Source organism: Microbulbifer hainanensis, assembly GCF_014904735.1.
GTDB lineage: Bacteria > Pseudomonadota > Gammaproteobacteria > Pseudomonadales > Cellvibrionaceae > Microbulbifer > Microbulbifer hainanensis.
On sequence record NZ_JACZCR010000031.1, the window covers coordinates 115,344 to 230,686 of the forward strand.

A 115,343-nucleotide genomic window follows, 5' to 3' on the forward strand; every position below is an offset into this window, starting at 1 on the left:
TGATAGGGCAATTGCCACCAAGGCGCATTGCTCGGGGTATTAATCGGTGGGGTTGTGGCGCTGGCGATTTACGGTTGCAGTATTTCCAGTGTGCGCGTATCCGCCTGCCCGCGGTAATAGCGCCCGAGAAGCTGCTCGAAAATACAATTTCTCGGCTCTGCAGCCGCAAACAGTGTCAGTGATGAGCGGAGTTTCATGTCGTCGGGGCTGCCGAATATATCGTGCGCGGATCTGCCTTCCAGTTGCATCAATTGCTGGCAGCACTCCTGCAGTCGTTCCCCCAGAACCGGATGTTCCAGATAGGCCTTCGCCTCCTCCAGGCTGTTGATCGCGTAGCGCTGCGCCATGGCACTGTGCCCGAGTCCGGCGATCTGCGGGAAAATGAACCACATCCAGTGAGAACGCTTCTGGCCATCGGTCAGTTCCGCCAGCGCGTCGGCATAGACATCGCGCTGGGCTTTCTCGAATCGCTCCAGGTCGAAAGGGTCATTCATGCGGATTTCCTGAATCTGCTGCTAATAGCGGTGATTAAACCAGAGCGCTCCCGCGGCAGCCAGCGGCTGCCCGCGAGATACTAGAGCCTGGAGGGATGGCTGTCCGGATCCCCCTCGATGTGGGGTTTGTCGCTGTGTGACAGCCCGTGCTCGCCCGTTTCCGGTTGCTCCCAGGTGCCGTCTTCGGTCCAGGGATCCTCTTCGGGAAACTCTTCGATATAGATCTCCTTGTTCTCGTAGTCCGGCTGGTAACGTAGGTCGTAGTGCGCCGCGCGGACGATGGAGACGCAGAGTAAAAACGCCACGAGAATCAGTGGTACGCCGCCAATCACACTGGCGGTCTGCAGGGTTTCCAGGCCGCCCAGGAACATCAACGTAACCGGCATGAAAGAAAGCGCGAAAGCCCAGAACAGCCGGTTCCAGCGCGCCGGTTCCTCGTCCACTTCTTTCTGGACTACCGCCGCCAGAATATAGGAGATGGAATCGAAGGTAGTCGCGGTAAATATGATCGCGAGGACGGTAAACAGCGCAATCACAAACTTGCTCAGGGGCAGGGTGCCGAGGATGGCGAAGATCGCGGTGGTCGCATCCTGATTGTTGAGAATGTCGATCACGTCGAGCTGTTCGGTAAACTGCAGATAAATACCGTAGTTGCCGAGCACCATAAAAAACAGGAAGCAGCCCAGGGTTCCGAAGAAAATCGACCCGGCAACCATGGCGCGGATAGTCCGGCCGCGGGAGATACGGGCAATAAACAGCCCCACGCTAGGCGCAAACACCAGCCACCAGGCCCAATAGAAAATGGTCCAGTCCTGCGGGAAGTGGGTATCCGGGAATTCCTTGAACTGTGAGAAGGGTTCTGTCCACGTGGCCATATGGAAAATATTGTCCAGTACCCTGCCAAATGCATCCAGGCCGGTGTTCAGCATAAACAGCGTGGGGCCGACGAGAAATACGAAAAGCAGCAGGATGGCGGCCAGCCACATATTGATATCGGACAGCAGGCGAATGCCTTTTTTCAGACCGACGTAGGCGCTGTAACCGAAAATCGCGGTGCAGATGAGGAGCACGGTGATGCGGGTGGCGAGGTTGGTCGGCACCCCGAACAGTTCATGGGCGCCCTGGTTGATCAGCGGCGCGGCCAGACCCAGCGTGGTGGCGCCGCCACCGAGCATGCCGAAGATAAAGAACACATCCACCAGCTTGCCGAGGGGGCCGCGGGCACGCTGCTCGCCGAGCACCGGCATCAGCGCCTCACTGATTTTCAGTACGCTGTGGTTGCGGACATAGTAAAAATAGGCGATGGGCAGTGCGGGAATCAGGTAAATAGCCCAGGCCAGCGGTCCCCAGTGAAAAATTCCATAGGCTGCGGCCCAGCGCACCGCATCCGGCGTGCCTCCGGGAATATCGAATGGCGGGGTCTGGTAATAAAATGCCCACTCGATCATCGACCAGTACAGGATCGAGGCACCGATACCAGAGCAGAACAACATGGACGCCCAGGTCATGGTGGAAAATTCCGGATCCTCCTCTGCAGTGCCGAGCTTGATCTGCCCGATATCGCTGAAGACCACGTAAATCATGAAGAGTATCGCACCCAATCCCAGGGTGAGATAGAAAACGCCAAGCTTGTCAGTGACGAACTGCTTGGCGCTCATCACCCAGGCTGCACCGGCTTCCGGAAAGAAGATCAACGGAAGGGTGACTGCCAGTAACAGAAAAAGGGAGCCGAGGAAGGTCGGCTTGTCGATGATTTTGTTCCAGCTGTTCGATGACAAGGGAATCTCCACGAAATCGTCATGTGGATTGGCGGCATCCCTGTCTGGTCAGCTCTGGATTGGCAAGGTGAGCGGACTGAAATCTTGCCACGGTGATGTGACGTATAAAGCCTAGACAATGGCGCGGGAAGGCTCCAGTTCGTTCCAGAATATTCGCAGTGAATCCGCGGTATTCGGTCATGGCGCAGTCTGGCTCCAGGATCCGATGGAGCCATGGCGTGAGCAGATATCCGCCATGGGACTCACCGGTCTAGAAGTGTTGCTCGACGCGGCTTCCAGGGGTGTACCGATGAAGCGTATTAATGAAACCGGTGAGACATCGGCCCTGGTGACCAAAGGCCGTGATCCCTTTTTACCTTGATGAGCCCCTGTCCAGACTTCGCCCGGCAAAAGACCCCGCCAGGCCAGCTATGATAAAGCCACACCGCGCACCGACTGTTCGCCAGCTGCGTACGCACAGATCAAAATTACGTCCAATAATTCATGAACTATGCCGACCTGACAATCCTGGCGCTGTTTGTGTTCGTTTACAGTGCCATCAGCGGCCGCGCCGACCGGACGCCGATTAATGGCGCCCTGGTATACACATTATTTGGTTTACTGTTGGGGGGGCACTGTCTCGGGTTGCTCACGTTGAACGTGGGCTCTGAGGGGTTGCGGTCACTGGCGGAGTTGACCCTGGCACTGGTGCTGTTTACCGATGCGGCCAACGCCGACTTGAGGGTGCTGCGTCAGACGATTGCGGTGCCGCGCCGGTTACTGCTTGTGGGGCTGCCGCTGACCATTGCGCTTGGCATTCTCTTCGGTGTGCTGCTTCTACCGGATCTTGACCTATTCACTGTGGCAGTACTGGCAACCATGTTGGCGCCCACAGATGCGGCGTTGGGGAAGGCCGTAGTGACTAACGAGGACGTGCCGGACTATATCCGCCAGGGCCTCAATGTGGAGAGCGGGCTTAACGACGGTATCTGCGTTCCCATCCTGTTTATTTTTCTTGCGCTGGCCACTGGTGAGGCGACGCGCGAAGCGACTCCCATGTTGGCGGTGACACTGGTACTGGAGGAACTGGGTATCGGCCTGGTGGTGGGTGTTGCGCTGACCTTTCTGATGGCGAAGCTGTTGCGCGGTGCAGTGCGACTCGGCTGGATTGAGGAAACCTGGCGGCAATTGCCGGTGGTGGCGATGGCGCTGGGCTGTTTTGCGATGGCGCAGTGGATCGGCGGCAGCGGTTTTATTGCGGCATTTTCCGGCGGGTTGCTGTTTGGCGCACTGGCGCGAGAGGAAAAGTCCGAGCTCCTGACCGCTGCGGAAGGAATCGGCGATACCCTGGCACTGCTGACCTGGGTAGTGTTCGGTGCCGCTGTCGTGGGTAACTATTTCGGCCAGCTGACCTGGTCAGTATTGCTGTATGCGCTGTTGAGCTTGACTGTCGTGCGGATGCTGCCGGTATATCTGTGTCTTGCCGGCACCGGCCCGAATCGCTTTGAAAAGTGGTTTATGGGTTGGTTTGGCCCGCGCGGACTGGCCAGCATCGTGTTTGGCGTCATCGTGCTGGGCAAACAGTTGCCCGGCAGCGAAACGATTTCCCTGGTGGTGGTTTGTACCGTTCTCCTGAGCGTGATTGCCCACGGTCTCAGCGCCAATCCACTGGTCGCCAGACTGGCTCGCGCGGAAAAGCGCGGAAAGCATTCCCCTGGTCACTGATGCGGCGCCGATGTGAATATCGAGAGCTTCAAGCTGACGCGTACAACGAAGGAAGCCGTGAAAACGGCGACGGCAATGACGCTGACCTATGGCATCGCCCTGGGCGCCGGCTGGAACAAGCCGATGTGGGGAGGGTTCGCAGTCGCCATGGTAAGCCTGTCGACACTGGGACTGTCGCTGAACAAGAGCGCGCTGCGCTTACTCGGTACGCTGGTCGCGGCCGTGGTGGCACTGTGCCTGATTGGCCTGTTCCCGCAGGAGCGCTGGATGTTCATGGTGGGACTTTCACTGTGGGTTGGCGTTTGCGCTTATATGATGCAGGGCTCCAATCGCGCCTACTTCTGGAACGTCTGCGGTTTTGTCAGCGTAATTATCTGCGTCAGTGTCGTGACGACGTCGGCGAGTCCATTCCAGGTCGCTATTTTACGGGCACAGGAAACGGGTCTGGGCATTCTCGTGTACAGCCTGGTCGCGATGCTGATCTGGCCCCGTCACAGCCGCGATCAGTTTCTCGACGCCTTGACTGCCCTGAACACCAGCCAGAGCCAACTCTACGAGCGATGCTGTAGCGCGCTGCGGACTGACCGTCCGCTAGGGCAGAGCGAAGAATTGCGTGCCGATATTATCCGTCTGCAGGCCGGCCTCGACGCGCAGTTGGAGGCGGCGATCGCCGACAGCTATGACATCTGGGAAAGTCGGCGGCAATGGCGCGGGGTTCTGCTGCAGTCCGCGCGAGTATCGTCGGCGCTGGAACAGTTGGCGGAGGGCCTGACTGTGCCGAAAGGTTTTTCTCCGGAAAAACTCTTTCCCAACCTGGAGGTATTTACGCGCGGTGTGGCACAGCAACTGGCCGCAGCGGGGCAACTATTACGTGGAGAGAAGCCGCCGCATTACGGCGCGGAAAGCGCGCTGGAAGCGGACAATTCAGTGCTGCAGACGCAGCCATTGTACGACGTCGGATCGCTGGCGTTGCTGCGTCACCAGCTGGTTGACCTCGGTACACAGGCACATGCGCTGCGCGCGGCGCTGGAGCCCGGCCGACAAAAAAAGTTTCCCGAAGGCAGGCAGCCGGTCTTCACCGGGTTCACGCTGGGCTGGATGCCGGACACTGACCGGGTGGCGACGACCCTGCGGATCATGCTCGCCTTGTGGATGGCTTATCTCGTCTATTTATATGTGGATGGCCTGCCGGGTGGCCCTACCTTTGTAATGCTCACCGGCTCTCTGACGTTGGCCCTGGCCGGCACGCCACAACTGAGACCACTGCGGGTTGTGCTGCCATTTACTGCTGTCAGTGTATTGATGAGCCTGATTTATCTTTTGGTCATGCCCCGACTCACGGGCTTTCACGAGCTCGGCCTGCTGATATTTGCCGTAACCTTCGGCATCTGCCAGAAGTTCGGCAGTCCGGCGAAGCAACCGGTCAAAATGTTTTTATTGGCGCTGTTTGTCAGCTTCGTCGCTATCAACAATTCGCAGAGCTACAGCTTTCTGAGTGTCACGACATTGTGGATGGTTTTTACGCTGGTATTTCTACTGCTTGCCGTCGTCAGCTATTTTCCCTTTTCCCCCCGTCCGGAAAAAGTCTTCCAGCGACAGATGCGCAGTTTCGTCCATAGCTGCGCCACTCTGTTGTCGGACTTGGCGACGTTTGGGCAAGGCGGCGCCCAATCACCCGTGGACCTTTCATTGCGAAGTTGGCGGATCCGCTACCACTGTCATGCGCTGGCTACACTTCCAGCCAGGCTTGCCAATTGGTCGAAGCTGGTTGAGTCGCGCTATCTGCCGGTCGATTCGAGCGGCCAACTGCAGCAACTGGTATCTGCGGCGGACACCCTGGGTTTCCAGATACGAAACCTAGTTGAGGCCAGCCGGCAACGGGGGAATAAAGTACAGGGGGAACACACCACGGTGAGTGACGCCTGGCGAGCATCCGTCAGTGCCGCGTTGGCGGAGTTTGCGGCAGCGCTAAACCGAGTGGAAGTGCATGTCTCCGGCGATACGACGCTGGACGAGAGCCGGCAGGCGCAGCAGCAAACGCTGGCGGCGGCACTGCAGGCGGCTGCCGCGGATTCCGATATGTCGGTTACGCCGGAGACCGAGCACATCCTGCGAATCGTTGGCATAGCGCAGGGAATCAGCCAATCCCTGTTGGCACTGGTCCGCGCGGCCAGGGGGATTGAGTGGCCGCGCTGGAATGAGGAGCGTTTTTATTGAGCCGAGAATTGGGAACAACGTTATGCCAATTCCACAAGAATTCACCATCGGCGGCGTGTATCTGCCGCCGCTGCTGATCGCCGCGCTGCTCGGGCTGGCCGCAACCAGCCTCACGGCCCGGCTTCTGGATCGCTATCATCTGTCGCGATACTTCGCCCATCCGCCGCTGGTTCTGATCAGTCTCTGTGTGCTTTACACGCTGCTGATCGGTACTTTGTTCATCGGGATCTGAAGATTGAATCCGTCGCGAAAATTTCTGTTAACCGGTCTGGTCGTCCTGCTGGCAGTGTTGGCAGTTCTGCTGAAATACTGGGATTTTCTCCGCAATCCCTGGACCAGGGACGGGCAGGTGCGCGCGGCGGTCATTCAGATAACGCCCAATGTATCTGGACAGGTCGTGGAGTTACCGTTACGGGACAACCAGCTTGTTCGCAAGGGGGATCTGTTGTTCCGGGTGGATCCGCGCCCATTCGAGGCCAGCCTGGCCGAGGCCCGCGCGGACTACGACAAGACCGGCGACAGCTATCTGGCGCAGGAGCAGCAGGTGCAGGCGGCGGCCGCCCAGGTGGAAATTTCCCGGGCCGCCGTGAAACAGGCGCAGAGCACCATCAAGGAAGTCGATGCGGTCATCAAGAAAAACCGCGCGGAATTGCAGCGGCAGTTGCAATTGCTTCCGCAGCGGGCGACTTCGCAGAAGTCGGTGGATTTTTACCAGGCGCAGTACGACGTGTCGCTGGAACAGCGCAAGAGCGCCGAAGCGGGCCTGATTCAGGCGCACGCTTCATTGACCGGGGCGGAGGCGGACCTGGAGGAAGCGCGCGCGACGCTCGGCAAGCTCGGCGAAGCCAATCCCAGTATTCGCGCGGCGCGCGCCGCCGTGCACAAAGCGGAGCTGAATGTGGAGTACACCCAGGTCAGGGCGCCCGTCGATGGTTACGTCACCAATCTCAATTTGCGCGCCGGCAGTCACGCGGTGGCCAACCAGCCAGCACTTGCCCTGGTCGATGCCAACAGCTTTTGGATCGATGGTTACTTCAAGGAGACCTCTATTGCCCGCATCGGACGGGGGGATCGCGCCATCGTGACATTGATGGCCTATCCGGATATTCCGCTGGAGGGCACTGTAGACAGCCTCGGTTGGGGGATTGCGCAACAGGACGGCAGCACCGGGAACGATCTGCTGCCCAATGTGAGCGCGACTTTCGAGTGGATTCGACTTGCACAGCGGGTGCCCGTGCGTATTCACCTGAAGGAGTTACCACAGGGGGTCGATTTGCGGGTCGGTATATCCTGCTCGGTAATGGTTAAAAGCGGCACCGCCGCTGAAAAACAAGATGGCCCGGCGCCGGACCGTCAGTAGCGGCCATCGATGCGCCGCCAAGCGTTTGCCCTTAGCTGGCTTTCTGCTGGCGAGCGCCTTGACCGGCTGTATGCTGGGGCCCGATTACCAGCCGCCGCCGGTGCCCGTTGAGGACAACTGGATGTATCGGGGTGATCCGCGCATCAGTAGTGACGAAGCCGTAGATCCGCTGTGGTGGGAGCGTGCATTCGCCGACCCGCTGCTCAATGAACTGGTTGCGGTTGCACTGCAAGAGAATCTCACGCTGCGTTCCGCGGCACTGCGAATGCTGCAGTCACAGCAGCAATTGGCGATAGCGGTCGGCCAGCAGTTCCCCCAGATGCAGCAGCTGACTGGCTCGGCATCGCGGACAAAAGACAGCGGCATAATTTTCGAGGACTACAGGGTCGGCTTCAACCTGAGCTGGGAGCTGGATATGTGGGGACGTTTCCGGCGCCAGGTGGAGTCGGCTTCGGCTGCGCTGGATGCGAGTGTTGCAGGTTACGACGGTGTGATGGTCTCGACCGTGGCCCAGGTCGCGCAGACCTATATCCTGATTCGTACCACCCAGGCCCGGCTGGATGTGGCGCGACATAATATCGCGCTGCAGGAGCAGAGCTACAACATCGCCCGCGCCAAAGTTGAGGCCGGCGAGGTGAGTGAACTGGATGAGGACCAGGCGGAGACATTGCTGTACAACACCAAGGCGACGGTACCGGAACTGGAAGTTACCCTGCAGCAACTGAAAAACGCGCTTGCGCTGCTACTGGGGTTGCCACCGCACAACCTGGACCGGGAGTTGGGCACTTACGGGAAAATTCCCGTGACCCCGGCGACGGTTGCCATCGGTATGCCGCAGGATTTGCTGCGCCAGCGGCCGGACGTGCGTGCGGCGGAGCGGCAGCTCGCCGCCCAAGCTGCGCAGATCGGCGTGGCGCGGTCAGACCTGTATCCGGCCCTTTCCATTGGCGGCGCGATCGGCTCCCACGCGATGAGCGCGGGGGACTTGTTTGAGGGACCGAGCGAGACCTGGAATCTGTTCGGCGCATTCGAGTGGAACCTGTTCAACTACGGCCGGCTGCGCAGTAACGTGCGCTTGCAGGATGCCCGCTTTCAGCAGCTGCTGGAGGACTACCGCCAGACGGTATTGCAGGCCCAGGGCGATGCGGAGAATGCCATTGTCGCCTACCTGAAATCCTACCAGCAGCTGGCGTTGTACCGCAGGGCGGCAGAGGCCTCGTCGCGTTCCGTCGGCATTTCCAACGCCCAGTACACCAACGGCTTGGTCGACTTCAATACGGTGATCAGCACCCTGAATGCAGATGCCCAACAACAGGATCTGCTCACCGCAGCCAGAGGCGCCGTGGCCGTCAACCTGGTCCAGGTTTACCTGGCGCTCGGAGGTGGCTGGCAAATTCGAGAAGGAATGGCGCCGGCGGACCTGCTACCGGAAGGTACCAGGGAGGAAATGCAGGAACGCACCAAGGCGTGGCGGGGACATTTGCAATGATAGGGATTTCAGCGGAGGGAGCATGCTCGTTACATTCATTATTGCATTGCTGATGACCGTACTAACCACCGCCATCCATGCACTCGGCATGATATTGGCGTTACGCTGGGGCCGTCACCTGCAGCAACTGCATCCGGCGCATCCCAAGCTGGTTGTGGCCAAGCCCATGCTTGTATCCGCGGTGGTATTGCTGATGTTTGTCTCTTCAGTTGTGGAAGTGCTGGCCTGGGCGGTGGCCTACTGTGCATTTGGGGCCTTCAATGCGCTGGAACCCGCCATGTATTTCTCAATGGTAACTTTTACGACACTGGGTTACGGCGATATTGTGCTCGGCGAACCATGGCGGTTGCTATCTGCGTTTCAGTCGGCGATCGGTATCATCATGTTTGGCTGGACCACAGCAGTCGTGATCGCGGTGGTACAGCGTGTCTATCAAAAAAACTCAGACTAAGAGCTCTCTGGGAGTGGGCCGGGCGATGGCGATCATCTGGCCGTTCCAATCGGCATGACTCAAATCCATCGGGCACCGGCACGACCTTTCCGGTCATAGCGATTGAATCTAATGTCGCTTCTACGCGGGCAACTGCCAACCGAATGCCTGCATTAAAGACAAAAACTCCCCGCGTGGAGCGGCAACCAGGTTCAGCCGCTCACCGGTAACCGGATGATTGAGCTGTAGCTGCAGGGCATGCAGCAATAAGCGCGAACAGCCGTAGTGTTCGGCGAAAAAGCGGTTGTGTACCGACTTGCCGTATTTGGGGCAGCCGATCAGTGGATGGTGGATATGTTTGAAGTGACGACGGATCTGGTGCCTGCGGCCTGTCTTCAGCTGAATCTCTACCAATGAGTAGCGGCTACTCGGATAGCGGTCGACGGCGTAGGGGATTTCAATAGTATCCAGGCGGTGAAACAGTGTAATGGCCGGCTGGCGGGGCAGGTCGGCCTTGGGGCGTTTGCGCTGGTGTTTGAAGTCGGCGACCGGGGGCAGGGGATAGTCGATGACGCCCTCTTCGGGGCAGTAGCCCCGGCAGACAGCGATATATTTCTTTACCGATGCATCACTCTCCATTTGCGCCTGAACTTGGGCCGCTACTTCACCGCTTTTGCCAAATACGATCACTCCCGAAGTCGGTTTGTCCAGCCGGTGAATCGGATACAGGTGACAACCGACCCGGTCGCGCAGGTACTGCAGTAGGAAGCGCGTTTCGTGGCGGTCGATCGCCGATCGGTGCACCAGCCAGCCCTCAGGCTTATAGGCGGCAACGAGATAGGCATCTTCAAATAGGATTTCCGGGAGATCGGCCATGGTTTCGGTCAGGTTACAGCGATGAATGGACAGGTATTGCGCGCCAGTAGGTGCGCGGAGAGTTTACCAGTGTGGCGCAAAATGTTGTGCAAAATAGTTGCATCTGGAAATCCGGTTACTACCGTGCTGCCGATTAGTTTAGGCGGCAGGCAAACTCCGACAGGTACATTCCTGCCATTCGTAAGATTGTTTAACACAATTCATTGAAAAGTCACCGCCTTGCGGTTGCGCATTCTTGCAACGCCGCTACAATTGCCGGCATTCAATAGGAGATGACCGTGCCCGGTTTAATGAACAACAGACCAGCCAGCGCCAGTACCGCCCCCTTCGGGCAGCGGTGGCTGCTGATATTCAGCGAGGAAAATATTTCCTGATCGGCCTCCTTCAATCCGGGAGGCGGCGAGCCTTTCGGATACGGTAATTAACCCCCGCAGGTTCGCCCCGGGGGTTTTTCGTTTCTGGCAAGGTAGCTCACCGGGCAAGGGCGCCGAACTAATAAGCGGGAGGACACACTTTGGAGTCCTCTTTGGAGAAAGGTATATGAGTGAAATGCGGAAAAAATTACTGAGAACGGGACAGCGCTGAGCCTATGAGGCAAACGTTCCCATCGGCCTCAAAGCCCCATTTTTATGCTGATTTTACGGCAGGCATTCACTCGACTTGTTGATTTGTAAGTCATTGAAAAATATATAAAAAATATAATTATATGGGTTGCAAATCCTCATTTTCGTGATAGCTTTAAAAAGAAGTCGGGGCGAGTTATAGATTGTCATTGAGACTTCTCGCCATTGAATTGAACTTAGTCGTGGCCGGCAGGCCACTTAGGAGCCATGAAATGCATTTGGAATTTATAAAGCGTCGGTCGAACTGACAAATCTTTCATGCGATCGTGCTTGAAAGGTTACACCGCCTTTCAAGCCAGAACTTCCTGAAGCCCTGGCGATCGCCGGGGCTTTTTTTTGGCGAACGGAAAGGCGTATTTAATAAATAGTGGAGAAATCCAGGGAGTTGTCATGCCTGTAAAAATGGTACTGAACAGCAATGCGCCACCGGGAACAGTGCCGGTAAAAATCTATACCGAGCAGGTGGAGCCGGCGGCGCTACAGCAGTTGAAGAATATTGCCCAGCTGCCGATCGTGCACTCGCACGTGGCAGCCATGCCCGATGTGCACCTTGGCAAGGGCGCCACCGTGGGTTCGGTGATCCCCACGGTCAGCGCCATTATCCCGGCTGCCGTCGGCGTCGATATCGGCTGTGGCATGAATGCGGTGCGTACCTCGTTGCACGCACATCAGCTGCCGGACAACCTGAAAGCATTGCGGGATGCCATTGAGGTGAAAGTGCCCGTAGGTTTTGCTCGTCACAAGAGGATCAACGCCAGGGAATCTGCCTGCAAACAACTTGCTCCCGGTGCGGACCGGCTGTTCGAAAAGCACCCTGAGCTGCTGAAAATGATTCGTCAGCCGCAGGAGACCTGGGTCACCCAAGTGGGAACACTGGGAGGCGGCAACCACTTTATCGAGATCTGTCTCGATGAGAACAACGCAGTCTGGGTGATGCTGCATTCCGGCAGTCGCGGGATCGGCAATGCCATTGGCCAGCACTTTATCCGGCTGGCGAAGCGGGATATGGCTGGGCATAGTCAGAACTTGCCGGACCGTGACCTGGCCTACTTCAGCGAGGGCAACAGCCATTTCGATGATTACATCGAGGCGGTCAACTGGGCTCAGGAGTACGCGCGGGTGAATCGCCAGGAAATGATGAAGCTGGTTCTCGGCTGCCTGCGGGCGCAGCTGCCGGAGTTCACGTTGACGTCGGAGGCAATCAACTGTCACCACAACTATGTCGTGCGGGAGCAGCATTTTGGCCGGGAGGTCTTTGTAACGCGCAAGGGGGCCATCAGTGCCCAAAGCGACCAGCTCGGCATTATTCCCGGATCCATGGGAACCCGCTCCTATATCGTGCGGGGCCGTGGCAATGCGGATTCGTTCTGCTCCTGCGCCCACGGCGCGGGGCGGACAATGAGCCGCACCGCTGCCCGCAAGCGCTTTACGCGGCAGGACCTGGAAGAGCAGACCCGCGGTGTGCAGTGCCGGAAGGATGCGGGGGTAATCGATGAGATTCCCGCTGCCTACAAGGACATCGAACGGGTGATGGAGAATCAGAGTGATCTGGTGGATGTGGTCCACACATTGCGACAGGTCATTTGTGTCAAAGGTTAAGGAGGAACCGCGCATGCGCGTGGATTATAGACATGGACGTTCAAGTCGCCGAAGAGATCATCGCCTGCCTGGGGCAGGCACGTACCAAGTACTTTTACTTTAAGGATCGCTATGCGCTGATGTTGCTGGGGCAGTATTGTCGCAACCGAGAGCCTATCAGCGCGGTGCGCCACAGCCGCCTCGGGCGGCTGCTCGGCAAACCCCTGGTCAGGGAGGCGTTGCGGTACTGCGGTGACGGCAGGGTACAGGCGGAAGTGATGCGGAACTTCTGGCCGCAACAGTTTCACTGCTACACCCTGAGCCTCGGGATCTGGGGGAATGAGCGCAAGAGCCGCTGGTACCAGACGTCGCGAGTAGGGCACAACCTGGTGCTGCAGTTGAATTTCTCCAATGTACACGACCGGCACTATCGCCGGCTGAAAATTGACGGAGACTGCCCGGGCTTCGGCTTTAGTTGCCACCCGACCAGCCGGGTGCGAAATACCCTGGCCTGGTCGCGAATCGATCTCGACCTGGCGTCCGACACGGCCCTGATCGAGGAGATCCAGAGCGACTGGCTGCGGGAAGCGCACGGTGTTTGCGAAATGGCAAAACGCTATCTGGCGGCGGTGAAGGCGGGTCGGAAGGGGCCCCGTTGGTATGAATGCTTCCCGCCGGAACTGGCGATCGAATATTTCGAAACCGCGGTCGCGCCGCATATGGCGGTCTGGACGGAAGCCATGCTGGCGGCCACGATTGAGTTCCTGTTGGAGGAGATCGGCGTGCGCAGGATCTATTTCCACAGCTGGGAGACAGGAAAGAAAGTCAAACACTGCAGCCCGCCAAGATCCATCTATACGGCGCTGCCGGAGAAGTTCTGCTTTAGTTGTGTATCCCGGGGTCCGCAGTTTTTATATGACGACAAATCGTCGAGGAGAAAGATGAAAAAGATAGAGAGCCAGCACTGGTATTTATTGGACTTTAACGAGAGGTCATCAACCGATGAAAAAGAACAGGCTGCGCAATTTCGTTGCGCTTAATCCGATATTGCGCAAAGGCGGTGTCCATAAGCGGGCAAAGTCTGGAGAGCGCTTTTCGAACCGACAAAAAATGTTGAAGGCGGCGCGGGAGTGGGGAGGCTCCCGCGATTGCATCGCCCTGTGAATACCAGCACCGAGCTTGTCTTAAGGCCACTCTGACAGTGGTTCCACATAAACCCAGCGTTTCTTGTACAGTTTGAACAGCGATATCTCGTGCAATGCGCGCTCCGTGCCGTCCTCTACAAACCACGCCTTGAATTCCACGATGGATTTTTTCAATCCCGGCTTGCTCCTGATGACCTCGAGACGGGACCACTGTGTATTCAGGTCCTCGGACGTCAGTTCCGGACAGGTGTCCGGGTGCCAGGTCTTGCGCAGATAGGGAAGGTTGCCGGTCACGAAAGCGCTGAAGCGGCTGCGCATCAGGGCTTCCGCCTTGCCGGGATAGGCCTTGCCGGAAAGATATAAGCGGCAGCAGCTATCAAAAGGCTTGCCGGAGCAGCAGGGACAGAGTTGTTCAAGCATGAGGCGTGTGTAGATCGATCGATGGATACCGGGCAGAGGGATAGGTTCTGCATTTTAGCGGTGATACGCGACCATTATACGGGGGTAACGGTCCCCAGATATACCGATTTGGGGCGGGAAATAGTACTTCGCCCGCCGCGGTGATATTAAACCCAAAGCCGGGTGAAGAGCAGCGCTCATAAGCGTTCAAGGTAAATGGTCCCTGAGGACCTGGGGGATTACCACAGCTTTTTCCGGCTGGTAACGGTCAAACAAGTTGATCAAGCGGGCAGCTTCCCTGGAATCTCCTTCGACTTTAATCTTCCCCTTGCTTATCAGGTCTTCGGGTGTCGCCTGGCTGAGGTAGAGTTTGGCCCAGCTCTCTCCGCTCATCGCCAGGGTGATATCCGCTTCGCGCCGGTAGTTGTCCGGTTCTGGTACGAATTCCGCCACGGCGCGCCGAATATGCAGTCCCGCCGCGCTGCCATCGGTAAACTTGAAGCGAATAAACTTGTCGGTATCACCACTTTTTTTCGGATCGATACGCACGCGAAAGTAATCCACATAGAGGCTGGGGGCCGCGACAATGACTTCTTCCGGCGGAGGGACAAGGCGCGCGATGCTGGTTTTGCCCTCCAGTGCCAGCGCCTGCGACATCAGGTGGGCACGGTCGTTGGCACCGGTGGAGACATAGGCCATTTGCCGCAGCGCGTCGGCCTTGAGTTGGCGCGCCTCTTTGTCTTGCGTGTCGAGCAGGTATACCAGGTTGGCCAGCTGCGCCGCCCAGGAATACTCTTTTTTCCCAAGGGCAGCATTCGCGGCTTCGAGCACCTTCTTGCGGCCACCGATCAGTGGTACCAGCCGGCGCGCTTCTTCGATCGGTGCAAGAGGTTTCAGGTCCGCCGCGTCGTTGTCATACCAGCCCACTGCCTTGTAGTAGATTGCTGGTGGGTAGGTGGATATCTCCCCGTAGGACTGCAGATTGGGCGGGGCATTGTAGAGATATGGCGGAAGCTTGACGAAGTGGCGCAGGTCGTCCGGCCCCAGTCCACCGAGAATGCCGCGAAGGGACTGGTCGAGGACGAAGCTGGCTCCGTCCAGGTACTGCTCCAGGGTTTTGCGTATCTTCTCGGCGCCGACTACCGGCCGGGCGGCCGCCGAAACCAGCACTTCAGGATTCAGGTCGCGGGTGAACTTCAGGCCGGCGATCCATTCCCGTGGGTCGCGGAATACATCTCCGCGCAGTGAGTACAGCTGTGGTGGCGCGCTCCACAGGAGTGTCGTAAAGACAATCTTGCGGTCGGGCAGCCACACCGTCGTGTGTACTTTGTCATCGGAGCCATATTTCGTGAAAAACTGCATGTCGACGCCCAAAACATTCATTCTTTGGCCGTCCTGGACGGGTGTGTTCACCGGTAGGAAATCCACATCAACCGCGCCCAGGTTGGTTGGAACTACATAGGCGTCCGGGCCCTTGTCCGGTATGTAGCCGTTGAACTGGATGAGTGCGCGCGCGGTGAGGTAGGGGCCAATTTCCGCGTAGAACGCCGGGGCGCCACCGCCGGCCAGGTTCCGTTTCACCACCTTGTTAAGGTCCGGGTGGCCGATTACCTTGATGTTCTTGTTACCTTCTGCGAGTACGCCGGCGCCGGCAATGGTGTGGGAGTGGCCGTAAATAATCGCTTTAATGGGTTTTTTGCTGACCGTACGGATGGCCTTCAGCATTAGCTCCGCGTCGTGGCGGGTGTCCCCGGTGTCGAAGGCGATCAGGCCGTCATCCGCTTCGATGATGCTCATTGGTGCCAGTCCGTAGCCGCCGAAAACCCAGATTCCTTCCGCGGGATTCTCGATGGTCGGCTCCAACCAGTTAAAGTCGCCGACGCGCTCCAATAGGTCTTTCCGAGTGATTGCGCCATTTGGCGCTTTCACCAACTCCACCGGGCTACCCATGTACGGAGAAGATGGGGCATCATCCGCAGCCTGCACGCTATCCGTTATGCCAACGGCGCAGAGCAATATGATCAGGCGGGTTAGAAAAAGGGAGCGCATGGGGAATAACTCCTAATGTGCCAGATGATGTGCCAGATGTTTCGGATCTCCTTGTGAGAGCCAAATTCACAGTTTCCTGTCGATAGAAATTTTTCCGGGGCGCATTGACGCCGCGGGGACGGTTAGCTGCCACCCGTACCGATATAATCGGCGACGCGGAAGTGTGACTCATTCCGGGGGAGAGGACGCTGGCAAAGGCGACTGGAAGAGGGAGTATACGGCGCCTGCGCGACAGTAGAACGATGGAATGGCTGCGTATTATCCAGTATTGCCCCGTTCAATCCCTTTAGCCATGGCCTACCGTAGGTCTCGGGCTAAAGCTCAATTCGTGAACCCATTGCGTCATCATCGACAGAGATGCCTTATAGAGTAGTCGAGCCCACTCTGTGGTGGGCTCTTGGTAGTTGTTTATCGGCGCAGAAATGACTTAGAAAACGATAGCTGTAGGTGGGCAATTAAGCTTTCTGTATTTCTTGCCCGGGTAGGACGGGAAACAGCTTTGTGTGCGGTGATTTTATTGAGGTTGAAAAAATTTTGAAATAGGCGCTTCGAGTGGATTAATCTACGATTTTCGTAGAGTGTAATTGTGGCTTGAGGTCTAATAGATTTTTAGTTGACAATTCCAATTGTTGCCTATTTTTTATATTTTTGCCGGTATTCGGTCGGCGACAATCCGACCCAGCGTTTAAAGGCAATTGAAAAGTTCTGTGCTTCGCTAAACCCACATCTCTCTGCGATTTGCTGAATCTGTAAATCCGTTTCAAGCAGGTATTGCTGGGCGAGTTCCTGACGCGCCTCATCGAGTAGAGTCTGGAAATTGGTGTTCTTACTTTTTAATTTTCGATGGAGGGTGCGAGAGGAAACATGCATCTGATCGGCGATTGATTCAAGGCTGGGAAAGTATCCTTCGCGCTTGCGCAGATGCTCCTTTACATCGCTGATCACATCATGGTTTTCGTTGATCTTGATCTGCAGGCGCTCGCAGAGCTCCGCCATTGCGCCTTCCACCATCGGGTCGTATGTCGGCAAAGGTTCATCGATCAGTTTCGCGGGATAGTGAATCTCCGCATGGGGTTGGTCAAACGAAATTTCACAGTGAAAAATTCGCCGGTAAATGTCTATGTATTCCGGCTCTGGGAAGTCCAGTAGCAGTTTTAGCGGCTGGGCTTTAACACCAATCAGCGTCTGCATGATCACCTGGTGCGATGCCATGGCCCATTCAATATACAGCCGATGGAGTTTCTCCAGCGGTGTGTCACACATATAGCGCCATGAAATTTCAGACTCAGTGATCTTGCACTGACTATCAACAACTGTAGTGATTAGGCCGCGATATTTGGAATATCTCTCTTCAGCCTCGCGAAGGGTCTTGGAGGTCATAATCAGGTAGCCGGCAGCACCCTGGTCGTTGAGGTCTGTGTTCTCCCCAATCTTAAGGCCAAGCCCCGGTTCGTCGATTTTTTGAATAAGCTCAAAACACAGAGTTGCATACTGTTGTTTGGTTATCAGTTCAAGATTTTTATTGACCCTTTCGTAGACAATACCAGCAGAACGAAAAATAGGTTCGTAGTCCACGCCAAGTTGGCTGAGAGTTTCTACCAACGGGTAGATCAGATAATTGTACTGTTTTGTTTGGTTGCTCATCTGTCGTCTTTACTGCTGTTATCTGGATCCCGGCAAGATCGGCCATTTATTGTCATCGTTGGCTGCGAGAACTCTGGTCAAAAAGAGGTCACCGTTATCGTCAACCTGGCGAAGCAGATCTCAGGTGTCGATCTTCACAGTGACCCCTGACAGGCTGGATCTGGCCCACTGTTCGAATCGACTCACGTCCTTTGCTGTAGACGCGCAATTTAACCACGTTGCCCGCTGATCTCTTGCACTTGTGTTGGCGCCGCATTCTGTCACTGAATTTGAGTGACTTTAAGGCCTGTACTGGTCCGGGTTCCGATATCCGGGAGGCTTTAAGCGGATGGCAGCGCTCCGCTAATTTGTCGGAATACGTTTAGTGGTTGTCCGAATCGCATAGCTTACTCGCTAAATAGCCAATTTATGATGCCTTTATCGAACTAAAGATAATAGCTGAGGAATTGGCATGAGCGTTGCTAGCGATATTGTAATCTGGGGTGCCAGTGGTTATACGGGCAAACTGATCTCCGAATCACTGCACAATCGGGGAATTCCATTTACAGCCGCCGGGCGATCAGAGGAGCGCCTGCGTGACGCTCTGGCGATTGCCGCTGAGCGGGCCGGCGTGAGCGCAATCAACGCAGAGATCGCTGTTGCCCAGCATAACGAAGAATCTCTGTCTGCGCTATTTGCCAATGCAAAGGTGGTTGTGAACGTCACCGGGCCCTTCGCGCACCTGGGCGAAACGGTGGTTCGAGCGGCGCTGGAGGCGGGCTGCCACTATCTCGACACTACCGGCGAGCAGGATTACATGCTCGACATGAAGCGTAAATACAGCGATGCCTTTGCCGACAAGAGGCTGCTGCTATTGCCCGCCCTGGCTTATATGTGGAGTATCGGTAACCTGGCGGCCGAAGTCGCGCTGGAAGATACGACTGTAGACAGTCTCGAGCTCTCGTACTACAGCGCCAAAGGTGCCCCTTCCGTTGCCTCTTCCCAGTCTTTCATGCGTATGCTCTCCGCACCCCATTACTATCTCGATAACAACGAGTTGGTGGAGTGGGAGCTGGGACGCAACTGGGAGGTGACCATTCCGGGGATTTCCGAGCGGCTGTTGGGGTCTTCCTGGGGCGGCTGCGGTGAACCGGTCTGGTATATGGACGATCCGCGGGTACGCAGTTGTCGCGTATTCCAGACCAGTGATCAGCCCGACGCCATTGCCGGTATTCACGCCGGCGTAAAACAGATCCTCGAAGGGACGCAGGGCAATGTCGAGGCGCGCGAGGCGGCTTCAGTCCAGGCCGCAGCCGCTATTGTGCAAAGTGAGCCTGAAAAAGAGAACCCCCTCGACCACCGCGGCGTTGTCAATGTTGAGGCCTGGGGCAATGTGACCCGTCGCCGCGTCCAGCTGCACTTCCATTCCCCTTACGTCATGACCGGCGAGCTGATCGCTGAAGGGTGTCGTCACCTGTTGACCAGCCCGCCGCGATCCGTGGGTTTCCAGTCTGCGGGTAAAGCGTTCGGACATCGCCAGTTACTGGGCAACCTTGCAGACAACGGCTTCCTCGTTGTCCGCGAGGAGGGCTGAGCGTGAAGACTAACGCCTACATCGCCGGTGTGGGGATGACGCCGTTTGGTAACCACATGGGTACGCCTCTGCGTGAACTTGGGGCCAGGGCCATCCGGATGGCCCTGGAAGATGCGGGTATTGAGGGGGCAGACCTTGACGCCGCCTATATGGCAAATGGTGGCGGTGCCCTGATCGTCGGTCAGGGCCTGATTGCCGGCCAGGTGGCGCTTCGGCATGCCGGGATTGGCAAGATTCCGGTGATCAATGTTGAGAACGCCTGCGCATCCTCGTCTACCGCGGCCTACCAGGCCGCGGCAATGATTACCGCAGGCTTACATGATGTCGTGCTGGTATGTGGCTTCGACAAGCTCTATCACGAGGATAAAGCCAGGACCTTCGCCGTGTTCGCTGCAGGCGTAGATGTCGAGCAGGAGGGTGGACTGGAGGCTGAACTGGAGAAAATTGCCGAGCACGAAGGGGTCGCCATAGACGACACCCCTGGTGCCGGTCGCTCGGCCTTTATGGATATCTATGCGCTGAGCGCTCTGGTGCATATGAAGAAATATGGCACTACCCAGCAGCAATTTGCCGCCGTGAGTGCCAAGAATTCCTACCACGGCAGCCTCAACCCCAACGCCCAGTTTCAGCAGGAGTTGAGCGTTGAAGACGTGCTCGCTTCCCGTGAGATTGTCTATCCACTGACATTGCCGATGTGCTCGCCAGTAGGCGATGGCGCAGCGGCATTGGTGCTGGTCAGCGAACGCAAGGCGCGCGAACTCGGGTTGAAGCAGCCTGTGCGAATGGCTTCCTCTGTGCTGGCGTCCGGATGGGATCACGACTCTGACGAACCAACGCTGTTGGAGCACTGCGCGAAAACTGCCTATGCGGAAGCAGGTGTGAGCCCTGGTGATCTCAGTTGTGTGGAGCTGCACGACGCCTCGGCTCCCTCGGAAATCATCGCCTACGAAAAACTCGGTCTCTGCGACGAAGGCAAGGGCGGAGAGCTGGTTGCTTCCGGGGCGACGCGCCTCGGAGGACATATTCCTGTCAATACCTCCGGTGGACTGCTGCGGAAAGGGCACCCCATTGGCGCCACCGGCGCGGCGCAGCTGATCGAGCTGACTCTGCAGCTGCAGGGGCGCGCAGGCAAGCGCCAGGTTCCCGATGCCCGCGTAGGCCTCGCTTATAACGGTGGTGGCAACATCGGTACCGATGCGGCCGCCACAGTAGTCACGATTTTAGAAAAAAAAGATCTTTAAGCATGAGTATGTATGACGACTCGGTTCTAGCTCATCTGGTCGCTAATAGAATTGGCCAGGACACGAAAGCCCCGATTTTAACCTTCGAATATGAAGGCGAAGTCGAAGAGCGCACCTACGCCGAACTGTATGCGAATGCCAACAAGCTGGCGGCATTTTTTATCGATCACGGCATGGAGAAGGGGGACAGGTTCGGAATCCTGTTGCTCAATCATCCCGAAGTGGTGGAGGCTCTGGTGGCGGCTTCGATCAGTGGCTGTGTTGCGGTGCCGATTGATCCGCGCACCAAGGGCGCCAAGCTGGCCTATATGCTCAATGATTCCGGTTGCCGCGGCATTATCTGCGAGGATTATAACCTCGAAGCCGTGCGGCAGGCGGCTCTGGATAGCGTGGACTGGTGCGTACAGGTAGGCGATAACGCATCGGAACCTACAATTGACTACCGAGCCCTGATGCAGGCGGATGTCGAGAATATCGCAGTGCGGACCGAGAGCGGCAACGATCCCCTGCAGATACTCTACACCTCCGGTACAACCGGAGACCCCAAGGGCATTGTCAAGCCCAACGTCAACTATGCGCAGGCACAGATTCTCGGCAGTTCCGTTTTCGGTATTCAGGACTCGGACAAACTGTATACCGGACTGTCGCTTTCCCACGGTAATGCACAGCTGATGACGCTGGCTCCGGCGCTGACGATGGGGGTTCCGGTCGTGTTCAGCCGCAAGTTCACCCGCTCGCGCCTTTGGGATATTACCCGTCAATTCCGCTGCACCATGTTCAATCTGCTGGGCGGTATGACTGCCGCGATTTACAGCCTGCCACCGGCAACAAACGACGGGGATAACCCGATACGCCGGGTGATCAGTGCCGGTATGCCGGCGGCCATCTGGCAAGACTTTGCACAGCGCTTCGATGTCGAGCTTCTGGAAGTCTATGGCTCGGCAGAGGGCGGCCTGTTTTGGAATGCGGGCAATGGACCGGCGGGAAGTTTCGGCAACTTGCGTGAAAACCCGTTGTTTGAAGGGCGAATCGTAGACGAGGCAGATAATGACTGCGGGCCCGGACAAAGTGGTGAATTGATCTGGCGTTTCCGCAGCGGCGAAGCGATTGAAGTCCTTTATCTGAATAATCCCGAGGCTTCCGCCAAAAAGACACGGGATGGCTGGTTCCGTACCGGCGACGTCGTTCATGCCGACGCCAACGGCTGGCTCTTCTTCGATTATCGCAAGGGCGGTGGCATTCGCCACAACGGGGACTTTATCAATCCTGCATTCGTCGAAAAGGTGATCGCAGAGAGCGGACTGGTGGACGATGTATTCGTCTACGGTGTTCCAGCCGCATCGGGTGCGCCCGGCGAAAAGGATGTTGTAGCGGCGGTGGTTCCCCGAGAGGGGTATTCCCTGGATAGCGATGAGCTCTTCAGTGTCTGTCGCGAAGGGCTGGAGTCAAATTTTGTTCCCACATACGTACAGGTAGTGGACGAGATCCCGAAGACTGCGTCGGAAAAGCCGCAGGAAAGATTCCTTATAGAAGCGTTTGAAAAATCTCCACAGCGAGTATTTACCGAAGAACTCAGCAGAGTCTGAAAACGCCATATAGAACAGAGTGAGGAAATAATATGTCCGCAACATTAGAGCTGGCCAACCGCCTGAGCCCCACCGGCCTCGATAGCCAACTGAGTGAAGAAGAACAGGCTGTGCGGGATTCCGCCCATCGATTTGCGCAAGAGGTTCTCAGGCCGATCGGCAGGGAACTGGATCGAATGACTCCCGAACAGGTGATCGCGGCCGAGTCTCCATTGTGGACAGTTTTTCAGCAGGCGGCAAACCTCGGCATGGAGAGCTTAACCGAGCTACCGATGGATCAAGCCCATACGTACATCGCGCTGATGCTTGAAGAGCTTGGTTGGGGAGATGCGGGGCTGGCAGTCAGTCTGGGGGCCGCCCAGACACCACAGCGGCTGGCGTACCACTGCGATAACAAGTTCCTTAAAGAGAATATCCCCGCGGATGCGATCGGTTGTTGGGGTATTACCGAGCCTGATCACGGCAGCGATATGTTTCAGTTTATGAGTTCTGCCTCTGAGCGAGATATCAATCTCGGCCGGCCAAACTGCGTTGCGAAGATTCGCGGTAATGAAGTCGTGATCACCGGGCAGAAGTCAGCCTGGGTTTCCAATGGCACTTTCGCGCAATACTGTGCGCTGTTCTGCGCCTGCGATACCGGCAACGGCCCCACAGAAAGTGTCGCTTTGGTTGTACCTCTGGACGCCAAGGGAGTAAGCAGGGGCAAACCGCTGGACAAGATGGGCCAACGCGCTTTGAACCAGGGCGAGGTCTACTTCGACAATGTGAGCCTGCCCATCGACTGGCTGATCGCGCCCCCCGAGTACTACTCGCAGGTAGCGACCGCTCAGCTGGTGGAAGCAAATAGTGGTATGGGCCTGATGTTTACCGGGCTTGCCCGGGCGGGCTTTGAGCTTGCACTGGACTACGCACACGAGCGTACCCAGGGCGGGCGCTCGATCATCGCGCACCAGAATGTCCGCCAACGCCTGTTCCATATGTTCCGCCAGGTAGAGGCCTCCAGGGCACTGGCCCGTCGTTCAATCGCCTACAGTTCAACCTCTGGCCAGCCGTCCCTGCTCGCCGCCATCTCATCCAAAATCACCGCTACCCAGACGGCACTGGATGTATGTAGCGCCTCCCTGCAAATGCATGGCGGCAATGGATTGACCCGGGAATACGAGACGGAAAAGCTCTTTAGGGACGCCCGCGCATCATTGATCGAAGACGGTTGCAATGAAGTCCTCGCGATCAAAGGGGGCACTCAGCTGATGTCAGAAGAAGCTCTGTCACTGTAGTAAGAATTACAAGGAATCTGTATATGTTTGGGTATTCAGCGCCGTTAAAGGATATGCAATTTGTGTATCGTGAGCTGCTGTTTACCCCGGGTGCAGAAGATGCCCCTGACAAGGCTTCAATCGAGCGCCTGTTAACGGATAGCTCTGCCTGGGCACAGGCAAAAGTTGCCCCTTATAGTGGATCTGCCGATCTGGAAGGGTGCGAACTGACTGAGACTGGCGTCTGTGTGCCGGACTGGTATCGGGAACTCTATCAGGAATATTGCCAACTGGGTGGACTTGCCGCCACTGGAATGAAAGCCTATGGCGGTAGTGAACAGTCAGTAGCGGTTGGATTGATGCTGTCGGAAATAATCGGGGCAGCCGATTGGGCATGGAGTCTCTATACCAGCATGAGCGTCTCCGTCATGCGCGTTATAGAGCAGCTGGCAACTCCGGAACAAAAGGAATTGTGGTTGCCAAGGCTTTATAGCGGAGACTGGACCGCTACAGTCTGTATCAGTGAGGCACAGGGGTATGTGGATCTCAGCATGATTCGCACCAGAGCGATCCCGGATGAACACAGCAACTACCGCGTTTCCGGCAGGAAGGTGCATGTTGCGGGCGGCGATCACGATCTGAGTGACAATATTCTGTATCTGACACTGGCTCGTGACCCCGACGATAGTTGGCCGTCGTTATTTATCATTCCGAAGTACGACATAGAAAACCCTACAGTCAGAAACGCTGTACAATGCGATAAATTAGAGCAAAAGATGGGTGTCCGCGGTAATGCGACTTGCACCATGTCATTTGACCGTTCCGTTGCCTATCGCTTGGGTAGCGCGGCGCAGGGCTTCTTCGGCCTTAACCGCCTTAAATTCGAAAGTCGTCTATTGGCGGGTCTTCAGGGCGTAACGCTTTCCGAGAAAAGCTTTCAGGGCTCCCGTGCCTATGCCATGCAGAGAAGGCTATCTACTTTGTCACAGGTGGCAGCGGATCAAGCTAAGTTATCTGATCCCATTATTCGTCAGCCAGGTATTCAGCACATGCTCTCGCTCCAGCGCGCAATCGCGGAAGCAGGGCGTAGCCTTGTTTATGAGGCAGGAACTATATTGGAAAGCCTGTCGGATGAAGATGACGATAACTATTGCTATTTACAGTGTCTCCTGGATATCGCCAATCATTTTTTGACTGACATTTCCTTCGAATCAGCCAGCCTCGGCATGCAGGTCCTGGGCCCTTACGGCTATCTATCTGAATGGGGTCTGGAGCAAAACCTAAGAGATTGCCGAACGGCACTCACGTTTAATGATGAGGCTCCGGGCCAGATTTTCTCCTTATCGAGCCTGAAGTCATCGAAAGGGATGAACCCTGGGCTCGCAGAATTGATTCGAAGGATAGAGGAATACTGCGAAAAATATGGTGATGACCGAAATCTTAAGTTCTTTACACTAGAGCTGAGTCGGAGGGTGAGTCAGTGGCGGGAGTGCCAGGAGTCTGTTCTAAACTCCACTGAATACTCTAATCAGTTTGGCCATGGAGATCGGGAAGTCACCCATTTTTGGGGCTACTGTGCACTGGCATACTACTGGAGTTTGATGGCGGCTTCTGCATATGAATCGATGGCGGCCGGGAACTGTGACAGCAGAGATTTTTACCGAGAAAAGATTGCCGTTGCCAGATTCTATTTCAATACCATATTCCCAAGAACAGAAGCTCTGATAATCAGTATTCGTGCTATGAATTCGGATTTTGATCTGGGTGCGATTTGTTGATGGTTTATCCACTATTTTTATCGCTCCAAGTCTATTGGGCTTGAACCTAATTTATATTGGTTGATGGTATATCCTTCCAATCATCTCTCGTTGCTGCTGTTTTATGACTGAAACGTAGAAGTCTGATTCTGTCAGTTAATTGGTTACTTATTATATTGGATAAGGTCCGTTGTCGATTGTCTCTTATGATTATTGTGTTCGCTTGAAGATTGTGTCATTCAGTTAGATCAGGCCATATAACTTGCCGGATTTGACGTTCAAGGTTTACGTATTTCTGGTCCTCTTGATTTTCTGCATTGCCGGATAGGCTGGGCAGGAAGGACATTATTTCAGCTAGAAACTGTTTCCGGTCATTCCATAGTTATGACAGCGGACTGGGATGTTTTTAATCGAAATGCTCCCCGTCGATTATGGGTGTATTGGGCGTCATAGAAAGGGCTTCCAACCCTGTCTTAAAGTCATACTCAGATGGCGGTTCTGAATATGCAATGTGCAGACCAACAGGTCGAATATGGTTTCGCAGCATTGGGTTTCGGTACAGATAGGTGATTCTTTTCTGGTTGGCATTACCTGATGAAGGTCAATGGCTGAGACTGTCGCGGGAAAACGCGTCCCCTTCAAATAGATAAATATAAATAAAGCGGCGAGATGACTTTTCGAACAAGGTAGCTCGAACCGCATTACAGATACAGTGGGATAAATAGGCATGATGAATAATAAAAGACCATCGGTAGTGAGTGGTATGAAAACGCTGTCGCTTGCGGTTTCTGCTGCTTCAACCTTTGCTGGTGTCAACGCTGTTGCAATGGAAGCAAACAGCAATTACCTGGAAGAGGTGATTGTTACCGCGCAGAAGCGCGCGGAGTCACTGCAAGATGTCCCCATCAGCGTCAATGCCCTTAGCAATGAATCGCTGAAAAGCGCCGGAATCGACAGCCTGGATGAAGTCAAACAGTTAGTGCCCGCGCTGAATGTTTACAGCGCGTCCTCTCCAGCCATGACATCGGTGGTGATTCGCGGTGCGGGCACCGGTGCTTCCGATCCGACCCTGGAACCCTCTGTCGGTATTTTCGTCGATGGCGTGTTTATGCCGCGCAGCGTCTTTGGCCTGTCGGACCTGGTAGATGTAGAGCGTGTGGAAGTTCTTATGGGGCCGCAGGGGACCCTGTACGGCAAGAACACCAATTCCGGTGTGCTGTCGGTAACCACCAAGGGGGTGCCCACCGACTTTGAGGCCGAGGTGGAGTCAACTCTGGGTGACTACAACCGCAGGGATTTGTCACTGACCATCGGAGATGCGTTGACTGATACCCTCGGCTACCGCGTTGCAATGAATTCCCGCCGTCGCGACGGTCTGGTGGAAGACGAAACCAGCGGCAAGGATATCTCTAAAATTGATCGCCAGAGCTTCCGCGGTCAACTCTTCTGGCAGCCTGATGATAGCCTCGCCGTAAGAGCCATCGGCTACTACAGCGAGTCCAGGGATGCAGTCAGCGAGCCGGAAAGAGCATTTAACGAGAATTCTGCCTTTTACGGCTATGCTTCGGCACTGGCTACTTTCGCCGGTCAGCCGGTTGCGGACCCGCAAGGCGATGATCTGAAAGTTGCTGTGACTCAACCAGGTGGCGGTCGTCTCGAAGTGAAAGGCGCGTCGGTACAGGTGGACTATGACCTGAGCAATGGTGTCAGGCTCAGCTCTATTAGCGGCTACCAGGTCTGGGAGCAAAGTGAGGTCTTTTTTGACAGCGATATGACGGCTCTGGACTTCCTCACTACCAATGACCAGATGGATGAAAGCAGCATCAGCCAGGAGTTTCGGATTACCTCGCCGGGCGGTGAAACTGTCGACTGGGTCGGAGGACTATTCTACTTCGATAGCGATCTGCACCGGGGGTCGCAGGATGAACCCTTTGCAGTTTATGGGGCTGGACTGCCGGCGATACCGGGAGCGACGGCCGCAGATCTCCTCTACGGCCAGTGGCTGCCCTTTGCCGGCACCGGTACTGTGCTTGATGGCCTGCCGATCTCCGTTCCCGGCGATTACGCCCTCTGGGAGAACAACTATACCAGTACTTCCTACGCTGCTTTTGGACAGGTCACCTGGAATATGACTGAGGCGACCAGCCTGACGGCGGGCCTGCGCTATGGGCAGGAAGAAAAAGAATTCAATATGCACGTAAGTGCGTACGATGCAGACGGTACGCTATACAGCATGGCTACGGATCCGCTGTTTGTTCCCTACGGAATCAGTGATGGGAGCTATTCCGGTGGCTATTTTGTTCCACTCACTTCCGGTGCCCTGTTCAATCCGGATGGCGTAGGTCCGGTCAACCGTGTCGGTGACCGTAAGGATTCTGACGTCAGCGGTATGCTGAGCCTGAATCATACAATCGGTGAGCACTTGGTGTACGCGACTGTTTCGACCGGCTCCAAGTCCGGCGGATTCAACGGTTCCTTTGGCTCAGCAACCACCGAAGAGCGGGCGTTCGACCCGGAAGATACCGTCAGCTATGAAGTGGGCGCCAAGCTCGAAGGGCTGCTGGATGGCCGTATGCGCCTTAACATGGCCTACTTCTACACCCAGTACGATGACTTCCAGGCGGCCACCTTCGATCCCGCCACGGTGCAGTTTGTTGTAATGAATGCGGGCAAGCAGGTCACCCAGGGCGTCGATCTGGATCTGACTTATGCCGTCACCGACAACCTGACCCTTACGACCAAGGTTGAGTACCTCGATGCAATTTATGAAGAGTTCGAGGGAGCCAACTGTCACGTATTGGCCGGTGGCGCCGGCTGTGACCTGAGCGGTAAGCGCATGCCATTTGCGCCCAACTGGGCTGGTGCCGTGGCTGCGGATTATGTACGAACGCTGGCCTCGGGTGCGGACGTTTACGCGCACTTGGGTATGTCATTCCGCAGTGACTATATGGCGGACCCGACTTATGCGCCCTATGCGGCCGACGTCAACTATCAAGTATGGGATGGACGTCTCGGTTGGCGTAATGATCGCTGGGACTTCAGCCTTTGGGGTAAAAACCTGACGGATGAAATGTACACCCAGGTTACCAGTAACTCGGTAATCGCCGGCCTCTTTGCGGGCAGTGATGCCGGTGCCTCAAGCCTGAATTACAACCGTTGGTTTAATGAACCGCGCACCTTTGGAATTACCGCCCGCTATACCTTTTAACGGGTTTAGTAGATTCCAGGCCCGCCACCTCCATGGCGGGCTTTTTTATGGACAGAAAAGGACTAAATTCATTAATTAGTTGGGCAGTGATATGAAAAATATAGACGAAGAGCTGAGTATTCTTCGCCAGCAGGACAGCGAATACCTGACCATTCCCCTTCCTGGCGTAGTGGGGATCGAAACGAAAATCCTCAAGGTGGATGCGAGTATAAATCGGGTGGTGGTCATGCAGCGCTTTGCGCCAGGTGGCTATGCACCTCCTCACTACCATCATTGTACTGCGGTGGGTTACACCATCTTCGGCGAGTGGGAATACGATGAGGGGCACTTCGATACGGGCGATGTGGCCTGGGAAAAAGTTGGTAACTTCCATACGCCCAGCAGTCGTACCGGAACAGAAATGATCATCGTACTCGATTCTACCGACGGGCGTATGCTGGATAACTATCTCGATGATGGAACGGTGCTCCGCTTGACTATTGGTGCCTACCAGAACCTGCTCGGGAAAACACAAGCCGAGGTCGATGGTATGTCGCCTGAAGAGTTGATGACTGGAATCATCTTGAACCCAGAAGATGCGCTACCGCCTCATGAACTGTCCGCAGGTGCATAGAGAGTGACGCTATGCGTGTGATATTTGTCGATGTGGGTGTTGTTCTGGTTCTCGGCTATTTCCGGGCGCTGTAATCGATTAGATCTACTGAAGCTTAATGGCAGGACTAAGTTGAAGTCTGGTGATGTCTGAAAAATCCTGTGAGGTATTTTTTGGATAATATAGTTCTGTTTCAGAAATTCCCCGCAAATTTGTCCGTATCGAATAATCATTTCATGACGCTATATCAGTACCCTATGTAACTTGGCATCTGTAATGGCGGGTCTTTATCCGTACTCAGGAATTGAATATGGCTGGCTTAGCCGTGAGCCTGAAATGGTAACTGTCCCGATTGATAGAGAAGGAAAAGGGTCATGAAAGCAATTTTATGCGAAGAATATGGGCCAATTGAAAATCTCCGTTATACCGATTTGGCGGATCCCGAGGCTGGCAGGGGTGAGGTGCGAGTTGCGGTCAAGGCTGTTGGCGTTAACTATCCTGACGCGTTGTTGGTGCAAGGGCTGTATCAGGTGAAACCACAGCTGCCATTTGTTCCCGGCCCGGAATTCTCCGGTGTCGTTGACCAGGTGGGAGAGGGCGGTAGCTGGTTCAACGTCGGTGATCGGGTGCTGGCTTTCAGCCCGGAACTGGGCGGATGCGCAGAAAAGGTAATCGTGAAGCAGAATATGCTGGTGCCTATTCCCTCCCAGATGCCCTATATCGATGCGGCCAACCTGCTCTGCGCACACGGTACCGCGCACCATGCCCTGAAGCAGCGTGCGCAACTGCAGGCCGGCGAGACCCTGGTTGTATTGGGGGCCGCGGGGGGCACTGGTCTGGCCGCAGTACAGATCGGTAAGGCGATGGGAGCGCGGGTTATTGCAGTCTGCTCTTCCGCAAGCAAATTGGCGGTCGCCCGGGAAAATGGCGCCGACGAATTGATTAACTACAGCGAGCAGGACCTTAAGCAGACGATCCACGACTTCACCAGCGGACGGGGAGCCGATGTGGTCTTCGATCCAGTTGGTGGTGATGCCTTTGATTCCTGCACCAGAGTGATGGCTCGAAATGGTCGACTACTGGTGGTGGGTTTCGCCTCCGGCCGGATACCCAAGCTACCCGTTAACCTGGCGCTGGTGAAAGAGTATTCCGTCATGGGTGTTTTCTGGGGCAGCTTCGCCACCCATGAACCGGAGACTTTTGCCGAAAATATGAGGGAAATGATGGGCTGGTACAGCGCCGGCAAGATCCGTGTGGTGACAGAGGAAGTCCTTCCGCTAAAGGATACCGCAGTAGCACTGCAAAGGCTGATGGATCGCAAGGTAACCGGAAAGCTGGCACTGGAAGTCTAGTAGGCCAGTCTCGATCTAGATCTCGATTTATATAAAGAGGAACGATGGTAATGAGTACTCAGCTGTTTGACTTGAGCGGAAGAGTGGCATTGATTAGCGGTGCCAGCCGAGGTATTGGCGAGTCGATCGCCAAATTACTGGCAGAGCAGGGTGCGCGCGTGATTGTCACCAGCCGTAAACTCGAGGGTTGCCTTGGGGTGGCGGAAGCGATCAATGCCGCCGGTGGTGCGGCGGAAGCCCTGGATTGCGATGTCGGCAAACTGGAAGACATTGAGCGTACTGTCGAGCATGTCAAGAACCGCTACGGACGCTTGGATATCCTGATCAACAACGCGGCGGCAAATCCCTACTATGGCTATATGCTGGATATCGATCTGGCGTCTTTTCAGAAGACGGTCGACGTCAATATCCGCGGCTTTTTCTTTATGTCAGTCGCTGCGGCGAAAGTCATGCGGGAGCAGGGCAGTGGCAGTATTGTTAACACGGCTTCGGTGAATGCCATCTCCCCGGCAATCAAGCAGGGGGTCTATTCCATCACCAAGGCGGCGGTGGTCAGTATGACCAAGGCCTTCGCCAAGGAGTGCGGTTCAATAGGGATTCGCGTGAATGCTCTACTGCCAGGCTTTACCAAGACCAAGTTTGCCGGTGCGCTATTTGATGACGACGGCCTGTACAAGTCTATCGTGGGCATGATTCCGATGCGCCGCCACGCAGAGCCTGATGAAATGGCCGGCGCAGTACTCTATCTGGTGTCGGATGCAGCCAGTTATACCACCGGTGAGTGCCTGGTGGTTGACGGTGGCATGACGATTTAATGTGCGGGTGACACCCCGGTTTGGCCCGGTTTTTTAGTCAGTATCCACCCGAGTGAATATCGTATATATCTCGCCTTTCTGTGGGGCAGAAGTGGCCTGTCGCCGGTACGCGGTGACAGGTTTTTTTGTTATCTGTGGGGAATAATCAAGAACCGCGAATACATGACGAAGTGTCGATTTGTAATGGCCACCGTCCTGACTGACTGGGGCCTGGCCAACCGCAGCCTGGCCACAGGAGCATTATGACCAGCTCCTTTTTTTCAGTTTGATCTTCCCGAGGGGTGCCCGCTACAGACAGCGGGCGTCGGCTATTTCCGATGGGTTGGAAGGGTATGGGGCGGGACTCTGTGGCGTGGCAGCCCTATGCTGATTCCCTCTTGCCTGTAGCGAGCAGCTTGGCGGCGATCTTGGACACCCATTGCAGAGGGACCGCGCGGACCAGGCTCATCATCAGTCGTGCCTCAAAAGGAATTATCCAGTAGAGTCGGTCGCTATGGGCGGCTTTCCAGACGGTTTCCGCCACATCTTCTGCATCGAGTAGTTTGTCATTCTCCTTGTCCGCCCAGCTGATGTCCTGGTCTGCAATCAGGGGAGTGCGGACATAGGACGGCATGACAAGCTTTACACCGATGCCGAAGGGCTGCCACTCCACTCGCAATGCTTCACTTAACCCACGGACAAAAAACTTTGTCGATGAGTAAACGGCCTCCATGGGAACGCCGTAAATAGACGAAGCTGACCCCAGGTTGATCATCTGGCTTCCCGATGTCTCCTTGAGCATTGCAAAGGCCTCATGAGCACAGCTGACGACGCCCTTTGCATTGACATCCACCATCTTATCGAGAAATGCGGGGTTGGCCTCGGTAAATGCGCGATCCTCAAAAATGCCAGCATTGTTCAACAGGATGTCCAGGCGACCGTTGGATTGCCTGGCAAAGTGATCAAGTCCAGCCCGGACTGAGTCGCGATCAGTGACATCCATGACGCCGTGGCAGCAGTTACTGCCGAGTTCGCTGGCGATCCTGGCGACTGATTCCGAATTCACATCGTACAAACCTACGAACCATCTGCGCTCCGCAAATAGTTTGGCGACAGCGGCGCCGATCCCTGACCCGGCACCCGTAATTAGTATGGATTTTTGTAACATTGCAGAGCTCCAGTTCTATTTCTTTGCGCAGCTTCAGTGCGGTAACTGACTTGCCGTTAAACGTATCTCGCGTTGACGCAACAGTGCCGGGGGCAGCCCCGGCACCGGATGGCATCCGGAGTTCTCGCGGTTTACACCCGGAACTGGGATTCCGGGAGGGCCATCAGGCTGCTGGCGCCGCTTTTGATCATCGCCGCATGCGCGCGGGTGCGCGGGAGCAGGCGGTCAAAATAGAAACGTGCGGTATGCAGTTTGCCCTGGTAGAAATCGGTTTCGCTGCTGCCTGTCTGGAGCTTCTGCTGCGCAACAGTGGCCATATGTAACCAGTAGGCAGCGCTGACTACATATCCCGAGTACATCAGGTAGTCCGTCGCAGCAGCACCGATCTCTTCGGGATTCTCGGCCGCGAATTTACTGATCGACTGGGTGAGTTCACCCCACTCCTGGAAGTGTTGTTTCAGGGTGTCGGCAAAGCCAGAAAGTTCGGGGTTTCCTTCCAGAGACTGGCACAGTGGCAGCTGGCGGGCGATATAGTCCTGTAACAACTTGCCCTTGCTGCCGAGTACCTTGCGCGCAAGCAGGTCCAGTGCCTGAATACCGGTGGTCCCCTCATACAGGCAGCAGATGCGGGTGTCGCGCACCAGCTGTTCCATGCCCCATTCAGAGATAAAGCCGTGGCCGCCATATACCTGCACGCCGTGGTTGGTGGCCTCATAGCCTGTTTCGGTCAGGAAGGCCTTGCCGATCGGCGTCAGGAAGCTGAGCTGGCACTCCGCATCGGCTTTCTCCTCGTCGGTCGCCCTGGGGCTCTCGACAATATCCACCAGACGTGACATGTCGTAAACCATTGCGCGGCCGGATTCGGCGAAAGCCTTTTGGGTCAGCAGCATGCGCCGCACATCCGGGTGAACGATAATCGGATCAGCCGGCCCGTCTGGGTTCTTTGCACCGCTTAGTGAGCGCATCTGCAAGCGGTCTTTGGCGTAGTTGAGTGCACCTTGGTACGAGGCTTCCGCAGCGCCAACACCTTCCAGTGCCACGCCAACCCGGGCCGCATTCATAAAGGTGAACATGCAGTTGAGGCCACGGTTTTCCGGACCGATCAGATAGCCCTCAGCGTCGTCAAAATTGAGCACGCAGGTGGCGTTGCCCTTGATACCCATCTTGTGTTCGACGGCACCGCAGTTGACACCATTGCGCTCTCCCAGACTGCCATCGGCATTGACTTTGAACTTGGGTACGATAAAGAGCGATATTCCCCTGGTGCCGGCCGGGGCGCCTTCAATTCGGGCAATAACGATATGGACAATATTCTCGGACATATCGTGCTCGCCGGCGGAAATGAAGATCTTGGTGCCCTTCAGTCGATAGGTGCCGTCGCCTGCCGGAACCGCCTTGGTGCGCAGCATGCCGAGGTCGGAACCGCAGTGGGGTTCGGTCAGGCACATGGTGCCTGTCCAGCGGCCCTCTACCAGCTTGTGCATGTAGGTTTGCTGCTGTTCCGCTGTACCGTGCCGGTGCAGCGTGGCCAGGGCCCCGTGGGTTAGTCCGGGATACATGGCGAAGGCATGGTTGGCGGCGACGACCATTTCAGAAGTGGCAATGGCGATGCTGAATGGAAGCCCCTGGCCGCCAAACTCGAGAGGCTGACTCAGTGTCGGCCAGCCGCCCTCAACATATTGTCGATAGGCCTCTTTGAATCCGGTAGGCGTAGTGACCTCTCCGTTATCCCACTTGCAGCCCTCGATATCGCCGACGCGATTGAGGGGCCCGATCACTTCCTCGGTGAGCTTGGCTGCTTCAGAAAGGATGGCATCAGTCATTTCTGCGTTGGCATCGTCGTAACCGAATTTCTCGTAATGGGACTGCGTATTCAGTAGCTCGTGCAATACAAACTGCATGTCCCGGATCGGGGCCTTGTATTCCGGCATTGATAGCTCCTAATTATTGGTATATTGATTACTTCCGCTAACCTTCCTGGGCATTGGAATTTCGACTGAGCCAATTGTCTGGATGGCGAGCGTTGCCAATGACCAGGCTCATGCTGATAGCTAAAGGGCCCTGCGTCCTTCTGTATGGGGCTAAAGGTCAGTAACTGAGAGTAGGGTACTCAGCGGCTATCCTCAGCTCGGGCGCTGTGTTAGCGGGAGCGCTGGTTAATGTGAAGTCACTGCAGACTCGTATAGGGATTTGAGTAGACCGCTTTCACGGCCTCCGCCACCGATCGACCCGCGCACTTCCGGGACAAAAATTCCACTTGAAATCAGTGTAAATAGCTTAAATCGGAGTCTACAGCTGTTTAGTGGTCGATTTGCAATGAATTCGAGCCAGTGAGAGCTGCTTGCGGTAGCGTGACGGAATAATGAAGTTTGTTCATTCGTCACATGCCTCTGCTTGTTATATTGGGCTTCGGACACAAAAGTAGTCACGGTGACCGCTGGGAATGTGCCGAGACTCAAATAAGTAGCATCAAATGCTCGGCAGCGTTGGCCCCCCCCAAGGGGGCCCGCAGCGATTAGGCGACTTCGAACAGTCCGGCCGCGCCCATACCGCCACCGACGCACATGGTGACCACCACGAAACGGGCACCGCGGCGCTTGCCTTCGATCAGTGCGTGACCCACCAGGCGGGCGCCGCTCATGCCGTAGGGGTGGCCGATAGAAATACCGCCACCGTTGACGTTCAGCTTGTCGTCATCGATACCCAGGTGATCGCGGCAATAGATCACCTGGCAGGCAAAGGCTTCGTTGAGTTCCCACAGGCCGATGTCATTGATGGTCAGGCCATGCTGCTTGAGCAGCTTGGGAATCGCGTAAATCGGACCGATACCCATTTCTTCCGGGGCCAGGCCGGCCACCGCCATACCGCGGTAAATGCCGAGCGGCTGCAGGCCGCGCTGTTCAGCCAGTTTGCGTTCCATCAGTACGGATGCAGAGGCGCCGTCGGAGAGTTGGCTGGCGTTGCCGGCGGTGATGCAGCCGCCTTCGATCACCGGGTTCAGTCCCTGCAGGCTTTCCAGGGTGGTCTCCGGGCGGTTGCACTCATCGCGGGTCAGCGTGACTTCCTCGTAGCTTACGTCCTTGGTTTCCTTGTTCACGATCGCCTTGGTAGCCGTGATAGGAATAATTTCATCGTCGAACAGGCCCGCTGCCTGTGCTGCGGCGGTACGCTGTTGTGACTGCAGGGCGTAGAGATCCTGGGCCTCGCGGCTGATGTTATAGGTTTTCGCGACGTGCTCGGCAGTCTGCAACATCGGCATATAGATGGCCGGGGCGGCCTTGATCAGGTTCTTGTCCGCAGTTTGGGAGGCGAACTCGCCGTATGGACCCTGCACGGCGGTGATGTTTTCCTGGCCGCCGCCAATGACGACGTCCATACCGTCTACCATGATCTGCTTGGCGGCCGTGGCGATGGCCATCAGGCCGGAAGAGCACTGGCGGTCCATGGTCTGGCCACTGACACTCAGGGGGAGGCCGGCGGTCAGCGCGGCGCCGCGTGCCAGGTTGAATCCGGCTGTGCCCGCCTGTAATGCAGTGCCGAGTACCACGTCTTCGATTTCGTTGGGGTCGATACCGGCGCGCTCGACGGCAGCGCGAATTACGTGGCCGGTAAGGGTGGGGGATTTGACGTTGTTGAGTCCGCCCCGGTAGGCCTTGCCGATTGGAGTGCGGGCAGTGGAGACGATTACGGCTTCTCTCATGAGGATAATCCTGCTGTATCAGTGATGCCGCGGGGTAATCCACCGCGGCAGTGGGATAAAAGGCTGACCTGCCTGTGGGGGTTAGGTGAGGCCAGCAAAATCGTTGAAGTTCTTGTTGTCGGCGACCAGTTTTTCCAGCAGCGGGGCCGGCTGGAACCAGTGCTTACCGTGTTCGCCGAGACGCTCCCGATAGGACTGAAGCGCAGCGAGGATATAGGCCAGACCGGTTTCATCGGCGTACTGCATGGGGCCGCCGCGCCAGGCCGGGAAGCCGTAGCCGTAGAGATAAACCAGATCGATATCGCTGGAGCGGCTGGCGATCCCTTCCTCCAGGATTCTGGCTCCTTCGTTGATCATCGAGAAGATCATGCGCTCGACGATCTCCTGATCGCTGATCTCGCGTTGTTCCACGCCTAGTTCGGCAGCCAGATCGCTGGCCAGCTGAACGACTTCCGGGTCCTCTTTCTGCTCGCGCCCTTCATAGATGTAAAAGCCGCGGCCGGTTTTCTGGCCATAGCGGCCGAGCTCATAGAGCTTGTCGGCGATGACGGCGTAGGTAGGGTCATGGGCGAGTTCATCGCGGCGGGATTCGCGCACCAGGTAGCCCACGTCGCCGCCGGCCAGGTCCGCCATGGAGCAGAAGCCCATCGCCATGCCGAACTCGGTCAGCGCGCGGTCGATCTGTGCCGGAGAGGCGCCTTCCAGGACCATGCGTGCTCCTTCGCGGCCGTAGCACTCCACCATGCGATTACCGACAAAGCCGAAGCAGACGCCGACCACTACCGGTACTTTGCGAATCGCCTTGGCCATCTGCAGGCTGGTCACTATCACATCGTCGGCGGTCCTGGCGCCGCGCACTATTTCCAGCAACTTCATGACGTTGGCGGGGCTGAAGAAATGCAGACCGATCACGTCCTCGGGACGGGAGGTCGCTGAGGCAATTTCATTCACATCGAGCGTCGACGTGTTGGTGGCAAGAATGGCGCCTGGCTTGCAGACCTTGTCCAGGGTTTCAAACACCTGCTTCTTGATGGCCATGTCCTCGAAGACCGCCTCGATCACCAGGTCGACCTCTTTCAGGTCATCGTAGCTGGTGGTGCCCTTCAGTAGCCCCATACGCTGTTTGATTTGCTCCACAGACAGCTTGCCTTTCTTGGCACTGATTTCGTAGTTGGTGCGAATCACGCCGATACCGCGGTCCAACGCCTCGCCATTGAGATCCAGCAGGGTGGTGGGAATACCTGCATTGATAAAGTTCATGGCGATGCCGCCGCCCATGGTGCCGGAACCGATCACGGCGACGCTGTTGATTGGGCGCGCCGGTGTCTTGGGGTCAACACCCGGCACCTTGGTGTTGGCTCGCTCGGCGAAGAACAGGTGCTGCTGGGCCCTGGCCTGGGGAGTCTGCACGCACTCCAGAAACAGTTCCTGCTCTCGCTTGAGTCCCTCTGCCAGCGGCAGTTCGATGGCAGCCTCGACAGCCTGGATACAGCGCTCGGGGGCGTAGTAACCGCGGGTCTGGCGGGCGATGGAATTGCGGAACTCGGCAAAGAAATTCTCGGGCAGCTTGCTGGTGTCCACCTCCATGTCGGCACAGCTGCGCAGCGGGGCGTCGATTGCCAACAGTTCCTTCACGTATTCGACGGCTTCAGTCAGGAAGTCACCATCGTCGCTTGCGACCTCGTCGACGAATCCCGCTTGCAGCGCCTGTGCCGCGGATACCGGTATGCCGCTGGTGATCATTTTCACCGCCGTTTCGGCGCCCGCCAGACGGGGCAGGCGCTGGGTGCCACCGCCGCCGGGCAGAATACCCAGGTGCACTTCCGGTAGGCCGAGTTTGGCTTTCGGGTGCGCGAAGCGGTAATCACAGGCCAGCGCCAGTTCCAGGCCGCCGCCGAGGGCTGCGCCGTTGATCGCGGCGATGACTGGCTTGGGTGACTTCTCGAGCTGCTCGAGCACCATCGGCAGGTGAGGTTCGGCAATCGCATCCGGGCTGCCGAATTCGCTGATATCGGCACCACCGCAGAACAGCTTGCCGGCTGAAGTGATGATGATGGCCTGTACGCCGTCGTCAGCCAGTGCATTCTCATAGCCGGCCTTGATGGCGCGGCGCAGCGGCAGCCCGAGACCATTTACCGGGGGGCTGTTGAGGGTAAGGATCCCGATTTTTCCGGACTGGCTATAGGTTACAAGTTCACTCATGAACAACGACTCCGTCATTACTGAAAACTCCCATCGCGTAGCTGTGCTAGCAGAAAATAAAAAGAGGGCATTCCGCGGCAACACCCACTTTCAGGGGTAAATTGCGGATTCGTTAACACCATTTTTTCTATTTATTAGCGTATGGAGAAACCGGCATGTGGAGGGATATGAATTCTTGACATTGTCGAATGAATTGCTGGCACCCGGCTATCGGATTGCCAAACGAAAGATTAATCTTTCTGCTCGGTGAACAATAACGTCTGCGAGACAATATCGCTTGCGGTTTTATGGCGGTGCAGTTTTCCCTTTCGCTCAAACAGGTGGTACTGCGGCCAAGAGAGAGCTGAATGAATCTGAATCGATACGACCTGAACCTTTTTGTGGTTTTCGACACCATCTTCCGGGAGCAGAGCTTGACCCGGGCCGGGGAAGCCCTGTCCATTTCCCAGCCATCCGTCAGTAACGCCTTATCGCGCTTGCGGGTGATGTTTGGTGATCAGCTTTTTATCCGCAGTGGTCGAAAAATGCTACCGACACCGGCGGCAAAAAGTATCAGTGCTCAGGTGAAAGAAGCGCTGAAGCTGATGCAGCAAAGTATTGATTCGACTGGATCATTCGACCCCGCCTCGGATCGCCGCAGTTTTTCGGTAAGCATGAACAATATCCTTCAGGGGATATATATGCCGGGAATTTATCGTCAAATCCATGCTCGTGCGCCGCACATGGTTCTGAGAATACTGACCTCACCCCGCGATGAGCTGGTGAGTGAGCTGGCCGCTGGAAAGGTTGATGTCGCCGTCGATGGAGGGTTTCTGGCCGACTCGGATCTCTATTCCAGGCGATTGTTCAGTGACCGCTATGTTTGTGTGGTGCGTCACGACCATCCGCTGGTTTCAGACAGTCTGGACGTGGACCAGTACCTGGCGCTACAGCATGTACATAGCAGCGGTTGGGGTGAGCCTGGGATTGGGTGTGTCGACATTGCTCTCAAAAAAATGGGGCAGGAACGCGGCATCAGCTTGACGATCACAAACCATCAGAGTGTCTTCCCCCTGGTTGCCCAGTCGGATCTGGCCGCAACGGTTCCCCGCTCCCTGGCAAAAAGCTACGACCTCAAAATTCTCGAGCTTCCAGTCAAGGTCGCGAAGGTTGAAACTTTTCTCTACTGGCACGAGAGCGCCGATCAGGATGAGGCCAACCGCTGGGTTCGCGAGCAGATAGTGTCCTACGTGGACAGCGTTGCAGGGGAAGAGCAAGGACTTGGTAAAAAGGACAGGAGTAGTTTGCCAATACGGATCCCTGAGCAGCGACTAGAGCTGCACAGGGTCGCTATTTAAAAATAGATGAGAGTAGGAATATGCTGAACCTGGATAGCCATAAAAAGAAAAGTTACAGATTCGCATCGGTTGCCGCAGTGCTTTTGGGCGGCACCTTGACGTTGAATATGGCACTTGCGGCGGATACTGATTATTCACCCTATGCAGGGCGCGATATACCTGATCAGTTGCTGTGGGGTGATACCCACCTGCACACGGCCTTTTCGACTGATGCCGGCATGATTGGCACTACCCTGGGGCCGAATGACGCTTACCGGTTCGCCAAGGGGGAAGTGGTGACCTCCAGCAGCGGGCAGCGCGTAAAGTTGTTGCACCCGCTGGATTTTCTGGTGGTTGCCGATCATGCAGAAAACCTCGGGTTGCCCGTATTGCTGAAGGAGGGAAACAAGACCCTGCTGAGCACCGAATTCGGCAAGTTGTTGTATGGACTCTCCCTGGAAGGTAAGGGTATTGACGCTTTCAAGGCCTGGGGCGGAGCTCAGGCGAAGGGCAAGGATCCGGTCGGTAACCGGGAGCTGAATGCGATCATGTGGCAGCGCTCTCTGGATATTTCGGCATCCCACAACCAGCCCGGCCGTTTTACCGCACTGCTCGGCTACGAGTGGACCTCTTCCATCGACGCCAACAATCTGCATCGCGTAGTGCTGTTCCGCGATAACGAGGATCGCGTTTCGCAAATTGTGCCTTTCTCCAATTTTGATTCTTCCGATCCGGAAAAGCTATGGCAGTGGATGGCGGCCTATGAGCAGAAAACCGGCGGCGAGATACTGGCGATTCCCCACAACGGCAATCTCAGCAATGGCCTGATGTTTGCGCCCGAGACTTTCGACGGTCGTCCTATTGACCGCTCCTATGCGGAAAAACGGATGCGCTGGGAACCGCTCTACGAGGTGACGCAGATGAAGGGTGATGCCGAGACACATCCCAGTCTGTCGCCGGACGACGAGTTTGCCGATTACGAAACCTGGGATAAGGGCAACTTCGGCATGTATGGCAAAAAGCCCGAGATGTTGCCTCACGAATATGCCCGCTCGGCCCTCAAACTGGGGTTGGAGCAGGAGGCGAAGCTTGGCGTCAACCCGTTCAAATTCGGCATGATCGGCAGCACCGATGCGCACACCGGCCTTCCCACGACGAGGGAGGATAACTTCTTTGGCAAAATCAGCTTGGCGGAACCCGGATTGCCGACACGCATGTCGCTGCCAATTACCGGCATGGTGCCGTCGCAAGATGGTGCCGATGTGGTGATCCGCCACTGGCAGGCGTCCTCATCGGGCCTGGCTGCGGTATGGACGCGGGAAAATACCCGCGAGGCGATTTTCGATGCGCTCAAGCGCAAAGAGGTGTATGCCACTACGGGCACCCGCATCAAGGTGCGCCTGTTTGCCGGCTGGGATTTCCAAAAGAACGATGCCTATGCCAGCGATATCGCGGCACTGGGCTACGAGAAGGGCGTGCCGATGGGCGGTGACCTGAGTGCCGCGCCGGAGGGGGCTGCGCCACAGCTGCTGATCCAGGCTGCCCGCGATCCCGACGGCGCCAACCTCGACCGCTTGCAGGTGGTGAAGGGCTGGCGCGATGTCTCCGGCGAGCTGCACGAGCAGGTCTATAACGTCGCGGTCGATAAGTCCCGCACTATTGATGCTGGCGGGCAGGTAGCACCGGTGGGCAACACGGTCGATCTGGAAACTGCCAGTTACGACAACAGCATCGGTGCCCCGGAGCTAGCCACCGTTTGGCGCGATCCCGATTTTGACCCAGCGGAACGCGCATTCTATTACGTGCGGGTGCTGGAGATTCCGACACCGCGCTGGACCGCCTATGATCGGGTGCGCCTCGGCAGTGAGGTGCCCGCGGAGGATAGCCAGATTACCCAGGAGCGCGCCTATACCTCGCCAGTCTGGTATACCCCTTGAATTGATGGCACCGGAGAGGTAGTTGCATGTCCGTTCTCGCCAAATTTCGCTGTGTGATCCGCGATCCACTGGTGCATTTTCTCCTCGCCGGTGGTGTCGTCTTCGCTCTGCTATCAGCCATGCAGCCGACCGCTGAGCGTCCGCGCCAGATAGTCGTCAACGACGAAACGCTGGTGCTGTTTTTGCAGTACCGCAACAAGTCATTCCAGTCGGACAAGGCGAGAGCCTCTTTGGCGGCGATGAGTGCGGAAGAGCGCCAGACCCTGGCTGATGAATTTGTGCGCGAGGAGGTACTGTTCCGGGAAGCGCAGCGCCTGGGGTTGGCGGAAAGCGACTACATGATCCGTCTGCGGCTGGTGCAGAAGATGGAATTTGCCCTGCAGGATTTTGCCGAGGCGGAAACCGTTATTGACGACGCCGAGCTGCAGAGCTTTTATCTGGCCAATAAGGCGCGCTATGCCGAGCCCGGCCGGCTGACGTTCACCCACGTGTTTATCTCTGCCGAACGCTGGGGGGAGGAAGCGCTGGCGCGGGCCGAGGCGTTGCGCCAGCGGCTGAACGAGCAAGGTGTCACCGCGCGCGAGGCCGGCGGTTTCGGCGACCGTTTCCCCTACCACCGCTATTATGTCGAGCGCAGTGACGACTACCTTGCGGGCCATTTCGGTCGCGCTTTCGTTGAACAGTTGTGGCAGCTGCCAATGACTGAAAAGGAGGGGAGCCACTGGTCGATGCCGCTGCGTTCTGAATTCGGCTACCACCTGGTGCTGTTGTCGAAGCGGGAGATGCCGCGCCAGCCCGGGTTTGCCGAGCTGCGTGAGCGCTTGTTGGCTGATTATCGCAGGCAGCGAGCCAGGGAGAATCAACAGCGCGCAATCTCTTCGCTGATCGACCGCTATCAGCGGATTGAGGGCTGACCGATGAAAGCGCGCCTGCTGACATTGCTTGCTGTTTCCCTCATCTGCGGTGCAGTGTCCGCGCACGAAAACCGCCTGCTGCAGGTGCAAATCGACCAGTTGAACGATCAGCTCTACGGGGTGCGCCTGCAGGTGCCGCCATCGGTGGCGCCGGACAATCAACCGAGCGTGCAGATGCCCGTCGACTGCCGGGCGCGCAGTGAAGCGCTCTACTACTGCGCGCAGCCTCTTCAGGGGCAGACACTGGAGATCCGCTATGCACGCTACAACCCCTCGGTCTCCACGCTGATACAGCTGCATTGGCTTAGTGGTGAAACCCGCTACCAGGTACTGGCGGCCGAAGACGCCCAGTGGACAGTGCCGGCCCCGGAAACTGTGGCCGGGATAGCCAGCGAATATTTTCGCCTGGGTGTGATTCATATTCTCGCCGGTTGGGATCACCTGCTGTTCCTGTTCTGCCTGTTGCTGTTGGCCGCTGAGCCGCGCAGGGTGGTAATGACCCTGAGTGGCTTTACGCTGGCCCACAGCCTGACCATGGTGGCGGCGGCGCTGGAGTGGGTGCAGGTGCCGGTTGCCGCGGTAGAGGCGGTCATTGCCCTGAGCGTGCTGTTTCTCGCGCGGGAATTATTGGGTAATCGCCGTGATAGCTACACGTTTCGCTATCCGGTGCTGGTGTCGGTCAGTTTTGGGCTGATTCACGGCTTCGGTTTTGCGGCGGCGCTCGCCGAGATTGGTTTGCCGCAGACGGCGCTGGTAACCGGCCTGACGCTCTTCAACCTGGGAGTGGAAGCGGGGCAACTGCTGCTGGCGTTGGCCTGGCTGGCAGTGGTGTCGCTGGTCCGGCCCCGGTGGTCGCCGGAGCGATTCCGCCAGCCTGCACTCTACCTGATGGGAATCGTCGCCGGTTACTGGTTTGTCGAGCGCAGCCTGGGGGTGGCATTACTGGGCCTGTCTTGATGGTGAATTTTCGCTGCGGATTTATCCCTGCATCTCAATCAACAGAGCCCGTCAAAATGTCGGTGGGGGATTGTCAAGACTCAAGGCAGCCTGCACTGAAAAAACTCGTTTAGCCGTGGGTGCATGACAAAGTGACTGGTGTAGATTGTTGGCCAGAATATACGGGAGTGAATACTTAAATGTTCAAGATGAATATTGATACCCAGACGGAGGTGAATGCCCCTGCTGGCAAAGTATGGGATTTGCTGGTCAGCTTCAGTGCTTACAATGACTGGAATCCGATGCTAAAGAATGTTCAAGGGGAGTGCAGGGTTGGTGAGCCAATTCGGTTCGAGGTGTCGATTGGCGGGCGTAAACCAATGTTGCTCAAGGCGAGAATTAGTCGCAATGAAGAGGGGCGCATCCTGAGTTGGCGGGGCGGGTCAGCACTGCTGGGCGGAGAGCACTATTTTCGAATTGAGTCGATCGACGACCAGAGGGTTCGCCTCTATCACGGCGAACGTTTTTGGGGCTTGTTGTTACCGATGATGCGGAAAAAGTTGTCAATGGCAAAACCACTTTATAAGGCAGTTAACGATGCTCTGAAGGTGCAACTGGAATCCACTTTCGAGTAATGACGAGCTGGCTGTGTCAGCAGGTGGCGGATCCGAACTGGCTGAATAGAGTAATGGCACCGCTGGATGTTGGAAAAATGCCTTAAAAACGCGGCTATTCGACCGCGCTGAGAAGACTATCTGGATTCAGTTCGTCAATGGCTGTGTCCCGTGCCCTTTGGGTGCGGCCACGCGCAATGTCGGATCACCGTGCGACAGTATTTTATAGGCTGTTTTTGCATACCCCTCTATGCCTCCGCCATCATCGTATTTTTTAGCCTGCGCATGCCGAGGAGCCAGCGATCGTAGTCGGCGGCCTTGTTCTGCATGTATTTCTGAACTTCGCGGTGCGGCAGAATCAGAAAGCTCTCTTGCGCCAGCCCCTGGACGACAAAATCACACAGTTCCTCGGGTTCCATAATGCCGTTTACCCCGGCCACGCCGCCGTCTTTGATGCCCTCGTCCTCGCCGGCGGTGACCATCGGCGTGTTGACCGCCTGCGGACAGAGACACGACACCTTGATCCCCCGGTCGCCGAATTCAATTGCGAGGGATTCGGCAAAGCCCACGGCGGCATGCTTGGTTACGGCATAAGTGGTCGTGCATGGCTGGTTCAGCAGGCCGGCAGCCGACGCGGTATTGAGAAAGTAGCCCTCGCCCCGCTCCAGCATATAGGGCAGGGCGGCGCGGGCGGAATACACATGGCCCATCAGGTTGACGCCCAGGGCCCGCTGCCACTGTTCATCAGTGGCGGTGAGCGGATTGTCTATGGAGATGATACCGGCATTGCAACAGAAGAGATCGACGCGCCCCTGTTCGGTGATGACCCGGGCTACCAGTGCCTGGATCTGTTCCTCGCTGGTAACGTCGCAAACCTGCGTGCTGGCACGGTCGCCGAGGCTCGCCGCCGCCGCGGACAGCTGCTGGTCATTGAGGTCGGCGAGATAGACGCGCGCGGCGCCCTCTTCAATAAAACGCTTGCTCATTGCCAGGCCGATACCGCTGGCGGCCCCGGTAACAATGATCACCTTGTCTCGTAATTGCATGACAGTTTCCTGAGTTTATTTATTGGCTTCACATCGCCAAACAGTGCCGAACTTACCAGTGCACTGGCAATTAGCCCCCACCAATGAAAGGAATCGGCCGGCATCCCCGCCAGCTGATCTTTTCGTGGTGAAAAGTTCTGCTGCGCCGTTACAGGCGTTCTGGCGGCGTTAGAAAGCGGGCGATACTGGCCAGCTTTTGCTGAATCTGCTTGATCTCCATCATTGCAATGCTGCGCTGGTGCACCTGATCGGGGCCGTCAGCAATCTGCAGGATGCGACCGTGGGTATACAGGTCCACCAATGGGGTGTCGGAAGTGAAACCCATGCCGCCGAATATCTGCATAGCGCGGTCGGCGACTTTGGCCAGCATCTCCGGCACCACAGCCTTGATCATCGCGATCTCCTTGGCCGCGACCTTGTTGCCAACCTCGTCCATCATCCAGGCCGCCTTTAGCACCAGCAGGCGAGCCTGATCGATCTCCATGCGGGAGCGGGCGATTGATTCGCGCACTTGGCCGTGTTGATACAGGTACTTGCCAAAAGTTTTGCGCTCCTGGGAACGGGCCACCATCAGGTCCAGAGCCAGTTCCGCCTGGCCGATGGCGCGCATGCAGTGATGGATGCGGCCCGGCCCCAGACGGGCCTGTGCCATAGCAAAGCCTTCGCCCTCGCCGCCGAGAATGTTGGTTACAGGCACTCGGACATCACGGAAGGTGATTTCGCAGTGCCCTTCGGGAGAGAAGTGGTTGAGCACTTTCGGATTACGCACGACGGTCACACCGGGAGCATCCCTGGGTACAAGGATCATACTCTGTTGACGATGGCGCTCGGCTTCGAAGTTGGTTTTGCCCATCAGAATGAAGAGTGTGCAGTTAGGGTGGTCAGCGTTGGTGATAAACCACTTGCGGCCGTTGATGACGTACTCGTCGCCGTCGCGAACAATGCTGGTGGTGATGTTGGTCGCGTCGGAGGAGGCTACATCTGGTTCGGTCATTGCAAACGCTGAGCGAATCTCACCGTTCAGCAGAGGCTTCAACCACCGCTCGCGCTGTTCCGGAGTCGCGAACAAGTGCAACAATTCCATGTTGCCGGTATCCGGGGCGCTGCAATTGAATACCTCGGAAGACCAGAAAACGCGGCCCATGATTTCCGCCAGGGGAGCATATTCCAGATTGGTCAGGGGAGTGCCGGGCTCACCGTCACCCAAGTGCGGCAGAAACAGGTTCCAGAGTCCTTCCTCTTTGGCGAGCGCTTTGAGGTCCTCCATAAAGGATACGGGAAAATTCTTCTGCTCGTAAACTTCTTCATTCCACTGGCGAATGCGAGGGATGATGTGTTCGTCCATAAAGGCATGCAGCTTGCGCTGCATCTCTCTGGTTTTATCACTGTATCCGAAATGCATAATCTTTTCCGAGTTGGTGCCGCGAATAGCAGTGTGAGAATCACTGCTATGCGACTGGTACTTGAGCGATCGTCGGTGCGGAAATTTTCACGGCGTCGACAGCGCTATAGAAAAAACAAGATAGCGAAGCGTAAGGTATCGCTGAAGTTTATTTTCGGAATATCGAAATATAAGTGTTGTTTATAAGGGTTCGGTCTATGAAGGCTAACCGAAAAAATAGCTGGCTTTGCCAATTTTTAGCAGGGTGGCGGGGTGATTTTAAGGAAGAGTTCGCGCCGTGATCATAGCGACCACGGAGCAGGAATTTGATTGCAATAGTACCCTTGTTTCAGGGGCTCAACAGGCGATTCACCAGTGGGCGATATCCGGAGGGCAGAATTCTTTGTATCCAGTCCAGCAGATAGGCGCCCCCGGTAACCCTGATGCGTTTTTTACCGGCGGCGACGCCCTTGAGAATCAGGCGCGCCGCATCGGCGGGCGGCATACCTCTCTTTTCAAATGCTTCGATGGTCTCTCTGGGGCCATCGACTGCCTTGACGATATTGGTGGCGATGACACCCGGGTGCACCGAGCTGACTTTTACACCGCGGGGTGCAAGCTCGGTGATCAGGGATTCGGTATAACCGCGAACGGCAAATTTGGTCGCACAGTAAGGGGCACAGCCAGCGGGGGCGATCAGGCCGAAAATACTCGACAGGTTGACCAGATGGGAACCGGGATTGGCCAGCAGTGCAGGCATGAATTCGTGACTGCCATGAATGACGCCCCAGAGGTTGACGTTGATTACCCGTTCGTACTCGGCGTAATCCAGCTCGTCGCAGCTGACATTGCGGTTGGCCACACCGGCGTTATTGATGACGAGATCAATCTGCGGGAATTCCCCAATGATTTTTTTTGCATATAGGTGAAAGGCCTCGCGATCCCCGACATCGAGTTGCTCGGACAGTAACTGCTGCTGATCCGTGATCGGCAGCATTGCAACGGTTTCTGTCAGGGAAGAGGCATTGATATCGGATATCGCCAGATTGCACCCCTGAGCCGCCAGTTGTATGGCCAGCTCCCGGCCGATTCCACTGCCGGCGCCGGTCAGAACCGCGTATTTATTCGCAAAGTAACTCACGTTCTTTTATTCCTCTCTTAGTACCAGGCTGGACGCATGTCGAAGTTGGTACTGTCCCCGTTGAGCAGTAGTTGTGCCTGATAATCGGTTTGCGGAAGCTCCCAGCGGATGTAGTAACGAGCCGCCTGCAGTTTGCCGGAGTAGAATGCGCGCTCGTCGTCACCTTCGGCGTTCTCCAGCGCAGCGGCGGCAACCACCGCCTGGCGCAGCCATAGCCAGGCAACGACCACCTTACCGAACATATCGAGCAGTAGTGTCGCATTGGCCAGCCCGCGATCGACGTCGAGTTGCAACTGTTTCATCAGCGAATAGACGGTTTCCTGGAAGGTGGCCATGGCGCGGGTCAGCGGTTCGGACAAGTCGGCAATTTCCGCAAACTTGGCCGCCTGGATGGCAGTGGCTTGCATTTGTTGCAGTAAAAGCGGCATAGCGTCTTTGAAATACATGGGCAGCTTGCGCCCAAGCAGGTCGAGTCCCTGGATGCCCTCGGTGCCCTCGTGGATGGGGTTGAGGCGGTTGTCGCGGTAGAGCTGCTCGACCGGATATTCGCGGATATAGCCGGAGCCGCCCAGCACCTGGATAGCCAGATCGTTAGCGGCCACGCCGTAACGGGACGGCCAAGATTTTACGACGGGAGTGAGCAGATCCAGCAACATGCGCGCATGTTCGCGCTCCGACTCCGTAGGCGCTGTGCGCTCATCTTCATATAGATGGCTGGCGTGCAGAATCAGCGCCAGGGCGCCCTCCGCATAAGCCTTCTGCGCCAACAGCATACGCCGCACATCGGCATGCTCGATAATAGGCACCTGCCTGCTCTGCGGAGATTTGTTGGAGGGCAGGCGACCCTGCGGGCGGTCCTTGGCATATTGCAGCGAGGTAGTGAATCCGCGATAGGCCAGTGCGGTAGCGCCGAGGCCGACGCCGATGCGTGCCTCGTTCATCATCTGGAACATGTACTGCAGGCCTTTGTTGGGCTCGCCGAGCAGATAGCCTACGGCGCCTTCCTGTTCACCGAAGGTGAGTACGGTCGACGTCTGTTGGCGCACGCCCATCTTGTGCAGCAGGCCGGCCAGGTGCACGTCGTTGCGCTCACCGACAGAGCCATCGTCATTGACCAGAAACTTGGGCACGATAAACAGTGAAATGCCCTTGGTTCCCGCCGGGGCGCCTTTGATCCGGGCCAGTAGCAAGTGAACGATATTGTCCGTCAGCTCGTGATCCCCGCTGGAGATAAACATTTTCTGACCGAAGATTCGGTAGCTGCCATCTTTGCTCAGTTCTGCGGTGGTCTTGATATCCGCGAGCGCAGAGCCCTGATCCGGCTCGGTGAGTGCCATGGTGCCGGCGAAGCTGCCGTCCTGCATCGGAGGCAGATAGCGGGCCCGCTGTTCGGGGGAGCCAAAGCTGTGAATCAGGTTTGCCGCGCCGATCGTCAGTCCGGAATAGCCGAATACGGAAAAGTTTGCGGCCATCAAATAGGCCGAAATGGCACTGCAAATAGGAAAGGGCAGCTGCATGCCGCCGTCTTCGAAGTCGTAATGCGACGCGAGAAAACCGGCCTCGGCAAATGCATCCCAGGCTTCTTTGGTCTCGGTATTCAGTGTGACGGTTTCGCCGTCGAAGGTGGGTTCGTTTTCGTCCCCTTTGGCGTAGTGCGAAGCGAAATGGCGTTCGGCGACCGTCTTGGCGGTTTCCAGCGTAGCATTGAAGACTTCGAGGTCATGCTCCTGGTAACGGGGGCGCTGTAACAGTGCCGCGGTATCCAGCACTTCATAGAGTTGAAAGGCGATATCGCGGTCGTTTAGGTAATCTGGGCTCATGGTGTTATTAGTGTCCGGTTTACTTCATGATGCGATCAGCTTGCGGTGACGCTGAAATTCGGCGGAAAGCCTGATGGCACTGGTTGGGCACCTTTTCTCATTGCTCCCGCTCATTGAAAGCGGGCGCGGATCGATGCTCAGATGCCGCAGCTAATATCCACGGTTCTGTTTTCTATGATTGTTGATTTGGCAGAAGCCTCGGATAGTGGTTGAAGACAAGTTGTTATTATTTCCCGCCAGCGCGGCAAGGGACGCTGTCAGTCCCCATTTTTCAATCAGCCAATTGCCTGTTCAATTCCGGCACTTGTTCTTGGTGGCTCTGCGGGCGAGCTTCGCCGCTTCATAGCAGGGTTTGACTTGCCAGTCGGTGATCCCAATCGGTGGGCCAGCGCCTGCCCAAATCTTCCTTGACCTTCAAGTCACAGATTTTCCATGTCACTGCAGGCCATTTTCTTGACCCTGGGTCTTACACTGCTACCATACCGACCAGTTGGTTGGTTTTGACCAAAAATGTCTGGGAGGTCACATGTCCAAGGTCGATAAAGAAGCCATTATTCGCGCCGCAGAAGAGGTGGTGCGGGAGAAGGGAGCGCGCAAGCTCACCCTCGACGCAGTGGCCGCGCAGTGCGGCCTTAGCAAGGGCGGGCTTGTACATCACTTTCGCACCAAGCAGGCGCTGCTGCAGGCGATGCTGGAATCGGCAATCGGTTGCGAAACGGAATTGGCGGAGGAGTATGCCGCCGGCGGCGGTGAAACTGGCGGCCCACTGGCATCCCGTATTCACTCCATGTTTGCGTTGATGGAGGACGAGAAGAGCCTGCCGCGCGCTCTGATCGCTGCGGTGGCCGAAGACCCGGCGCTGTTGGAGCCGATCAAGTCCAAAGAGGCCAAGGTCCGCAGCGAGTTATTGACTACCTGTAGCGACCCGGAGATGGCTCTCTTGTTGCTTTCCGCCGCCCGCGGTCTGTTTCTTGGACGCGTGCTCGGCGTTCTGGATTCCGATGATCCCATTTTCGAGCGCCTGCACACACGCCTGCTGAAGCTGGCGGCCGACCTCGACTGATTTTTCTGATTGATCCCTGTAATCCCCAAATCGAGTTTCTGGGTACTGAATATGAAATTGTCCGGTAATGTCCGTTTTCCATTGGTTCTGCTGCTGGCAATTACAGCAGCCCTTGCGGGTTGCTCCGATTCCGGTAGCGGCGAGCAGCAGGTCGAGCGCCAGTGGCCGGTAAAAGTCGCCACCGTTTCCAGCGACGGAGAGATCAGCCAGCGCCAGTTCGCCGGGCGGGTCAAAGCGGTGCAGACCGTAGACCTGTCGTTTCAGGTCGGCGGCAAGTTGGATCAGCTGCATTTCCGTGAGGGTGAGATTATTCCCAAGGGCAAGCCCGTAGCAGCCCTTGATGATCGCGACTTTCGTCGCCGGGTAAAAGAGGCCCGCGTCAACCTCGAGCTGCTGGAGAAAACCCTGGCCCGCCAGCGTTCCCTGGCGGAGCGCAATGTGATTTCTCAGCAGCAGCTGGATGAAACCGAAACCAATTACGATCTGGCGAAGGTGACGCTGGAAAAAGCCGAACAGGACCTGGCATACACGAAGTTGAGCGTGCCTTTTGACGCGCTGGTGACACGCCAGTTGGTAGAGAACTTCACCAACGTGCAGCCGGGACAGGGCATCGTCCGTCTGCAGAATGTTTCGGAAGTGCGGATACAGGTATCGGTACCGGAAAAACTGCTGGCGACGGCAAGCCGGGAGCGGGTGGACTCGATTACCGCGACTTTTGAGTTTCTACCGGGACAGGAATTCCCGCTGGAATATCGCGAACACCAGGCGGAAGCCGACACCGTAACCCAGACCTATATCGTCGAGCTGGGCATGCCGCGGCCGGAGAATGTGCAGATACTGCCGGGTATGACCGCGCGGGTAAACCTGAAGCTCAACCAGGACCGGGGCGACCTGTGGGTACCGCTGTCTGCAGTGCAGAACAGCGCGGACGGATCACCTTTCGTGTGGCAAATCAATGACGATCAGTCTGTATCGAAGACTCAGGTCGAGTTGGGGCGTACCGACGGTGACGTGGTGCAGGTCACCGCGGGCGTGCAGCCGATGATGAAACTGGTCGCAGCCGGTGGGCAACACCTTTATGAAGGGGCAAAAGTGCGCAATTACGCACAGCAGTCCGGCCAGTAAATTGGCCAACCCTGACACAACTGGGGAAGTATCGTGAAGATTTCTGATGTATTTATCGAGCGGCCAGTCTACAGCTGGTTGCTGATGCTGATCTGCCTCGTTGGCGGCCTCTGGGGACTGTCGGATATCGGCCGTCTTGAGGATCCGGCCTTTACCATTAAGGAAGCCCGCGTTTTCACCGCCTACCCGGGCGCCAGTGCACGACAGGTAGAGGAAGAGGTTACCGAGAAGCTCGAGGTTGCCATCCAGCAGATGGGACAGCTCAAGCGCATTTCTTCCACTTCCCGCCCGGGCATGTCGGAAATCCGCGTGCAGATCAAAGATCAATATGCCTCAGAAGAACTGGCACAGGTCTGGGACGAACTGCGCCGCAAGGTCCGCGATGCCCAGGTCCAGCTGCCCCGCGGGGCGAGGGAATCTGTGGTCAACGATGATTTCGGCGAGGTTTTCGGTATCTACTATGCCGTGACCGGCGAGGGTTTTTCCCCGACCGAGATGCGCGAGATCACCAAGGTGATCCGCCGCGAGCTGCTCACCGTGGAGGGTGTTGCCAAGGTTTCGCGTTCCGGTGTTATCGATGAGGCCGCTTATCTCGACATCGATGAATCGCGGCTCGCGCACTTCGGCTTTTCGCTCGATGACCTGGCGCAGGTACTGCAGTCGGAAAGTACTGTTCAGCAGGTTGGACAAATTGAGGGCAGCGATCTGCGCACCCGCATTGTGGTGGACAACCAGGCCAGTGACCTGGAGGCTGTCCGCAATATCCTGGTGGGCGTGCCCGGTTCAACTGCGATGCTGGCGGTGCGGGACATCGCCAATGTCTCACTCGGATACGATGACAACCCGAGTTTTATCGCCCGTTTCAATGGCAAACCCGCCATTCTGATCGGCGTGGCCGGGGCGCAAAACACCAATATCGTGGACGTCGGCAAGTCCGTGGAGGCGAAGCTTGCCGAGCTGGAGCACGGCTTGCCGCTGGGTATCGAGATCCATCCGGTCTACGAGCAGCATCGCGTCGTCGGGGAAAGTGTCGACGGCTTTCTGCTCAACCTGATCTCTTCGGTGGTGATCGTCACCCTGGTGCTGTGTGTGTTTATGGGCTGGCGCTCCGGAGTTGTCGTCGGCACAGTACTTGGGCTGACGGTGCTGGGCACGGTATTGATCATGAATCTGCTCGGTCTCAACCTGCAGCGGATTTCTCTCGGCGCGCTGATTATTGCGATGGGCATGCTGGTGGATAATGCGATCGTGGTTGCCGAGGGCATGCTGATGGGGGTGCAGAACAAAGAGTCACCGCAGAGTGCCGCCGGCCGCGTGGTGCGCCAGACTTTCTGGCCGCTGCTGGGTGCGACCATTATTGGCATCATGGCATTTTCGGGTATCGGCCTGTCCAGCGACGCCACCGGTGAATTCCTGTTTTCGCTGTTCGCGGTGATTGGCATCTCCCTGCTGCTGAGCTGGGTATTGGCGATTACGGTCACGCCGTACCTCGGCAATCACCTGTTCAAACCCGGAAAAGACGCGGACTCCAGTGATCCCTACAGCGGCCGCTTCTACAGCCTGTATGCCGGCGCGCTTTCCGGTGCGCTGAATCGCCGCGGCCGCACCATCGCGCTTTTGCTGGTTGTGACGTTGCTCAGCTATTTCGGCTTTGGATTCGTGAAACAGGGCTTTTTTCCGAACTCCAACGCGCCGCTGTTCTACGTGAACTACTTCCTGCCTCAGGGCAGTGACATCCACCGGACGGAGAGCGCCTTGCAGCAGGCGACGGAATTCATGCAGGCGCAGGACGAGGTGGTCTCGGTGACCTCGGTGGCGGGGCGCGGGGCGGACCGCTTTATGCTGACCTACGCACCGGAGCCGCCAAACCCTTCCTATGGCCAGTTGATTGTACGCACGGAGAATCGCGAACAGATACCGGCGTTGATCGAGCGCGCGAAAGCAGAGTTGCGCAATGCCCATCCGGAAGCACTGATCACGTTCAAGCGGCTGGTGTTCGGCCCCGGTGGCGGGGCGGACGTGGAAGTGCGCATTTCCGGCCCGGATTTCAACACGCTGCGCGCTGCGGCCGGCAATGTGGAGGACCTGTTCCGCAATAAGGGGCTGGAAGATATTCGCCACGACTGGCGCGGACGGGAGCCAACCATCCGCGCGTACCTCGACGACGAGCGGGCACGGGTGGCGGGCGTGACCGGTGCCGACATCAGCCGCACGTTGCAGTTCGCCACCGCCGGTTACCGCGTCGGCGATTTCGAGAGTGGCGATCGAATTATCCCGATTGTCGCGCGCCTGCCGCAGGGCGACCGCAATCAGGTGGGCTCTCTACAGGATCGCCTGGTGTGGAGTCCGAACGAGCGCGGCTATATCCCCGCCGGGCAGTTGGTGGATAAATTCGAGACCACGGCGGAAGAGGGGCTGATCCAGCGCCGCAACCGCGTACCCACCATCACCATTAGCGGTGATGCCCCGGAGGGTGTCACGGCGATGGCGGCCTTCGCGCGCATTCGCGCGGAAGCGGAGCAGCTGTCGCTGCCGCCAGGTTACCGGCTAGAGTTCGGCGGCGAGTACGAGCGCTCCTCCGACGCGCAGAAAGCACTCGGTAAGGGCCTCCCGCTCGGCTTCCTGATGATGATCCTGATTTCGGTGTTGCTGTTTGGCACGGTAAAGGAGCCGGTGATTATCTGGCTGGTGGTGCCCATGTCGCTGGTGGGGGTTGTGGTCGGTTTGCTCGTCTCCGGGCTGCCATTCGGCTTTATGTCGCTGCTGGGGGTGCTCAGTCTGTCGGGCATGCTGATCAAGAATGCGGTGGTGCTGGTGGATGAAATCGAGGTGCAGACCCACGCCGGCCTGCCGCGCCTGACCGCGATCCAGCGGGCCAGTGTCAGCCGCCTGCGCCCGGTATTTCTCGCCGCAGTTACCACCATACTCGGTATGTCGCCGCTGCTGTTCGACGCCTTCTTTGCGGATATGGCGGTGACCATTATGGGTGGTCTCGGTTTCGCGACTGTGCTGACGCTGATCGCAGTACCGGTGCTCTACGCCGTTTTTCACCGGGTGAGGGCGGACGAAGTCGAGGGCCAGAAAGACACTGGGCCAAAAGAACAGGTTCGGCGCCCGTTACCGGAGCCGGCATGATCGGGCTGGCTTCGGGATTCCTATCCGGAAGATAACCTGAGCCGGGAATAGAGCGGGGCGATCGCAGGTAGTAACCTGCGGTTGCCCCGGCGTTAGTGAAGCGCTTCGTTACTTTAAAAGGGTGCTTGCGATGCCGATTGCCGGCAGTGGGATTGCGTCGATCAGTCGTCGTCGCCGTTGTCTTTTAATGTGCGCACACGGCGCAGCAGTAGCGGGCGACCGAAAACCGCGAACAATAGCAGGCCCGCGAGCAGCGCGAGCCCGGTCGGCTTGGTCTGGAAGAGGCGGACGATCAGGGCGATAGCGGCGGCGCTGGCACTAACGGCACCAAATCCGGTAATCAGGCGCAAGCCGGCGCCCTGGTAAAACGCGAGACTGCAGACGACGGTGAAAGTCACCAGGAAGGCAAGACTGGCTTCTTCCACCAGCGCGGTCAGGTCCCCCAATGCCGCAAAGACCGCGGCGGTTAATCCCAAGGCAATTACCGCGCGGTCCGGTACTCCGGCGGTATTCTCGTGATCGAGCGCCGCCGGTAATTGGCCGCCGCGGGTCACACTGCGGGCCAGTCGTGCGGTAGCAAACAGGGTGGCGTTGATGGCGGAGCCGGTGGAAAAGGCGGCGGCAATCGTCACGATAACCAGTCCGGTGACTCCCAGGGCTTTTTCCCCGGCGATCGCCAGTGCAACCTCTTTATGCAGTACCACCTGATCCGCACCGATCAGCATTGCAGTACCGACGGCGACGAGCATATACACGGCGATCACGACGACAATGGCAGAAAGCAGCGAGCGGTGGATGGTTTTGCGCGGGTTGTCGATCACGTCGTAATCGTAGGTGACCAGCTGGAACCCCTCGTAGGCCATGAAGACGGATACTGCGCCGAACAGTGCGGCGGAAACTCCCGCATCGGGTACGCCGCGGGAAAGTAGCGGCGGATTCCACTGTGCGATGCCCCAGCCGGCCAGTCCGACCAGCACAACCAGTTTGAACCAGACCATAAAAATTTCGACTTCTGCAGCTTCGCTGACACCGCGCAGGTTCAGGCCGATAAACAGGCACATGACCGCCAGGGCGGTCACCCGCGGAAACCAGGAACCCAGATCCACCACATGGGCAAGGTATTGGCCGAACGTAAAGGCATAAACCGCGTTGGTGAGGATATAGCCGACGGTGAGTATCCAGGCGAGACTGCCGGCCACGCCGGGGGCGTCAATCTTGCGCAGGTAGGTGAAGGCGCCGCCGCCCTTGGCGTAGTAGTTCGAAAGCTCTGAGTAACTGTAGCCGGCCGCCAGGGCGATCAGTCCGGCCACCAAGAAGCTCAGCCACGCCCAGGGGCCGGCGATGGAAACCACCACGCCCAGCGTGGAAAAAATGCCGCCCCCGATCATGCCGCCGACGGCCATGGACCAGGCGCCATTGAATCCCAGTTTTTCTTCTTTCGAACTCAAGCGGGTGTCGCTCCGTGCCGTAAAGGTTTCCACTGCGGAAATGCAATGATAGTGAACCCGACATGGGCCTGCGGAATCTTTCCGTGCGGACGCGCTCCTTGTATGGTTAGGGCGGCGCGAATTGCCTTTTCTCGATTCGGGCGTGCGCTGCATTTCATTTCTGGATTTTTGATGGGTCGCCACAATGAAAATAATGACACTCCTGATCTCCCTCGCCACGCTTTCCCTGGCACTGCTGGGCGCCGGCGCCCAGGCGCAGATTCCGCCGGAGAGCAGCCAGCTGGTGATTACCGTTACCGATAGCTGGGATGCCGACAGTGGCCACATGTATACGTTTCGCCGGGATCAGGGCCGCTGGAAAGCGGCGAGTATCGCGACGCCGGTCAATGTCGGTCGCAACGGCCTTGCCTGGGGGCTGGGGCTACATCCCGCGCAGTCGGGCAAGCAGAAACGCGAGGGCGATGGCCGAGCACCGGCGGGGATCTTTGCGCTCGATGGCGCTTTTGGTTATCTGCCGTCGGTCAAGACCGGGCTCGACTACCAGCAGATGAATGCCGGCCACTACTGCATCGATGTCACCGGTTCGCCGCTGTACAACCAGACCGTGGACGCCGGCGAAGTGGGGCAGGCGGCGGTGGCCGGATCCAGTGAGGGGATGCGCCGGGATATCCACTACGGTGACCAGTTGTATCGAAAGGGCATCTTTGTCGCCCACAACCCACACAACCGCGACGGTGCTGGCAGCTGCATTTTCATGCACCTGTGGAAGGACGAGGGCGTGCCCACGGCGGGCTGTACGTCAATGGCGGAGCCAGTCATGGATCGCCTGCTCGGCTGGCTTGATGCCGCCGAGCACCCCGTATATGTGGCGCTGCCGCGGGCGGAGTACGAAAGGCTGCGCAAGTCATGGTCCCTGCCCGATATCGAGGGTGAGTGATCGGACTTTACGGTGCAGTAGTGCGATTGGTTGGCAAATTGCTCGAATTGTTGTTGCGGTGAGATTGGCATCTATGGAATATTTTATTCTTCTCTGTCACAAGATTTAGTGTCACAGGATTCCCAGCCATAACAATAATCGGGGTCACCATGAATCGACTTTGCCGACGCCTGGCAATTGCCGCACTGGGTGGGCTGCTATGCAGTGCCGCTGCTATCGCCTCTGAACCGGATTACGCCGCCTACCGTCAGGGCGGTCTCGACCAGCCGGGGATCCGCCAGGCGGATATCCTGCCGCTGATTAAACAGCTGCAATCCTCGTCGTTGCTCGATGTGGCGGAGATTGCCCGCTCCTACGAGGGGCGCCCCATTTACCGGATGCAGATCGGACACGGCGAGATCAAGGTGCTGATGTGGTCGCAGATGCACGGTGATGAGCCGACGGCGACCGCGGCGCTGTTCGACCTGGTGAATTTCATGCTGGCGCCGGAGCAGGCGCAGTGGCGCGCAGGCTGGGAGGACAAGCTCACCCTGGTCATGGTGCCGATGTTGAATCCCGACGGCGCCGAGCGCGGCATCCGCCACAATGCCCAGAGCTTCGACGTCAACCGCGATGCCAAGGCGCTGCAGTCCCCGGAAGGGCGGGCGCTGATGCAGCTGGCGCGCAGTTTGCGGCCGGACTTCGGGTTTAACCTGCACGACCAGAACCGCCACTACGGGGTCGGCGATTCCGGCAAGATGGCGACTATTTCCGTGCTGGCTCCGGCCTTTAACGCCGAGCGGGACATCAATGCGAGCCGCAAGCGCGCCATGCAGCTGATCGGCGCACTGAAGCGCGCGGTGGCGCCCGCTATCGGCGAAAATATCGGCCGCTATAACGATACCTACGCCTGGCGGGCGTTTGGTGACACCTTCTCTGAAATGGACGTCAGCACCGTGCTGATCGAGTCCGGCGCCCATCCGCGCGATCCCAACCGCCAGGTGGCCCGGCATATGAATTTCAATATGCTGATTGCCGCCATCGACAGTATCGCCAGCGGCAGTTACCGCGAGGTGTCGCTGGCGGAGTACCAATCCATTCCATTCAATCGCGACGAGGCGATTGTCGATCTCAAGATACGCAATATCGCCACCGGTGAAGGGGATGCCGCCTACACAACGGATCTGGCGATGAATGCGGGGGATGCGTACATAGAGGTGATTGACGTGGGTGACCTGTCCAACCTCACTGGCGCGCGCGACTTTGACGCCGGCGGCTGGCGCTATCGCGCACCGCGTCCATACCCGCTGAGCGGGGATTCCCCTCTGGTGCTGGACGACGAGAAGTACCGGATGCTGCTGCGCGAGGGCTATGGCTATTTTGTCGGAGATGCAGAGGCGTTGCAGGTCGAGACCGAGTTTCCGGTGGTGCTGAATCCGCGGCGTCCGCAGGGCGACACTCCCTCGCGTCGCCACGACGCCACCTTCCTCTTGGATGATGATCGCGGTGTGCGTGCCGCGGTGCTGAACGGGCAGGTCCTCGACCTGCGGGAAGCTGTCGGGAAAATCGATGTCGCTGCGGAGTGAATGCGCTCTGCGTTCAGTTTCTGCGGGCCACATCGCCCGCAATCTGTGGCGCCTGTCCCGGCTGGACCGGGACATATTTCTCCGCCGGGAAATTCGCGGCTGTGCCGGACCGTGCCACGGAAGAAGCGGCTTGCCAGCGCCACCGCACTGCGTCAGAATAAAATATTCCTAAGTATAAATTTGTAGATAATGGAATATTACCCGTGATGATTCACCGCTTTTTCCGCAAGCGCTGCACCGGCAGCATACCCGCGCTGGCCGCGGCACTACTGGCCCTGGCGGGCTGCTCCGGCTCAGAGGCAAATCCTGCCGACAATCTGTCGCTGCGGGAAAAGATCGCACAGAAACTGATGCTGGACGTGCGCTACTACTGTCCGGAAGGTGCGCCGGCCGGAGTGAACGCGGTAGCGGAAGAATGCCGTACGCCGGTTACGGAATTGCCACCGGCACTGGAGAAGGTCATCGCGCAGAGCGGTATCGGCGGTATTGTCCTGTTTGCCGACAACCTGCAGGACAGCGCACAGATAGTGCGCCTGAACAGTGAGCTGCAGGCTGCCGCCGCACAATCCCGCAGCCGCCTGCCTCTACTGATCGGCGTCGATCAGGAGGGTGGACGGGTCAATCGCCTGCCGCGCGAGGAAGCGGTGGCATTTGCCGGCAATATGGCGATAGGCGCGACCTATCCCCGCCACGGAGACCAGTTTGCTTCGGCGACGGCGGCGGCCATGGCGGAGCAGATGCGCACGCTGGGATTCAACGTGAATTTTGCCCCGACGCTGGACGTTAACAGCAACCCGGAAAACCCGGTGATCAACGTGCGTTCCTATTCGGAAGATCCGCAGGTGGTCGCCGACCTGGGTGCCGCCAGCGTCAAGGCGTTTCAGGCCCAGCAGATTGCCGCGACGATCAAACACTTTCCCGGTCACGGTGATACCGCCGTAGACAGTCACACCGGCCTGCCGCGTGTGGAGCGCTCTGCCGACAGTGCGCGGGCAGTGGACCTGCTGCCGTTTGGCGAGGTCATTCAACAGGCATCCCCCGCGCTGGCGATGACGGCGCACATTCAATACCCGGCACTCGACGACACCGAGCTCACCGCGGAGAACGGTGAAAAAATCCTGGTGCCGGCAACCCTGTCGCGCAAAATCCTTACCGACCTGCTGCGCGGAGAGCTGGGCTTTCGCGGAGTGATCGTCACCGACGCGCTGGATATGGCCGGTATCAGCCATTATTTCTCGATCGAAGATGCCGTGGTGAAGACGTTTGTCGCCGGTGCTGATATCGCGCTGATGCCGGTGAAAATCCGCTATCCGCAGGACCTGCAAAAACTGGATCAGCTTATTGATGCCGTAGCCGCGGCCGTCCAGCGCGGTGAACTTTCCGCCGCCGAAATCGACACTTCGGTGGATCGCGTCCTGGCGTTGAAACAACAGTACGTCGATGCCGAATGGATTGCCGAGGACCTGCAGGATAAACAGGTTGCGGCGCACCGTGTGCTCGCCAGTCGCGAACATCGGGCTTTGGCCCTGCAACTCGCCAACGCCGCGCTGAGCCCCATTTTCCAGCCGCAGCCGGGCACGTTGCCGGTGCTGACGCCAGCGGTGAAAAAGATTCAGGTCGTCGCACCTAGTGTCGCAGTGGGGGAGGCGTTCAGCCTGTCCCTCGGCGATGTTTCCGACGCGCAGATCGAAGTGCTCGATCCCTACACCGCAGTGACGGAGCTGCAGGCATCGCCGGCGGACGTTTTGCTGGTGGCGAGTATTGTCCCCGGTGAGAGCGCCGTCGAACTGGGCGGGATGGACGATCTGGCCCAGTTGCGCCGCGCGCCGATGCGTGTGCCGCAGCTGTACGACGTTTACCGCCACTGCTTGCAGGCGGCTAAATCGCGCGGCCAGAAAACGGTGTTTGTCAGTATGCGTTCGCCCTACGAGGCAGCGCAATTCAGCCATCTGGCAGACCTGTTCCTGGCCAGCTTCGATTACAAGGCTTATATCGGGCGCGACGACAAACTCCACGGACCCATCTACCGTGCGCTGGCAAATGCCCTGCGGCAAAAACAGGTTCCGCCGGGCATCCTGCCGGTTACCGTGCAGCGGGAGCCACTCCGGGCGGTGACGACCGCCGGGCAATGACAGCCGCGACCGGGCAAGCGTGTGGCGGCCGGTCTACCGTTATTGAAGTGCGTCGTGACGCCAGCTTAGCGGCGATGCGGGACTGACACAGACAGAGTTCACAGTATGATCAGACAGTGCTCGCGCGTTATTCGCGAAGAAATTCGCGCGGAGCGCCTCAAGGGCCCGACGTCGGGACTGGCTGCGGGTTTTGTGCAAACCGGCATCGCCGTACTGCCCGCCGAGCACGCGGATCAATTTGCTGATTTCTGCGCAAAAAACCCTCGTGCCTGCACACTGTTACTGCGCTCGAAACCCGGCGTGTTCGCTTTTCCGTCACTGGGTGAGGGAGTGGATGTCCGCTGCGACCTGCCGCGCTACCAGATACATCGCCGCGGCCAGCCGGCGGAGGAAGTGCTGAATGTCCGCGATTACTGGCGCAGTGATCTGGTGACGTTTTTCCTGGGGTGCTCGTTTTCTTTTGAAGAGGCGCTGCTGAGTGCCGGGCACGAAGTGCGCAATATCACCCTCGGGCGCAACGTGCCCATGTATCATACCAATCGACAGGCTACGTCCGTGGGGCCGTTTGCGGCAAACCTGGTTGTGAGCATGCGCCCCTTTGCCGCGGCGCAGCTCGACTCAGTGGAACAGATTTCCGGTCGCTTTCCACTGGTTCACGGCGCGCCGGTATTTAGTGGCGATCCCGCGGAGCTCGGAATTGCCAACCTCGATTCGCCGGATTTTGGCGAACCGGTACCACTGGCAGAAGGGGAGACCCCGGTTTTCTGGGCCAGCGATGTTACCGCATGCGAGGCGCTGCGGAATGCCGAACTGGATTTTTGTATAACCCACTGTCCGGGTCATATGCTTATCTGCGACCGGCAGAGTCGCGAGCTGGAAAATATCACTGACCCAGGGCAACTGAACTGGGACTAGAACGTAAAAGGTAAGAAGTTGCAGATCACCGACGCCGGTGATGAATCGATCACCATCTATCTGGCCGAGACGCCGGGCGAGGAAGCACTCGCGCGGGTGACGCAAATGGCTGCGCTGATCAGGGCGCAAATGGCAGATGTCATTACAGACCTGGTTCCCTCCTACTGCAGTGTCACCGTCTATTACGATCTCCTTCGCTGCGACTACGCAACGGTAAAGGAACGCTTGCAGGCGCTCATGCAGGAATCATCCGACTCTAACGGCGAAAAATCGTCGGCCGAATCCGCAGAGGGTCGGCTGGTAGAGTTGCCGGTGTATTACGGGGCGGAAGTGGCGCCGGATCTGGAGAGAGTAGCCGCCGATGCGGGGCTCGATATCGACGGGGCTATCGCGATGCACAGCGGTGCCGAGTACCGCGTATACGCCCTCGGCTTTCGCCCGGGCTTTGCATTTATGGGCATGACGCCGGAACCGCTGCGCGCGCCGCGGCTGGAAAACCCGCGGCCGCGGGTTGCGGCGGGTTCCGTGGCCATTGCCGGCGCACAGGCAGCGGTCTATCCCGACGCGTGCCCCGGCGGCTGGAATATTCTCGGGCGCTGCCCGGTCAAACTTTTTGATCGCGCCAGCAATCCGCCGCAAGTGCTGCTGCAGGTGGGCGACCGGGTGCGGTTTGCGCCGGTGACGCGGGCGAAGTTTCTCGAGCTCGGCGGGGTACTGGATGACTGAATTTGCCACGGTGGAAAGGGCGGGGCCGCAGACGCTGATCCAGGATCGCGGCCGGCGCGGCCAGCAGCATCTGGGCGTCAGTGTCAGCGGCAGTGCCGACGCGCGCGCCGCGGGCTGGGCCAATTACCTGCTGCAGAACCCGGCGTCGGCGGCGCTGCTGGAAATCTGCCTCGGCCCCTTTGCATTGCGTTTTTCCCGCAGCACGGTTTTTGCCGTTACCGGTGCCGATTGCGGCTGGCAACTGAACGGCCAGCCGCTGGCAAACTGGAGCACGCACACGGCGCCCGAGGGCAGCGTGCTGGAGGGGTCTATTGCCCGCAGTGGCTTGCGCAGTTATCTGGCCTTGGCTGGTGGCATTCTGACACCGCCGGTGTGGGGCAGCCGCGCCACCAGTGTCGGTGAGCGCCTCGGCGGCATCGACGGGCGCCCGCTGGCGGAGGGGGACCGGATTCCCTACGACGCGGTTGCACCGCGCCGATCAACACAGACGCCACCGGATTATGTACGCGAATATCCGCATCAGATCCGCCTGCGGGTGGTGCCGTCAAATCAGTTTACGCAATTTGCCGGGGGCGAGCGCCAGCGTTTTTTCGCCGGTGTTTACAGGGTTTCGCCCCAGTCCGATCGCATGGGGGTGCGGCTGGCCGGTGAGGCCCTGAGAGAGGTCCCCGCCAACCTGGTATCCGAAGCGGTGTCGCCGGGAGTGATCCAGGTGCCCAGCAACGGCCAGCCGATAGTCCTGATGTGCGACTGCCAGACGATCGGCGGCTACCCGAAACTCGGCCACGTTTACCGGGTCGATCTCGACTGGCTGGCCCAGGTCCGCCCCGGAGATCGGGTGCAGTTTGTGCCGGGCAACCTGGCCGAAGCGCAGGCTGAGCTACTGCAGCAAAAGCGATTTTTTGGGGTTGAGTGATGTCGGGTCTTAAGGGTTTGTTAGGGCATTTTATTGTGCGCAGTGGATCGGAGCGTCGGCGCTGCCGGTCAATACGGGCCGCGGAGGTGCGACGATGAGCCGCCCGCTGCAGGCGAGGATCGATCTCTCCGCCATTGCCGAAAATTATCGCTATGCCCAATCCCTCGGCAGCGGCAAAACCGTGGCCGTCATCAAGGCCAATGCGTACGGCCACGGTCTGGTCACTGTCGGCGAAGCACTGGCCGGCGCCGATGCCCTCGCGGTAGCCACCATTGAGGAAGCCCTGGCACTGCGGCGCGCGGGTATTGCGACGCGCCTGCTGGTGCTCGAGGGCGTGTTCGACCCGGCGGCGCAGGCGGAAGCCGCGGCGCAGCAGCTCGATCTGGTCGTACACAGCGACTATCAGCTGGACCTGTTGCGTCAGCTAAGCGGTGTTCACCGCCTCGTCGTCTGGATGAAAATCGACACGGGCATGGGGCGGCTCGGGTTTCGCTGCGAGGAGGCGCGGTGTGTTCGGGATGCATTGCAGAAATTACCCGTGGTGGCGGACGTGATCCTGATGACGCACATGGCCTGCGCCGACGAACCGGAGCACGGACACAATGCCGTGCAGCTGCAGCGCTTTGACAGTGCCGCAGTGGCGTCCGGGATTGGGCAACACAGTATCGCCAATTCCGCCGCCCTGATGGGGCTGCCGCAGGCCCGGCGCGAATGGAATCGTGCGGGCATCATGCTCTACGGCGTCAACCCGCTGCAGGGGGGCGATTACCAGCAACCGCTGTCCTGTACTTTGTCGCTGGAGTCCCGTGTGATCGCTGCACGGGAGGTAGCCGCCGGGGAGTCCATCGGTTACGGTGGCGACTTTATTTATCCGCATTCGGGGCGCTACGGTGTCGTGGCCTGCGGATATGGCGATGGCTACCCGCGCCACGCGCCGTCCGGTACACCGGTGCTGGTCAATGGCCGCCGCACTCGATTGGTGGGGCGGATATCCATGGATATGCTGGCGGTGGATCTCAGCCACCTGCCCGATGCGGATGTGGGTAGCTCAGTAACCCTGTGGGGGGAAGGACTGCCGGTGGGCGAGGTGGCCGAGCACGCCGGTACCATCGCCTACGAACTGTTGACTGGGCTTACCGAGCGGGTGCCGCGGATCTATCGCGACGGTCCCCTCGGTGAAGCTGTCGACGATTGCCTGGGAGCGACGGCCCGATGAAATTGAATTGTGATCTCGGCGAGGGTTTTGGTAACTGGCAGCTGGTCGATGAGCGCACGGTAATGCCACACATCGATATGGCCAATATCGCCTGTGGTTTTCACGCGGGCGACCCCGTTGGAATTCGCCATTCGGTGCGGCTCGCGCGTGAGTGCGGCGTGCAGATCGGTGCGCACCCGGCGTATCCTGACCTGGTCGGGTTTGGCCGGCGCTCCATGGACTGCGCGCCGGAAGAAATTACCGCGATGGTGCTGTACCAGATCGGCGCGTTGCGGGCACTGTGCGCGGCGGAAAACACCCATGTGGAATACGTGAAACCCCACGGTGCGCTCTATAACGACATGATGCGCAACGACGCGGTGCTTCGCGCAATTCTTGAGGCGGTAGCGGGCGCCGGCGGCCAGCTGCCGCTGATGCTGATGGCCACGCCGCGCGACGACGACTACCGCAAACTGGCCGCTGAATATTCCGTCCCCCTGCTGTTCGAAGCTTTTGCAGACAGGCGCTATACGCCGGAAGGGCGGTTGCAGCCGCGCAGTGAAGCCGGTGCGGTGCTGCACGATGCCGGCGAAATTTTGCAGCAGGTGAGGGATCTCCAGCGCGGGCAGGTGACGGCCAGTGATGGCAGTGTGATTGCGCTGGCAGCGGACTCCGTCTGCGTGCATGGCGACAATCCGCAGGGCGTGGCCACCATTGTGGAAATCCGTCGCGCGCTCGGAAAAGACTGAGTGCCGGCGGTGGGCCCGGCTTAGTTGCAGTCGGGCAGGGACGCTGGTGCGGGGCTGGTAAAACGCACCTGATCGCCACAGATGTGGTAACCGTAGGACCTCTGCACATCAGCGCCGCTATCGGTATCTGCGGTATGCAGCAGGCGGTAGGATTTTCCCTCCCGGCGCAACACTCTTACCTGTGTGGCTGGCGAGTAGTCGCCGGAGGCCGCAGTGGACAGTTCCAGTTTCAGGTTTTCGTCCAGGTCGATAAACCGGACTTCCCCCGGGGCCATGTCCACTTCAAAAACCAGCGTATCTCCGCCGTCCACCTGTGCCATTCCGCGGAACGCGTAGTTCGCCGCTGCCGCCTGCAGGGCTGCAGACATCAGCAGTACGCCGAGCGACAGTGTGATCCTGGCAACCATGAGCATCCCCTTTCTATCGATTGATACAACCGCTTGATTGATGCGCATCGCTATACCGCGGCGAATGCGAGTCCATAGTGAGCGTTGCCGCCGATGCCGTCAAACGCCCGTCCCGGCGGCTCTGGACAGAACAGATCCACTGTTACCGCCTCCGTCACTTCACTGCTGCAGCTTGCTGTCCAGCTCGGCCAGCACGCTGGTGTTGATATCGGGATAGCCGCTCAGCTTGCGCGGAAAGTATTTCTCCAGCAGGGCGAGCAAAATCGCCCGGGACTGGTTGTCGACCTCGCCATCCACTTTCCACGGGCGGAAGTGATACTGGAAGGCGCGGATATAGAGGCCCAGTTCCTTGTCGTCGACTGTTTCCGGATCGATGCCGTAACCGTAATCCGACAGCCACTGCGCGAAGCGGTGGCGGACGCTGTCGCGATCGCTGCTGGTATTGCCCTGCAAGTACTCCATATTGCGCTGCACCACCGCGTCGTCATACCAGGCGCCGATGCCGGCGCGGGCGAGCTTTTCCCACGGGAAGCGCGGACCCGGATCGATCTTGCGCTGAGGCACCACATCGCCGTGTCCAATCACGTGGGTGGGAGTGATCTCCGGGTAGCGCGCCAGAATATCCTTCGATAGGGCGATCAGCAGTTCAATCTGCCTGGGGTCGTAGTCCGGGAAAACACAGGTTTCTTCACTGGCCAGTTCCGGTGCCGATTCCACCGGCGGGAAGCAGTGGCTCTTGTTGACGATCTCGATGCCGATCGACTGGTCGTTGATTTCTGTGCGGTGTCCCCAGCGGCTGGGGCCGGCATGCCAGGCGCGGCGGTTTTCATCCACGAGCTGGTAGACGCGCAGGTCGTCGTGGGGATAGCTGGGGTCGTTGCTCTCCGGGACCAGGTAGTGCGCGCTGACCGGTCGCGAGCTCGGCTGGGTCAGTACTTCCAGTGAGGTGGCGAAATCGATGGCGGTAAAGTGCATGACCAGGTAGCGCACGCGCTCGCTGGCGTTTTCCGACTTAACCGTTTCGATCTTGTACTCGTCCGTGGAAAAGTTGTAACCGCTGCTCGCGCATCCGCCGATGGCCAGGGCGCAACCCGCGGTGATCAGTCGTCCGGTCCAGCCGCTTATTATTCTTGAAACAGACACGGTGCCTCCTTATTGGTCTGGCGTTCGCGGACATTCCGCGGGATAAGTTGAATGCGATGGCCGCAATTTGGCGGCATTTGTGAATAGCGGGGCACAGGCCTCGACCGGAATGCCGACCGGTATCTGTGGCTTCGAGCGATCTTCACCGATGACTGCTCTGGCTGGAGAGCCTTTTCAAACTGGCCAATGCCCGTGCACTTTTTGAGCAGCTTCAAGTGTTTTAATCGCAGATTTTCGCGCCAATCGCCGTTCACATTATTCTTAATTGTGTATTTAACATAAATAATTCTTGACCGTCCATCACAAGAGAAATATTTTATTCCGAAAGACAGCGATGTCTTTCTGTTGTGCACATCGAATAACAACACGTGCGAGGGATACGATGATCAAACTCCGTCGGGCCATTCAAACGGCCAACCGTTCAATTATTTATTTGGGGTCTCTGAGCGCGCTGGCGCTCTCTTCCACGGGAGCGCTCGCTCAGGGAGGCAGCGAAAATCTGGAAGAAGTGGTTGTCACCGGTATCCGTGCCAGCCTGGAACAGAATATCGACATGAAGCGCAATGCCGACTCGGTGGTGGACGCCATCACCGCCGAGGATATCGGCAAGTTCCCGGATAAAAACGTAGCCGAAGCGCTGCAGCGGGTACCCGGAGTTTCTATTTCGCGCGATTTCGGCGAGGGGGAGGATGTGTCGATTCGCGGTACCGACTCCTCGCTCAATATGACCCTGCTGAATGGCCAGACGGTGGCCACTTCCCAGTGGAAAGTGCTGAGTGCGCTGTCCCGCGGCTTCAACTACGCCATGTTGCCGTCGGACCTGATTGCCAGCGCCGAGATATACAAGACGCCGGAAGCGGATATCGATGAGGGCTCCGTGGGCGGCACCATTATCCTGCGCACTCGCAAGCCGCTGGATATGGATTCCGGTACCGCTTCGCTCAGCCTGGAAAGCCAGTACAGCGAACTGCCGGAAGAGTGGGATCCATCCGGTTCCGCCATGGCTTCCTGGAAGAACGAGGCCGGCACCTTCGGCGTGCTGGGCGCGGTGGTATTCCAGGACCGCACCGTCGAGCGTCACGGGGCTGAAGTACTAGGCAATTACAGCGTTTACACCACTGCCGACACCGGCGAGCAGGCGTATGTGCCCTGGGGGCTGGGTTCCGCCCTGTTCCAGCAGCAGCGCGAGCGCCGCGGCGTCGACCTGAATATGCAGTACCAGCCGAACGCACAGTTCGATGCAACGCTGCACTACATGGCCTCCGAGCTGGGTGCTTCCAACAGCAACCAGAACTTCCTGCCGCTGCCGGGCAACGGTATTCGCGATGGCGGCCTGAACAGCCAGGTCAACAGTAACGGCACCCTGACCTCCGCGGATATCGACGGTTCCCAGGTTGGTGCGCACGTGGCCTACGACGCGATCTACCGGGATGGCTCCAGTATGGACACCGATGTGCTGGATCTGGAAATGAATTACGACCTGGGCCTGGCCCGTGTGCACACGCAAATCGGTCGCACCACTTCCGAGGGTAATGCCAACGACTGGTTCTACGAGTTTTTCAACCAGCCTAATGACGATCGCGTGAATTGGACCTACACCAACAACGGTGGTCCCGCCGGTAGCTTCGCCGACAGCAGCTGGATTACCAATCCCACCGACGAAATGGTTCTCAACGGCTACTTCGAGTCGCAGATCGATATGACCGACGCCGAGGACTATGCGCAGGTGGACGTCGAGTTCGATGTGGATGCCGGTCCGATCAACCTGATCAAGGTCGGCTATAAGCACCGCGATCGCGACACTGGCCAGGATCGCGTCCGCACCTATGCCTCCAACCTCGGTGCCGACGGCAATCCGGCTTACTTCGGTACCGCTGGTGACTTCTGGAGTGGTGCTGTGGTGAGCGGCCTGCACGGTGAGACCGGCTTTGCGCCGCAGGCCTACTTTGATCCGGATCGCAGTAAGCTGAACAGCTACTTTAATAGCCTGCCCGATTGCGCCGATGGCGTGACCGCCGTGTGTTCAAACCGAAATGTGAAGTGGTATCCGTCCATTTTCGATATCAACGAAAAGGTGGACGCGCTCTATGTGAAGGCCGATTTTGCCGATGAGAATACCGGTATTCGCGGTAATGTCGGGGTGCGCTATGTGACCACTGATACCACCTCCGGTGCCTGGAGCTTCTCCAACGACCAGGGGGATTATGTCTACGATGAAGTGAAGGCGGATTACTCCGATGTACTGCCGAGCCTGAACCTGGCGTGGGATCTCAACGACGAGGTGGTGTTGCGCTTCGCCGCCGCGAAGGTGATTGCCCGCCCGAGCCCGAGCCAGCTGACGTCCTCCGTATCGCTGACGCCTGAGACCAGCTCCGGTTCCGGTGGTAACCCGGATCTGGATCCGTACCGCGCCTCCCAGTTTGACCTGGGTGCCGAGTGGTATTTCGCCGAGGGTGCGATGGCGGCGGCCACGTTGTTCACGAAGCAGATCGACGATTACATTTTCACCGAGATTCGCGCAGAGCAGGTTGTGAGCCCGGACGGCACCATCGAAATTCAGTCGATGTCCCGCCCGCAAAACGGCCCCAGTGTGGACCTGAGCGGTCTGGAAACCCAGTTGCAGTACAGCTTCGCCAACGGCTTCGGCGTGGTGGGTAACTATACCTACACCGATGTCAGCGACGCGAAGACCGCCAGTGGTCCGGTTACATTGCCGGGCAATAGCGAGCACATGGCGAACCTGAGCGGATTCTTCGAGAACGAAATGTTCAGTGCCCGCCTGGCTTACAACTATCGTTCTGAGTTCTTCCGTGCGAAGACGGCCGTAGGGCAGTTGAAAAGGGATGAGCAGGTGTCGCTGGATGCGCAGATCAGCTATTACGTGACCGATCAGCTGACCGTGCGCGCCGAGGCGCTCAACCTGACCAATGAAACGGTCAACGATATTTTTGAGGTGGACAACGGTCCCGTGCTGCAGGCCAGCGAGTGGGAAAACGGTCGCCGATTCTTTGTCGGTGCGAACTACAAGTTCTAGGGTGGTCTCCTTGGTGTAGAAGTATGGGCTGCAATCACCGGCGGCCCGCGGTGAACTCTCTCACTGATGCTTTGGCCGGCACTCCTGTGCCGGCTTTTTTGTGCCTTACGTTTTTATTCCTTGTTGTTTGAGTGCTTGGAATAATGTATTCTCTTTCACAATCCTACCGCACTAGAGTGCGATAATCGCGCAGAACTGGAAGTTGGCCGCGCAGTTGGTGTGCGCGCGGTCGGAGCGAGAGAGATGAGAATAACAACAATCCTGTCCGGCCTTTGCCTGGCGATATCCCTGAGTGCTTTCGGTAGCGAGTTGCCGGCCCCGTCGGCTGCGCCGGTGTTCACGACCGATGTTCCCGGTATCAGTGAAGAGATGCTGTCGGCCGATTTCTGGATCCAGCGTATCGAGCGCGACCAGACCCGCATGTCGCCGGCGGATATAGACCGCTTCAACGCCGCCAGCTTTGCCCGCGGCGAATACCTCAATGATCTCAATCAATACCCGGACCGTATCAGTCGCGCCCGCGTGCTCGAACTGCTGGACGGGACCAGCCGCCTGCCGAATGCCCCGCGTTTTTACGCCGATGGGCGCAAAGTGCCGCAGCAAGATTTTGCCGCACTGCAGGCATCGCTGCAGCGCGATGCCGTGCCCGGAGAAGTGGAGGTGCGCTGGGGATTGGTGGTCAAGCGCGCGAGCATGCGCGGTTTCCCCTCGGATACGCCGATCTACAAGAACCCGCAGGACCTGGATCTGGATCGCCTGCAGGAAACCGGCGTCTTTCCCGGCCAGCAGCTAGCCCTGTTGCACGAGAGTGCGGATGGCAACTGGTGGTTTGCGGTCAATTATCATTACGCGGCCTGGGTGCCCAAGGCTGCCGTGGCGGTCGGTGAGCGCGCTGAGATTGAGAGCTGGCTGCAGCGGGACCGGCGCCTGATGGTGACCGGCGCGCAGGTCGAGACCAATTACAACCCGGAAGATCCGCGCACATCTCGCCAGCTCCTCGATATGGGGGTGTCCCTGCCTCTGCTCAGTGCGCGCGATGTTGGCCATTCTGTGCACGGCCAGAATCCCTACGCGAGTTATATTGTCAGCCTGCCGGTGCGCGGCAAGGGTGGCGGCCTCGAATTCGAGCCGACGCTGATTGCCCGCGGGCGGGACGTGCGGGTAGGGCCCTTACCGTACCGGCCATCGCTGGTCCTGCGCCAGGCGTTCAAGTTTCTCGGCGAGCGCTATGGCTGGGGCCACGATTACAATGCGCGCGACTGCACCGGCTTTGTCGGCGACGTTTACAAAACATTCGGTCTGCTGATGCCACGCAATTCGGGGCAGCAGGGGCAGGGCAAGTTTGCGCCCACCCGTTTTTTCGAAGACGGCGATCGCGAAGCGCGCCTGCAGGCGTTGGAAAAGCTCAAGGTCGGGGATCTGATTTACATACCCGGCCATGTCATGATGTATATCGGCTCGGTGGATGGCGAACCCTACGTGATTCACGATGTCACCGGCCTGAGTTATTTCAAGGGCGATGGAAGCCTTTATCGCGGTACGCTGAACGGCGTTTCGGTAACTCCGCTGAAACCTTTGCGGCTGAGCCGCGAAAAAAGTTTTATTGACGGCATCTACGCCATAAAAACAATCATCTGATCGGTACCGCCATGAAAATTGTTGACGTCAAACTGGGCATGCTGAAAGTGCCGCTGATCACTCCGTTTAAAACTGCTCTGCGCACGGTTGAGTGCGTGGAGGATGTCATTGTGATGCTGGAGACGGACACCGGTCATATCGGTTACGGCAATGCTCCGGCGACGGCGGTGATCACTGGTGATACGCACGGCTCGGTGATCGAGGCGATCCGTACGATTTACACCCCGCTGCTGCTCAACCGCGATGTGGCGGATCTCAATCGCCTGACCCGGGAAATCGGTGCGGCGATGATCAACAACACCAGCGCCAAGGCCGCGGTTGAAATTGCGCTCTACGATCTGTTTGCGCAGAGCTACCAGACACCGCTCTACCGGCTGCTCGGCGGCGGAGAAAGTAGCCTGACCACGGATATCACCATCAGCGTCGACTATATCGACAAGATGGTCGCAGATGCGGAAATGGCGGTCGAGCGCGGTTTTGAAATCCTCAAGCTGAAGGTCGGCAAGGATATCCGCCTGGATATCGAGCGTATCAAGGCGGTGTATTCCGCGGTAAAAGGGCGCGCACTGCTGCGCCTCGATGCCAACCAGGGGTGGAGCCCGAAGCAGGCCGTGATGGCAATCCGCAGCCTGGAAGAGGCCGGTGTATTGCTGGAACTGGTAGAGCAGCCGGTAAAGGCCAGCAACCTCGAGGGAATGCGTTATATTTCCGAGCGGGTAAAAACGCCGATCATGGCGGACGAAAGTATTTTTGGCCCGCTGGAAGTTATGGAAGTGATTCAGCGGCATGCGGCGGAGATCATCAATATCAAACTGATGAAAACCGGCGGTATTTCCAATGCGCTGAAAATTGCCGATCTGGCCGGGCTCTACGATATCGAGTGCATGGTCGGTTGCATGCTGGAGACCAGCATCGGCGTTTCCGCAGCGGCCCATGTTGCCGCGGCCAAATCGCCGGTAGTTTCAAAACTCGACCTGGATGTGCCTTCCCTTTGCCAGTTTGACCCGGTTATCGGTGGCGCAACCTATAAAGATGCGGATATCATTCTTAACGAAACCCCTGGACTGGGCATTGAGAAGATTGAAGGCTTGCAGTTGCTGGCGTAGCCGCCGGTTAATTGCGCCGCGGAGCGACAAGGCATGACCTGTTTACTGAAGATGCGCGCGATGCGCGACCAGATGTCGGTCAACGAACGGAAAATCGCAGATTTTGTTCTGGAGAATACCAAGTTGTTGCGGGATTACTCCTCGCAACAGTTGGCCGATGTGGTCGGGGTCAGCCAGTCGAGTGTGGTGAAGTTTTCCCAGAAACTCGGCTACAAAGGTTACCCGAGCCTGAAGCTCGCGGTTTATGAAACCTATGCCGGTGCCGCCCAGGTGTCGGCCGGTGAAGACGACGCGCGGCCGCGCTTTGGTAAGAGCGATACGCTGCTCAGCCAGCTGGGGCAGAAAAAGCTCGAGGTGCTGGAAAATACCGCCCACATCAATGAAGCCGATCACCTGAGTGCCGCGGTCGCTGCCATCCGCAACGCGCGCTGCATCCAGATTTCCGCCTGTTCTGGTTCCGCCGCGGTCGCACAGTATTTTACCTATCAGTTGCTGGAGCTGGGTTGCTGGGCGGTTTTCGACCAGGGCGGGCGCCTGCAGCAGAGTATGGTCAACTCCCTCAGCGATGAAGATGTGTTGTGCATCATCTGCGACCTGGGCGGGGAAGAGTCTCTGGTGGAGGTGGCCAATAGAGCCCGCGAGCGCGGTGTGAAAGTACTGAGCCTGACCAGATACAACTACAACGCGGCCAGTATCCATTCGGATATCCGCCTCTATGTCGTCCCACCTGAAGAAGATCAGGGGATGCAGCGTCTGCTGTATCGTTCGGCTCAGCTCCACGTTATGGAAACCCTGATCAGCGGCCTGATCTCCAGCGATCAATGACACCGCCGCCGCGCCATCTGGTGATCGTGGGAGGTGGCACGGCCGGCTGGATGGCGGCCTGCACGCTGCAGAAAGCCTGGGGTACGGACTGCAGTATTACCCTGGTTGAGTCTCCGCGGATCCCAACCGTGGGTGTGGGGGAGGGCTCCACACCACTACTGCAGCAGTTCTTTGCCGGCCTCGGTATTGCCGAATCCGAGTGGATGCCCGCCTGCGATGCGACTTACAAGGCCGGTATCCTGTTCGACCGCTGGACCGGCGACGAAAACTTCCGCTCCTATTTCCATCCCTTTTTCTCCGCACTGGATTTGCAGCCCGCCGAGCAGTTTTTTACCAACTGCAACGCGCGCCGTCGCGGCCGGGCCTGTGATACGCAACCCGATCACTATTTCGTATCGGCCAGTGTGACCGCCCAGGGGCGCGCGCCAGTGCCCCGCCAGACGCTGGCGCACCCGGTGGATTACGGCTATCACTTCGATGCGGGCAAGCTGGCGGCGTTCCTGCGCGGTTTTGCCATCGGGCGCGGGCTCGAGCATGTCCTGGATGACGTTATCGGTGTCGAGCAGGGGGAGACGGGCGAGATCGCTGCGCTGCAACTGGCTGAGTGCGGGCGCCTGGCGGCGGACTTTTTTGTCGACTGCACCGGTTTCCAGAGTCTGCTGATGGAAAAGACACTGGGTGTGCCTTTCGTTTCATTCGGTGAAAACCTGTTCAATGACGCTGCTGTCGCCATCGCGACGCCGGTCGATGAAGCGGCGCCGCTGCAACCGCAAACCCGCTCCACCGCATTGAGTAACGGCTGGGCTTGGCAGATTCCGCTGCAGAGCCGCCGCGGCAACGGCTATGTCTATTCTTCCAGCCACATCAGTGCCGAGGAGGCCGAGCGGGAATTGCGCAGGCACTGTGGCGCGGCGGATTCAGTGCCCGCGCGACACCTGAAAATGCGTGTGGGTCGGCTGCAGCATCACTGGCACAGGAACTGCCTGGCGGTGGGTCTGTCGCAGGGCTTTATCGAACCCCTCGAGGCCACGGCGCTGATGCTGGTGCAATTCACCGTGGAGCAATTCGTGCGGGATTTTTCCCGCGGCGCACAGGAATCCTACAATGCCGCGCTGAACAGTATGATCGAGGGCATTCGCGATTACATCGTCGCCCACTACTTGCTCAATACGCGCGGGGACAGTGAGTACTGGCGCGCGTGCCGCGAGGATGCCAGGCCCAGTGAAAACCTGCGCGCGCTGCTTTGCGCGTGGGACGGTACGGGCGATTTCGATGCGGCGCTGCACGCCCAACGCCAGCAGCAGGTTTATCTTCGCCCCAGCTGGTATTGCATACTGGCGGGAATGGGGCGCTTCCCGCAGGCATCCGTTGCGAAGGCGGGCGATCAGTCCCGGCACAGTGCCCTGGATTATTGTCGCCGGGCGGCTACCGAGCTTTTTCTCGATCACCGTGAACAGCTGGCGCGCCTGCCCGGTTGACGCTTCAGCTCTCCTCCAACAGTTTCCAGTCGAGGTGGTAATCCCACTGGTCGAAGTACAGGTTGCCCCCGCGCCACTCCACTTCGCCGCGTTGTGAATCCACGGTTTCCGAGCGGAAATGCTGTTTGGCCGGCTGAAATGGCTGGCTGTAATCCGTGTTGAAAATCAGCCGATAGGCATCGATTCCACCAAGATAAAACCAGCTTGATTTTTCGTCGGCGCTGCCGAGCAGTCCGTGGGTTACGTCCATTGGCAGCCAGCCGTAGGGGGCCAGGTAGAGCTCCCCCCAATCGTGCATCGTATCGAATGCAGCGGGAGAGAATTCCCAGCCGGACTGCCAGCGGGCGGGGATGCCGTTCATGCGCAGTAACGTGATCAGCAGCAGGGTCTGCTGGCCGCAATCCGCGTGTCCGGCTTCCGCGGCATACTGACTGATATCGCGGATGGTGGAATATTCACGCGCGCCGGCCCAGGGAATGCTGTCGACATGGGCAAACAGTTTGCGGGCGATACGGTAGGGGTTCTTTTCGTCGCCGACGATGCGTTCGGACAGAGCGCGCAGTTGCGGGGTAAAGCGGAGATGCGGGGCGCGTTCCTGCAGGAAGGGGGAAACGTCATCCGGTAGTGATGCCTGTGCGGTGCGCTGCGGATCGATAGGGGTGTAGCTGGCAATACTGTCGAAGCGGTAGCTGACCCGGAATTCGGTGGCCTTGCCGGCGCGCGCGGGCTGTTCGAAGTAGATGGTGCGCTGGGCCTGCTGTTCCGGAGCCAGCTGATATTGTTCCGGTGTGGTTTGCAGTAACGTCACCTGTTCCTGGCGCCCCGGAATGGTTTTCGGAAACGGCAGCCATGCGCGGACCGTCTCGCCGGCCGGCACTGCGTCGGGCTCTACTGTCACTGAGTAGTCCACGCGGAAACTGCGCCGCGGCGCAGTGGCAGCCGCCATGATATCCAGGTGGTGCGGGTTCAGGGCGTACAGTGGCGCCTCGTCGGTAAAGCGTGTGTGGTTGGGGTTGCGCGCGGCTGCTTTATCGGAAATCTGCACCAGATTGTAGGCCGCCTTGCGGAAAAAGCGGCGCTCGCCATCGATGACCATGGATTCCAGCAGACCCTCGCGATCCCATTGGCGGATATCGTCTTCGCTTGCGTCCGGAATATAGCGGTGGATCGATGCCAGCAGGTCTTCCCGCTTGATGGTGAACTCCATTTCGATGCGGCGCATGCGTTCCTTTTCAAACAGCAGTTTTGACTGCAGCGGTTGTGCCGGGCTCCGGCTCAATATTTTTTTTATCTGCGCGCGCGCCTGCTGGTAGCTCCCCTGGTCGACGAGGCTCTGTACTTCTGTGAGCGGATTCGCATGGGTGTTGCCGGTGCAGGCAATCGCAAGCAGGGCGGAAAAGATCAGGGACAGCTTGTGGGTGAGGCGGGGGTAGGGCACGGCTGCACTCCGGATTATTTGCTGGGTTGGAATAAATTATATTTACAGTGTAATCCTAGGTTGATAAATTATTCTGTTGTGGTGTCGGCGTCAAGGAATCTCGCGGGCATCGCCGGCAAATCAGGGATGTTTCTCCAATGCGCCGGCCGACTAATCCGCGGAGGCATAAGAATGAAAAAAATCCAGGTTGTTGTCCTTGTCTGTGTCAGCCTGCTGGCGACTGCCTGCTCCAGGCAGCCGGAATCGCGCAGCGAAACCGTGGCCACCATCGAGAAAATCCTGCGAGAAGAGCGGGTGCCCGGTGCGGCAGTGGGGATCTGGCACAAGGGCGAGCCGGTGCTGCTGCGCGGTTTCGGTGTGACCGACGTGGATCACCCGCACCCAGTGGATGCGCAGACGCTGTTTAAGCTTGCATCCACCACCAAGGCGTTTACCACTGCCGGGCTGGCGCTGCTGGTAGAGCAGGGCAAGCTGCAGTGGGACAGCCGGGTTGTGGACTACCTGCCGCAATTCCGCCTCGAAGATCCGTGGATTACCAGAGAATTCCGCGTGGTCGACCTGCTGACACACCGTTCCGGCCTGGGCGCCGGTGCCGGCGACCTGATGCTGTGGCCGCAACCGAATCACTTTACCCGGGCCGACGTTCTGTCCGGGCTCGCCTATCTCCCGATTACCGGCAGTTTCCGCGCCGACTACGCCTACGACAACCTGCTCTATATTGTCGCCGGTGAATTGATCGCGGCGGTTTCCGGTGAGTCCTATGAAGATTTCGTGCAGGACCAACTGCTGGAAAAAATGGATCTGCAACACTGTTTTGCCGGCCCGGTTCCGGAGTCCGCACGGGACAACCTCGCCGATCCCCATCGCCTGGAAAATGGCCAGTTGGTGGTGGATACGGCCAACCTCGCTGGCGACGAGCCCATAGTGCTGGCGGCGGCCGGGGGCATGCACTGTAGCGCCGAAGATATGCTGCGCTGGCTGCGCACCATGCTTGCCGGCGGTGTTACACCGGACGGTACGCGCATCTTCAGCGAGGAGTCTCGCGATCGATTGTGGCAACCGGTCACGCTGATGCCGATGTCACCGGAACGGGCCGAGCGCGACGGCGGCCACTTCTATGCCTACGCGCTGGGCTGGCGCGTGCAGGATATGAACGGCAAGCGCGTGCTCCACCATACCGGTTCGCTGTCGGGTATGTACGCCTGGGTCGCCGTGGTTCCGGAAGAGGATCTGGCCATGGTGGTACTGATGAATCGCAGTGCCGGCGTTGCACGCCAGGCGCTGATCTACAGCTTGCTGCGCCCCTATCTGGGTGATGAACACCGGGACTGGCTAGCCTACTTCCAGGATTTGTACGGCGGCGCCACCCAGCCGGCTGAACCGGAACACTATCCGCCGCCCGAGAGCCTGGCCGAGGTTTCGGACACCCAGTTGTCCGGCAGCTACCGCGACCCCTGGTTTGGCGAAATCCGCATTGCCGGTGACGGCGACACGCTGCGCTGGAGTTCACAGAAGTCCCCGCGCCTCGCCGGGGACCTGAGCCAGGCGGAACCGGGCGTGTGGAGCCTGCGCTGGGACGACCGCAGCCTGGAGGCGGATGCCTGGTTGATCGCGCAGCGCGATGAACAGGGCCGGCTGGTATTGACCATGCAGCCCCAGTCCCGCGGTGTGGATTTCAGTTACGACTTTCCCGACCTGCGTTTCGAACGGGTCGACGGCGGCCAGCAGATGGTCGGCAGTGTACAGGCCGGACAAAGTGTACAGAGCGGACAATAAGGAGCCGAAGATGCAAAGACGCACCCTGATCAAATCCCTGGTGTCCGCGCCGCTGTTGAGCGCGCTGGCTGGATCCGCCGCTGCGGTGCCGGCGACCGGAGAGCTCCTGCGCCCGGCGCGCCTGCGCCGCGGCATGACCGTGGGCCTGGTAACACCGGCGAGCAACGCCTGGGAAGACGAGGATATCCGCTTCGCCATCGACGTGGTGAAATCTCTGGGCTTCAACGTCAAGGAGGCGGAGCACCTCTATCAGCGCACCCAGTACCTGGCGGGGCCGGATGCGGCGCGCGCCCAGGATATCAACGCGATGTTTGCCGATACTTCCGTGGACGCGGTTTTCTGCCTGCGCGGCGGTTACGGCACGCCGCGTATTCTGCCGATGCTGGACTACGACACGATTCGCAGTAATCCCAAAGTGCTGCTGGGCTACAGCGATATTACGGCGCTTTTGAATGCCATATACCAGCGCAGCGGCCTGATCACTTTCCACGGACCGATCGCCGCGCAGAATTTCACCGATTACACGCTGGAAGAATTCAGCAAGGTATTGGTGCGCGGCGAGTCACCGGTGCAGATCGGTGCGGCACCGCCTTTTGAAGCGGGGCCCGGCCGCGCCGAGCACAAAAACCGTCTCACGCTGTTTCGCGGTGGCAAGGCGCGGGGGCGGCTGATTGGTGGCAACCTGTCGCTGATCTGCAGCCTGCTGGGTACCCCGTTTGAGCCGGACTTCCGCAATAAAATTTTGTTTCTTGAGGATGTCGGTGAGGCCCCGTACCGTATCGACCGCATGCTGACCCAGCTTTGGCTGGCGGGCAAGCTGGACCAGGTGGCCGGACTCGCTTTCGGTAAATTCACCGAAACGGATACCGACGGCAATACATTCAGTGTGGAGCATGTGCTGCGCGAGCGCTGTGCCGGACTCGAAGTGCCGGTGGTGCGCGGCCTGATGATCGGTCACGTGAAAGACCAGACCGTCGTGCCGGTGGGGGCCATGGCGGAGCTGGACGGCGATAGCGGCGCACTGCGGATACTCGAATCTGTCGTCAGTTGATGGCAAAAGGGCGCCAGCCGGTTACCATCTGCAACCGGGCCGATCGCTGACTGCGCATTGGCCCGAGTGATCACTGCCAACCCGGTCGCAGCGACGCCCGGTTGGTGTAAACCAATAATAACGATTAGATGCTGTATGACGGAATTAACCTGGATCACCCTGTTGCCGCCCTTCATTGCCATCGGGCTCGCACTTTTTACCCGTCAGGTTTACCTGGCACTCTTTGCTGGCATTTGGCTCGGCTATTATCTGCTCAACCAATCCGGAGTGCTGCCGTCGCTGGCCGAAGCACTGGACGGCGTTCTGGCGGTGCTCGCGAGTCCCGGCGATGCGCGGGTCGTGATGTTCACGCTGGTGATCGGTGCCTTTATTGTCACGCTGGAGCGCTGCGGCGCAGTCAGTGGCTTTGTGCAGTTTCTCGACCGCAGTCGCTGGGTGACCAACGGCAAGCGCGCCCAGTGGATGGCGTGGCTGGTGGGTATCATCATCTTCATTGAGTCCAATATCACCGTGCTGGTCGCCGGTACTGTGTCGCGACCGCTGTTTGACCGATTCAAAGTATCCCGGGAGAAACTGGCGTATATCATCGATTCCACTTCGGCACCGATCTGTATGTTGATTCCGCTGAATGCGTGGGGGGCCTTTAACCTCGGACTGCTGCAGGGGCTGGATGTGACGGATCCGCTGAAGGTATTGCTGGCGAGCATTCCATTGAATATCTACGCCATCACTGCGGTGGCGATGACCGCATTTGCCATTTCGCGCAACTACAATCCCGGACCAATGGCCGCGGCGGAAGCGCGCACGGTGGAAGACGCGAAAGACGGTCTCGATATTCCATCGGCAATCGGTGAGCGCAAGCACGTAAAACCGCGGTTGATGAACATGCTGCTGCCGGTGCTGACCCTGATTCTGGCAATGCCCATCGGCCTGTGGATCACTGGCGACGGTCACATCTTCTCCGGCTCCGGTTCCACCTCGGTGCTGTGGGCATCGCTGGCGGCGTTGACCGTAGTATCGGTGCTGGTAATGATTCAGCGCAGCATGACACTGGATGAACTCAGTCACACCTGGATGGAAGGGGCGGGGCGCATGCTGCCGCTGGCCATCATTCTGGTGCTGGCGCTGGCACTGGGATCCGTTTCCAAAACGCTGGGCACCGGCGACTATGTCGCTGGCATGGTGGGTGATTCCATTCCAGCGGCACTGCTGCCGCTGGCGATCTTCTTAGTCTCCGGTGTCATCGCTTTTTCGGTCGGCTCCAGCTGGGGCACTTTCTCGATCATGTTGCCGATCGCCGTTCCGGTAGCCACGGCGATGAATGTGGATCCGACCCTGTTCGTGGCCGCGGTGTTATCCGGCGGTGTTTTCGGCGATCACGCTTCGCCGATTTCCGATACCACGATTGTTTCGTCCCTCGCCGCAGGAACGGAACATATTGATCACGTGCGGACACAGTTGCCCTACGCACTGCGGGCCGGCGCCATCAGCGCAGTCGGTTTCGTACTGCTGGGATTTTTCCTGCTCTAACTGCGGAATGTCACGATGATGGAATGTTGTATTGTCCTGGTAACCGGTGACCGGCAGTTTGGCCAGCGCTGGGTATCGGAGTTATCGCAGGTGGTGGATAGCGATGCGGCGGCGCCATTGCAGTTGCGGTTCAGCTTTTGCGATCCGCAAGCGCTGGAGGCGCAGCTGTGCCGCGGGGAAACCCAGATTGTGGTACTCGACGACGGGGATCTGGATGCGCAGATGCTTGCGGAATGCCACGAGCAGATTCGCGACCGCCGGGCGGAAATCGACAGCGTCTTGCTGACAGCCGCGCGCGTGCCGGCACAGAACCGCGATTATGAAAGTGTTATCTCCCGCGGCGAGTCCAATTACGGCGTGGTCTACCGCACGCTGCGCCGTATTTTACTCGAGCGCACGGCCACACCATTTGCCGACGCCCTGCGCGAATACGTATACGCCGCGCGCGATTCCTGGCATACGCCGGGGCACTCCAGTGGCGACAGCCTCAGCAGCAGCCCCTGGATTGCCGATTTTTACCGGTTTATGGGCGAGCATATTTTCAATACGGATCTGTCCGTCAGTGTGAAAATGCTCGATTCCCTGATGGACCCGGTCAGTGTCATTCGCCAGTCCCAACAGCTGGCGGCGCGGACCTTTGGCGCCGCCCACACTTATTTCGTCACCAACGGCACCTCAACCTCGAACAAGATCGTGCTGCAGTACCTGCTGCGCAGTGGCGATCGCGCCATCGTGGACCGCAACTGCCACAAGTCCGTGCACCACGCCATGATCATGAGCGGGGCTCTGCCGGTCTACCTGGAATCCGCAGTCAACCAGGATTACGGAGTTTATGGCCCGGTGCCGAAAAGCCGCATCTTTGCCGCCATCGACGCCACGCCCGATGCGCGGCTGCTGGTACTGACTTCCTGTACCTACGATGGCCTGCGTTACGACCTGAAATCCATCATCGACTACGCACATCGGCGCGGGCTGTATGTGCTGATCGACGAAGCCTGGTACGCACACGGCCGCTTCCATCCGGATCTGCGCCCGACGGCGCTGGAGTGCGGGGCGGATTTTGTCACCCAGTCGACCCACAAAATGCTCTCGGCATTTTCCCAGGCGAGCATGATTCACGTGGGGCAGGGCGTGAAAGATTTTGATCCGGCGGGATTCCGCGAGGATATCAATATGCATACGTCGACCAGCCCCCAGTACGGCATGATTGCCAGCCTCGATGTTGCGCGTAAGCAGATGAGTATCGAGGGCTACAGCGTAATGCAGCGCACCCTCGATTTTGCCCGGGATCTGCGCGAGTTCGTGCGCGAGCACACGGCGTTCCGGCCGCTCGACGCCGCTGAACTCTGCGGCCAGGAACTGGCGGACGACGCTATCCTGCTCGACCCCACCAAGGTCACCATTGATGTCGGCTTTGCGGGCCTGTCGGCGCCGGAGGTGCAACTGCAGCTGTTCAGCCAGTTCGGCATCCAGGTGGAAAAAAATACCCACAATACGCTGTCGTTTCTCGTCACCATCGGCACCACGGAGAGCAAGGTCCTGCGTCTCAAGCAGGCACTGCGCACGCTGTCGGAAACGCGCAGTGCGATGCAAAAACCCGCTGCCGGCCAGGCGCTGCCGCCGTTGAGTGAAATCCGGGTCCTGCCACGCACCGCGTATTTCGCCCGCGGCGAGAAACTGGCGCTGGGCGGCGAGGAGGGTAAAGCTCTGGTGGGGCGTATCGCCTGTGATGAAATAGTGCCTTACCCCCCGGGTATTCCACTGCTGGTGCCAGGTCAGCTGGTCACCGAGGAAATTCTCGCGGCGATCAATGCATTTGTACATGAACGTGAAGATCTCGAAATGCACGGCCTGCGCAAGAACGCCGGCCGCCCGGCAATGCGGGTGATGTTGCCGGAAGAGGCGGATAAAGGACTGCAGGAACGGCAGTCGATTGATTGACCCGGTAATCAGATAGATCGGAACCATCAGGTTGATCGCCGGGCTGATAATAACGGGGGCATCATGAAACAGCGCTTTGGGTGGCTGCTGATCGGCTTGGCGGCGACAGCCTGTGCCGGGACTGCCGGGCGAGCAGATCCGGGGCTGGTACCGGTCACCGGGGAACATATCCGGGTGGAATTGCGCTATTTCAGCGGGGAGAACCTAGTGGGCGAGCGATTGGACGGCTATCGCGCGAATCGCTGCCTGCTGGTTCCGGCTGCGCGGGAGGCGCTGCAGAAGGTCGCCGCCGATCTGGCTGCGCGTGGACTCGGCCTGGTGACCTTTGATTGCTATCGCCCGCAGCGCGCGGTGGATCATTTCGTGCGCTGGGCCGGCCAGCCGGAAAACTTCAGTACCAAGGCCGCGTTCTACCCACGGGAGGAAAAAGCCCGGTTGTTCGAGCACGGTTACATCGCCGCCCGTTCCGGGCACAGTCGCGGCGCTACCGTCGATCTCGGCCTCTATCGGCTGAACGATGGTGGGTTGGTCAATATGGGTACGTCCTTCGATTTTATGGATGCGCGCTCGGCCACCGATTTTGCGCTGGCGGATCGCGAGGCGCACGACAACCGCATGCTCCTGCGCGATACCATGACGGCACGTGGTTTTCACAATTATCCGCAGGAGTGGTGGCACTACACCTTCAAGCCCGAGCCCTGGCCGGATCATTATTTTGACGTGCCCGTGCAATAAAAACTGTGAATGCGCTGTGCTACCGCGATGCGATGGCGATGTGATGATGATGGAGAAACCATGCAACTTTCCCGAATTTTCACTCTTGGACTGACTCTCGTACTCGCCATCGCCGGTGCACAGGGCAGGGCGGCGGAAAAGCTCCGCACCGGCGCGGAACAGCCGGAGCGCTACCTGTCTCTGTTGGCAAATAAGCCGGTGGGGCTCGTCGTCAACCAGACTTCGCGGGTCGGGGATGAGCACCTGATCGATTTCCTGCGGAAACGCGGTGTTGATATCACCCGTATTTTTGCCCTGGAGCACGGTGTGCGCGGCAATGTGGAAAATGGTGGTCATGTCGACAGCGGTATCGATGGGCCTTCCGGACTGCCGGTGGTTTCCCTGTACGGTAAACACCGCGCGCCTCAATCGGAGGATCTCAAGGGGCTGGGCTGGATGGTTTTCGATGTCCAGGATGTGGGTGTGCGTTTCTATACCTACATCAGCTCGCTGCACTATTTGATGCAGGCCTGCGCCGACAACGACGTGCCGTTGCTGGTGCTCGACCGCCCGAATCCGAACGGCGATTACATCGACGGGCCGGTATTGCAGCGGGAGTTCCGCAGCTTTGTCGGTGTCGACCCGATTCCGCTGGTGCACGGACTGACGGTGGGTGAACTGGCGCGCATGATCAACGGCGAAGGCTGGCTGGATAACGGCGCCCGCTGCCGGCTCGAGGTGATTCCGGTCGCCGGCTATCGCAAGGCCATGCACTACGCGCTGCCGGTCAAGCCCTCGCCGAACCTGCCCAACGACCTCGCTATCCGGCTGTACCCGTCACTGGCACTATTCGAAGGGACCTCGGTCAGCATCGGCCGTGGCACGGATTTTCCGTTTCAGGTGGTCGGCCATCCCGCGGATCGGCAGGGTAAATTTTCTTTTACGCCGCACCCGGTCGCCGGAGCGAGCGAGAATCCAAAACATAACGGCGAGCGGGTGCGCGGTGATGACCTGCGCGGTGCGCCGGCGGACAGCCGCTTTACCCTGAGTTACCTGATCGACTGGTCCCACCGCACGGGCCAGTCCCGCAACGCCTTTTTTACCCGGCCGGCCTTTTTTGACAAGCTCGCCGGCACTGATCAATTGCGGCGAGCGGTAGAGGCGGGGGCCAGCGAGGAGGAAATCCGCCGCAGCTGGCAGCCGGCACTGGCGCGCTTCCGCCAGCAGCGCCAGCCCTACCTCCTGTATCCGGAGCGCTGAGTGATGATGCCGAACCACATCAGCGAAATACTCGCCAAGTTACCGGAAGGCCGGTTGATGTCGGTGGACCTGTTGCGGGGGCTCGCCATCGCGGCGATGGTCCTGGTCAACAACCCGGGCAGCTGGTCATTCGTCTATGCGCCGCTGGCCCACGCGGAGTGGAACGGCTGGACGCCGACGGATGTGATTTTTCCCCTGTTTCTGTTTGTCGTCGGCCTGTCGATGGTGCTGGCCCGGGGGAAAGCGCAGGCGTTTCCCGCAGTGGGCCGCGCGCAGTGGATACGGGCGCTGAAACTGTTCGGGCTGGGACTTTTCCTGGCGGTGTTTTTCTATAATTTTCGCGTTGCGGATTACTCCTGGCTCGACGATCGCATCACGCATATCCGCTGGCTCGGTGTGTTGCAGCGGATCGCGCTGGTCTACCTGGTCAGCAGCTATCTGTTGTCGTGGTGTTCGCCGCGGGGGCTGGCGCTGGCGGCATCGGTGTGCCTGGTGCTGCCCTGGCTGTTGATGCTGACCGTGCCCTACAGCAGTGACAGTGGCGAGGTGTTCCGCGGACAGTTCCTGTTCGGCAATCACCTCTCCGCCTGGATTGATCAGGCGCTGCTGGGCAGCAAGCATCTCTACTACAGTACTGCCAGACCCTTTGCCTTTGATCCGGAGGGGATTTTGACGACGGTGTCCGCGGTTGCCACCTGTCTGCTGGGCGCGCTGGCCGGGCTCGCCTGGCAGCGCAGTGACGGCAGCCCGCAGGCGAAGCGGCGCGTGGCGCAACACTGGCTGGTGGCGGGGCTGGTATTACTGGGGGTCGGGCAACTGGCCAGTACCTGGGTGCCGGTCAACAAGGCGCTGTGGTCGCCCACTTTCGTTCTGGTGACCGGTGGCGTGTCCCTTATTCTGCTCAGCGGGCTTTTCTATCTGGCGGATATCCGCCAGCATCGCCGGGCGCTGGCACCGCTGCTGGTATTCGGCGTCAACGCCATCGCGCTGTTTATGCTCGCCGGAATTGTCGGCCGCCTGCTGATTATCATTCCGGCGGGAGACCAGACGCTAAAGCACTGGCTGTTTGCCACTGTCTTCCAGCCGCTTTTCGGCAACTACGGCGGTTCACTGGCCTTCGCCCTGAGTTGCCTGGTGGCGTTCTACTGGGTCATGTGGCAGATGTACCGACAGCGTGTAATCTGGAAAGTGTGAATACTGTGCTGCCCGAAGATCTTATTCCGGCCCTGCAGGCCCTGATCCCTGAGGAACGTCTGCTGACGCGCCGCGAGCAGATAGCGCCCTATGAGTGCGATGCGCTGCCGGTCTACTGTGAGCGGCCGCGCGTAGTCGTTCTGGCCGCTTCCGAGGAAGACGTGGTCGCCGTAGCGAAACTCTGCTATCGCCTCAAAATACCGCTAGTATCGCGGGGTGCCGGCACGGGGCTGTCCGCCGGTGCCAAGCCCTATCGCGCCGGGGTTCTGCTGGTGACGGCACCGATGAATCGCATACTGTCACTGGATGCGCCGTCGATGCTTGCCAGGGTGGAGCCGGGTGTCATCAACCAGCAGATTACCGCAGCCGCGGCGGCCCACGGCCTCTATTACGCACCGGACCCCTCGTCGCAGATTGCTTGTTCCATCGGTGGCAACGTTGCGGAAAATGCCGGCGGTGTGCACTGCCTGAAGTACGGTGTCACGGTGCACAATGTTATTGCGCTGCGTCTTGTCACTATCGAGGGCGAGGTGCTGGAAATCGGTGGTGAATGCCTGGCGCAACCGGGTTACGACCTGCTCGCGCTGGTGCACGGCTCCGAAGGGTGCCTGGGCATCGTCACGCAGGTGACAGTCAAGCTCCTGCCGTTACCGGCCCGGACCCGCACCTTGATGGCGGACTTCGGCACAGTGCGCGAGGCGGCGGATGCGGTTTCGGCCATTGTGCGCGCGGGCGTGGTGCCGGCGGCGCTGGAAATGATGGACCAGCTGGCGATCTCGGCGACGGAAGCTTTCTGTCAGGCGGGTTACGCCCTCGATGCGGCGGCCATTTTGCTGATTGATCTCGACGGTGATCCGCGCGAAGTGGATCAGGAGCTGGCGCTGGTCGAGGCCCTGCTCGACCGCTCCGGAGCTTGGCGCACCCAGCGGGCCGGCTGCGAAGACCAGCGCCAGCGCTGGTGGAAGGGGCGCAAAAGCGCATTCCCGGCGATTGGCCGCCTGAGCCCCGATTACTACTGTATCGACGGCACCGTTCCCCGGCGCCGAATCGGCGACGTGCTCGAAGCCATCGAGGGGTTTGCCGAGCAGCACGGCCTGCAGGTGGCCAACGTTTTTCACGCCGGCGACGGCAACCTCCATCCCATCATCATGTTTGACGCCGGCGAAACGGGCGCGCTCGAACGCGTGGAAAAACTCGCCGCCGATATCCTCGAATACTGCATCGAAGTGGGCGGCACCATTACCGGTGAGCACGGCGTCGGTGTCGAGAAAATCAACCAGATGGCCGTGCAGTTCACGGATGAGGAAATCGGGCAGTTCCTGGCGCTGAAGGAAGCCCTGGATCCGCCGTGGCTGCTGAATCGGGGCAAGCTGATTCCTACGCTGGCGCACTGCCGCGAATACCGCGCGCTGAGGCATCGCCATGACTGATCGCGACAGCAGCATGGATCTGCAGGAAAGTGTGCGTGCCGCCCTGGCCGGTTCTGCCGAACCCATCGCCATTGCCGGTAGCGGCAGCCGCAGTGCCTTCGATTTACAGCCCGAAAGTGCGAGTCTGGATCTGCGCGCGCACACCGGGGTCATCGACTACGAACCCGATGAACTGGTGTTGCGGGTGCGCGCCGGCACTCGCCTGGATACGTTGCGCGAATTGCTTGCCGCGGAGGGACAGCAGTTCGCCGCGGATATTCCCGCGCCGGCGACGCACAGCACTATCGGCGGCGCGGTGGCCTGTGGCTGGGACGGACCGGCACGGGCTTTCTCCGTGTCGTTGCGGGATACGGTGCTCGGCTGTCGCATGATCAATGGTCGCGGCCACACGGTAAATTTCGGCGGGCAGGTGATGAAAAATGTCGCCGGTTACGATTGTGCCCGCCTGCAGGTGGGGGCATTCGGCACGCTCGGTGTATTGCTCGATGTGTCGCTGCGGGTGTCGCCACAACCCGAGGTGAGTGTTACCCGCAGTTTTGACGTCGACACCGGTGACCTGTCGCAATGGTGGCAGAGAACACGCGCACTGCGCCCGCTGATCTCGGCGACCTGCCATTGTGATGGCCAACTGCACCTGCGCCTGTCCGGGCGCGCGGTGGCGGTGGAGGACGCTGTGGCGCTGCTCGGCGGCGAGGCGAGCGCGTTCGACTGGGCCGCTTTGCGCGATCTTCGCCAGGATTTTTTCCACGGCGATGCGCTGGCCTGCGTGTACCTGCCGCGGGGCGTGTCCATGCCGGTTGAGCGGGGCACTGCACTGCTGGAGTGGGAGGGGGCGCGCATCTGGGTGCGCGGTGGCGACCACGGGGCGCTGCAACAGGCTGCCGCAGCTTGCGGTGGATTCGTGCAGGTATTGCGCGGGGCACCGCTGCCGCCGCAGAGCGCGGCGGCGGATTGGCATCGGCGCATTAAAGCGGCGTTTGACCCGTCCGGAGTATTCAACCAGCGAATTTTTCATGAGCGCTTTGTCGCGGGAGACCGGGAATCGTGCAGGTAAAGATTGTCGAGAACCTGATCGCAGCCGGCGACGCCGCGCGCGCCGAACGGGTATTGAACGCCTGCGTGCACTGCGGCTTTTGCACCGCCACTTGCCCGACCTACTTACTGGAAGGCAATGAACTGGACAGTCCGCGCGGGCGCATATACCTGATGAAGGAAATGCTGGAGACGGGGTCCGCCAGTGCGGTGACCCGCACCCATCTCGACCGCTGCCTGACCTGCCGGAGTTGCGAGACGACCTGTCCTTCCGGGGTGGAGTACCACAAGTTACTTACAGTGGGTCGCGATACCGTCGAGCGACTGGCACCGCGACCGGGGACGCAGCGGATTGTGCGCAGCGCGCTGAGCAACCTGATGTTGTCACCGCGGCTGCTGGGTTTTCTGTTCGCAGCTGGCCGGCTCGTCGCGCCGCTGCTGCCATCTGCGTTGCGACGCACATATTTTCCACCGCAACGCTCTTCTACTGCAGGCACTTACCGAAAGATTTCCCGCAAGTTCCCCGAGAGCGATGCTACAGGCGGCGCGGTGGTACTGGTGCGCGGCTGCGTGCAACCGATGCTGCGGCCGGATATCGATGGTGCGCTACAGCGAATTCTCGAACACTTCGGGGTGCCGGTGAGCCTGTCCGCGGCTGCGAACTGTTGCGGCGCCGCCAGTTACCACACCAGTGGCGAAGAGCAGGCGCGTGAACTGGCGCGCCGCCAGATCGATTACTGGTGGCAGTTGGCCGAGACCACACCACTGCGCGCGATCGTATCCACGGCATCGGGATGCGGCGTGCACCTGCGCGACTATCCGCTGCTGCTCGCCGATGATCCGGAATACAGGGACAAGGCCGCGGAACTCGCACAGCTGGTGCGGGATCCGGTCGAGTTACTCGATGGATTGCTGGCGCAGCGGCCGCTCGACTTGGCTGCGCCGGACAAAAAAGCCAAGGTGGTATTCCACTGTCCCTGTACGCTGCAGCACGGTCTGGGACTGAGTGGCCGGGTAGAGCAGTTGTTGCACTCGCTGGGCGTTGAAGTGCCGGCAGTGCGGGACAGCCATCTATGCTGCGGCTCCGCCGGTACCTATTCGGTGCTGCAACCTGAGCGCGCCAAATCCCTGCGTGGGAAAAAGCTGCAGTCGCTGCAAGAGTCCAATCCCGACCTGCTGCTCACCGCCAATATCGGTTGCCTGTTGCACCTGCAGGGGGGCACCGAGACCCCGGTGCGTCACTGGCTGGAATACGTTGCCGATTTCCTGCCGCACGCTTCGTAACTGTCGAATACCTCTCGCGGGCGATCCGTGCGCAGCAAATCGCATCGATCGGAACCGGGGCGCGGTTGCATGCGCGACCGGGAATCGCGTGATAGGGGATAGGGAAGGGTGGGTAATAGCCTAGGGCCTGTTCACACTAAATTCGATAGTCGCGTTGCCGCCCCAAAACGGGCCAGGCAAGGCGCGAGGAGCATGGTTTAGCGTGCTAAATGAGCGACGAGCAACGCGGCATGGCCCGTTTTGGGGCGCAACCCGAAGGGACGGGGCCGTTTTTCCGCAATGCTGTGTTGTAGTTCGCTTATGTGGCCGGCCACACGGCGCTCACTACGCCTTGCCTTGCGAAAAATAACGGCCGTCGTCGCGGCCATCGAATTTAGTGTGAGCAGGCCCTGGATTGGGCGAAAGCGAGCCGCGGGAATCAGCGGCTCGTAATTGCGGACGATCAGCCAGCGCGGGAATTGGCCGCTTCGATATTCTGCAGCGCGAGGCGCAGGAAGCCATTGGCCTCCGCGAGCGCGCGCTCGGCGGCGTCGCTGTCCAGGCCGCTGAGAATGACCATGATGGCGAGCTTGGCATTGTGGTCGCACTCGCTGAGCACTCTGTCCGCTTCCTCGAGGGATGCACCGGTCGCTTCCATAACGATACTGCGGGTGCGGCTGATCAGTTTGGCGTTGGTGGCTTTGACATCGACCATCAGGTTATAAAAGACCTTGCCGAGCCGGATCATGCTCGCGGTGGTGAGCATGTTCAGCACCAGCTTCTGCGCGCTGCCCGCTTTCATACGCGTTGAGCCGGTCAGGATTTCCGGGCCGACTTCCGGCAGTATGGCGATATCCGCTTCGTCGGCGATGGCTGCCGCCTTGTTGCAGGACAGGGCCACGGTTTTACAGCCGATTTCCCGTGCGTAGCGCAGCCCGCCGATAACGTAGGGGGTGCGGCCGCTGGCGGCGATACCCACTACCACGTCCTCAGCGGTCAAATTGATCTTTTCCAGATCAGACCTGCCCAGCGCCGGATTGTCTTCGGCGCCTTCCTGGGCGCGATAGACTGCATCTTCGCCACCGGCGATCAGCGCCACCACCATATCCTCGCTCACGCCGTAGGTCGGCGGACATTCCACCGCGTCGAGTATACCCAGGCGGCCGCTGGTGCCGGCACCCATATAGATCAGTCGGCCACCCTGCTTGAAGGCGTCGACGATGACATCCACGGCCGCGGTGATCTGCGGCAACTGCCGGTGTACCGCCAGCGGCACTTCCCGATCTGCCTGATTGATTTTCTGCAAAATTTCTTCGGTCGGTAGCAGATCGATGTCGAGTGTATCCGGGTTGCGCGCTTCACTGGTGAGCGCGCTCAGTTCCTTGATTAGTTCGTCGTTCATTTTCTTCCTTCTCAGCCTCTCTGAACCCTGCTGGGCAAGCTGTTAAATATTGACACTCTTCACTGCGAATACTTTTTCAGCATTTCACTCAGTACGCCGTCGACTCAATAGCGACTGAGTCGCGGGCGAGAATGCAGGCGCCGTCGAGGGAACTGCCCAAAGGCGGTATCAACCGGCTCTGCAGGTCCTCGGCCAAATACGGCACCAATTTATCGGCCAGGCCGCCGAGCAGGGTGATGGGCAAATCGGTATCAGCCCACGCGCTGCGTATCAGTCGCTCCACCTCGGCGACGGTTTTGCCGGCGATGTCCCGCGCCAGTGGGCAGGTACGCTGATGCTCAAACACCATGGGCGCAATTGCCGCATACTCGCGCGAGCCGGCCTGCTGTAGCCAGTGTAGGATCGCCGGGCGGTGATTCCCGACATGATGCATCACCTGCTGGCTCAGGGGTGTCTGCGGCGCACCGTGAATATCCAGTTCCCACAACAGCGCACGCACAGCGCTCTTGCCGATAGCGGCGCCGCTGCCTTCGTCACCCACCGCGAGGCCCCAGCCGCCGAATTGGCGGATTTCACCATTGCGGTCGAGGCGCATGGCCACCGAACCGGTGCCAATGGCAGCCATGACCATCGGCAGGCCGGCGCCGGCGCCGACCAGCGACGTGCGTGCATCCGAAGTCACTGTAACCGCGGCGAATCCCATGGCTTCCAGATGGCCGCACAGGGTCCGGGCTGCAGACTCATTGCCGGCGCCGGCGACACCGCAGGCCAGGGCCACCCGATCGGCGCTGACTCCGGATGCCGCCAGCAGTTGGCTGCAGAGGCTGCCAATATTGGAAATAGCCTGCGGCAGATTCTGCGACAGCGAACTGGGTCCGGCGCGCAATTCGATCGGCGGCCGGTTGTCGTCGACGAGGCGCGCCAGTGTCTTGGTGCCGCCGCCATCGATGCCGATATAGCAGTGGCTCATGCACGGGCCCCGGCGAGCCCGCTGTCTGCGGTTTGCGCCGCCGGTTTACCCAGGCAACAGATGGTCAGTGAGACCAGTGTGCCCAGACACAGCTGCCAGGGAAACGCGACGCTGACCGGGTTCTCTTCGCCGGTGATCAGTCCGATCATCCAGGGTTGCTGTGCCAGGGTGACGAGGAAGCCGGCAATCAGTGCTGCCGTGACACTGGCGCCGTTACCGCGCCCGGTAAAGATGGCCGTGAAGAACACGCCCAACAGCCCGGAGTAGGCAAAGACCATGACGGAGAGCGCGAAGGTCAGCAGCGGCAGGTCACTGATCTGCTGCCAGAAATAACAGAGGATCGCCATGGCACTCAGCACCAGTCCGATCAGAAACATCGCCATGCGCCCTGCGGTGACAAAGTGCGCGGCCGGACGTTTAATGCCGCGGCAATCCAGCCAGGGGCGATAGATATCCTCGGTGAGGACACTCGCCATCGAGTTCAGGCTGGAATTCAGGGTGGACAGCGCCGCGGCAATCACACCGACGGTGACCAGGCCGCGCAGCCCCGCGGGCATTTCGTGCAGCACGTAGTGCATGAAGACGGTAACGTCGCCTCCGGCGGGCTGCTCCATGACAGTGCCACCCATCAATTCCGGGTGCTGGTAAAAGAGGTACAGGAGCAGGCCGATTCCCATAAATACCGCCATGATCGGCGCCACCATCACAATGGACAGTGTCATGGCCCGGGCGCCCTCGCGGGCGTTCCTGCAGGTCAACAGTCGCTGGGTGACATCCTGATCCATCCCGAACGCGGCAATATTTAACAGGACAAAGCCGGTGAAGGTGGCCCAGACAGTAAACGGGTCTCCCCAGGAAAAGCTGAAATCGACGAGTTCTAGCTTTGACGCCTGGTCCGCGCCGGGGCTGTCCAGTGTGGCAAGGATTGTCGGCAGGTCCGCGGGAATCTGCCAGAGCAGTACCGCTACAACCGAGAAGGCCGCCGCGAGATAGACGGCGCACTGCAGCACATCGCTCTGGATGACCGAGCGCACACCGCCAATGAATGTCTGTACCAGGCCCGCTGCTGTCAGCAGGAGGATGGCCAGCACCACATGACCTGCGTCGATATCGTTGAAGATGATCATGGAGACGGCGATCGCCGCCATATAGAGACGGGCACCACTGGCAAAGACGCGGCCGAGCAGGTACATACCGCCGGCCTGGTTCTTGGCGGCACTGCCAAAACGCGACTGCAGCAGTTCGTAAACGGTGGTGACTTCCTGGGCGTAGAAACGTGGAATCAGGAAGCGGGCAACCACACCGGCGGCGATCAGGGCGCCGAGATTGGTAAACAGGTAAGTGAGGTCACCACGGTAGCCGAGATCCGGTCCGCCGAGAAAGGTGGCCGCTGACTGGGTGGTGGCCAGGGTGGAGATGGCCACCATCCACATGGGCATACTGTTTTTGGCGAGAAAGTAATCGCGACTGTTACTGGCGCCCTGGCGGGAGAAAAGCCAGCCGCTGACAGCCAGAACCAGGCCGTAGAGGGCAAAAATGGTCCAGTCGATCGCTGTAAACTGTAACTCCATGGATATCCGTCCGCGTTTGCTTGGTATGATTTATTACGGCTATCGGTACTTAATTATTCCTCAAATTTTGATTGATTGGTATCATTTATTCCTGGGTCGAGCAAAAAGTGCACGATTGGTGCGACAATAAATTGCGTCGGCAGTAGGGAAACAAGTCTGTGAGAGAAGATCACTATGGGATCAATTGCGAAAATCCGCGCCATGCGCGAGTCGATGTCTAACCACGAACAGCGGATCGCGGATTTTTTGCTGGAGAACGTGGAGGCCGTGCGCAAACACTCATCCAAATCGCTTGCAGACAGTATCGGCGTCTCCCAATCCAGTGTGGTGAAGTTCAGCCAAAAACTCGGCTACAAGGGTTATTCGGATTTCAAGCTGTCCCTGACCGAATCCATGGCGCGCACAGCGCACCTGCCCAAGGCCATTCACGGTGATATTTCCGTCGATGACGATATCACCACGGTTGGCCGAAAACTGATCGCCCACAAAGCCGTATCCCTCAATGAAACCCTCGGCGTAAACGGCGAAGCAGAGCTTATCCGTGCCGTTCAACTGCTGGCTGCGGCCGACCGTATCCTGGTGGCGGGCGTGGGGGCTTCTTCGCTGGTTGCGCGCGATTTCGCCTACAAACTGATGAAGCTGGGCAAGGCCGTGCTGGTAGAGAGCGACACGCACGTGCAGGTCGCCAACGCGGCGACTTTGAAGCAGGGCAGTGTGGTGTTGGCCATTTCCGAGTCGGGATTGACCCAGGATGTGATTCGGGTGGCGGAGACCGGGTTGCAGCAGGGGGCCGACGTGATTTCCCTGACGCGTTTTTCGCGCAATCCGCTTATAGAGCTGGCGAGTGTCCGGTTGTTTTGTGTTGCCGACGAGGCTGGCGCCCGCAGTTCTTCCATCTTGGCGCGTACCGCCCAGCTGATGGTTACTGACCTGCTGTTTATCCTTATGTCGCAGCGGGACGACCAGGCGCAGGACCTGTTTGAGCGCAGCCGTAACGCTGTCGAAGTGTTCCGCGGCGGGAGCCGGCGCAAGGGCGCCTGATGCGTCGCCGCGCAAACCGGCCAGCAATCCCCCTCAATTACTAATTGGTACAAAGTTGCAGCTTATCGGGGCTGCAAGTTTTATTCGCCAGTGGCTATTGAATTCGCTCTTTAGGAATAATATATTCGTAAAGCCTCTTCTTTTTGTGATTAATATTTCCTTGGAAATAGATTGCGGCAGGAAGGGCGCAGGCTGGTCGAACGCGACGCTTGTACTGTTGCCTCGATTCCGCCTTTTCACCTTGTAGCTTCCAATTCCGGATTCCCCTTCCGATAGAGAATTGGTTTTGAGGGGGCGTTAGCCCCCTCGATTTTCTATCTTCCCCCAGTCCCACGTTACCGCCCATTACCCGTCCCGGTTGTTCCTCCTGTGGCAACATTCCTTCATGTGATCTCCGTAGCGATTTCCGCAAAAAGAATATTTTTGCGCCAAAAGGTTGTGTACGATCGTGCCATTCAAAAATGGGGGATCACTTGAATGGTTAATAAGAAACTCTCCGGATATTTGCTGCTGCTTTTATTCATTTTCTGTGGCGAGGCCTGGAGCAGCGATTACGATCGATCGGAATGGCTGCCGCGCTGGTCCGATAGTGACGGCAACTGTCGGGACACCCGTCACGAGCTGCTGTTGAGGTATTCCCTGGGACCGGTGACTTTTACCCGCGCCAACCAGTGCAAGGTTGCGACCGGCCTGTGGCTGGATCCCTATACGGGTAATTTTTACTTCAAGGCTTCAGACCTGGATGTGGAGCACATAGTGCCACTGAAATGGGCCTTCGATCACGGCGGTGCCTACTGGCCGCGCGAGCGCAAGCGGCAATTCGCCGAGGACCCCGACAACCTGTGGCTGGTAGACGACGGGCGCAACCAGAGCAAAGGTGACAAGGGCCCCGACCAGTGGATGCCGCCCTATAAACCGGTTGCACGAATTTATGTACAGTGTTTTATGGCGATCGTGGAGAAATATGGCCTGCAGCCGACGCTGGCGGAATCCCAGCGGTTCCAGTCACTGGCGCATGAGACATAGATGCTCGGCTGAAAAACTGCCCGGGCCGATAGGGTGATGGAGGATAAGCGCGCCAGCTGCTGCTACGCTTAATGGGAATCAGTCGATGAATGTGCGGGTGACGTTATGTGGCAGTGGTTGCTGGCCGCAAATTTGCTGATGCCTGTCTCCTATGCCGGCGAGACCATCACCATCGGTCCGCCCCAGGGAGCGGGACCCAGTCCCTCCCTGAGCTTTTGTCAGCAGCGATTCTACGAGGAGGACGATGGTCGCCTGTTGTGCAACTGGGCAGTCAATTTCAACTTTGCCTGTTTCGTATCTTACCCGTCCAACAAGGTGCTTCAGGCCGGTTCCAAGCTCTCGGAGCCGGAAGTGGTCGGTGAGTGCGATAACGGCGAACCGATCATCAAACTGTTGCACTACTGATTTCAGGTGGGCTCAGCGTCCAGATCAGTCTTCAGCGGTATCCGGTGTCCATCGGAAATCAGTGCGGCAATTTTTTCCTGCAGCTGTTCGTAGGTAAAGGGTTTCTGAATGCAGTCGAGAATACCGTCGGCCAGAATTTCCTGGACCTTGATATCTACGCTGTAACCGGTGGAGAGAATAGCCTTGATCTCCGGGTTGATCCGCTTGAGGAAGGCGAACAGTTGCTGGCCGTCCATACGCGGCATGATCATGTCCAGTAGCACCAGGTCCACACTTTCATAATTGTCCCGGTAATAATTGATGGCATCTTCTGCGCCGGCAAATGTCACGACTTCGTGGCCGCGCATTTCAAACAGGGTTTTGGAGTAATTCCGCACCATCGCCTCATCGTCGACGACCATGATGCGCACTTTGTGTTCCTGTGATGCTGGCTTCTGCTGCCGGTGCACTTGCTTGGCTGCGTCGCGGATTATCGGCAGGTAGAGATCAAAACTACTTCCTTCCCCTTCACTGCTCTGGCAGATAATGGCGCCCTTATGCAGATGCATGGTGCCGTAAACCGCTGCGAGCCCGAGCCCCGCGCCGCGCCCGCTTTCCTTGGTAGTGAAAAATGGCTCGAAAATTCTGCGCCGGATTTCTGCTGGCATGCCAGTACCGCTATCGCTGACATTGATCAGCAGGTACTGGCCTGGTCCTATTTCGAAGTCGGCGATAGTGGTGGGGTCGTCCAGTGTGAGATCGTGAGTGACGAAACGCAGTGCGCCGCCGCGGGGCATTGCATCTTTTGCGTTGATACCCAGGTTGAGCAGCGCGCTTTTCAATTGGGCGGAATCGCCGAGGACATGGGGGCGGTTGGCTTGCAGTTTCTGTTCGATATCAATTCGTCGGTCTATAGTGCGCTCGAGCATGGCGCACACGTCGCGAATGATTTCGTGCGTGTTGCATTCTGTGAGCTGGTATTTTCCCTTGCGGGCGAATGTCAGCAATTGTTTGGTTAGTTCGGCCGCATGTTGTGCCGTCGTGAGAATATGGGAGATGTACTCGGCAACTCGCTGATCGCAGGTGATTTGCTGGATGACTTCGGCATACCCGGTAATGCCGTGAATCATATTGTTGAAATCATGGGCGATCCCGCCGGCGAGTTCGCCGATGGCCTGCATTTTTTGTGCTTGCCGGAGCTCTTCTTCGAGCAGTCTCTGCCTGGTGATATCGGTGCCGATGCTGAGTACGCCGACCGGTGCGCCCCGGTCATCGGTTAACAGCTTGTTCGTCCAGGCTATCCAGACACGCTTGCCGTCCTTGGTGATATTTTCATTGATGTTGTAGCGGTGTTCGTCGGGAAAGTTACAGATATCATCCATCAGTGGACGCAGATCCCGGCCGGTGCTTTCGTTGGTAGGAACTATGGTGCCGACTACATGGCGCCCGATAATTTCGGCTTCACTGTAGCCAAAGAAACGCTGCGCGTATTCGTTGAAAAAAGTAATAATCCCGTCGCGGTTCCAGCGCAGGATAATGGAATTGGCGTGTTCCACCAGCTCGCGGTAGCGTTCTTCGCTTTTTTGCAGCGCCTCGTAAATATGGCGGGAGTCTTGTTGAGAGGCAATTGGCTGATTGGAGGGGAGGGAAGGTGCATCCGTGGGGCGGTCGGTATCTTTTGTGCGGTTTGCCATCTATCCATCCTGGACGACCTCTACGCGAAGACCAAAGATTGCACCATGGCGACTGTTAAAAGTCTACCGGCCGAACAGTGCTTTTGCGATCTAGTGCACACTGTGCGCGAAATCCTTATTCGTTATAATTTTATTTTTTTCGGATTCGTACCATGTCTGACAGTGAAACCGAACTGCTCGTCGAGCGTATGCAGAGTCTCGGGGAATCTTTCCGCCGTCTCCGTCTCGCCGAAAACGTCTCGCAGGAAACTCTGGCTGCTAGGGCAGATGTGGGGCTCAGTACCCTGAAAAGGCTGGAGCGTGGAGAGGGCTGTAATCTCTCCGCACTGGTGCAGCTTCTGGAATCGCTGGCATATGCCGATCAGTTCGAGTCATTTTTTGCACAACTTGCCGAGAACGCGAGCAAGCGAGATAGCTCGTTGCCGGAATCACGCCGCCGCGCCTCTTCGCCGAGACCGCGAGAATCCCGCTGAAGGCCAAATTTGTATTTTGGACATGGTCTTCGGTGTGCTTCCTGATAGGATATGCCGACAACCCTAATAACGATGGAATTTTTTATGCTGCTGCATGCTCGCTGTTTCGCGGCTGCCTTCGGCGCCGCAGTCCTATTGGCGGGGTGTGGGGGAGATGACAATGGCGGTAAGGGGAAAACCCCCGATTTCGCCCATCAGGATGCTTTTCCTTCCACGTATACCGTCCCCGAGTCCAAACCGGTACTGATCCGCGGGGCGACGCTCCTTACGGGAACCGGTGAAGAACTGGACAATACAGATCTACTGCTGTCTGACGGCAAAATTAAGCGGATCGGGGAAAACCTCAAAGCCCCTAAAGACGCCGTGGAAGTCGATGGCAAAGGCAAATGGGTAACGCCGGGCATCATCGATGTGCACTCGCACCTCGGCGATTATCCGGCACCGGCCATCGAGTCTTCCCAGGACGGCAACGAAATGACATCGCCGAATACGGCCGAGGTCTGGGCGGAGCATTCCGTATGGACACAGGACCCGCAATTCCCCCTCGCCCTTGCCGGCGGTGTGACCACGATGCAGATACTGCCCGGCTCCGCCAACCTTTTCGGTGGCCGCAGCGTAACCGTGAAAAATGTCCTTGGCCGGCGCGTACAGGATATGAAATTTCCCGGCGCGCCTTACGGTTTGAAGATGGCCTGCGGGGAAAACCCCAAGCGCGTTTACGGTGGCAAGGGTGTAGCCCCCTCGACCCGCATGGGCAATGTGGCCGGTTATCGCGAGGCCTGGATCAAGGCTGCGGAATATAAGAAGAAGTGGGAAGACTACGCGAAGAAGGGCGGTGACAAGCCCGAGCGGGATCTGCAGCTCGAAACGCTCGCCGGTGTGCTCTCCGGCCAGATCCTGGTGCAAAACCACTGTTACCGCGGTGAAGAGATGGCGGTAATGATGGATATAGCCAAGGAGTTCGGCTTTCATATCGCCGCATTCCACCATGCGGTGGAAGCCTACAAAGTGGCGGACTTGCTGGCTGAGAACAATGTCTGTGCGGCCATGTGGGCGGACTGGTGGGGCTTCAAGCATGAAGCCTTTGACATGACTGAAGCCAATATTGCGATTGTGGATCACGCCAAGGCCTGTGCAATGATCCATTCGGATTCGGCTATTGGGATCCAGCATCTCAACCAGGAAGTCGCCAAGGCGATGACTGCCGGGCGGAGGGCTGGCTTCGATATCCAGCCTAAGGATGCGGTCGTGTGGATGACAATGAACCCGGCCAAGGCCCTGGGCATTGCCGAGCAAACCGGCAGCCTGGAAAAGGGAAAAATGGCCGACGTTGTGGTCTGGTCACGCAATCCCTTCAGCGTTTATGCCCACGCAGAGAAGGTCTACATCGATGGTGAATTGATGTACGACCGCAATAACAAGAAGCGCCAGCCACGCAGCGATTTCGAGCTGGGCATTCTGGATCCGGAGGGAGTGCGGCCGTGAACAGTACATTGAATAGAATCGTGTTGAACTGCGCGTTGCTGCTGGGACTGGTGTCTGCGCCGGTGCATGCGGAGACGCTGCTGATCAAAGGTGGCGAGGTCTATACCCTGGCGGATGCCGGTAAATTGGGTCGCGCCGATGTCCTGGTACGCAATGGACGTGTGGAAGCCGTCGGGCCCTCGCTGAGTGTCCAGGCGGATCGGGTGATCGATGCCGTCGGTAAAATCGTCACGCCCGGTGTTATCGCGCCGCTGAGTGAGCTCGGACTGACAGAGATTGGTGCAGCCAGCGCCACCAACGATTACGCGGTCACCGGGGACAGCATCGGCAGCGCCTTTGACCCCCTACCGGCCTACAACCCCAAGTCCACGTTGATTCCCTTTAACCGCGCCGGTGGCGTGACTCGCGCACTGGTATTTCCGGCCATCAGCCTGTGGGGCGACAATGTCGGCACGCCACAGCGGGTATTTGCCGGACGGAGTTTTGCCATTGAACTGAACGGTGACTTCGACAGTGTGGTAGCAACGGATCTCGCGCAGAAAGCCTATTTCGGCGAGGCGGGCGGGCAGCTGGCCGGCGGCAGCCGCGCCAGTGCCTTCGCCAAGGTAAAAAATGCGCTATCCGAGGCGCGGGAATACCGCGACCACCGCGACGCGATTCGTCGTGGCGAGTGGCGGGAACTGAACCACTCCCTGGCGGATCTGGAGGCTCTGCAGCCCCTGATTGAAGGCAAGCGGCCATTGATGCTGACTGCCAACCGCGCCAGTGACATCCTCGAAGCTATCCAGCTTGCGAAGGACTTTAACTTGTCGCTGGTGCTGCAGGGGGGCGCGGAAGGCTGGATGGTAGCGCAACAATTGGCCGACGCCAATGTGCCGGTGATCGTCGACGCACTCAACAACCTGCCCATCGCCTTCGAGAGCCTCGGTGCGCGCCTGGACAATGCGGCGTTGATGACCAAGGCCGGTGTCACCATCGCGATCAGTGGTCCCGACTACGCCTCGACACACAACGTTTATCTGGCGCGCCAGTCGGCGGGAAATGCCGTGGCTAATGGGTTGGATTACGAAGCGGGGCTGAAAGCCATCAGTACCAATGTTGCGAAAATTTTTGGTATTGAGGGCGGGGTGATCGAGCCGGGTGCGGTGGCGGATATCGTCGTGTGGAATGGCGATCCGCTGGAGGTTACCAGTTATCCGGAGCAGGTGCTGATCGCCGGTGAGCCCCAGTCGCTGGTGACGCGCTCGACGCGGCTGCGGGACCGCTATCTGAACCCGCAACCCGGTCACGAAGCGGCCTACAAATACTAATTGATACTGATCGAAACGAATCAATGCGGGGCTGCAGCCCCGCTTTTTTGATGCAGGAGAAAACCGATGGCTCATATCACCGGGCTCTATGCGGGCCTGTGCGCACTGTTGATCATTGCGCTGGCATTCCGGGTTGTGCAGTTCCGCCGTTCGGAAAAGGTCGGACTCGGCAGCGCCGGTAAGCATCACGCAGAAGTTCTGATCCGCAGTCATGCCAATGCCGTCGAATATGTTCCGCTGGCGATGTTGCTGTTGTTGATGGCGGAACTCAATGGCCTCGCTGCGCCGTGGCTGCACTTGTTCGGTGGGGTATTTGTGTTGGCCCGGCTGATACACGCTGTGGGGCTGACTGCGGGCAGGGGCGGCTACCACCCGGGCCGTTTTTTCGGCACCGCCTTGAGCTGGCTGGTGATTGTCGGCCTGGCCGCAATCAATATCGGCATGGCTTTCTGAATCGGGGGCTGTTGTTTGACCAGCGAAGGCCTATTGTTATTCGGCCTTAACAAAAAAGCCCGGCGCAAAGCCGGGCGGGTGTCCGCCAATCGGGGCGGTAGAGCAGATGCAGCAGGGCGGGGCACCGTGAGCCCGGAAAGCCGTTGCGTGCATCTGCCAGGGATGGAACTGTCTACGGTTACTGATTGGCAACCAGCGGGGTAACCCGATCGTCATCTGCGGTGCTGTCTTCTTCCTGCGCTGCCGGTGCTTCTTCCTGAAGCAGAACTTCCGGCTTGCCTTTACAGGCCTTGGCCAGGTCGTCGCGGCGCTTGGCCAGTAACAGGCCAATTTCCTCGCCAGCTTCCTCGGAAATACCGTTGATATTACGCTCGATCAGCGAGGTAATATTGGCGGCAAGTTCCAGCATTTTGTCGTGTTCTTCTGCGTCTTTCTTGTTGTCGAACATTGCTCCGTCTCTATCGCATTTCCATACAGCAACAACGGCCATTGTGCGCCTCCGGTTATTTTGTGATTTTCAGTGATTTGCGTGTATGAATGCACAGTAACTGTATAAATGTTCAGTGTCAAACAAAAGTGGCGTGCGGGGATGGGGGCGGGGATATTGGGGCAAGCTGCGACAAGCGGAGCCCGCGCTGCGTTGGCTGGTCCGCAGGCGGAGGGCAACTACTGCGATAATGGCGTGGAGGTTAACTGTCTTCCTCCCCCCCAGGGGCAGTTAGCTCCAACCCCGCAGTATGACATTAAGGCCCGCATTGCGGGCCTTTTTTTATGGGGCGGACGCGAAATGTGGAGGAAACTACAGCGCCAGCAACAGGCGAGCAGCAAGTCCGAGTAACAGCACCCCGAATACCTGCTGCAGGCGGTGACCGGCCACCGGGCTAATGACACGGCGATTGCGCCCCGCATAGACTGCCAGCGTGACCACGCAATACCAGAACGCATCGACGCCCGCGGCCAGAGCGGCCATACCCAGTTTGGTGGAGAGGACCTGTTGCTCGGCAACAAACTGGCTGAACAGCGCGGTAAAGAAGATCGCGACCTTGGGGTTGAAAAAGGCGATACCAAAACCCTGCAGTGCGGCGCGGCCAACGGTCTGCTGCGGAGCCTCAACGCGGCTCGCCTGGGGATCAGGCGCCGGAGCCCGCAGCGCTTTCCACCCTAAATAGATCAGCATGGCGGCACCGGCCCACTGCAGGATGGCAAAGAGCGTGGGCGAGTGAGTGATCAGGATCGCCAGGCCGAATGCGGTCAGGCCCGCGTAGACGGCGATCGCAGCACCGTGGGCGAGGGCACAGGCAATGCCCTGACGCGGGCCGGCAGAGGCGCTGCGCAATACGATCAGCAGGCTGGGGCCCGGTGACATTGCCCCCAGTGCGCAAATTCCGGCCAGTGAAAACCAGGCGAGCAAATCCATTAGAAACCACCTCCCTGATCCAGCCAGTGCTGCTCGGCTGGCGTCGACTCCCGGCCCAGCGCCGCATTGCGGTGCGGGTAGCGGCCAAACGCTTCAATGACCTTCTGGTGCGCTACGGCGTACTTGTAGAAGTTCTCTGCCTCGGCAGCGCCCTCGGCGCCATCGAGATGGCTGCGGCGCAGCCGGTCGAAGTAATCCAGTGAGCGAGCCTGCATTTCGGCGCTTTCTCCGTGTTCCAGGGGCATGCCCAGAAAGGCGCGCTGGTGGAGGCCGAGGCGGGTGTCGTCGCCGCGCTCGACAACGGCCAGGGCAACTTCTGCAGCCAGCGGGTCGCCGGCGAAGGCCCGCCGGGTTCCGCGGTAGATATTGCGGGTGAACTGATCGCAGACCAGCACCAACGCCAGCTCACCGGCCAGAGTCTGGCGCCATTCCTGCAGCGCCCCGGCGAGGGCCGATTCCACCAGCGGGCCAAAGGCCTCCTCTATCTGCCGGTCAAACATTTCGTCGCCGCCAAACCAACGCTGGCGGTAGGCGGGGTCGACCGGCGCGTTGAGTGCATCGGTGCCAAACCAGAATTTGAGGACTTCGGCGGGCTTTGTCATGGGATATCCAATAAATTTCTACTTCTGGTGCATCCAGACTCCGTGCTGGCGCCGTCATAAGAGCGAACACGGAAAAATTGCCTGGAGGCGATCATGTTAACCCCTAATACAGGAAGTGTGAAAAAGGTACAATTTTACGCCGTACTGGCTCTGGCGCTCTGCAGCATGAGTGCGGGCGCGGCGGAACTGGCGATCCCCATGGACAAGGTCCAGCAGCAGCTGGCGGAAAAGGCCGAGCAGTCCTTTTCCCGCAAGCTCGAGGAATGTCGTGAGAAGGAGCGGAAAGAGGGGCACAATGCACCCCGATATCCGGTGCGGATCGCCGAGCAGGAGTCGCCTGTAAAGGGCGTTCCGGGTGTCTTTGCCGGCGCGCAGTGGACTGCGCCCTGAGACATCCGGAAACAGACAATACTGAGTAGAGAGCAACACTATGAGAGCGAGAAATAATAATCATTCAGCCCTGCGGACCGGCGCCCGCTGGTTGCTGGCCCTGGTGGCGGTCCTGACCGTCGCCAGTGGCTGGGCCCAGGATAACGCCGCCGAAGAGGGTGCGGTTGATCGGCCCGCGACGGTACCGGTGCCCCCCGAACCGCCCAAGCCGCCGGAGCCGCCCGAGGTCTCCAAACAGGTGCGCATTACGCGCGGCGAGGACGGCACCCTGAGAATCCGTACCAGCGATGAGCACGGCAAGCGCACTGATGTCCAGGTGGATCTGGGCGAGAAATTTGGTGGCGCGCTGACCCGGCGCATCTACTCTGAGCTGGAGAGCAAGGGCATTCTCGACGAGAGGGGCCTGGTGGTAGAGCGCGCCGTTGATGACGCCCTTGAAGACGTACCGCGCAATATCGATATCGGTATCAAGGGAGATCTGGACTTCGACCATCCCCATGGTCAGAGCTTCCACATGGGAGGTGACAGCGTGGATTTCAGCTGGATCGTGCCGGTGATCGCCATCCTGGCAGTGTTCGGCACCCCGATCCTGATCGTCTGGCTGGTAACCCGCAGCAGTTACCGCAAGAAGCAGTTGATGATGGATAACATCAATCGCATGGTGGCCGAGGGTCGCGACATCCCGCCGGAGCTGCTGGATGCGATGGAGGGAGCGTCTCCCAGCAATATGCGCGATCGTGGCTTTACCCTGATTGCGGTCGGTCTGGCGCTGTTTATCTGGCTGAGCCTGTCCTCCGGAGTGGAAGTGGGTAGCCTGGGCCTGATACCGCTGTTTATCGGTGTCGCCCGCTTCATTAACTGGAAGCTGGATCACCAGCAGGGCATTCAGGCGGGTTAAGGACAGCGGTTTATGGACCTCAATGACGAGGAATTAATCCGGCGCATCGTCAAAGACGGGGACCAGCGGGCTTACGGCCAGCTGGTTCGGCGCTATCAGTCACAGCTGCGATTCTCGCTCCGTCAGCTGTGCGATGGCGACCAGGCCCTGGCTGACGACATGGCCCAGGAGGCTTTTATCAAAGCCTACAAGGCACTGCCGGCATTTCGGGGCGATGCGCGTTTCAGCACCTGGTTGTACCGCATCGCCTACAATCTCGTCATGAGCCACAAGCGCAAGAATACCCCTGAGGTCAATCAGGAAGCGGTCGACCGGGCGCAGGCAGAGGAAAGTGTCGAAGAGGCCCAGCAACTCGGTATGGCGCGGGACCTGAATTCGGCGATGGGAGAACTCAGTGATGCACAGCGCCAGGCGGTACACCTGTGCATGCAGCGCGGCTTCTCCCACGAAGAGGCGGCCAGTATTATGAAGCTGCCACTGGGTACGGTAAAATCCCACGTTAACCGCGCGCGGGCCAAGTTACAGACGCTGTTGCAGGCATGGCGCGAGGAGGTAGTGAGTGGATAGATTGAATCAACAGAACAGCAGGTTCGAACCCTTGAGTGATTCCGCATTGCGGGCAAAAGATCCCGATTTCGATGCCTGGCTCAGCCAGCAGCTGCAGTTCGATGAGCCCTATCTGGACGATGGCGGCTTTTGCGAGCGGGTTATGGCACAGCTCCCGCCGCCGTCGAGGCGCTCCGAGCGCCGCGCCACCCGCGCCCAGTACGGGGCGGTGGTTGCGGCCTCCGCAATCGTGGCCTGGCAGTTCCCGTTCGACCAGGTGCTGACCGAAGCAGTACAGCAGACGATCAGCCTGTATAGCCTGGTCGGGCTGGGTGTCCTCGCGTCACTGGTTGCGATGACCGGCGGTATTGTTGCCGCGCGACGCGGCTGATCCGCCCGTTGGGCAGTATCGAATATCGTCTGAATCACCCCGTCACGGCGCAGCAGTTCATCGAGCTGCTGCGCCACTCCACACTGGCCGAGCGCCGTCCTGTCGACGACCTGGATTGCATGCAGGGTATGCTCGACAACGCCGATCTGACTGTCACCGCATGGCGCGGTGACGAACTGGTGGGCATCGCCCGCGCCGTCACCGATTTCCATTACTGCTGTTATCTTTCTGACCTGGCGGTGCACCGGGATCTGCAGCGCGCCGGAATCGGCCGCAAACTGCAGGCCATGACCCGGGCGCAGCTGGGTCCAAGGTGCAAGCTCATCCTGCTGGCGGCACCCGCGGCCAACGATTACTACCCACAAATCGGCTACAGCCACAACCCGCGTTGCTGGGTGCTGGAGCCGGATCATTCCATTGACTGAGGCGTGTTACTGCGCCCGTGCCGTGCGCGTTTAGCGGCGCTGGCTCAGGTCGATTTCCCCACGCTTGCGCACTGTTATCGACGGCAGTATTGACTTGCGCAGCCCCAGTTTTGCTTCCAGCTCATAGGGCACCGTTTCACTCTGGCTGCGGATCAGGTCCATGGCCGCGAAGATCGAACCCACCACACTCGCGGTGGCATCCACGACGATGTTGTCCTGGCTGTAAGGGGCAATAGGGGGCAGGTTACTCGAAGTTCCCGTGATGACCTTGTGGCCGGCGAGGCTCAGGGTGTAGTAGAGGCCGGATAGCGCCAGCTCGGAATTGTTGGGATTGAAGACCCTCAAATGGATGCGGAAACGCAGGTCGTTACCCGGACCCGCGGGCAGGGGTTCCAGCGCGGTGACCTCGACCTCGGGCTTCTGGAAATTCGGTGACAGAGCGGCGCAGCCGCCCATAAGCAGTGTCAGCAGCAGTGGTAACAGGAGGCGGAAAGATTTTGTCACAAATGATCCTTGGCGGTTTCCCAATTGGTTATTGTCGTTAATCATACCGTCGGGATAATGGCGCTTCTAATAAGAAACGGCCGTACCCCATGAAAAAACTCCTCGTAGTTCTGACCCCGCTTGTCCTGATTTTGTTCGCCGGCTGGAAATGGCTGCTGGTGCCCGGCATTGAAAAGGGGCAGAACCAGCGTATTGGCCCTGCCGAATATCCTCCGGTCTCCGCGCAGACTGCGGCGCTGCACCGGAAACTGCTGATCGGTGACCTGCACGCGGATAGCTTCCTGTGGGGCCGGGATCTGGGTGAAGAAAAAGACTACGGCCACGTTGATCTGCCGCGCGCGCGGCGCGGCAACCTCGGCATGCAGGTGTTCACTGCCGTGACGAAATCGCCGCGCGGACAGAATTACAACAGGAATTCCAGCGAGGCGGACGACAACATCACGCTACTCGCCGTTGCCGAGGGTTGGCCGCCGCGCACCTGGGACAGCCTGCTACAGCGCGCCCTGTATCACGCCGAGCGCGTTACCCGGCTGGCAACGCGGGTGCCGGAGCAGCTGGCGCTGGTGCGCAGTGCCGCTGACTTGCGCGGGGTATTGGGCAAGCGGGCCCACGGCAGCGAGCAGATTGCCGCAATTCTCGGCATAGAGGGCTCGCACCCGCTAGAGGGCAGAGTGGAAAACATCGGCGTGCTCTACGACGCGGGATTCCGGGTGATGGGGCTGCAGCATTTCTTCGACAATGCCCTGGGCGGCTCGCTGCACGGCGAGAGCGGGGCGGGCCTCACCGACTTTGGCCGCGCCGCGGTGCAGGAAATGGACCGGCGCGGCATCGTGATCGATGTGGCGCATTCCTCCGAGCAGGTGGTGCGCGATGTGCTGGCAACAGCAGAGCGGCCTGTAATCCTTTCCCACACCGGCCTCAAGGGGATGTGCGATTCCCCGCGCAATATCAGCGATGCACTGATGCAACAGATTGCCGCCCGCGGCGGCCTGGTCGGCGTGGGTTACTGGAAAGGCGCTGTCTGTGACGACAGCCCGGCACATATTGTCAAGACCATTCGCTACGCCATCGATCTGCTGGGGGTGGACCACGTGGCGCTGGGATCCGATTACGACGGCAGTGTGGCAACCGCGTTTGATGTCAGTGAGCTCGACCTGCTGACCGGCGAGATGTTGAAGCAGGGCTTTACCAAAGAGGAAATCCGTCGCGTGATGGGGCAAAACATGCGCGACTTCTTCCTCGCCCAGTTGCCCGCATCCTGAGTGCCTGGTGTGGCGCCGTGCTTCTGAATTAACTGTCGCCTGCCGCGCCACATGGGGCGGCAGCATCGGCAGCCGCCACGCCGCGGGAAATCATCAGCTATAAACAGGGTTGGTTCCAGCTACCGGAATGCCTTCAGCCCCGTGATCGCCGATTGTCTAGCCGCCATTTCTACAGTGTTTCCCCGCATTTACCCGTTGGTGCAAAAAGAGGGGGAAGATAAAAACGCCCTGCAGGAAATCGCCCCGGAAACGGTTTCCAAGGCGGCGGATACCGTGTTGGGTTCGCTGGACAATATCTGGGAAAATTTCCTCGCCCACACGCCCTATATGATCGCCGGTCTGATGGTGCTGCTGTTCACCGGCGTTGTTGTGTTCGTGATGCGCCGTTTCGGCCGCCACTTCTTCCGCCGCACCACCTCGCGCAAATCCCTGCAGGATCTGCTGGTACGTCTGCTGACTATCGCCACCTGGATACTGGGGTTGCTGTTCGCTGCCATGGTGCTGATCCCCGGCCTGACGCCGGCCAAGATGCTGGGCGCCGTGGGGCTCTTCTCGGTGGCGGTGGGGTTCGCGTTCAAGGATATCTTCGAGAACTTTTTCGCCGGCATCCTGATCCTGTGGCACTTTCCGTTTGAAGAGGGCGATGTGATTGAATGCGAGGATATTGTGGGGCGGGTGGAGTCGGTCGAGGTGCGCAATACGACTATTCGCCGCGTCACCGGGGAACTCGTAATAGTGCCCAATTTGTTCCTGTTCAAAAATCCCTGCCACATACTGACCAACCGGAGAAAGAGGCGGACGTCGGTCGTCGCGGGAATCGCCTACAGTGAAGACGTCAACACTGCCGTGAAAGTCATAAAAGAGGCTGTGTCAGTCTGTAAGACCGTGCGCGACGATGAGCCATTGCAGGTTTTCCCGGCGGGATTCGGCGAAAGCAGTATCAATATCGAAGTTACCTGGTGGACGGGTTCCACACCCTTCGCCATGCGCGAGTCTCACGGTGAAGTGGTAGCGGCCATCAAGTACGCGCTGGACGAAGCGGGTATAGAAATTCCGTTCCCGTACCGGACGCTGACTTTCAAGGAGCCCCTGCGGGTGAAGGGGGAGGGACCCTGAGGTACCGTTTATGCACGGCTGTCCCGGCACCTGGCGCAGATTTCAATATCATGGTCTAGGCTGACAGGAGTACCCACAGGACTGAGCTTGACTACCTAGCCGAGACAACTATGAAGCCTCTCTCGTATGTTGCTTGTACGCTGTTACTTGCGGTTGCCGCCTTCAGCTCCTTCCCCTCCGTCGCTGTCAATTCAGCAAGCTCAACGAAGCTGTCACTACCAGACTCAAATGCGACTCCACACCCGGAATATGTCAAAGCGCTCGCAAGAGCCGCCTACATCTGGGGCTGGCCCATGGTCAATATGATCAATCGTCGCAGCAAGATTACACAGGCGCCGGAACCCGGCCTGTTGGATGGTGTGCTGCCGGTCGCGCCGCGGGGACAAATTGGCATGCTGCACGATTACATCACCCCCGGTGAGCGGTTTGTGGTGTGTCCCAACCAGGATGTCGTTTATGGACTCGGTTTCTTCGACCTGGATAAAGAGCCGGTGGTTATCCAGGTGCCGGACTTTGGCGATCGTTTCTGGGTCTATGCGCTGTATGACGCCCGTACTGACCAATTTGGTGAACTCGGAAAGCCTTACGATACCAAGCCGGGCTTCTATCTCCTCGCAGGGCCCGGCTGGAAGGGTAAAGTGCCTGACGGGATCACCGGCGTCGTGCGATCTTCCACCTCACTGGCGAACGCGATTCCCAGGGTCTTTATGAACGATACCGACAAAGATCGTGAGGCCATCCAATCTGTAATCGACCAGGTTGTCGTTTACCCGCTGACAGAGTTCGACGGGAAGATGAAATCAATTGACTACAGCGAAGCACCTGACATCCCTAACCCGGAAAAGTCTGGATCGACAGAAACCAAGTGGGTCGTGCCGGAGAAGTTCTTTGATCAGCTCCCGGAAGTATTGAGAATCGTGCCACCGCTGCCTGGCGAAGAGGCACTTTACGCGCAGTTCCGCTGGTTGGTGGGAATACTCGAGAAGGATCCAGAGCTTAAAAAGGCCGCGATCCAGGAGGCGATAGCGACGGAGAAAGAGGTCATCGCGCCATTTTTCCACTGGAAACACAACGGTAAGCCTGCCGGTAACAACTGGAATCGCTCGGTCAACAATGCCCAGTGGGGGCTCGACTATTACGACCGCACCGGCACGGCGAAGTCGAATATGTTCGACAACCGACCCAATGAAACGCAGTACTTTTATACCGACTTTGACACCTCAGGCCAGAAGCTTGACGGGTCAAAGACTTATGCCATCACTTTCGCAAAGGGGCAGGAACCTCCGGTCAATGGGTTCTGGTCTTTGACGCTTTACAACAAAAATCACTTCTTCAGTGACAACCCACTGAAACGCTATTCACTGGGCACGAAAAATAGTGACCTGAAGCGCAACAAAGATGGCTCCCTTACGATATACGCCGGTGCTACCTCCCCGGGCAAGGACAAGGAAAGTAATTGGCTGCCGGCGCCTAAGGAGCCGTTCTCCCTGTACATTCGCGCATACTGGGGCAGGACACCAATTCTCGACGGCTCATGGGGGCCTCCTAAGGTCGAAGTCGTCAAGTAACGTATTGGCGTTAGTTGTGGCTGGGGTCGCAATGGGGGCAGTCCCGGGCCGCTGCCCGCGACCTCCATTTTCCTCTGGGCTGCTCCATAGGCGGTCGATCAATGGTTTGCAAAGATCGATTAATTGCGCGCTCACCTTAGAGGAACCACTAGAGTTGCAGGATAAGCGCGGCTGGGGCAATTCCCCTACTGAACCGCACGTCAGCTTGAGGTGGTGACTGCGCCCGCCGTTTCGGCAGGCGCAGCAAGGGGGTGTGCTAGTTAAAGTGTGCTGTCCGGCTGGTTCTCCGGGCGGGCATCAACAAATGCGGGAATTTCCGCGCACGCCAACATGATCCGGTGAATGGCCGGGTACTCGGCGATATCCATACCGAAACGCTCGGCGCTGTAAATTTGCGGAATCAGGCAGCACTCGAACAGGCCCGGTGCATCGCCGGCGGCGAAGGGCTGTGGATCCAGCTGTTGCTCCAGCGCGCAGAAGCCCTCGTGAATCCAGTGGCGGATCCAGCCGGTTTTCTCTTCGTCGCTGATGCCCAGTTCGGATTGCAGGTAGCGCAGCACGCGCAGGTTCTGGATTGGCTGTATGTCGATGGCCGCGTTGTAGGCGAGGGCGCGGACACGCGCGCGCGCCAGAGGGTCGGCCGGCAGCAGGGCGGGTTGCGGGTGTGTCTCATCGAGCCATTCCAGAATCGCCAGCGACTGGGTCAACACCTTGTCGCCATCGACGAGGGCGGGCACCAGCCCCTGGGGGTTCAATGCGCGGTAGGCTTCCTCGCGCTGTTCGTTTTTCAGCAGGTTAACCGGAAGGTAGTCGTAATCCAGGCCTTTCAGGTTCAGGCCGATGCGTACGCGGTAGCTGGCGGAGGAGCGAAAGTAGCCGTGTAATTCCATGTGCTATTCCTTGGTCTCTTATTCTGTTGCGGGAGTGAGTTTTATTGGGGGTTGATGTATTGCACCACCTGCTGGTCGATGCTGCCGAAAATACTCTCGTTATTCTCGTTGTACATACTGATCTGGATCCGGTCGCCGAACCGCATGAACGGCGTGACCGGTTTGCCGTCGGCAATAATTTCCAACATGCGCACTTCCGCCAGGCAGCAGGAGCCGGAGGAGCGATCGACATTGGAGACTGTGCCGGAGCCGATGATGGTGCCGGCGCCCAGAGGCCGGGATTTTGTCGCGTGAGCGATCAGCTGCGGAAAATTGAATGTCATGTCCACGCCGGCATTGGGGGAACCGACTTTCTCGCCATTCAGTACGGCGTGCAAGTCCAGGTGCACCTTACCGTCGCGCCAGTGGTGGCCGAGCTCGTCAGGGGTCACCGCGACGGGGGAAAAGGCGCTGGAGGGCTTCGACTGGTAGAAACCGAATCCCTTGGCCAGTTCGCCGGGAATCAGGTTGCGCAGCGACACATCGTTGACGAGCATCACCAGGCGGATATGGTCCTCGGCGCTGCCGGCATCGATCCCCATGGGCACGTCGCCGGTAATCACCGCCACCTCGGCCTCAAAATCGATGCCCCAGTCCACGCTCGCCATGGCGATATCCCCGGTGGGCGCGAGGAATGTGTCCGAGCCGCCCTGGTACATCAGCGGATCAGTCCAGAAGGATTCCGGCATCTCAGTGCCGCGGGCGCGCCGTACCAGTTCCACATGATTGACGTAGGCACTGCCGTCGGCCCAGTGGAAAGCGCGGGGCAGGGGACTGTGGCAGTCGCCGGTATCAAACGGAAAACTGGTGACCTCACCGTTTTGCAGGGCGTCGAAGCGGGCCTGCAGTTTGGGCGCGGTGGTTTCCCAGTGGTCCAGGGCCGCCTGCAAGGTCGGGGCGATATCGGCGGCTCCGCAGTAGCGGGTCAGGTCCCGGGAGACCACGATCAGTTCACCGTCGCGGCCCTTGTTCAGTGAGGCTAGCTTCATCGTTGTTCCTTTCCTTGTGGTGCTGGTATCAGGCTGTCCCGCGACAGGGGCAGGCATTGCCGTTGCGAATTCGAATAGGGTTCGGGCGGAGAGTGCCGTTTATTTGTTCGGCTGCGCCCAGCTGTTCACGTACTCCGGTACTTCCACCGCGTGGGCGTCGGGCAATATGTCCCAGGGCGTACGGCTGTCGAGCATCACTGCCACTTCGTCGGTTTCCTTCTTCGCGTGGGCGGCGCCGGCGGCAAATGCCTTGGGGTGTGGACCGTGGGTAAAGCCCATCGGGTGCAGGGTCAACATGCCGGGATGAATATTGTCGCGGCTGAAGAATTCGCCGCGATGGTAAAAGATGAGTTCATCGAAGTCGTCGTTATTGTGGAAGAAGGGCACCTTGAGCGCGCCGGGATCGCTTTCGATCGGGCGGGGGACAAAAGTGCAGACCACAAATCTGCGCGCCACAAAGGTGGTGTGGGCAGAGGGTGGCAGGTGGTAGCGATGGCTCATCAGCGGGCGGATGTCGCGCCAGTTGATGCGCACGGCGAGGTTGTCACCCTTCCAGCCGATGGCGTCGAGCGGATTGAACGGATAGCTGATGGTGGAAATCTGCTGGCGCGCTTTCACCTGTACCTGCCAGGGATCCTCGGTTTGCTGGGCGTGGAAGAGCTCGTCCATGGCCGGCACGTCCAGCATGGCTGGATCGAAAATCGCGTGGGGGCCGGCGAGCCCCTTATCCGGCAGCTGAAAATGGCCTCCGGTGGCTTCCACCATCAGCAGCTCCAGTGGTTCTTCCGGTTCCAGTCGCCACAGGGTGCCGCGGGGCAACACGATATAGTCGCCATCGCGGATCTCCAGGTGACCGAAGTCGCAGAACAGATGGCCCCGGCCCTTGTGCACGAACAGCAACTGGTCGCCATCGGCGTTGCGTACCAGGTGATCCATGGCCTCGGAACAGGTCCACAGAGCGACCAGGCTGTCGCTGTTCTGCAATATGGGTTTGTGGTTCCACGGACTGTTACCGCTGTGGGTCATCTGCGTGCTATCGAACGCGTGGGGGCGCAGCGGGCCCTGGAATTCACTCCAGCCGGTGGGCGGGTGGCGGTGATAGAAGTGGGTGGCCGGGCCGAAAAAGCCCTCCTTGCCCATCTCCCGTTCGTAAGTGCCGTCGGGAAAGTCCGCGTGGGCCTGGCGACTGGTGTCACCTTCCATGCGCGGAAAGTTGATCCAGTTTTTCATGGGCTTAACTCACTCTGGTTCTGCGCGGACGATGCCGCCGGATAGCAGCGCAAATAATTTGCGTCATATCGGCTTTTCGATACCAAAAATGGCGCGCAAAGCCGTATAATGCGCGACCGATTTTGTCTGATGACCTGCGCCATGCCGGGGAATCGCCGCGGAATGCCGGCATTCCGGAAAAATTCCGGGGAAAGTGGTTACAATTGAAACCAATGTTAGTTACCTTTGTAACCTGATTCAACCCGTGCAACAGCGAGTGCGTGAACCGCCATGACAACTGATAACACCACCGCCACCGCGGCTCTGGCGCCAGACGATCTGCGCCTGGAAAAGTTTTTGCCATACCGCCTGTCGGTGCTCTCGAACCGGGTAAGTAACGCGATTGCCGATGCCTACGGGACGCGTTTTCACCTAACGATTCCCGCGTGGCGGGTGATGGCCATCCTGGGGCGTTTCCCGGATATGTCTGCCGCCGACCTGGTGGAGCAGACGGCGATGGACAAGGTGGCCATCAGCCGCGCCGTGTCGTCACTGTTGAAGAACGATTACATCACCCGCAGTGAGGATCCGGCCGATCGCCGTCGCCAGGTCCTGAACCTGTCGGAGCTGGGGCGGGACGTCTATGCGCGTATCGTGCCCCTGGCGCAGCAATACGAGGCCGACCTCATGTCCTCGCTCAGCATCGAAGAGCGCGGGCAACTGGACAGCATTATAGAAAAGCTGATGGACCGCGCTCAGGCTTGGGCCGAACGCGGTCTGATCGATTGACGGACGAACAGGAGTATCCGCATGTTTGAACATTTGAGCAGTCTTCCGCCGGATCCGATTCTGGGCCTGCTGGCCAGTTATCGCGCCGACGAAAATCCCAACAAAATCGATCTGGGGGTGGGCGTCTATAAAGACGAGTCCGGACACACCGCCGTACTGCAGGCGGTAAAAGAAGCCGAGACGCGCCTGCTGCAGGGCGAGGAAACCAAGGCCTATATCGGTCCTGCCGGTACGCCGGGATTCAATACCGCCATGCAGGAGCTGATCCTGGGCGCGGACCATCCCGCGCTGCTGGCCAATCGCGTGCGCTCCGCACAGACACCGGGCGGCTGTGGTGCACTTCGCGTACTGGCAGAATTTACCAATCGCGCCAAGCCGGGCGCCACCATCTGGGTCAGCGACCCGACCTGGGCCAACCACGTGCCGCTGCTCGGTAACGCCGGTCTGCAGATCAAGAGCTATCCCTACTACGACCGCGCCACCAGCAGCCTGAAGTTCGATCAAATGGTCGACACGCTGAAGGATGTGGGCGAGGGCGACCTGGTATTGCTGCACGCATGCTGTCACAACCCTTGTGGCGCGGACCTGACCCGCGAGCAGTGGAAAGTGCTGGTGGAAATGGCGCAGAAGCAGGGTTTCACCCCTTACATCGATATGGCCTACCAGGGCTTTGGCGACAGCCTCGATGACGACGCCTGGGGCCTTCGCCTGATGGCGGCGTCAGTGCCAGAAATGCTGGTGGCGGCCTCCTGCTCCAAGAACTTTGGTCTCTATCGCGAACGCGTCGGCCTGGCGATGGCGATCTACAACGATGCAGCGGCGGCAGACAAGGGGCAGAGCCAGTTACTGAACGTCGTTCGCGGCAATTACTCCATGCCGCCGAACCACGGCGCAGCGGTTGTCGAGTCCATCCTGACCGATGCCAGCCTGCGTGCGAACTGGGAAGCGGAACTGACCGAGATGCGCGAGCGCATCAACGGCCTGCGCGCCGGTGTAGTGGAAAACCTCGCCGC

General features: G+C 58.7%; 94 protein-coding genes (1 of these 94 only partly in view). 65 read left to right on the plus strand and 29 right to left on the minus strand.

Going from position 1 to position 115,343, the window contains the following annotated elements; genetic code table 11:
* Positions 1 to 68 precede the first annotated feature (68 nt).
* Together IG168_RS12595 and IG168_RS12600 are read right to left on the minus strand one after the other, a co-directional pair.
* A complete protein-coding gene (locus IG168_RS12595; RefSeq protein ID WP_193164754.1) occupies positions 69 to 494 on the minus strand; it encodes a DUF1810 domain-containing protein in 426 nt (141 codons plus the stop codon).
* An 80-nt stretch (positions 495 to 574) separates the two neighbouring features.
* Positions 575 to 2,272, minus strand: a complete 1,698-nt coding sequence (locus tag IG168_RS12600) for a BCCT family transporter (protein ID WP_226876935.1) — start codon at positions 2,270 to 2,272, stop codon at positions 575 to 577.
* A 483-nt stretch (positions 2,273 to 2,755) separates the two neighbouring features.
* On the opposite strand from IG168_RS12600, the gene IG168_RS12605 reads away from it, so the two are divergent.
* The 6 genes from IG168_RS12605 to IG168_RS12630 are packed head-to-tail and all read left to right on the plus strand — an operon-like array spanning position 2,756 to position 9,493.
* The gene (locus tag IG168_RS12605; protein WP_193164756.1) at positions 2,756 to 3,976 is read left to right on the plus strand and encodes a cation:proton antiporter; all 1,221 of its coding nucleotides are present in this window, start codon (positions 2,756 to 2,758) and stop codon (positions 3,974 to 3,976) included.
* 12 nt (positions 3,977 to 3,988) lie between these two features.
* The gene (locus tag IG168_RS12610; protein WP_193164757.1) at positions 3,989 to 6,193 is read left to right on the plus strand and encodes an FUSC family protein; all 2,205 of its coding nucleotides are present in this window, start codon (positions 3,989 to 3,991) and stop codon (positions 6,191 to 6,193) included.
* A gap of 22 nt (positions 6,194 to 6,215) precedes the next feature.
* Entirely contained in the window at positions 6,216 to 6,425 is a 210-nt protein-coding gene (locus tag IG168_RS12615) for a DUF1656 domain-containing protein (RefSeq protein WP_193164758.1), read from the plus strand.
* A gap of 3 nt (positions 6,426 to 6,428) precedes the next feature.
* A complete protein-coding gene (locus IG168_RS12620) occupies positions 6,429 to 7,553 on the plus strand; it encodes an HlyD family secretion protein (protein ID WP_193164759.1) in 1,125 nt (374 codons plus the stop codon).
* Positions 7,528 to 9,042, plus strand: a complete 1,515-nt coding sequence (locus tag IG168_RS12625) for an efflux transporter outer membrane subunit (RefSeq protein ID WP_226876937.1) — start codon at positions 7,528 to 7,530, stop codon at positions 9,040 to 9,042. The genes IG168_RS12620 and IG168_RS12625 overlap by 26 nt, the downstream gene beginning before the upstream one ends.
* 22 nt (positions 9,043 to 9,064) lie before the next feature.
* A complete protein-coding gene (locus IG168_RS12630) occupies positions 9,065 to 9,493 on the plus strand; it encodes a potassium channel family protein (protein ID WP_193164761.1) in 429 nt (142 codons plus the stop codon).
* A 120-nt stretch (positions 9,494 to 9,613) separates the two neighbouring features.
* Here IG168_RS12630 and IG168_RS12635 read toward each other — a convergent pair whose 3' ends face one another.
* Positions 9,614 to 10,348 carry a pseudouridine synthase gene (locus tag IG168_RS12635; RefSeq protein WP_193164762.1) on the minus strand — a complete coding sequence of 245 codons (735 nt, stop codon included), beginning with the start codon at positions 10,346 to 10,348 and terminating at the stop codon, positions 9,614 to 9,616.
* Between the two features lie 1,013 nt (positions 10,349 to 11,361).
* On the opposite strand from IG168_RS12635, the gene IG168_RS12640 reads away from it, so the two are divergent.
* Together IG168_RS12640 and IG168_RS12645 are read left to right on the plus strand one after the other, a co-directional pair.
* Entirely contained in the window at positions 11,362 to 12,570 is a 1,209-nt protein-coding gene (locus IG168_RS12640) for an RtcB family protein (protein ID WP_193164763.1), read from the plus strand.
* A gap of 32 nt (positions 12,571 to 12,602) precedes the next feature.
* Positions 12,603 to 13,589, plus strand: a complete 987-nt coding sequence (locus IG168_RS12645; RefSeq protein ID WP_193164764.1) for a hypothetical protein — start codon at positions 12,603 to 12,605, stop codon at positions 13,587 to 13,589.
* Positions 13,590 to 13,733: 144 nt separating this feature from the next.
* Here IG168_RS12645 and IG168_RS12650 read toward each other — a convergent pair whose 3' ends face one another.
* The 3 genes from IG168_RS12650 to IG168_RS12660 form a co-directional block, all read right to left on the minus strand.
* Positions 13,734 to 14,114, minus strand: coding sequence for a YchJ family protein (locus IG168_RS12650; RefSeq protein WP_193164765.1), 381 nt, complete (start codon positions 14,112 to 14,114; stop codon positions 13,734 to 13,736).
* A 186-nt stretch (positions 14,115 to 14,300) separates the two neighbouring features.
* Positions 14,301 to 16,142, minus strand: coding sequence for an alkyl sulfatase dimerization domain-containing protein (locus tag IG168_RS12655; protein ID WP_226876939.1), 1,842 nt, complete (start codon positions 16,140 to 16,142; stop codon positions 14,301 to 14,303).
* A 633-nt stretch (positions 16,143 to 16,775) separates the two neighbouring features.
* Positions 16,776 to 17,786, minus strand: a complete 1,011-nt coding sequence (locus IG168_RS12660) for an AraC family transcriptional regulator (protein WP_193164766.1) — start codon at positions 17,784 to 17,786, stop codon at positions 16,776 to 16,778.
* Between the two features lie 451 nt (positions 17,787 to 18,237).
* Between IG168_RS12660 and IG168_RS12665 the strand changes: the two genes are divergently transcribed.
* From IG168_RS12665 to IG168_RS12705, 9 genes are all read left to right on the plus strand, one after another.
* The gene (locus IG168_RS12665) at positions 18,238 to 19,359 is read left to right on the plus strand and encodes a saccharopine dehydrogenase family protein (RefSeq protein WP_193164767.1); all 1,122 of its coding nucleotides are present in this window, start codon (positions 18,238 to 18,240) and stop codon (positions 19,357 to 19,359) included.
* Positions 19,360 to 19,361: 2 nt separating this feature from the next.
* Entirely contained in the window at positions 19,362 to 20,600 is a 1,239-nt protein-coding gene (locus IG168_RS12670) for a thiolase family protein (protein WP_193164768.1), read from the plus strand.
* A gap of 2 nt (positions 20,601 to 20,602) precedes the next feature.
* The gene (locus IG168_RS12675; protein ID WP_193164769.1) at positions 20,603 to 22,186 is read left to right on the plus strand and encodes an AMP-binding protein; all 1,584 of its coding nucleotides are present in this window, start codon (positions 20,603 to 20,605) and stop codon (positions 22,184 to 22,186) included.
* Between the two features lie 32 nt (positions 22,187 to 22,218).
* Positions 22,219 to 23,463, plus strand: a complete 1,245-nt coding sequence (locus tag IG168_RS12680) for an acyl-CoA dehydrogenase family protein (protein ID WP_193164770.1) — start codon at positions 22,219 to 22,221, stop codon at positions 23,461 to 23,463.
* A 23-nt stretch (positions 23,464 to 23,486) separates the two neighbouring features.
* The gene (locus IG168_RS12685; RefSeq protein ID WP_193164771.1) at positions 23,487 to 25,220 is read left to right on the plus strand and encodes an acyl-CoA dehydrogenase C-terminal domain-containing protein; all 1,734 of its coding nucleotides are present in this window, start codon (positions 23,487 to 23,489) and stop codon (positions 25,218 to 25,220) included.
* 805 nt (positions 25,221 to 26,025) lie between these two features.
* Positions 26,026 to 28,407 carry a TonB-dependent receptor gene (locus tag IG168_RS12690; protein WP_193164772.1) on the plus strand — a complete coding sequence of 794 codons (2,382 nt, stop codon included), beginning with the start codon at positions 26,026 to 26,028 and terminating at the stop codon, positions 28,405 to 28,407.
* Between the two features lie 91 nt (positions 28,408 to 28,498).
* Positions 28,499 to 29,020, plus strand: coding sequence for a cupin domain-containing protein (locus IG168_RS12695; protein WP_193164773.1), 522 nt, complete (start codon positions 28,499 to 28,501; stop codon positions 29,018 to 29,020).
* Positions 29,021 to 29,373: 353 nt separating this feature from the next.
* Entirely contained in the window at positions 29,374 to 30,351 is a 978-nt protein-coding gene (locus tag IG168_RS12700) for an NADPH:quinone oxidoreductase family protein (RefSeq protein ID WP_193164774.1), read from the plus strand.
* A 50-nt stretch (positions 30,352 to 30,401) separates the two neighbouring features.
* On the plus strand, positions 30,402 to 31,166 hold the full coding sequence (locus IG168_RS12705) for an SDR family oxidoreductase (protein ID WP_193164775.1): 765 nt from the start codon (positions 30,402 to 30,404) through the stop codon (positions 31,164 to 31,166).
* Between the two features lie 361 nt (positions 31,167 to 31,527).
* Here the strand turns inward: IG168_RS12705 and IG168_RS12710 are convergent, their stop codons facing one another.
* From IG168_RS12710 to IG168_RS12725, 4 genes are all read right to left on the minus strand, one after another.
* The gene (locus tag IG168_RS12710) at positions 31,528 to 32,313 is read right to left on the minus strand and encodes an SDR family oxidoreductase (RefSeq protein ID WP_193164776.1); all 786 of its coding nucleotides are present in this window, start codon (positions 32,311 to 32,313) and stop codon (positions 31,528 to 31,530) included.
* Positions 32,314 to 32,444: 131 nt separating this feature from the next.
* Positions 32,445 to 34,244 carry an acyl-CoA dehydrogenase C-terminal domain-containing protein gene (locus IG168_RS12715; RefSeq protein ID WP_193164777.1) on the minus strand — a complete coding sequence of 600 codons (1,800 nt, stop codon included), beginning with the start codon at positions 34,242 to 34,244 and terminating at the stop codon, positions 32,445 to 32,447.
* Positions 34,245 to 34,828: 584 nt separating this feature from the next.
* Positions 34,829 to 36,013, minus strand: a complete 1,185-nt coding sequence (locus IG168_RS12720; protein ID WP_193164778.1) for an acetyl-CoA C-acyltransferase — start codon at positions 36,011 to 36,013, stop codon at positions 34,829 to 34,831.
* A gap of 81 nt (positions 36,014 to 36,094) precedes the next feature.
* Positions 36,095 to 38,215, minus strand: a complete 2,121-nt coding sequence (locus IG168_RS12725; protein ID WP_193164779.1) for a 3-hydroxyacyl-CoA dehydrogenase NAD-binding domain-containing protein — start codon at positions 38,213 to 38,215, stop codon at positions 36,095 to 36,097.
* A 347-nt stretch (positions 38,216 to 38,562) separates the two neighbouring features.
* On the opposite strand from IG168_RS12725, the gene IG168_RS12730 reads away from it, so the two are divergent.
* From IG168_RS12730 to IG168_RS12750, 5 genes are all read left to right on the plus strand, one after another.
* Positions 38,563 to 39,552 (plus strand): LysR family transcriptional regulator, encoded by a 990-nt coding sequence (locus tag IG168_RS12730; RefSeq protein ID WP_193164780.1) that lies wholly within the window; start codon positions 38,563 to 38,565, stop codon positions 39,550 to 39,552.
* A gap of 20 nt (positions 39,553 to 39,572) precedes the next feature.
* Positions 39,573 to 41,468 (plus strand): DUF3604 domain-containing protein, encoded by a 1,896-nt coding sequence (locus IG168_RS12735; protein WP_193164781.1) that lies wholly within the window; start codon positions 39,573 to 39,575, stop codon positions 41,466 to 41,468.
* Positions 41,469 to 41,494: 26 nt separating this feature from the next.
* Complete coding sequence (locus IG168_RS12740; protein WP_193164782.1) at positions 41,495 to 42,382, plus strand: peptidyl-prolyl cis-trans isomerase; 888 nt, start codon at positions 41,495 to 41,497, stop codon at positions 42,380 to 42,382.
* 3 nt (positions 42,383 to 42,385) lie between these two features.
* Positions 42,386 to 43,339 (plus strand): HupE/UreJ family protein, encoded by a 954-nt coding sequence (locus IG168_RS12745; protein WP_193164783.1) that lies wholly within the window; start codon positions 42,386 to 42,388, stop codon positions 43,337 to 43,339.
* Between the two features lie 179 nt (positions 43,340 to 43,518).
* Positions 43,519 to 43,953 carry an SRPBCC domain-containing protein gene (locus IG168_RS12750; protein WP_193164784.1) on the plus strand — a complete coding sequence of 145 codons (435 nt, stop codon included), beginning with the start codon at positions 43,519 to 43,521 and terminating at the stop codon, positions 43,951 to 43,953.
* A 227-nt stretch (positions 43,954 to 44,180) separates the two neighbouring features.
* Here IG168_RS12750 and IG168_RS12755 read toward each other — a convergent pair whose 3' ends face one another.
* From IG168_RS12755 to IG168_RS12770, 4 genes are all read right to left on the minus strand, one after another.
* Positions 44,181 to 44,978 carry an SDR family oxidoreductase gene (locus IG168_RS12755; protein WP_193164785.1) on the minus strand — a complete coding sequence of 266 codons (798 nt, stop codon included), beginning with the start codon at positions 44,976 to 44,978 and terminating at the stop codon, positions 44,181 to 44,183.
* 148 nt (positions 44,979 to 45,126) lie between these two features.
* Entirely contained in the window at positions 45,127 to 46,380 is a 1,254-nt protein-coding gene (locus IG168_RS12760) for an acyl-CoA dehydrogenase family protein (protein WP_193164786.1), read from the minus strand.
* A 328-nt stretch (positions 46,381 to 46,708) separates the two neighbouring features.
* Positions 46,709 to 47,500, minus strand: coding sequence for an SDR family NAD(P)-dependent oxidoreductase (locus IG168_RS12765; RefSeq protein WP_193164787.1), 792 nt, complete (start codon positions 47,498 to 47,500; stop codon positions 46,709 to 46,711).
* Between the two features lie 17 nt (positions 47,501 to 47,517).
* Positions 47,518 to 49,320 (minus strand): acyl-CoA dehydrogenase, encoded by a 1,803-nt coding sequence (locus tag IG168_RS12770; protein WP_193164788.1) that lies wholly within the window; start codon positions 49,318 to 49,320, stop codon positions 47,518 to 47,520.
* A gap of 526 nt (positions 49,321 to 49,846) precedes the next feature.
* On the opposite strand from IG168_RS12770, the gene IG168_RS12775 reads away from it, so the two are divergent.
* The 3 genes from IG168_RS12775 to IG168_RS12785 are packed head-to-tail and all read left to right on the plus strand — an operon-like array spanning position 49,847 to position 54,643.
* Entirely contained in the window at positions 49,847 to 50,383 is a 537-nt protein-coding gene (locus tag IG168_RS12775) for a TetR/AcrR family transcriptional regulator (protein ID WP_193164789.1), read from the plus strand.
* 51 nt (positions 50,384 to 50,434) lie between these two features.
* On the plus strand, positions 50,435 to 51,508 hold the full coding sequence (locus tag IG168_RS12780; protein WP_193164790.1) for an efflux RND transporter periplasmic adaptor subunit: 1,074 nt from the start codon (positions 50,435 to 50,437) through the stop codon (positions 51,506 to 51,508).
* 33 nt (positions 51,509 to 51,541) lie between these two features.
* Positions 51,542 to 54,643, plus strand: a complete 3,102-nt coding sequence (locus IG168_RS12785) for an efflux RND transporter permease subunit (protein ID WP_193164791.1) — start codon at positions 51,542 to 51,544, stop codon at positions 54,641 to 54,643.
* Between the two features lie 161 nt (positions 54,644 to 54,804).
* Here IG168_RS12785 and IG168_RS12790 read toward each other — a convergent pair whose 3' ends face one another.
* Positions 54,805 to 56,091: an APC family permease gene (locus IG168_RS12790; RefSeq protein WP_193164792.1), complete on the minus strand. Its 1,287-nt coding sequence runs from the start codon at positions 56,089 to 56,091 to the stop codon at positions 54,805 to 54,807.
* A gap of 193 nt (positions 56,092 to 56,284) precedes the next feature.
* On the opposite strand from IG168_RS12790, the gene IG168_RS12795 reads away from it, so the two are divergent.
* The 8 genes from IG168_RS12795 to IG168_RS12830 all read left to right on the plus strand — a co-directional run bounded on the left by IG168_RS12795 (position 56,285) and on the right by IG168_RS12830 (position 65,226).
* Complete coding sequence (locus IG168_RS12795) at positions 56,285 to 57,028, plus strand: L,D-transpeptidase family protein (protein WP_226876941.1); 744 nt, start codon at positions 56,285 to 56,287, stop codon at positions 57,026 to 57,028.
* Between the two features lie 149 nt (positions 57,029 to 57,177).
* Positions 57,178 to 58,593, plus strand: a complete 1,416-nt coding sequence (locus tag IG168_RS12800) for a M14 family metallopeptidase (RefSeq protein WP_193164794.1) — start codon at positions 57,178 to 57,180, stop codon at positions 58,591 to 58,593.
* Positions 58,594 to 58,799: 206 nt separating this feature from the next.
* On the plus strand, positions 58,800 to 60,725 hold the full coding sequence (locus IG168_RS12805; RefSeq protein WP_193164795.1) for a glycoside hydrolase family 3 N-terminal domain-containing protein: 1,926 nt from the start codon (positions 58,800 to 58,802) through the stop codon (positions 60,723 to 60,725).
* Between the two features lie 105 nt (positions 60,726 to 60,830).
* The gene (locus IG168_RS12810) at positions 60,831 to 61,640 is read left to right on the plus strand and encodes a putative hydro-lyase (RefSeq protein ID WP_193164796.1); all 810 of its coding nucleotides are present in this window, start codon (positions 60,831 to 60,833) and stop codon (positions 61,638 to 61,640) included.
* Between the two features lie 18 nt (positions 61,641 to 61,658).
* Positions 61,659 to 62,366: a 5-oxoprolinase subunit PxpB gene (gene pxpB / locus IG168_RS12815; RefSeq protein ID WP_193164797.1), complete on the plus strand. Its 708-nt coding sequence runs from the start codon at positions 61,659 to 61,661 to the stop codon at positions 62,364 to 62,366.
* Positions 62,359 to 63,282 (plus strand): 5-oxoprolinase subunit C family protein, encoded by a 924-nt coding sequence (locus IG168_RS12820; protein ID WP_193164798.1) that lies wholly within the window; start codon positions 62,359 to 62,361, stop codon positions 63,280 to 63,282. Before pxpB ends, IG168_RS12820 begins: the two co-directional genes overlap by 8 nt.
* Before the next feature lie 94 nt (positions 63,283 to 63,376).
* A complete protein-coding gene (alr, locus tag IG168_RS12825) occupies positions 63,377 to 64,498 on the plus strand; it encodes an alanine racemase (RefSeq protein WP_193164799.1) in 1,122 nt (373 codons plus the stop codon).
* A complete protein-coding gene (locus IG168_RS12830) occupies positions 64,495 to 65,226 on the plus strand; it encodes a 5-oxoprolinase subunit PxpA (protein WP_193164800.1) in 732 nt (243 codons plus the stop codon). Before alr ends, IG168_RS12830 begins: the two co-directional genes overlap by 4 nt.
* Positions 65,227 to 65,246: 20 nt before the next feature.
* Here IG168_RS12830 and IG168_RS12835 read toward each other — a convergent pair whose 3' ends face one another.
* Both IG168_RS12835 and IG168_RS12840 read right to left on the minus strand, forming a co-directional pair.
* Positions 65,247 to 65,633 carry a hypothetical protein gene (locus IG168_RS12835; protein WP_193164801.1) on the minus strand — a complete coding sequence of 129 codons (387 nt, stop codon included), beginning with the start codon at positions 65,631 to 65,633 and terminating at the stop codon, positions 65,247 to 65,249.
* A 159-nt stretch (positions 65,634 to 65,792) separates the two neighbouring features.
* A complete protein-coding gene (locus tag IG168_RS12840) occupies positions 65,793 to 66,776 on the minus strand; it encodes an N-acetylmuramoyl-L-alanine amidase (RefSeq protein ID WP_319024701.1) in 984 nt (327 codons plus the stop codon).
* 382 nt (positions 66,777 to 67,158) lie between these two features.
* Here IG168_RS12840 and IG168_RS12845 point away from each other — a divergent pair, with 382 nt between their 5' ends.
* The 5 genes from IG168_RS12845 to IG168_RS12865 all read left to right on the plus strand — a co-directional run bounded on the left by IG168_RS12845 (position 67,159) and on the right by IG168_RS12865 (position 74,857).
* Entirely contained in the window at positions 67,159 to 69,810 is a 2,652-nt protein-coding gene (locus IG168_RS12845; protein ID WP_193164802.1) for a TonB-dependent receptor, read from the plus strand.
* A gap of 243 nt (positions 69,811 to 70,053) precedes the next feature.
* Positions 70,054 to 71,448 carry an SH3 domain-containing protein gene (locus tag IG168_RS12850; RefSeq protein ID WP_193164803.1) on the plus strand — a complete coding sequence of 465 codons (1,395 nt, stop codon included), beginning with the start codon at positions 70,054 to 70,056 and terminating at the stop codon, positions 71,446 to 71,448.
* 11 nt (positions 71,449 to 71,459) lie between these two features.
* A complete protein-coding gene (locus tag IG168_RS12855) occupies positions 71,460 to 72,554 on the plus strand; it encodes a dipeptide epimerase (RefSeq protein ID WP_193164804.1) in 1,095 nt (364 codons plus the stop codon).
* Between the two features lie 33 nt (positions 72,555 to 72,587).
* Positions 72,588 to 73,379 (plus strand): MurR/RpiR family transcriptional regulator, encoded by a 792-nt coding sequence (locus tag IG168_RS12860; RefSeq protein WP_193164805.1) that lies wholly within the window; start codon positions 72,588 to 72,590, stop codon positions 73,377 to 73,379.
* Positions 73,376 to 74,857: a tryptophan halogenase family protein gene (locus IG168_RS12865; protein ID WP_193164806.1), complete on the plus strand. Its 1,482-nt coding sequence runs from the start codon at positions 73,376 to 73,378 to the stop codon at positions 74,855 to 74,857. Before IG168_RS12860 ends, IG168_RS12865 begins: the two co-directional genes overlap by 4 nt.
* 4 nt (positions 74,858 to 74,861) lie before the next feature.
* Here the strand turns inward: IG168_RS12865 and IG168_RS12870 are convergent, their stop codons facing one another.
* Entirely contained in the window at positions 74,862 to 76,295 is a 1,434-nt protein-coding gene (locus IG168_RS12870) for a transglutaminase-like domain-containing protein (protein WP_319024702.1), read from the minus strand.
* Positions 76,296 to 76,466: 171 nt separating this feature from the next.
* Between IG168_RS12870 and IG168_RS12875 the strand changes: the two genes are divergently transcribed.
* The 10 genes from IG168_RS12875 (at position 76,467) to glcF (ending at position 89,507) form a co-directional block, all read left to right on the plus strand.
* Positions 76,467 to 78,071: a serine hydrolase gene (locus IG168_RS12875; protein WP_193164807.1), complete on the plus strand. Its 1,605-nt coding sequence runs from the start codon at positions 76,467 to 76,469 to the stop codon at positions 78,069 to 78,071.
* Between the two features lie 10 nt (positions 78,072 to 78,081).
* The gene (locus IG168_RS12880; protein ID WP_193164808.1) at positions 78,082 to 79,122 is read left to right on the plus strand and encodes a S66 peptidase family protein; all 1,041 of its coding nucleotides are present in this window, start codon (positions 78,082 to 78,084) and stop codon (positions 79,120 to 79,122) included.
* Between the two features lie 135 nt (positions 79,123 to 79,257).
* A complete protein-coding gene (locus IG168_RS12885; RefSeq protein ID WP_193164809.1) occupies positions 79,258 to 80,652 on the plus strand; it encodes a Na+/H+ antiporter NhaC family protein in 1,395 nt (464 codons plus the stop codon).
* A 15-nt stretch (positions 80,653 to 80,667) separates the two neighbouring features.
* Positions 80,668 to 82,593 (plus strand): aminotransferase class I/II-fold pyridoxal phosphate-dependent enzyme, encoded by a 1,926-nt coding sequence (locus IG168_RS12890; RefSeq protein ID WP_193164810.1) that lies wholly within the window; start codon positions 80,668 to 80,670, stop codon positions 82,591 to 82,593.
* A gap of 63 nt (positions 82,594 to 82,656) precedes the next feature.
* Positions 82,657 to 83,328, plus strand: coding sequence for a M15 family metallopeptidase (locus tag IG168_RS12895; RefSeq protein WP_193164811.1), 672 nt, complete (start codon positions 82,657 to 82,659; stop codon positions 83,326 to 83,328).
* A gap of 60 nt (positions 83,329 to 83,388) precedes the next feature.
* Positions 83,389 to 84,567 (plus strand): exo-beta-N-acetylmuramidase NamZ family protein, encoded by a 1,179-nt coding sequence (locus IG168_RS12900; protein WP_193164812.1) that lies wholly within the window; start codon positions 83,389 to 83,391, stop codon positions 84,565 to 84,567.
* Positions 84,568 to 84,570: 3 nt separating this feature from the next.
* Entirely contained in the window at positions 84,571 to 85,761 is a 1,191-nt protein-coding gene (locus IG168_RS12905; RefSeq protein WP_226876942.1) for an acyltransferase family protein, read from the plus strand.
* 5 nt (positions 85,762 to 85,766) lie between these two features.
* Entirely contained in the window at positions 85,767 to 87,191 is a 1,425-nt protein-coding gene (locus IG168_RS12910) for an FAD-linked oxidase C-terminal domain-containing protein (RefSeq protein WP_319024703.1), read from the plus strand.
* A complete protein-coding gene (gene glcE, locus IG168_RS12915) occupies positions 87,184 to 88,245 on the plus strand; it encodes a glycolate oxidase subunit GlcE (protein ID WP_193164814.1) in 1,062 nt (353 codons plus the stop codon). The genes IG168_RS12910 and glcE overlap by 8 nt, the downstream gene beginning before the upstream one ends.
* Positions 88,236 to 89,507, plus strand: a complete 1,272-nt coding sequence (gene glcF, locus IG168_RS12920) for a glycolate oxidase subunit GlcF (protein WP_193164815.1) — start codon at positions 88,236 to 88,238, stop codon at positions 89,505 to 89,507. The genes glcE and glcF overlap by 10 nt, the downstream gene beginning before the upstream one ends.
* A gap of 442 nt (positions 89,508 to 89,949) precedes the next feature.
* Here glcF and murQ read toward each other — a convergent pair whose 3' ends face one another.
* From murQ to IG168_RS12935, 3 genes are all read right to left on the minus strand, one after another.
* Positions 89,950 to 90,888 (minus strand): N-acetylmuramic acid 6-phosphate etherase, encoded by a 939-nt coding sequence (gene murQ, locus IG168_RS12925; RefSeq protein WP_193164816.1) that lies wholly within the window; start codon positions 90,886 to 90,888, stop codon positions 89,950 to 89,952.
* 88 nt (positions 90,889 to 90,976) lie between these two features.
* The gene (locus IG168_RS12930) at positions 90,977 to 91,858 is read right to left on the minus strand and encodes a BadF/BadG/BcrA/BcrD ATPase family protein (RefSeq protein ID WP_193164817.1); all 882 of its coding nucleotides are present in this window, start codon (positions 91,856 to 91,858) and stop codon (positions 90,977 to 90,979) included.
* Entirely contained in the window at positions 91,855 to 93,429 is a 1,575-nt protein-coding gene (locus tag IG168_RS12935) for a sodium:solute symporter (RefSeq protein ID WP_193164818.1), read from the minus strand. Before IG168_RS12935 ends, IG168_RS12930 begins: the two co-directional genes overlap by 4 nt.
* A 174-nt stretch (positions 93,430 to 93,603) precedes the next feature.
* Between IG168_RS12935 and IG168_RS12940 the strand changes: the two genes are divergently transcribed.
* From IG168_RS12940 to IG168_RS12950, 3 genes are all read left to right on the plus strand, one after another.
* Positions 93,604 to 94,470 (plus strand): MurR/RpiR family transcriptional regulator, encoded by an 867-nt coding sequence (locus tag IG168_RS12940; protein ID WP_193164819.1) that lies wholly within the window; start codon positions 93,604 to 93,606, stop codon positions 94,468 to 94,470.
* Between the two features lie 477 nt (positions 94,471 to 94,947).
* Positions 94,948 to 95,496: a GmrSD restriction endonuclease domain-containing protein gene (locus IG168_RS12945; protein WP_193164820.1), complete on the plus strand. Its 549-nt coding sequence runs from the start codon at positions 94,948 to 94,950 to the stop codon at positions 95,494 to 95,496.
* Positions 95,497 to 95,601: 105 nt separating this feature from the next.
* Complete coding sequence (locus IG168_RS12950; protein ID WP_193164821.1) at positions 95,602 to 95,901, plus strand: hypothetical protein; 300 nt, start codon at positions 95,602 to 95,604, stop codon at positions 95,899 to 95,901.
* A gap of 2 nt (positions 95,902 to 95,903) precedes the next feature.
* Here the strand turns inward: IG168_RS12950 and IG168_RS12955 are convergent, their stop codons facing one another.
* Positions 95,904 to 97,574, minus strand: a complete 1,671-nt coding sequence (locus IG168_RS12955) for a hybrid sensor histidine kinase/response regulator (protein WP_193164822.1) — start codon at positions 97,572 to 97,574, stop codon at positions 95,904 to 95,906.
* Positions 97,575 to 97,726: 152 nt separating this feature from the next.
* On the opposite strand from IG168_RS12955, the gene IG168_RS12960 reads away from it, so the two are divergent.
* From IG168_RS12960 to IG168_RS12975, 4 genes are all read left to right on the plus strand, one after another.
* Positions 97,727 to 98,047, plus strand: a complete 321-nt coding sequence (locus tag IG168_RS12960; protein ID WP_193164823.1) for a helix-turn-helix domain-containing protein — start codon at positions 97,727 to 97,729, stop codon at positions 98,045 to 98,047.
* An 84-nt stretch (positions 98,048 to 98,131) separates the two neighbouring features.
* Positions 98,132 to 99,532, plus strand: coding sequence for an amidohydrolase (locus IG168_RS12965; RefSeq protein WP_193164824.1), 1,401 nt, complete (start codon positions 98,132 to 98,134; stop codon positions 99,530 to 99,532).
* Positions 99,529 to 100,842: an amidohydrolase family protein gene (locus IG168_RS12970; protein WP_319024704.1), complete on the plus strand. Its 1,314-nt coding sequence runs from the start codon at positions 99,529 to 99,531 to the stop codon at positions 100,840 to 100,842. The genes IG168_RS12965 and IG168_RS12970 overlap by 4 nt, the downstream gene beginning before the upstream one ends.
* A 66-nt stretch (positions 100,843 to 100,908) precedes the next feature.
* Positions 100,909 to 101,295, plus strand: a complete 387-nt coding sequence (locus IG168_RS12975) for an MAPEG family protein (protein ID WP_193164825.1) — start codon at positions 100,909 to 100,911, stop codon at positions 101,293 to 101,295.
* Positions 101,296 to 101,473: 178 nt separating this feature from the next.
* On the opposite strand, the gene IG168_RS12980 is transcribed toward IG168_RS12975, so the two are convergent.
* From IG168_RS12980 to IG168_RS12990, 3 genes are all read right to left on the minus strand, one after another.
* Positions 101,474 to 101,785, minus strand: coding sequence for a YebG family protein (locus tag IG168_RS12980; RefSeq protein WP_193164826.1), 312 nt, complete (start codon positions 101,783 to 101,785; stop codon positions 101,474 to 101,476).
* Positions 101,786 to 102,094: 309 nt separating this feature from the next.
* Positions 102,095 to 102,712, minus strand: a complete 618-nt coding sequence (locus tag IG168_RS12985) for a LysE family translocator (RefSeq protein WP_193164827.1) — start codon at positions 102,710 to 102,712, stop codon at positions 102,095 to 102,097.
* Positions 102,712 to 103,314, minus strand: a complete 603-nt coding sequence (locus IG168_RS12990) for a DUF924 family protein (protein ID WP_193164828.1) — start codon at positions 103,312 to 103,314, stop codon at positions 102,712 to 102,714. Before IG168_RS12990 ends, IG168_RS12985 begins: the two co-directional genes overlap by 1 nt.
* Before the next feature lie 117 nt (positions 103,315 to 103,431).
* Between IG168_RS12990 and IG168_RS12995 the strand changes: the two genes are divergently transcribed.
* The 5 genes from IG168_RS12995 to IG168_RS13015 are packed head-to-tail and all read left to right on the plus strand — an operon-like array spanning position 103,432 to position 105,964.
* On the plus strand, positions 103,432 to 103,704 hold the full coding sequence (locus tag IG168_RS12995) for a hypothetical protein (RefSeq protein ID WP_193164829.1): 273 nt from the start codon (positions 103,432 to 103,434) through the stop codon (positions 103,702 to 103,704).
* Positions 103,705 to 103,744: 40 nt separating this feature from the next.
* Positions 103,745 to 104,602, plus strand: a complete 858-nt coding sequence (locus IG168_RS13000; protein ID WP_193164830.1) for a DUF6249 domain-containing protein — start codon at positions 103,745 to 103,747, stop codon at positions 104,600 to 104,602.
* A 12-nt stretch (positions 104,603 to 104,614) separates the two neighbouring features.
* Positions 104,615 to 105,169, plus strand: a complete 555-nt coding sequence (locus IG168_RS13005; RefSeq protein WP_193164831.1) for an RNA polymerase sigma factor — start codon at positions 104,615 to 104,617, stop codon at positions 105,167 to 105,169.
* Positions 105,162 to 105,539 carry a hypothetical protein gene (locus IG168_RS13010; protein WP_193164832.1) on the plus strand — a complete coding sequence of 126 codons (378 nt, stop codon included), beginning with the start codon at positions 105,162 to 105,164 and terminating at the stop codon, positions 105,537 to 105,539. The genes IG168_RS13005 and IG168_RS13010 overlap by 8 nt, the downstream gene beginning before the upstream one ends.
* 8 nt (positions 105,540 to 105,547) lie before the next feature.
* Positions 105,548 to 105,964 (plus strand): GNAT family N-acetyltransferase, encoded by a 417-nt coding sequence (locus IG168_RS13015; protein ID WP_193164833.1) that lies wholly within the window; start codon positions 105,548 to 105,550, stop codon positions 105,962 to 105,964.
* 30 nt (positions 105,965 to 105,994) lie between these two features.
* On the opposite strand, the gene IG168_RS13020 is transcribed toward IG168_RS13015, so the two are convergent.
* The gene (locus IG168_RS13020) at positions 105,995 to 106,468 is read right to left on the minus strand and encodes an LEA type 2 family protein (RefSeq protein WP_193164834.1); all 474 of its coding nucleotides are present in this window, start codon (positions 106,466 to 106,468) and stop codon (positions 105,995 to 105,997) included.
* 89 nt (positions 106,469 to 106,557) lie between these two features.
* Here IG168_RS13020 and IG168_RS13025 point away from each other — a divergent pair, with 89 nt between their 5' ends.
* The 3 genes from IG168_RS13025 (at position 106,558) to IG168_RS13035 (ending at position 110,414) form a co-directional block, all read left to right on the plus strand.
* Complete coding sequence (locus tag IG168_RS13025; protein ID WP_193164835.1) at positions 106,558 to 107,730, plus strand: dipeptidase; 1,173 nt, start codon at positions 106,558 to 106,560, stop codon at positions 107,728 to 107,730.
* Between the two features lie 174 nt (positions 107,731 to 107,904).
* Complete coding sequence (locus IG168_RS13030) at positions 107,905 to 108,846, plus strand: mechanosensitive ion channel family protein (RefSeq protein ID WP_319024705.1); 942 nt, start codon at positions 107,905 to 107,907, stop codon at positions 108,844 to 108,846.
* A 110-nt stretch (positions 108,847 to 108,956) separates the two neighbouring features.
* Positions 108,957 to 110,414 (plus strand): DUF1254 domain-containing protein, encoded by a 1,458-nt coding sequence (locus IG168_RS13035; protein WP_193164837.1) that lies wholly within the window; start codon positions 108,957 to 108,959, stop codon positions 110,412 to 110,414.
* 260 nt (positions 110,415 to 110,674) lie between these two features.
* Here the strand turns inward: IG168_RS13035 and maiA are convergent, their stop codons facing one another.
* The 3 genes from maiA to IG168_RS13050 all read right to left on the minus strand — a co-directional run bounded on the left by maiA (position 110,675) and on the right by IG168_RS13050 (position 113,562).
* Positions 110,675 to 111,304, minus strand: coding sequence for a maleylacetoacetate isomerase (maiA, locus tag IG168_RS13040; RefSeq protein ID WP_193164838.1), 630 nt, complete (start codon positions 111,302 to 111,304; stop codon positions 110,675 to 110,677).
* A gap of 41 nt (positions 111,305 to 111,345) precedes the next feature.
* Positions 111,346 to 112,332: a fumarylacetoacetate hydrolase family protein gene (locus IG168_RS13045; RefSeq protein WP_193164839.1), complete on the minus strand. Its 987-nt coding sequence runs from the start codon at positions 112,330 to 112,332 to the stop codon at positions 111,346 to 111,348.
* Between the two features lie 99 nt (positions 112,333 to 112,431).
* A complete protein-coding gene (locus IG168_RS13050; protein ID WP_193164840.1) occupies positions 112,432 to 113,562 on the minus strand; it encodes a homogentisate 1,2-dioxygenase in 1,131 nt (376 codons plus the stop codon).
* 270 nt (positions 113,563 to 113,832) lie between these two features.
* Between IG168_RS13050 and IG168_RS13055 the strand changes: the two genes are divergently transcribed.
* Both IG168_RS13055 and IG168_RS13060 read left to right on the plus strand, forming a co-directional pair.
* The gene (locus IG168_RS13055) at positions 113,833 to 114,330 is read left to right on the plus strand and encodes a MarR family winged helix-turn-helix transcriptional regulator (RefSeq protein WP_193164841.1); all 498 of its coding nucleotides are present in this window, start codon (positions 113,833 to 113,835) and stop codon (positions 114,328 to 114,330) included.
* Positions 114,331 to 114,351: 21 nt separating this feature from the next.
* Positions 114,352 to 115,343, plus strand: partial view of an amino acid aminotransferase gene (locus IG168_RS13060; RefSeq protein WP_193164842.1) — the 5' portion only. It continues 199 nt past the right edge of the window; the window shows 992 of its 1,191 coding nt (coding positions 1-992); it begins with the start codon at positions 114,352 to 114,354; its stop codon lies beyond the right edge, outside the window.

Bases quoted from the DNA above. Each gene is read 5' to 3' on its own strand.
- IG168_RS12755 (WP_193164785.1), bottom strand. From the start codon at position 44,978: ATGCAATTACGAGACAAGGTGATCATTGTTACCGGGGCCGCCAGCGGT.
- IG168_RS12875 (WP_193164807.1), top strand. From the start codon at position 76,467: ATGAAAAAAATCCAGGTTGTTGTCCTTGTCTGTGTCAGCCTGCTGGCG.
- IG168_RS12690 (WP_193164772.1), top strand. From the start codon at position 26,026: ATGGAAGCAAACAGCAATTACCTGGAAGAGGTGATTGTTACCGCGCAG.
- IG168_RS12960 (WP_193164823.1), top strand. From the start codon at position 97,727: ATGTCTGACAGTGAAACCGAACTGCTCGTCGAGCGTATGCAGAGTCTC.
- IG168_RS12705 (WP_193164775.1), top strand. From the start codon at position 30,402: ATGAGTACTCAGCTGTTTGACTTGAGCGGAAGAGTGGCATTGATTAGC.
- IG168_RS12805 (WP_193164795.1), top strand. From the start codon at position 58,800: ATGATTCACCGCTTTTTCCGCAAGCGCTGCACCGGCAGCATACCCGCG.
- IG168_RS12860 (WP_193164805.1), top strand. From the start codon at position 72,588: ATGACCTGTTTACTGAAGATGCGCGCGATGCGCGACCAGATGTCGGTC.
- IG168_RS12660 (WP_193164766.1), bottom strand. From the start codon at position 17,786: ATGAGCAACCAAACAAAACAGTACAATTATCTGATCTACCCGTTGGTA.
- IG168_RS12740 (WP_193164782.1), top strand. From the start codon at position 41,495: ATGTCCGTTCTCGCCAAATTTCGCTGTGTGATCCGCGATCCACTGGTG.
- IG168_RS12930 (WP_193164817.1), bottom strand. From the start codon at position 91,858: ATGAGCCACTGCTATATCGGCATCGATGGCGGCGGCACCAAGACACTG.
- IG168_RS12845 (WP_193164802.1), top strand. From the start codon at position 67,159: ATGATCAAACTCCGTCGGGCCATTCAAACGGCCAACCGTTCAATTATT.
- IG168_RS12695 (WP_193164773.1), top strand. From the start codon at position 28,499: ATGAAAAATATAGACGAAGAGCTGAGTATTCTTCGCCAGCAGGACAGC.
- alr (WP_193164799.1), top strand. From the start codon at position 63,377: ATGAGCCGCCCGCTGCAGGCGAGGATCGATCTCTCCGCCATTGCCGAA.
- IG168_RS12675 (WP_193164769.1), top strand. From the start codon at position 20,603: ATGAGTATGTATGACGACTCGGTTCTAGCTCATCTGGTCGCTAATAGA.
- IG168_RS12640 (WP_193164763.1), top strand. From the start codon at position 11,362: ATGCCTGTAAAAATGGTACTGAACAGCAATGCGCCACCGGGAACAGTG.
- maiA (WP_193164838.1), bottom strand. From the start codon at position 111,304: ATGGAATTACACGGCTACTTTCGCTCCTCCGCCAGCTACCGCGTACGC.
- IG168_RS12890 (WP_193164810.1), top strand. From the start codon at position 80,668: ATGATGGAATGTTGTATTGTCCTGGTAACCGGTGACCGGCAGTTTGGC.
- IG168_RS13025 (WP_193164835.1), top strand. From the start codon at position 106,558: ATGAAAAAACTCCTCGTAGTTCTGACCCCGCTTGTCCTGATTTTGTTC.
- IG168_RS12605 (WP_193164756.1), top strand. From the start codon at position 2,756: ATGAACTATGCCGACCTGACAATCCTGGCGCTGTTTGTGTTCGTTTAC.
- IG168_RS12730 (WP_193164780.1), top strand. From the start codon at position 38,563: ATGAATCTGAATCGATACGACCTGAACCTTTTTGTGGTTTTCGACACC.
- IG168_RS12885 (WP_193164809.1), top strand. From the start codon at position 79,258: ATGACGGAATTAACCTGGATCACCCTGTTGCCGCCCTTCATTGCCATC.
- IG168_RS13055 (WP_193164841.1), top strand. From the start codon at position 113,833: ATGACAACTGATAACACCACCGCCACCGCGGCTCTGGCGCCAGACGAT.
- IG168_RS12725 (WP_193164779.1), bottom strand. From the start codon at position 38,215: ATGAGTGAACTTGTAACCTATAGCCAGTCCGGAAAAATCGGGATCCTT.
- IG168_RS12630 (WP_193164761.1), top strand. From the start codon at position 9,065: ATGCTCGTTACATTCATTATTGCATTGCTGATGACCGTACTAACCACC.
- IG168_RS12935 (WP_193164818.1), bottom strand. From the start codon at position 93,429: ATGGAGTTACAGTTTACAGCGATCGACTGGACCATTTTTGCCCTCTAC.
- IG168_RS12800 (WP_193164794.1), top strand. From the start codon at position 57,178: ATGAATCGACTTTGCCGACGCCTGGCAATTGCCGCACTGGGTGGGCTG.
- IG168_RS12810 (WP_193164796.1), top strand. From the start codon at position 60,831: ATGATCAGACAGTGCTCGCGCGTTATTCGCGAAGAAATTCGCGCGGAG.
- murQ (WP_193164816.1), bottom strand. From the start codon at position 90,888: ATGAACGACGAACTAATCAAGGAACTGAGCGCGCTCACCAGTGAAGCG.
- IG168_RS12955 (WP_193164822.1), bottom strand. From the start codon at position 97,574: ATGGCAAACCGCACAAAAGATACCGACCGCCCCACGGATGCACCTTCC.
- glcE (WP_193164814.1), top strand. From the start codon at position 87,184: ATGACTGATCGCGACAGCAGCATGGATCTGCAGGAAAGTGTGCGTGCC.
- IG168_RS12905 (WP_226876942.1), top strand. From the start codon at position 84,571: ATGATGCCGAACCACATCAGCGAAATACTCGCCAAGTTACCGGAAGGC.
- IG168_RS13000 (WP_193164830.1), top strand. From the start codon at position 103,745: ATGAGAGCGAGAAATAATAATCATTCAGCCCTGCGGACCGGCGCCCGC.
- IG168_RS12780 (WP_193164790.1), top strand. From the start codon at position 50,435: ATGAAATTGTCCGGTAATGTCCGTTTTCCATTGGTTCTGCTGCTGGCA.
- IG168_RS12720 (WP_193164778.1), bottom strand. From the start codon at position 36,013: ATGAGAGAAGCCGTAATCGTCTCCACTGCCCGCACTCCAATCGGCAAG.
- IG168_RS12735 (WP_193164781.1), top strand. From the start codon at position 39,573: ATGCTGAACCTGGATAGCCATAAAAAGAAAAGTTACAGATTCGCATCG.
- IG168_RS12830 (WP_193164800.1), top strand. From the start codon at position 64,495: ATGAAATTGAATTGTGATCTCGGCGAGGGTTTTGGTAACTGGCAGCTG.
- IG168_RS12710 (WP_193164776.1), bottom strand. From the start codon at position 32,313: ATGTTACAAAAATCCATACTAATTACGGGTGCCGGGTCAGGGATCGGC.
- IG168_RS12760 (WP_193164786.1), bottom strand. From the start codon at position 46,380: ATGCATTTCGGATACAGTGATAAAACCAGAGAGATGCAGCGCAAGCTG.
- IG168_RS12775 (WP_193164789.1), top strand. From the start codon at position 49,847: ATGTCCAAGGTCGATAAAGAAGCCATTATTCGCGCCGCAGAAGAGGTG.
- IG168_RS12595 (WP_193164754.1), bottom strand. From the start codon at position 494: ATGAATGACCCTTTCGACCTGGAGCGATTCGAGAAAGCCCAGCGCGAT.
- IG168_RS12820 (WP_193164798.1), top strand. From the start codon at position 62,359: ATGACTGAATTTGCCACGGTGGAAAGGGCGGGGCCGCAGACGCTGATC.
- IG168_RS12895 (WP_193164811.1), top strand. From the start codon at position 82,657: ATGAAACAGCGCTTTGGGTGGCTGCTGATCGGCTTGGCGGCGACAGCC.
- IG168_RS12985 (WP_193164827.1), bottom strand. From the start codon at position 102,712: ATGGATTTGCTCGCCTGGTTTTCACTGGCCGGAATTTGCGCACTGGGG.
- IG168_RS12940 (WP_193164819.1), top strand. From the start codon at position 93,604: ATGGGATCAATTGCGAAAATCCGCGCCATGCGCGAGTCGATGTCTAAC.
- IG168_RS12645 (WP_193164764.1), top strand. From the start codon at position 12,603: ATGGACGTTCAAGTCGCCGAAGAGATCATCGCCTGCCTGGGGCAGGCA.
- IG168_RS12865 (WP_193164806.1), top strand. From the start codon at position 73,376: ATGACACCGCCGCCGCGCCATCTGGTGATCGTGGGAGGTGGCACGGCC.
- IG168_RS12625 (WP_226876937.1), top strand. From the start codon at position 7,528: ATGGCCCGGCGCCGGACCGTCAGTAGCGGCCATCGATGCGCCGCCAAG.
- IG168_RS12795 (WP_226876941.1), top strand. From the start codon at position 56,285: ATGACACTCCTGATCTCCCTCGCCACGCTTTCCCTGGCACTGCTGGGC.
- IG168_RS12715 (WP_193164777.1), bottom strand. From the start codon at position 34,244: ATGCCGGAATACAAGGCCCCGATCCGGGACATGCAGTTTGTATTGCAC.
- IG168_RS13045 (WP_193164839.1), bottom strand. From the start codon at position 112,332: ATGAAGCTAGCCTCACTGAACAAGGGCCGCGACGGTGAACTGATCGTG.
- IG168_RS12750 (WP_193164784.1), top strand. From the start codon at position 43,519: ATGTTCAAGATGAATATTGATACCCAGACGGAGGTGAATGCCCCTGCT.
- IG168_RS12900 (WP_193164812.1), top strand. From the start codon at position 83,389: ATGCAACTTTCCCGAATTTTCACTCTTGGACTGACTCTCGTACTCGCC.
- IG168_RS12855 (WP_193164804.1), top strand. From the start codon at position 71,460: ATGAAAATTGTTGACGTCAAACTGGGCATGCTGAAAGTGCCGCTGATC.
- IG168_RS12945 (WP_193164820.1), top strand. From the start codon at position 94,948: ATGGTTAATAAGAAACTCTCCGGATATTTGCTGCTGCTTTTATTCATT.
- IG168_RS12965 (WP_193164824.1), top strand. From the start codon at position 98,132: ATGCTGCTGCATGCTCGCTGTTTCGCGGCTGCCTTCGGCGCCGCAGTC.
- IG168_RS12950 (WP_193164821.1), top strand. From the start codon at position 95,602: ATGTGGCAGTGGTTGCTGGCCGCAAATTTGCTGATGCCTGTCTCCTAT.
- IG168_RS12745 (WP_193164783.1), top strand. From the start codon at position 42,386: ATGAAAGCGCGCCTGCTGACATTGCTTGCTGTTTCCCTCATCTGCGGT.
- IG168_RS12990 (WP_193164828.1), bottom strand. From the start codon at position 103,314: ATGACAAAGCCCGCCGAAGTCCTCAAATTCTGGTTTGGCACCGATGCA.
- IG168_RS13050 (WP_193164840.1), bottom strand. From the start codon at position 113,562: ATGAAAAACTGGATCAACTTTCCGCGCATGGAAGGTGACACCAGTCGC.
- IG168_RS12880 (WP_193164808.1), top strand. From the start codon at position 78,082: ATGCAAAGACGCACCCTGATCAAATCCCTGGTGTCCGCGCCGCTGTTG.
- IG168_RS12850 (WP_193164803.1), top strand. From the start codon at position 70,054: ATGAGAATAACAACAATCCTGTCCGGCCTTTGCCTGGCGATATCCCTG.
- IG168_RS12655 (WP_226876939.1), bottom strand. From the start codon at position 16,142: ATGCGCTCCCTTTTTCTAACCCGCCTGATCATATTGCTCTGCGCCGTT.
- IG168_RS12975 (WP_193164825.1), top strand. From the start codon at position 100,909: ATGGCTCATATCACCGGGCTCTATGCGGGCCTGTGCGCACTGTTGATC.
- IG168_RS12980 (WP_193164826.1), bottom strand. From the start codon at position 101,785: ATGGCCGTTGTTGCTGTATGGAAATGCGATAGAGACGGAGCAATGTTC.
- IG168_RS12835 (WP_193164801.1), bottom strand. From the start codon at position 65,633: ATGGTTGCCAGGATCACACTGTCGCTCGGCGTACTGCTGATGTCTGCA.
- IG168_RS12700 (WP_193164774.1), top strand. From the start codon at position 29,374: ATGAAAGCAATTTTATGCGAAGAATATGGGCCAATTGAAAATCTCCGT.
- IG168_RS13035 (WP_193164837.1), top strand. From the start codon at position 108,957: ATGAAGCCTCTCTCGTATGTTGCTTGTACGCTGTTACTTGCGGTTGCC.
- IG168_RS12770 (WP_193164788.1), bottom strand. From the start codon at position 49,320: ATGAGCCCAGATTACCTAAACGACCGCGATATCGCCTTTCAACTCTAT.
- IG168_RS12680 (WP_193164770.1), top strand. From the start codon at position 22,219: ATGTCCGCAACATTAGAGCTGGCCAACCGCCTGAGCCCCACCGGCCTC.
- IG168_RS12615 (WP_193164758.1), top strand. From the start codon at position 6,216: ATGCCAATTCCACAAGAATTCACCATCGGCGGCGTGTATCTGCCGCCG.
- IG168_RS12635 (WP_193164762.1), bottom strand. From the start codon at position 10,348: ATGGCCGATCTCCCGGAAATCCTATTTGAAGATGCCTATCTCGTTGCC.
- IG168_RS12665 (WP_193164767.1), top strand. From the start codon at position 18,238: ATGAGCGTTGCTAGCGATATTGTAATCTGGGGTGCCAGTGGTTATACG.
- IG168_RS13005 (WP_193164831.1), top strand. From the start codon at position 104,615: ATGGACCTCAATGACGAGGAATTAATCCGGCGCATCGTCAAAGACGGG.
- IG168_RS12650 (WP_193164765.1), bottom strand. From the start codon at position 14,114: ATGCTTGAACAACTCTGTCCCTGCTGCTCCGGCAAGCCTTTTGATAGC.
- IG168_RS12685 (WP_193164771.1), top strand. From the start codon at position 23,487: ATGTTTGGGTATTCAGCGCCGTTAAAGGATATGCAATTTGTGTATCGT.